Source organism: Cellulosilyticum sp. ST5 (assembly GCF_046529625.1).
GTDB classification, from domain to species: domain Bacteria; phylum Bacillota; class Clostridia; order Lachnospirales; family Cellulosilyticaceae; genus Cellulosilyticum; species Cellulosilyticum lentocellum.
Genome location: NZ_CP132338.1, coordinates 4,477,231 through 4,592,573 on the forward strand (window position 1 = coordinate 4,477,231; position 115,343 = coordinate 4,592,573).

Consider the following 115,343-nt stretch of genomic DNA (forward strand, 5'->3'; position numbering starts at 1 on the left):
GCAAAACTTATCAGATGGACCCTGCCAATACTAATGAAGCCTTACGTGAAGGTCAGCTAGATTGCCAAGAGGGAGCGGATATTATTATGGTCAAGCCAGCACTCTCTTATTTAGATATTATTTATCGCTTTAAAGCCAATCTTAACAAACCTATTGCGGCATATAACGTAAGTGGGGAGTATTCTATGCTTAAATTAGCTGTTAAAAATGGCTTACTTAGTGAGGAAGCAATATATGAAAGTGTTCTTTCTATTAAGCGTGCAGGTGCTGATATCATTATTACTTATTTTGCAAAAGACATAGCGCGCCAACTAAGAGTTAAATAATACAGGAGGAATAAACCATGAATCACAGTAAATCCAGTATCCTTTATGAAGAGGCGGTCAAATATATTCCAGGAGGCGTCAATAGTCCTGTTAGAGCATTTAAAGCAGTAGGACTTGAACCTATTTTTGCAGATTATGCAGAGGGAAGCAGACTAACGGATGTAGATGAGAATACGTATATTGACTATATTTGTTCATGGGGACCATTATTACTTGGGCATAGCCCTAAAGCAATTGTTGAAGGTATTGAAGAAGTAGTGGCTAAAGGAACCAGTTATGGGGTGGCAACAGCTATTGAGGTAGAAATGGCAAAGCTTTTGGTAGAAGCTTATCCAGCTATAGATAAGGTGCGTATGGTTAACTCTGGAACAGAAGCAACGATGAGTGCCTTAAGAGTAGCAAGAGGTTATACAGGTCGTAACAAGATCCTTAAATTTGAAGGATGTTATCATGGACATAGTGATGCACTTTTAGTTCAATCAGGCTCAGGTACATTAACCTATGGCGTACCTACAAGTCCAGGGGTACCAGAGGATGTTGTAAAACATACGTTAGTTGCACGTTATAACGATTTAGCAAGTGTACATGCATTATTTGAGGCCAATAAGGGTGAGATTGCTGCAGTAATTGTAGAACCCATAGCAGGCAATATGGGCGTAATCGAAGGGAAAAAAGCATTCCTCCAAGGACTGAGAGAACTTTGCAGTAAGGAGGGAACGGTTCTAATCTTTGATGAAGTGATCACAGGCTTTAGAATCGCCTATGGTGGAGCATCAGAATACTTCGGCGTTGCACCAGATATGGTTTGCTTTGGTAAAATCATTGGAGCTGGTTTGCCGGTGGGGGCATATGGTGGTAAGTCAGAGATTATGGACATGGTTTCACCTATTGGGCCCGTTTATCAAGCAGGAACCTTATCAGGTAATCCGCTTGCTATGTATATGGGGAAAAAGAATCTTGAACTTCTAAAAGCTAATCAAGAGGTATATAAGGTATTAGCTACAAAAGCAACAAAGTTAACTGAAGGATTTAAAGCGAATATTGAGAAGTTAGGTTTGGAATTCACAGTAAATTGTGTAGGTTCACTGGTTTGTTTATTTTTTGCAAACGGGCCAATTGAAAATTATGATGATGTCAAGCACTGTGACACGGAGCTTTTCACTATTTATTATAAAGAAATGATGGAAAAAGGTATTTTATTACCTCCTGCACAGTTTGAAGGAATGTTCTTATCCGCAGCTCATTCTGATGAAGATATAGAAGCAACCATTAAAGCAAATTACGAAGCTCTAGAAATGGTTAAAATTTATTTGGAAAGAATATGAGAAGCTATTAATCAATCGGCAATGTTGATTAAGCTGTTAATTTCATTTTGATTAAAGTAATGATTTTTTATAATAATGCTAATGCTATTACTATAGAGTACATTAAAATAACTTAATCTAAAAGGGACTAGTGGAGAAGCACTAGTCCCTTTTAAATTGAGTTATTTTGCATAATATTTAAAATAAAAAAATAATAATTAAATGCATAATTATAAACAAAAATGATAATTATTATACTTTTTTAAAAATAAATGTATTATTATAGAAGTAATTAAGAGAAAATTGGAGGAAAATTTGTGGGATATAGAATTGCATCGAACATAGGAATTGCATTAGGAAATATAAAGTTAGGTAATGATTATTATCTTAATCAATTAGATGAGGCTAATAGAGAACAAAGCAGACATTTTTTAAGAGATATTATGGGGAGAGATATAAGATATATAGCTGATGAAACACAAACAAGTTTGTCATTAGCTATTGAGGCATCTAAAAAAGTTATAGAAGAAAACAAGGTAGATATTGAAGAGATTGATATGGTTATTTGTATATCTCATACACCAGAATATGTATCTCCTACGATGGCAAGAATGATTCTTGATGCTTTAGGTGGCGGAAAGGATACCGTTAATTGTTTAGATATGAATGTGAATTGTACGGGAATGTTAGTAGCTCTTGACATGGCAGATAGATATTTTAAAACAGATGAAAATTTAAGTAAGATTTTAGTTGTACAGGGAGATAGCAATTCAAATTTTAATATAGAAAAGGGGTCACCATTCTTTGGGTGTCTAGGGGATATTGGTTGTGCGGTTATTCTAGAAAGAGATGATGAAAGTGGCATACAATCAAGATATTTTCTCATGGATAAAACCATGGGAATGAATATTGTTTATCCAAAAGATGGATATTCAAAGCCAAATCCAGTTTTGTATACAGATCCTAATTTGGATGCGAGAGTTGATATGGGTGCAAATTTAATTGCGGAGAAATATGATAAAGAAAAGATAGATCATATGAAGCTTATTTGCATGTCTCAATTTGCATATGTTAATTGCCAAAAATATATAGAGATGAGTCAGATTGATGCTGAAAAGGTACCTTATATAGGGGATCAGTATGGTTACACAGGAGCAAGTAGTCCAATACTTGCATTAAAAGCAGGTATTGAGCAAGGAAAGCTTAATAGAGGAGATACTTTTCTTTTATGGACTTATGGAGCTGGTACCCAACATGTTGTATTAGAAATGAAGTATTAAGTGATGAACTAACAGGCAATGAACTAAAATAGAACTAGATTAGAAGGGTGAGATTGATGTTAATAAAAGAAACTTGGGGCCATTATTTACAAGAAAGGCTTATTAAAAATGAAGATAAGATAGCTGTTATAGATATAAGCGAGCATACTAGATATACCTATAGAGATTTACTGTATAAATCAAAGATGATAGAAAAAGCCTTAATAGGTAGTAATATCACAAGGGGAACTCATGTTGCTTTAGTGTTTCCAAATAGTGCTACTTGGATAGCTATATTTATGGCACTTATTAATATAGGAGCAGTTCCTGTTTGTTTAAATAACGAGAATATTGAGGAAGAAATTTTGTATGAAATAAAATATGCAGATGCAAGGGTTGTCATTACTGATGAAGCCACTTATACCAAGATAAGATGCAACGAAGTAGAAATGGGCTTAGATTTAGTGGTTTTAGTTGATAGACAAGGTCAGTGCTCACAAGGAATACATATGAGTTTCAAGACATTTATAAAAAATGGTAAGCTAATTAGTGAGAAAGAATTAGATGAGGCTAGGAAAAAAGTGAAATATGATGATATTCTAGCCATACAATATACTTCAGGGACAACAGGAAGGCCAAAAGCAGTCATGTCAGTACATTATAAGGTACTTAATAATATCAAAAAAGTAGGAGAACTATTTAATTATACAAGTGAGGACAAACTATTTTCATCTCTACCCATGTATCACGTAATGGGGTGCTTCTTTTCCTGCCTATTAACCTTCATGATAGGTGGGAGCCTAGTGATTATGAACAAATTTAGTACAGAGAACGCAATAACTGCATTAGAAGAGGAGAAATGTACATGTTTTCATGGGGTACCTACTATGTTTAAATTGATTTTAAATAAAATGGGGGATAGAAAATTTAAATATCTAGATAAGGGAATGATAGCAGGATCTTATTGTGATGAAGAAACAATGGAAGATATTATAACCAAGATGAATATGCGAAATATTATGCCTTTATATGGACAATCAGAAGCTTGTGGCTATACTCAAATAAGAATAGGAGACCCTATTGAAAAAGTTAAGACAACAGTAGGAAGATCAATAGAAGGAGTAGAAATAAAGATTGTTGATGATCAACTTCAAGAAGTACCGATACATACACAAGGAGAAATATTAATAAAGTCAAAATATTTTATGCATGGCTACTATAAAAATCAAGAAGCGACTAACCAAGTCATTATAGATGACTGGATGCATACAGGAGATTTAGGTTCATTAGACGAAGAAGGTTATTTAAAGATTACTGGAAGAAAGAAGGACATTATTATTAGGGGAGGAGAAAACATTTCTCCTGCTGATATAGAAAGGAGTCTTAGGCAATATTCAAGAATTAAAGATGCTGTAGTGGTGGGGATTCCTGATGATATTATGGGGCAAGAAATAGCTGCATTTATTGTTTTAGATGAAATAGGTCAAGCATTGAAGCAAGGAGAACTTATAGAAGAAATAGAGAAATTTATAGACGAACATATATCAAAAGGTAAAAGACCTAAATATATTAGGGTTGTAGAAGCATTTCCTGCTACAGGAAGTGGTAAGATACAAAAATTTAAGTTAGTACAAACAATTTAAAGTAATAGAAGAATGGGAGGAGAAGAATGAACAATCAATTTAATACTTTAGAATTTTATAAAAAGAAGGTAGCAAAAGAGATTTACTTTATATCAATTATAGCTATTTTTTCAGCTATGTTAGCATGTGCTATGTGTATGATGTTTGGACTATATCATTCAGTACCTAGATGGGCATTTGGAGCATTTATTATAGTTTGCATCTTTGAAATTATAGGGTTCATGTGGGTGTATAAAAAAGTATTTGTCACTGATGAAATTTTGATAAGGAAATATAATATTTTAAAATATTCTGTTTCTGCCATTTGTATTATTAATTATGCTTTTATTATTAATGTGATGCCTTGTCAGTTAATGTGGGTAATTTTTGTATTTTTCTTAATGGTTATTGGCGTATTTCAAGATTATAAACTTACTTTAAAGTGTACAATTTTATATGTAGTTATTATTCTAATATTCTTTTTTACTCATTCATTAGAAGCTCTACAAGCAGCATCAAGTGTGGATGAATGGATTGCCAGGATACTGGTATTAGCATTAGGCGCTTCAGGGGCTGTAATAAGTAATTATTTCTCAGGTCACATACTGGCTAATGTAGGACAAGAATTGATGAATCAGAATACAGAACGACTTACATTAATTATTAGTAAGGTGAATGTACTTATGACGAAGCTCCAAGATGCCTCTAATACTTTAATATGTATCGTACAGGAAGAAAATGCTTCTATGGAAGAAATGAGTAGTGTTAGTGAACATATTGTTGGTGATAATGATCAAATGCTAGAAAAATCTAAGGGTAGTAACCAGAATCTCTCAATCTTAAAAGATAAGGTTGAAAATATTTCGGATAGGATGAAAGAGACTAGAAGCATATCAAAAGAAATTGTAGAGATTTCAGATAAAAATGGGAAAGCACTTAATCATGTACTTAATATTAGTGTAACTATAGAGAAAGCGACAACCCATACATTAGAGGTTATACAAATTTTAGATGATAAGGTGAAGAAAATAGATGAGCTTCTAAGGCTTATAGAAAATATAGCAGAAGAAACAAATCTTTTAGCACTAAATGCTTCGATAGAAGCGGCAAGGGCAGGAGAAGAGGGACGTGGCTTTGCAGTTGTAGCAGAGCAAGTCAAGAAATTATCTGAGAATACGGCACAATCACTTCAAAATGTGAATGAAGTAGTTAAGGAGATTAAAAAGGACACTACATTAGTAGAAAGTCTAATGGCAAAAAATGTAGAACAAATACAAGAACAAAACAAGCTAACTTGTGAAACAGCAGAGATGCTTAGTTCTATGGTATTAAAATTACAAGATTCAGACGAGAGGGTAGATCACATAGATGAACTTACCAAAGAGCAAGTTACTCATACAAATCAAGTAGTTGAATATAATAATGATGTTATTAGTAGCATTGAAGAGCAGGTGGGTAGAGTACAAAATATTGCAGACTTAATAGAGGAAAATAGAAAAGCTATTGAACAAATTGGTATTCAGATAGATGATCTTGATGAAGTGGTTAGGGAGATTAATAGCGTTTTAGAAGAATAGTGTAAAAAATAAAGGGATGCTACATCATTAATTTAATTAATGATGTAGCATCCCTTTATTTTTAGGTGAAAGTCCTTACTATTCTATTTTAGGAAAGTTTAAAGGAGTGAATCTGCTTTGAAAGTTGATGTGTCATTTGCTCTAGCTCTTCTGCAGTTTGTTCTAATTCTTCAATGACCACATTAATTTCTTCTGTAGAAGAAGTAACTTCTTCACAAGCAGCAGAGATGTTTTGAGCAATACAAGAGGAATTGTTAATTTTACTACGGATAGTAGTATTTTGTTCATTAACGGTAGATGTATCTTCTTTCACTGCCTGAATCTGAGGAATGATATGATTAACAGCGGCTACAATATTTTGGAATACATCTATACTATGTTCAATATTTTGGGTTTGTTCATTAAGAGAAGCATTAATAGTTATAGTACCTTCCACTAATTTAGTCGTATCTTCTGATAAAGAGGCAATAATAGATGTAATGTTTTGCGCAGAAGTTTGGCTTTGCTCTGCTAGAGTGCGAATTTCTTCTGCAACTACAGAAAAACCTTTACCGGCTTCACCTGCACGAGCGGCTTCAATAGCAGCGTTTAGAGCTAAGAGATTAGTTTGTTTTGCAATGCTTTCAATAGCATCAGTAATTTGGTTGATTGTATTCACACGCTGCTTAAACCCTTGGATTTCTTGTGCATAAATTTTGAAATCCTCGTTAAAGTCGTGAATAGAAGCTGTTACTTCTTCCATTTCAGCTTTACTAGAATTAGAAATATGACCAATTTCTCTTGAACTATCATTAATATTAATCATAGAAGTAGTCATAGATTCTAAACTATTAGATAAAGTACCTACAGCTTGATCGATTTGGACTAAGTCTTCAGCTTGAGTGGTAGTGCTAACAGTAATTTCTTGAGAGGAAGCTACAACCTTTTCAGAGTGAGTAGCCATATGATGTGAGTTGCTAGAAAGTACTCTTGAAGATTCACTAACTGTATGAGCCAAATGACTAACTTCTGTTAAGATGGCAATAATATTTTCTTGCATGGCCTGCATACCTTGAGAAAGCATACCAACCTCATCACCACGAGCTAGAAGCTTAGGATCAATAGAAAAGGAAAAGTCTTTTTCACTTAGACGGTAAAGTTGCTTTACAGTTTTATCAATAGCCTTACTAATAGAATTGATAACAATAGCAATGGCTATTAAGGCAATTATACATACCACTATACTGATGATGATGCACTTAATGCTGAGACTTGCTATTTCTTCAGTATAAGGTGTCATGTCCTGTCCTATAAAAAGCATACCAATATTTTGGCCGTTACTATCTTTAATAGGTTCATAGTAAGCTGCAAAAGGGCGTCCATTAATTGTGACATCAGAGTAGGTTATTTCTCCTTTATTAAGCACAGCTTCAATAATTTTATCTTCGGCTTTTGTACCCACTAAAGGTGTATCGCTTTGAATAGTTGTAATTAAGCGAGTATCACCCAAAAATAATGTGTACTCAAAATCTGTACTAGCTTTAAGTTTGTTTAAAAGAGAGGTTTCTTGTAAATTATCATCACCTTTATATAAGGTTTGCCCATCAGTATGATAATCCCCATCGTGTTGTAGGTTCATCATATCTGTGTAGTAGCTAATATTAGTAGTCATACTATGCTCCATTTTATCATTGATATGATTAGTAGATACAATAATTACCATACCTGTTAAAATAAAAGCTAGCAAAATAAATGCAGGTAATACAACTCTATAAATTTTTCCACGTATCTTGAGTTTCATATGTAGATCCTTTCTAAATTCTAAATTTAAGTCACTAAAAATATACTACAATATAAATTAGGAAATATATAGATGAAAAAATCATAAAAATGTTAATTAAATATCAAAGTGAATAGTAAATTATATCCCGATTTTATAAAACTTAATAATAAAATAAGGATGATATTATAATTATTTATTTAAACTATCTATTTATAAGCTATGTTTAGGTAAATATATTACACTTATAATTATATGAGTACAGGCAAAAGAGATGAGACTATAGAAAAAGAGTGTTTCATTAATCGAATGAAACACTCTTTTTTATACTCAAAATAGTATTAATTATGCTTTCTTTACAGAGAAATTAACTTCTTCACCATTGATTTTCCAATCTTTAGTGTAGCCTTCTACTGAGCCTGCTATTACGCTGTTAGCAAGTACTTCAGAGGCAATGTAGTCAGCATTTTTAGCCATGATAGAAGCTACTTTGTCGTTACCTGTGTAAGCAACTTGGATGTGATCTTGAACTTCAAAGTCAGCTTCTTTTCTCATTGTTTGAATCTTAGAGATGATTTCACGTACGAAACCTTCTTCAAGGAGTTCTTCTGTGAGGTTTGTATCGATTACTACAGTATAACCTTTATCTGCAGCAGCTACATAACCTTCTTTTTGAGCTGTACTAATTAAGAGGTCTTCTTTAGTAAGTTCGATTTCAGAACCTTCAATTGTAAGTTTAAGAACGCCTGTTTCATTAAGCTCAGCCATAGCAGCTGTTCCATCAAGTTCTGCAAGAGCAGTTCTAATGCTATTTAGCATTTTACCGTATTTTGGCCCTAGCGTACGCATTTGTGGTTTGAAGCTATAAGAAATATATTCAGCAGCTTCTGTAGTGAATTCTACGTGTTTAACATTCAATTCTTCAGCTACGATATCGATGAACTCCTGAGGAAGTACTTCTGTAGCTCCTACATAAAGTGTACCAATTGGTTGACGGTTTTTGATACCACTTTCATTACGGCAGCTACGTCCAAGAACTACGATTTCAAGAACTTCATTCATATATTTTTCAAGTTCCTTGTTAATCATAGCTTCATTATATACTGGGAAGTCACATAAGTGAACACTAGCTGGAGCATTAGCATCTACTGATTTTACAAGGTTTTGATAAATTTGCTCTGCCATAAATGGTGTAAATGGTGCCGCAAGTTTTGCAAGTGTTACAAGTACAGTATGAAGTGTCTTGTAAGCGTTAATCTTGTCTTGTGGCATGTCACTTTGCCAGAATCTCTCACGAGAGCGACGTACATACCAGTTAGATACTTCATCAATGAAGTCTTGCATATCACGAGCAGCTTCAAAGATACGGTAGTTTTCAAGGTCTTCATCTACTGATTTTACAAGTGTATGAAGTTTAGAAAGTACCCATTTATCCATCATGTTTAATGTATCATATTTAAGTTCGTACTTAGTTGGATCAAACTCATCAATGTTTGCGTAAAGTACATAGAACGCATAAGTGTTCCAGAAAGTACCCATGAATTTACGTTGAGATTCACTTACGTTTTCACCAGCAAATCTGCTTGGAAGCCATGGAGCAGAAGCAGAGTAGAAGTACCAACGAACAGCATCAGCACCTTGCACATCAAGAACTGACCAAGGGTCTACTACATTACCTTTGTGCTTACTCATTTTAATCCCATCTTTATCACCTACGTGCCCAAGAACGATAACATTTTTGTATGGTGCTTTATCAAAGATAAGTGTAGAGATAGCCATTAGGGTATAGAACCATCCACGAGTTTGGTCAACAGCTTCTGAGATGAAGTCAGCTGGGAAGTTTTCTTCAAATACTTCTTTGTTTTCAAATGGATAGTGAAGTTGTGCAAATGGCATTGAACCACTATCATACCAGCAGTCGATAACATCAGATACTCTTGTCATAGTGCTGCCACACTCTGGACAGTTAAGGTGAACGTTGTCAATGTATGGTTTGTGAAGTTCGATATTGTCTGGGCAGTCAGAGCTCATTGATTTAAGTTCTTCGATGCTTCCGATTAAGTGTTTGTGACCACATTTACATTCCCAAATTGGAAGTGGAGTACCCCAGTATCTTGAACGAGAAAGACCCCAGTCAATAACACCTTCAAGGAAGTTGCCAAAACGACCTTCACCAATTGATTCAGGCATCCAGTTTACTGTTTTGTTGTTAGCTACTAAACGATCACGTACTTTAGTCATTTCAATGAACCATGTGTCACGTGCATAGTAAAGAAGTGGTGTATCACATCTCCAGCAGTGTGGGTAGCTATGTGTATGAGGCATGGCTTTAAATAAAGTGCCTTGTTCTTTTAAATATTTAAGAATTTCTGGATCTGCATTTTTAACGAATACATCTTTAAGCTGAGGGAACTGAGCTATGAATTCTTCTGTAAAGTAACCTTGTTCGTTAACAAGTTGTACAAATGGGAGGCCATTTGCACGTCCTACTCTAGCATCATCTTCACCGAATGCAGGTGCGATGTGTACGATACCTGTACCATCTGTAAGTGTTACGTAGTTATCAGCTACTACGAAGAATGCTTTTTTATCTATTTTAGCACATGTAAAGAGTGGTTCATATTCTGTGCCACATAATTCTTTACCTGCAAATTTTTCTGTGATTTCTACGCCTTCTGTGCCAAGAACTGCTTCCACTAAAGCTTCAGCTAAAATGTAAGTAGCACCTTCAAAGTTAGCTCTTACGTAAGTGTGTTCTGGGTTCACACAAAGAGCAACGTTTGATGGAAGTGTCCAAGGTGTTGTTGTCCAAGCTAAAAGGTAAGTGTTATCTTCACCTACCACTTTGAATTTACATGTAGCTGTTTGATCTTTAATATCTTTATAACCTTGTGCTACTTCGTGGGAAGAAAGAGATGTTCCACAACGTGGGCAGTAAGGTACGATTTTGTGACCTTTGTAAATAAGGTCTTTGTCCCAAATTTGACGAAGTGACCACCATACGGATTCGATGTAGTTGTTATCATAAGTCACATATGGATGCTCCATATCTACCCAATAGCCTACACGGTCAGACATCTTTTCCCATTCACTTTGATATTTCCAAACACTTTCTTTGCATTTAGAGATGAAAGGTTCAATACCATATTCTTCAATTTGTGGTTTACCACTAATACCAAGGAGTTTTTCTACTTCAAGCTCTACTGGAAGACCATGAGTATCCCAACCAGCTTTACGAAGTACTTTATAGCCTTTCATGGTTTTATAACGTGGCATAATATCTTTCATTGTACGAGTTAAGATATGTCCAATGTGAGGTTTACCATTAGCTGTAGGTGGTCCATCATAAAATGTGAATACAGGACCGCCTTCTCTGGATTTAATTGATTCTTCAAATACGTTATTTTTCTTCCAAAACTCTAAGACTTCAAGCTCTCTGTCTACAAAGTTAAGGGCAGTGTCGACTTTCTTATACATAGTCATCCTCCTAAATAAATTGTATAAAATAAAGGTTTTGGATTTTAGAGCATCAAAAAAGCTCCTTCATCCATCAACAGGACGAAAGAGCACTATAAGTCATCTTCCGCGGTACCACCTGATTTGCCTTCTATAAAGGCCGCTCGTTATACCTTTCCTTACGGTAACGGTAGGAAACCGTCAGAGCCTACTTCAATCAAAGATTTAGGTTCGGTCTGCCACTCCAAGGTGATTTTTCGTATTTTCTATCGTATGGGCTTTCACCAACCCCACTCGCTTTGACGCATCAAAAATAGTACTAGTCCTTTTCATTGTGTTTGGTAACATATAAAAATTAATAGTAATATTATAAATTTAAAAATAGAGTTTGTAAAGGCAAAACACAAAATTTGTAGTTAAGAAATAAGTTGAAAAAGAGCGTTAAATAAGTATATAGAAGCTTATAAAGTAAACATATTAGAAAAGTTAACATATAATATAAGGAGTAAATCTGAAAAGGAGAAGCTAACATGAGTTGTGAGAGTAGTGATTGCTCATCTGGTAGAAGGAGAAGCAGAAGTACAGATTGCAGAGAAAGTAGCCGATCTGTAAGGAGAGTAGAAGTTGTAAGAGGTTTTGGCACCGTGGATAGTATTGGTGTACCTAGTGTTGGATGTAATGTAACTGATACTGAACAAGTAGATTTTAAAATTCGTATATTTAGAAGAGAAGATAGATTTGAGGGAGAAGTTAACATAGTTAATTTTGATAGAAGGAGAAAATTTAATTCCAATGACCTGATGTTTTTTACAGGAGATGAAAATGGTTTTTTATGTGTCTTTTGCGTGACTTCAGATGATGGCTGCTGCCGTTTTGAAATGGTTGTAGAGGCAAGTCCTATCGTATGTGCAAGAGGCACAGCAGCAATGTTCTTTGCTTATTCAGCCCCTATTAATACAGCAGGCATTAATATAGGAGGAGAAGTAGTTAGAGGCGAAATTTTATTCTGTGAAAATGCATGTTGTTGCCGTTAATAAAATAGAAAAGCTACACTCAATCTAAACAGGGGTATAGCTTTTCTATTAAAAGCTACCATTTAAGTAATATTTTAACCGTTTAAGCAAGAATTATTGTAAAAGAAGTAGGGGAGTTTTACAATCTACGTTATATACAATAGAGATTATAAGGAATAAGGAGGAACTCATGATAAGAATTTTGTTATATGACGAAGAGATTGAGGAACGCAGACAACTTTGCAAGCAAATACTAAAATATTATGAAGCATATAAGTTAGTTGTTCAGATAAGTGAGTTTGAAGATTATGTATCAGTTTTAGATGCTTTGAAAAAAGAAAACTTTGAGCTTGTGGTGATAGCACAAGACGGAACCTTTAGCCTAGAAGTAGTAGATAGAGTACGTCGTATGAAGCCAGATATAAAGCTACTTTGGTGTAGTGATTTAGATTTTGCTATTCGTTCCTATGATGTACAAGCTAAATATTTTTTGAAAAAGCCTATTAGTGAAGAAACTCTGGCACAAGCACTGAAAAAGTGTGAGCTTACTTCATAAATGAAGTAATACTGATGCATGGAAAACACCTTCCTTGACATCAAAGGTGGCAATACCTTTATAACGCTGAGCAATATTTTTTACAGACAAAGAACCAGTTCCTATACCAGGATGCTTAGTAGAATAAATACCAATATCTTCTGCTATTGATAATTCTGTTTCACAGGAATTATCAATAGTAAGGACAAAGGTATTAACGTTTTGTAAACCGCCTTTAATGACAATAAAATTATGATTTCTTTCTTGTGTTTTACAAGCATCATAAGCATTTTCTAGAAGATTACCAAATACTACAATTAAATCAGGGTCAGCAATATTTATTTCGGAAGGAATGTTAAGTTGTGCTGAGAATTTAATTTGTTTTTCTTCTGCTAGCTGAGCATAGTAGGAAATAACTGAGTTTACAGCATAGTGAGAACAAAAAGATACAGGAGTATCAGATGGGAGTATACGCATATAGTCGCTTAAGTAATCTCGTAATTTATTCCAATTTTGTTCTTCGATGCATATACCTATAAAAGCAAGATGCTGACGTAAATCGTGTTTTGCTCTACGCGTTTCCTCCATACGGTCTTTAAGACTTTCATATTGTAAGCTTTGCATAGTAAGATGATGATTTTCTATTTTTAATCGTAAATTATCTTCAGTTTCATTAATAAGTAGGACTACCATATAGTAAACAAGTAAGGCACCTAAATTAATAAAAAGTAGAAATAGTACATTGTCTAAGCGCATTGCAAGTTGTACATTAGGAGTTGCTTGATCTGCCATATAAATACCATAATATCCTGTCATATAAAAGGTGGCAGGAATAAGCCATAAATACCACCAGATATTTCTAATGCTATGATGGTTAACTACTGGGCGAATTTTAGAATTAAAAAACCAACTTAGCCATGGTAAGGTAATCATCTGAACAAGAAGCATAGTTAAGGAAAACGACCAACGATAAGTTTGCATAGCTAAATTGGGGAAAAATAATCTTTCAAAATACTTAGAGCTAATAACTACAAAATGAGCGTAATTACAAATGATAAAAAGAACAAATGCCATTTTACCAAAAGAAGTTTTTACAGCAACTAAGAAAAAGGTAGCATAAATGATTACGCAGCTCATGGAAATGATTCCTATATTTGAAGGCCTAAACAGAGTAGCCCAAATTCCCATGCCTATTTGAATAAAAGATAGCAAGATAGCAAGTATAACCGTAATTATTGTAGAATAACGAAAACTATCTTTAAAGGGGAATAAAACTAGAAATAAATAAGGTAAAAAATTAATAAGAGAATAAACAATGATCTCCCAAGTACTGAAGTTAGTTATTATCATCTCATCACATCCTGTTCTCGAACCTTATAAAATAAGTAATTGAAGTAATAAGTTCTTAATTCAGCAAAATGACGACGACTAATAGGAATACGTGCACCCGTTTGCATAACAAAATCACAGTCCTCTAGCCTTGCAACTTCATCTAAATTCACAACAGAACCACGATTGCAGCATCTAAAGTTAGGATAGTTCAGGAGTTTAGGAAAGAATTCCTCTAAAGTGATGCGAAAGGTTAATACTTGTTGGTTTTTTAAATAAATATATAAATGTCGGTTGTGAAAGTCAGTATAAACAATATCTCTTAGTAAAATCGGTGTATCATTTAATTTGATATAGCGGTTAGCTAAGATTTGAGCTATCTTGCAGGTTGAAAGGGCTTTGGCTAACATTTCATAAGTATAGGGTTTTACAAGGTAATAGGAAGCACTAACCGTGTAACTATCAATAGCAAAATCACGACTTGTGGTGGTGAAAATAATATGACATTCCTCATCCGTCTCGCGAATTTTTTTAGCTACTTCAAGTCCAGTTATACCGTTCATATACATATCAATAAAGATAATATCAAAGGAGACTTGAGCAAAGTCAGCTAAAAAACTTTCGCCATTTTCATATTCTACAATAGGATTGTCTAGTAATATAGCTTGTTCTGTTAGATAACGGTTCAAAGCATTAGAAAGCTTTAAACGGTCAGCTTCTAAATCATCTATAATAGCAAAATGCAAAATAAATTCCCCCTATGATTGAATATTATTTTGAAATTATTATAGCACCTTATTTTTTGACTTTTCTACCGTTTGAGTAATATTTTGACCGTTTGTGCAAAAAAACTTGTGAAAAACAAAGAATAATTTTACAATTTAACTACGGATAAGGAGACATTACCTATCTGTTAAGTAAAGGGATTGTCGAACTATATCTACAGAGCAAGTGTTTTAGAACCCCCAAACCTAAAGCACAAAAAATAGCCTCATCTAAGATGGATTACTTAGATGAGGCTGTTTTTGTGACTTCTTATTGACAATAATAATGCCTAGGGCAACAAGTAGGAGGGCTATAATGTGGACAGGTAGAAGCTTTTCTGTTGGAATAAATAAGGCAGTGAGAACAGTTCCCGACACAGGTACTACAAATTTATAAAGTGAAATTTCACCGATTTTTCTAAATTGCAAAATATAGTACCAAAGGCAGAAGGCAACACTTGAGAGCAATGCTAGGTAGAAGAGGAGTATAATGCCTGTTGAAGTAAAATGAAGACTACGTACATTACCACCCATGAAATGACCTACTATAAAGAGTAAACTGGCACCTATAAGCATTTGCCACGAAGTATAGACAATGGATGGAAGTTCTTTGCCAATTCGCTTAGCTAAGAACATGGCTAGAGTACTTACAAGGCCAGAAAAAATCATAAAACCTTCACCTAATAATCTAAACTGTAAAAAGCCTTCGCTACTTTTATTTAAGTTAATGAGAATTAATCCTAGAAAACCTAAAGTAAGACCTAGTATTTTTCTTAAATTGAGCTTATCATCTTTATAAATGAAATGAGCTAATATTACAGAAAAGAATATTCCTACTTGTCCCAAAATAGAAGCTTTTATCCCTGGGGTATTATTTACTCCTATATTAAAGAAAAAATATTGCAAAGTGGTGTTAAATACCCCTAAAATAGTAATAAGTAAGAGCTGCTTTTTGTTTATTTTAAAAAGTGGAGCATGGGTTAGAAGGCCGAATACAAATAGGATAAGGCCAGCTAAGAAGAAACGTAGGCTAATAAAAGTAATCGTACCACCTAAGTCACTACTCGCAATGCCCATCTGAGCATATACAATTTTAAGAGCAGGGAAAGCGCTTCCCCATAATAGATTACAAAATACAGCTATTAATGAAGTTATTAAAATAAGCTGTGATTTAGTTTTATTTTTTAGCATATAGAACTCCTTTGGATAAATGTTAAAATTTATTTATAATAAATTATATGATTCAGAAATTATGTTATAATAGATGTATAAGATAACATTATAGTTAAACAGTATGAGAAAGTCAAAGATAGGAGATTGCAAAATGGAAAAGAGAAATTTAACCTTATTAACGGATTTATATCAGCTCACAATGATGCAAGGTTATTATAAAAATGATACGAATAATCATGAGGTAGTATTTGACCTCTTTTATAGAAGTAATCCATCTAAGAATGGCTATGCTATTTGTGCAGGACTAGAACAAGCTATTGATTATATCCAAAATCTAAACTTTAATGATGCAGATATTAAATACTTAGATAGCCTTAATTTATTTCAAAAGGATTTTTTAGAGTATTTAAGAGGCTTTAGATTTACAGGTGATATATATGCTATTCCAGAAGGAACAGTTGTTTTCCCTATGGAACCACTTCTTAGAGTAAAAGCACCTATCTTTGAAGCTCAATTTGTGGAAACAGCACTTTTAAATATTATTAACCATCAAAGTCTGATTGCAACTAAAGCAGCCAGAGTAGTAAGGGCAGCAGAAGGAGACCCTATTTTAGAATTTGGTCTTCGTCGTGCACAAGGACCTGATGCTGGTATTTATGGTGCAAGGGCGGCTATTATTGGAGGATGTGCTGGTACTTCTAATGTTCTTACAGGACAAATGTTTGATGTACCTGTTTCAGGGACACATGCTCATAGTTGGGTAATGAGTTTTGATGAAGAGATAGAAGCTTTTAGAGCTTATGCAAAGCTTTTTCCTGAAAAGTGTATTTTACTAGTAGACACGTATGATACATTAGAATCAGGAGTACCTAATGCTATTAAGGTATTTGATGAAATGAAAAAAGAAGGACTTCCAATGACTTCATATGGTATTAGATTAGATAGTGGTGACCTTGCGTACCTTTCTAAAAAAGCTAGAGCTATGTTAGATGCAGCAGGTTATAAAGATGCCATTATTAGCGCATCCTGTGACCTTGATGAGATGCTTATTGCAGACCTTAAGAGACAAGGCGCTAAAATTACCCTATGGGGTGTAGGTACTAATATGATTACTTCTTCAGACTGCCCATCTTTTGGGGGGATTTATAAATTAGCAGCTGAGCTTCATAAGGATGGTGAGGAGATTCCTAAAATTAAAATCTCAGATAACCCAGAAAAAGTAACCAATCCAGGTGTGAAAAAGGTCGTTAGAGTTTATGACAAAGCAACTAAGAAGGTTACAGCTGATATTATAGCTTTAGAACATGAACAATTTAATGAAGAAGAAGAACTGATTTTGTATGCTGCAAATGCAAGATGGAAAAAGATTAAGTTAAGAGCTAATAGCTATACTTTAAGAGAACTTTTAGTACCTGTTTTTAAAGCTGGTCAAAAAGTATATGAAAGTCCAAATACCATGAGTATTAAAGCTTATGCTAAAGAGGAACTGGATACCTTATGGGAGGAATATAAGCGTCTTGTTAATCCTCAAATTATGCAAGTAGTATTATCAGATAAACTTTATGCCTTAAGAGAAAAAATGCTAGAAAATTACAAAAGGGATTAAGGGGGGAGTGAGATGCTAGAAAGTACAAGAGTTGTAGGCGCTATGGTAAAGATGGATATTATCGGTAGAAAAGCGCGTAAAGAGTATGGCTATGGTAATAAAAAGCATGACGTTAAAACGAGCAGAGAGAAAATTTATCATTTGATGAGGCAACTTACTAGAGATATGATTAAAGGAGCTAGTATGGAGATAAGCATTAAAGGTGAAGAGAACTTACCTAAGCAAGGTCCAGCCTTGTACGTTGCCAATCATAGTAGTATTTTTGATACGGTGCTGCTTGTTAATACGATAAAAGAACCTTGTATTTTTATAGGTAAGAAAGAAGTAGCTAAAATGCCCCTTATTAATAAATGGTTTGATGCCCTAGGTTGTATTTATATTGATAGGGAAGATAAAAGACAGTCCTTAGAATGTATATTAAAAGGAATCAGTGAATTAAAGTCTGGTCAGTCTATTATTCTTTTCCCAGAAGGGACAAGAACCATGGGAGATGAGATGAAACCTTTTAAAGAAGGCAGTTTTAGGTTAGCAACAAAGACAGGAGTACCTATAGTACCAATTGCATTTCGTCATACGGACAAGGTGTTTGAAGAATATAAGAGAGTAAAGAAAACGAAAGTACAGATGAACATTGGACCTATTATAGAGACTAAACATTTAGACAAAGAAGGACAGCAAAAACTACCGAAGCAAGTTGAGGAATGCGTTAAAGGCCTGTTACAAGAATTAATAGAGCAAGAAAAGTGATTTTTTTGATAAAGGCATAGCGGGTGAGGGGGAAGGTTTATGATGACAGAGAATAATGGAATGAACCAAGCAGTACGTGAAGTAGTTAATGTAGAAATGTCTAAGGATAAGATGTTAGGTGTTATGTGGTTTGAAGAACCTAAAAATGGTGGGAATAGACTGAGTGAAAATGATATAAGAGCGGCTATTTCTACAAAGGGAATAGCGGCAGGACTTGATGAAGAACTGATTAATACTATTTGTAAAGAAAGGCAGTATAATTACAAGTACATTATTGCAAAGGGAAAAGCGGCTGTGGATGGTAGTGATGGTAGCATTGAGTTTAAATTTGACACAGCAAGCTTAAAGGAGTTTAAACCTCGTTTAAATGATGATGGAACAGTAGACTTTAGAAATTTAGATGTAGTAAGGAATGTCAAAAAAGGTGATGTACTAGCTACTAAAATTCCTGCTACTCAAGGAGAAGATGGTTTTAATATTATAGGGCAGAATATTAAAGCTAAGAAAGGTAAGGAAGCTAGAATACCAAAAGGAAGAAATACAGCCATATTAGAAGATGGACTTACTTTGGTGGCTGATGTAGATGGAAAGTTAGAGTATGATGATCATAATGTTTATATAAACACGGTATACACTTTAAATGGTGATTTAGATAGTGGTATTGGTAATATTGACTTTGTAGGTAGTGTTGTTATTAATGGAAATGTACATAGCGGCTTTAGAATTAAAGCAGGAGGCTCTGTAGAAATAAGAGGCTCTGTAGATGATGCAACTATTATAGCAGGTGGTAATGTATTCTTAAGCTATGGCATGCAAGGAACAGAACGTAGTAAGATTATAGCAGGAGGCAACGTCGTAGCTAAGTTCTTACAAAATGTACAAGTAGAAGCTGATGGAAATGTTATTACAGAGGCTATACTACACTCTAAAGTCAATGCAGGAGATAGTATTAAAGTAGAAACAGGAAAAGGCACTATCGTTGGAGGCAGTGTTTCTGCAACAAATATGATTATTGCAAGGAGTATTGGTTCACCTATGGGTACAGTTACTGCTATACAAATAGGCGTTTCACCCACTATTTACAAGGAACATAAAGAAATTGGTGAAGAATTAAAACGTAAAACAGAGAACCTTAATAAGGTAGATCAAAGCATTAAATTCTTATTAGAGAAAAATAAGGTAACAAAACTTGACGTACAAAAACAAGCCATGCTTCAAAAGCTTACAAGTTCTAGGCAACCTTTAGTAGAAGAATATGAAGAACTAAAAGCCAAGTATACCAAACTAGGCATTAGATTAAGTGAAGTTAAAGAAGGGCTTATCAAAGCAACTGATTCCGTTTACCCAGGAGTAAAGGTTGAGATAGGAAGCCTCATTAAGTATATTGATGATCGTTATGTAAGATGTGTTATAAGACGAGTGGAAGGCGAAATATACATAGGGATATAAATAGCGTTTAAAAGAGTAGCTATGACATAAGGAGGCTGTCATAGCTACTCTTTTATTTGATTTATTATAAACAAACAAGTGTAATTAGTTTATAAAATTGGAGAAATGAGTCTAGAGATAGACTCTTTAAACTTAATGACTAAGGAACGATTTTTGTACTTTTCAAGTGTGAGTTCCTCACAAAGTTTTAAGTCCTGCTTGAAAATTTCTGCGAGTTTTTGTGAGATTCCTTTATTATAAATAAAACCATTAATTTCAAAATTAAGTTTAAAGCTACGGATATCAAAATTAGCTGTACCAACAGAACAAATTTCTTCATCGATTACTATGGTTTTAGCATGAAGAAAACCATTTTCATAGGTGAAACAACGTACACCGCTTTCTAAAAGTTCTCCTATATGTGAATAAGTAGCCCAATAAACGCACATATGGTCTGGTTTATTAGGAATCATGATACGAACATCCTTACCAGATAAAGCAGCTAATTTCAAGGCAGTCATAATACCATCATCAGGAATAAAGTAGGGCGTTTGAATGTAAACAGATTGTTTAGCAGAATGAATCATTTTGATGTAGCCATTATGAATACTAGCGTATTTTGAGTCAGGACCACTAGACACAATTTGCATACCTACATGGCCTGAAGAAGTGACAACTTCAGAAGGAATATAAGCTTCTAAGGATAGATTTTCACCTGTTGCAAATCTACGGTCTAATAGAAATTGTAAATTAATAAGATGTACACTGCTACCCGTTAATTTCATATGAGTATCTCGCCAATAACCAAATTTCTTATTAAGTCCGATATATTCGTTCCCAATATTAAAGCCACCTAAGTAAGCAACCTCACCATCAATAATACAAAGTTTTCTGTGGTTACGGTAATTAGCACGCTTTTTTATAAAAGGAATATAAGAACGAAAGAAGCAACTTACCTTTATGCCAACTTTTCGCATTTCACCAAAGAATTTGCGCGAATTACCGAAGCATCCCATTTCATCGTATAAAACAAAGACTTTAATACCTTCATTAGCCTTTTTTATTAGTAAGTCTTTAAAAAGATTACCTAGTCCATCATCTCTAATAATGTAGGATTCAATATGTACATAGCTCTTGGCATTATTAATAGCTGTAAAAAGGTTTTTAAATAAGCTGCAGCCATCAGTAAATAGTTCTATTTCATTATCTTCTGTATAAAGAGCTTCATGACCACTTAAATGTAAATGAATCAAATCCTTGTAAGAAGTAATAAGGGGGTTAGAGTAAGCCCCTAAATTAAAGTCAAAAACAGCTTGTTGACGATGAATGAGAGCTAGGAAATTATCTTCTTCCTCCTTTTTACTAAAGGTTTTTCGCTTTCGTAAATCTTGCCCTATAAGTAGATAAAGAATGAATCCGACAATAGGTACAAAAAGCATAATCATAATCCAAGCCCAAGTTGCGCTGGCATTTTTGTGCTCAAGAAATACAACAGATAAAACAAGTAAAATATTAATAAAAAGGAAAATATCAAACCAGCCGAAACCGGAAAGTAAAAATGACATTTTTGCACCGCCTTAATCAATATATTTTCTATTATACGCAGTTAAAATAAAAATAAGATGAAAAAATAGAAAAATTAGAAAATAAATCACGAACGGTTTTTACTTTGCTACATTGTGTTCTAACAGTTGATATGATATACTTATCTAAGCTTGGCTAAATCTATAAAAGCCTGAAGGAAATGCACAACGAGGAGGTATTTGTAATGAACTGGACAATCTTTTGGATTGTAATGGCGGTACTTGCTGCTATACTAGTTGGTCTCTATTTCTGGGGAAGAAAGATGCAAAAGAAATATGACGAACAACAACAACTCATAACAGAAAACAAACAATCTTTATCTATATTTGTTATTGATAAAAAGAAGGATCATTTAAGTAATCTTAAACTACCAAAGCAAATGAAAGAACAACTTCCATGGATTTATAAAAAACGTAAAATGCCTGTTGTTATTGCTAAGATCGGACCACAAATTCAAACCCTTTTATGTGATCAAAAGGTATTTGATAGTATTCCTACTAAGAAACAAATTAAAGTTGAATTAGCTGGAATCCTTATTGTAAATGTAGTATCTGGTAAATTACCAGACACTAAGAAAAAAGGTTTCTTCTCTAAGAAAAAAGATAAAAAGAAGGAAGAAATCAAGGCAGCTAAAAAATAGATGCAATGAAGTAGCTCTCACCAAGGATATTAGACTTTGGGAGGGCTATTATTATTTTACTGGATATAAATTCAAGATCATGAGATATTAATACATAAAGGTGGCATATATATAAGAATGAAGAATTAAGAGTTAAGAATGAAAAATTAAAATGGAAAATGAAGAGTGAAGAATAAAGAACAAATAATTAATAATGAAAGAATAAAGAATAAGAAATAATGATTAAAAATGAAAGATAGAGAATAAGTAGCTAAGAATTAAGAATGAAGATGAGAAACGAAGAAGAGCTAATTAATAAGCTGAGTAGGAGGAAAAAAATGTGGAATAGAGCTAAAGAGAATAGAATAGTACAGTTTTTGAGAAAAATGATTAGGCGATATAGTGCTCATAATGTATCAGCCACAAGTGCTTATATGGCCTATTATTGGGTACTAGCGTTCTTTCCTTTTATTATTTTTTTGATTAGTTTATTAAGCTATACTAAGATTCCTGTAAGTGTTCTATTGCAGTATTTATCTGAGATGGTACCTGACAGTCTTGTGCCTGTTATTGAAAATACCATAAAGCAATTTATTTTATATAGAAGTACAGCATTACTATCGGTAGGAGGATTAGTGACACTTTGGTCTGCAGGAACAGCTGTTAATGCACTTACGAGAGGGATTCATATAGCGTATAATTCAAAATATATTAAGCCATTTTGGCAAGCTAGGTTAATTGCTTTAGTATATACTGTTCTATTAGCATTACTTCTTATCTTACTGATGGTAGGACTTGTTTTTGGTAATCGCCTTGGGGATTATTTGTTTGGTGTATTAGATATGCAAAAGGGGATTTTTATGCCTATTTGGAATATGGCCAGACTCACGATGCCTTTCATCGCATTAATTGTGGTACTGTACATTATTTATAAGTTCATTCCTAGGAAATACTTGAAAAGTACCAATGTATGGCCTGGCGTTATGTTTACTTCTGTAGGCTGGTATTTATTTTCTCTGATATTTTCTATTTACGTAGATAATTATAGTAAATATAATCAACTATATGGTAGTATAGGAAGTGTATTCATTTTACTGATATGGTTGTATGGGAGCTGTACTTTATTGTTGTTAGGAGCAGAGATTAATGCTCAGCTTCAAGAAATACGTATCGAAAAAATCATAAGAAGAATAGGACCGAATCTTTAATAGCAATCATTATGAGGTGATTCAAATGAAGACATTAAATCAAAGCTTTTATTTACAAGATGCTATTCATGCAGCTAAAGCTCTCTTAGGAAAGTTTTTAGTAAGAAGTGAAGGCGATAAAAACTATTATTTTAAAATAGTAGAAACAGAAGCGTATATGGGAGAAGAGGACAAGGGAGCCCATGCTTTTGGTGGCAAAAGAACTAATCGCACAGCGCCTATGTTTGAAATAGGTGGAATTACCTATATTTACTTAATTTATGGTATGTATCATTGCTTAAACATTGTGGTGAACAAAGAAGAAGTACCGCAGTGCGTTCTTATTAGAGCGGTGGAGCCTTTAGATGAAGCTGCTATTTCATTTGCAAAAGTGCATAGAAATATTAAATCAAGTAAGGTGGCTGATTTAACTAATGGACCAGGAAAGCTTTGTAAGGCATTAGCTATCGATAAAAGCTTAAATGCTAAGTCTGTTAAGGAGCAAGGAGCTCTTTGGCTAGCAGAAGGTGAAGAAGAAAACTTTGAAATAATCAGTGCAAAACGCATTAATATTCCTTATGCAGAGGAGTACCAGGATGTATTATGGCGTTTTTATATAAAGGATAATCCTTTTGTATCAGTTAAATAAAAAAATAATAATGCTTAATGAATAATGAGAGATAATTAATAATTCCTCATTTTTCATTATTCATTAAGCATTAAAGAAGTAAGCAGGAATTAAAGGAGAGATGACATGATAGAAAAAGCAATTAAACATGCAAAGAAACCGAGTTTTTCATTTGAAATTTTTCCGCCTAAGGGGACTGCGGATTTAAGTGGTGTATATGCAACTATTGATGGACTTGCTAGCCTAGCACCAGATCTTATTAGTGTTACTTATGGGGCCGGTGGCAGTAGTAGGGAAAATACAGTAGATATTGCTTCTGCTATTCAAAATAAATATGACATCCCAGCGCTTGCACATTTGACTTGCGTAGGAAGTACAAAAGCGGAGATGGATGATATTCTTACTCATTTAAAAGACAAGGGTGTTAAAAATATATTAGCTATGAGGGGGGATTTAGGAGAAAATGCTGTATTAGGTGATTTCAAGCATGCTTCAGAGCTTATAGCATACATAAAAGAAAACTATGATTTTAAAGTATTTGGCGCCTGTTATCCAGAAAAGCATATAGAGGCCTATAGCATGGGAGAGGATTTAAAGCATCTTAAGCATAAGGTAGAATGTGGTACAGATGAACTGATTTCTCAATTGTTCTTTGATAATAATGCTTTTTATAGTTTTATAGATAAAGTAAGAGGGATAGGGATTGAGGTGCCTGTAGTAGCAGGTATTATGCCTGTGACTTCTGCAAAGCAAATTGACCGTATGGTATCTATGTGCGGCGCAACTCTTCCAGAAGAAGTACAACATTTTGTGAAGGCTTATGGTCATAATAGTATGGCTATTAAAGAAGCAGGAATAGCATATGCTACTAGTCAAATTATTGATTTATTAGCAAATGGTGTAGATGGCATTCATCTTTATACAATGAATCAGCCAGAAGTAGCTAAGAGGATTGTAGAGAATATACGTGGCATTTTATATGCTCTTAAAGTAAAGAGAGCTTAGGACTAGAGAGGATGTGACTTATGATAACTCATACGATGCTAAGTGATGCGCTTAGATATATAGGGGTGCCTAAGGATAGGGCAGATGAAACAATTAAACAAAAGGTAATGGACACTTTTAGCTTTTTAGAAGAGGTAGCTTTGCCTAGAGTTACTTATAGAAAGCTAATGCTTAGCAAAAGGGAGTTATCAGAGGAAGACGTATTTTTTAAAAATACGTCTCTTATTGTAAAAAGCAAAGATTTAGTAAAGTTATTTAAGAACTGTGAAAGTTGCTATATATTAGCAGCTACATTGGGACAAGATGTAGATAAGCAGATTCACTTAAAACAGAGATTAGATATGCTTGATGCAGTTGTATTAGATGCCTGTAGTTCTGTACTTATTGATAAGGTTTGTGATGATATAGAGGTAGAACTTATGGAGCAGCTAGAAGAAAATACTTATTTGACGATGCGCTTTAGTCCAGGCTATGGAGATGTACCACTAGAGTTTTCAGGAGATATTCTAAAGCTTTTAGAGGCATCTAAAAGGATAGGGCTTACTCTAACTAAATCTTATATGTTACTGCCTAGCAAATCAGTAACAGCTATTATAGGTGTTTCAAATGAAAAGGAAAATAGGCAAAAATCTTGCATGAATTGTAATTTGGTAAAACAGTGCTTATACAGGAAGAGAGGAGAACGCTGTGGTTTGTAATGTTTTAGGTAAAAGACGTTTATATTTTGATGGTGCTATGGGAACAGCCGTTCAAAGCAGAGGATTAAAGCTAGGCGAGGTACCGGAATTATTTAATATCACTCATCCAGAAATTATAGAAGAAATTCATAGAGCGTATTTAGAAGCAGGAAGCAACTTCGTAACAACAAATACTTTTGGTGCTAATAAATACAAGATAGAGGAAAAGGGTTATACAGTAGAACAGATTATCTCAAAAGCTGTGGAGATAGCTAAAGCTGCTAAGGAAGATTTCCCAGATTCATATATTGCACTAGATATAGGTCCCAGTGGAAAAGTATTGAAGCCTATAGGAGATGTAGAGTTTGAAGAAGTCTACGAAATCTTTAAAGAGCAAGTTATTGCAGGTGAAAAAGCAGGCTGTGATGTCATTCTCTGTGAAACTTTTACTGACCTTTATGAGCTTAAGGCAGCAGTTTTAGCAGCTAAAGAAAATACATCTTTACCTGTATTTTGTACGATGAGCTTTGAAGAGAATGGTAGAACTTTCTTTGGAACAAGCATCGAGAGTATGATTTTAACTTTGGAAGGTCTTGGTGTTTCAGCACTTGGTGTGAATTGCTCTTTAGGACCTAAGCAATTAAAGGAAATTGTAAAACGTATTACTAAGCTTAGCCATATCCCGGTTATGGTGCAGCCTAATGCTGGACTTCCTGTTATGCAGGGAGAAAATGTACACTATGATATTACGGCAGAAGAATTTGCAGAGATTATGAAAGAGTTTGCTGAGGATGGTGTGAGTATTTTAGGTGGATGTTGTGGAACAACACCAGAGTATATTGAGAAAACTGTGGATAAAACTAAAGACATACCTTATGAATTCCCTGAAAGAGAAAAGGTGACAGGTATATGTAGTAGTTCAGAGGTTGTTTATTTTGATGATGTCGTAGTTATTGGAGAACGACTTAATCCTACAGGCAAGAAAATGCTTCAACAAGCGCTTAGAAATCATGATATGGATTATGTTTTAAGAGAAGCCATTAAACAACAAGAACAAGGGGCTCATATCCTAGATGTTAATATGGGATTACCTGATATCGATGAAGTAGAAATGCTAAAACAAGCGGTAGTAGAAGTACAAAGTATTGTAAGTTTACCACTACAAATTGACTCTTCTAATGTAGATGCCCTAGAGGCAGCAGTTAGGATTTATAATGGAAAGCCACTTATTAACTCTGTTAATGGTAAGAAGGAAAGCTTGGAGGCTGTTTTACCTATTGCTAAAAGATATGGGGCATGTATTTTAGGATTGACACTAGATGAAAAGGGAATTCCAGAAACAGCAGAGGAAAGGTTAATCGTAGCAAGGCGTATTGTAGATGCCGCAGTGAGAGAGGGTATACCTAAAGAAGATATTTTTATTGATTGTTTAGTTGTAACTGCTTCGGCCCAGCAGAGCCTTGTGAAAGAAACATTAAAGGCTGTGAGATTAGTTAAAGAGGAATTAGGTGTTAAGACGATTTTAGGAGTAAGTAATGTATCCTTTGGATTGCCACAGCGTCCTATTATTAATAAGACGATGTTAGCTATGGCACTTATAGAGGGACTAGATGCACCGATTATGAACCCTGGAGATGCAGGAATGATGGAAGCCATTTCAGCTTATAGAGTACTTATGGGAAAGGATCAAGACTCTAAGGCATATATAGATAAGTATTCTGGTGAAAATAGTAGCATTGGAGCTGCAATGAGTAATGCCGTTCATAATGAAATTATTATGAGCATGAATTTAGCTATTAAAAAGGGCTTGAAAGAAGAAGCTAAAACGGTTACTTTAGAATTAATGAAAGAAAAAAGTCCGCTAGAAATGATTGAGTCGGATATTGTTCCAGCTCTTAATGAAGTAGGAAAACTCTATGAAACGGGTGTGATTTTCTTACCACAGCTTATCAAATCAGCTGAAGTTGCTAAGGCAGCATTTGAGATTTTGCAAGTTGAAATGAGTAAGCAAAATGTAGAAGCTAGAACCACTAAGACAAAGGTGATTTTAGCCACCGTATATGGTGATATCCATGATATTGGCAAGAATATTGTAAAGGTCATTATGGAAAACTATAACTTTGAAGTAATTGATTTAGGTAAGGATGTACCTAGTGAGAGAGTAATCGAGGCAGTTAAAAAGCATGAGGTTAGAATTGTTGGATTAAGTGCACTTATGACGACCACTGTAAATAGTATGAAAGATACGATTACTTTACTTAGGAAAGAATGTGAAGAAGTAAAGGTTATAGTAGGTGGAGCAGTACTTACTCCAGAGTTAGCACAGTATGTAGGAGCTGACTATTTTGCTAAGGACGCAATGGAAACTGTACGTATTGCAAGTAGCCTTTAAAGATAACCAACAAAATCCTGTAGACTATTTGATTTTCCTTGAAATTTGTTATAAATTAGTATATAGGTAAAGGAGAAGATTATGAGAAAAATAGCTATTGTTACAGACACAGCATCAGACATTAGTATAGATGATGCTAAAAAGTATGATATTAAAATATTACATTATCAAATTGTTTATAAAGATAAGACTTATAAAGACCAATTAGAGATTACAGCAAAAGAAGTTATTGATACCTTAGAGGAAGAAGTACCGACAACTTCATTACCTTCTTTAGATGAAATACATGAAGTCTTTGATGAATTAGTAAAGGAAGGGTATAAAGAAGTTTTAGTTATTCCATTATCCTCAGGTTTATCAGGGTGTTTCAATGCCATCAACATGGTCAAGGAAGATTATCAGGACTTAAATGCAGTTGTATATGATTCACGTACTATTTCAGCAGCTCAAGCTGTTTTGGCTATTAAAGCAGCTGAAATGGCAGATGCAGGCTGTGAAATGAAAGAAATTATTAGTGAACTAGATAAGATGAGAGAAAATCAAAATACTCTATTTATAGTAGATACACTTAAATATCTTTTATTAGGGGGGAGAATAGGACATGTATCTGCAGCAGTAGGTAAACTGCTTAATCTTAAACCAATTATTACAATTGGGGATGATGGTAAGTATGAAACTGTAGCTAAAGTAAGAGGCAGAGCTAAAGCAATTAGTTACTTTGTAAACAAAGTCCAAGAAATATTAAAGGATGGAAAAGAATACAAACTATACTTTTCACATGCGGCAGGAGAAGAAATTAAAGATAAAATTATTGCTTTAATTAAGGAAGTAAAACCAGATGTCAAGATTGAAGGAGTATGTTGGATTAGTCCAGTAGCTTGTGTTCATTGTGGGCCTGGTTATGTGGGAATGCTTATTCAGCGTATTTAATTTAAAGTAGGGGGGAAGAGCATGAACACTGATTTAATAGAAAATCAAGAAGAAAGTGTTGAATACTTGCAAATAGAATTACAGCAACAACGCGGAATGCTCTGGCTACTGGGAGAAATTATGAAAGCAGCCATGAACATTACTTCCTTTAAGCAGCTTATGTCTGTTTTAACAGATATGCTTATGGGAGTAATGGGAGTTACAACTTGCTATCTTTGGTTAAAAAGAGAAACAAGCGCAGTAGAAGATTATAAGGTTTATTTTAGAAGTATAGAGCTTAAAAATGAATTTAGAGAAATTAAGCATATTGCCATACCAGCTTCTATAAAAGGCGTAGCAGAATCTCACTCCTACTCAAAAGAAGAGATCAATGGATCATTAATTGACTGTATTAACATACCTTGTTCAAGGCTTGCAGTACCTCTTAAAAATTTTAACGATGATAGTATTTTTGGAGCTCTAGTTTTAGAACATGAGGAAGAAAATTTCTTTACAGCTAATACGATTGCTTTTTTCGAAACGCTAACTGTGTTTATTGCAACTAATGCTCAAAATTCCAAGTTATTACAAAGTGTATCGACGGAATCAATAACAGATCCCTTAACAGGAACTTACAATAGGCGTCATTTAGATCATATGCTAAAAGAAATATGTGTAGATAATAAGGATATGACAGTAGCCGTAGTGGATACAGATAACTTTAAATCTATTAATGATGTGTTAGGACATTTAGAGGGAGATGCTGTTTTAAAAGCGATTTCCCAGCTAGCTAAAGGCAGTGTAAAAGAATATGGAGGAGAAGTAATCCGCTATGGAGGTGATGAGTTTGTACTGCTCATTCCTAGACCTTTAGATGAAGCTATACATATATTAGAAGAATTTAGGCAAGCTGTATACTATATTCGTATAACATATGAATTAGCAACACCTATAACAGTAACACTTGGAGCATGCTCTTATCCTGCTATGGCAGCAACACCAGAGGAAGCTATTGAGGCGGCAGATAATGCCTTGATTAGAGGAAAAGTAAAGGGAAAAGATAGGGTTGTTTTAGCAACTGATGAGGATATTGAAGCTTGCCGAGTCAATAAGTTATAAAATAATCTCGAAGAATTAAGGAGTAAATACAATGGATAAAATTCGTGTAATGAGTGTATTTGGTACAAGGCCAGAAGCTGTGAAAATGGCACCGCTTGTAAAGGAGTTAGAGAAACATCAAGATATTGAAAGTCTTGTATGTGTTACAGCACAACATAGGGAAATGTTAGACCAAGTACTAGAACTTTTTGATATTAAACCTGATTATGATCTAGATATTATGAAGCAAAGGCAAACCTTAACAGGTATAACTAATCGTGTATTAGAAGGGCTCGACAAGGTTTTTGAAGAAGCAAAGCCTGATATTGTTTTAGTTCACGGGGATACAACGACTTCTTTCGCAGCAGCATTAGCAGCATTTTATAAACAAATAAAAGTAGGTCACGTAGAAGCAGGACTAAGAACTTATAACAAATATGAGCCATTTCCAGAAGAAATGAATCGTAAATTAACAGGTTCACTTGCGGATCTTCATTTTTCTCCTACCCCTCTGGCAAAAGAGAATCTGTTACGTGAGGCAGTAAGTGATGAGCATATTTATGTAACTGGTAATACAGTTATTGATGCTTTAAAAACAACTGTTGAAGCAGAATATAATTTTGCCGTAGAAGAACTTAATACTATTGATTATACTAATAAACGTGTTATTACTATGACAGCTCATAGAAGAGAAAATCTCGGGCAGCCACTTCATAATATATGTGAGGCTATTAAAGAGGTTTTATTAGAAAATGAAGATACTGAACTTGTTTATGCAGTGCACAAAAATCCAGCAGTAAGAGAGGTGGCATTTGGGGTATTAGGAGATTTACCTAGAGTACATTTGGTAGAACCATTAGACCTTAAAGATATGCACAATCTTATGAAACGTTCTTATTTAGTTCTAACAGATTCAGGTGGGTTACAAGAAGAAGTACCATCTCTTGGAAAACCTGTTTTAGTACTTAGAAATGTAACTGAAAGACCAGAAGGTATTGAAGCAGGTACTTTAAAGCTTGCAGGAATTGAACAAGAAACAATTCATGCTCTTACTACAGAATTATTGACAGATAGAGCATTATATGACCAAATGGCACAAGCTAAGAATCCATTTGGTGATGGAGAAGCTTCAAGACGTATTGTAGAGGCTATTCTTTATGAATTTAATAAAGTGGAGACTAAACCAGCAGATTACTGCTATAAAGCCTAGAATAAAAAAGTAATACATCCTTTAAGTGTGGATGTATTACTTTTATTATTTATTGAGATAATAGGTGAAGAAACAAAAGTTGTGATTATTAAATGGCTTATTTGCAGAAGCATAGAAAGGGTAATAATTAACAAAAAAAATATTATATTTTACCAATAAATCAGAAAAAAATTCTTGTATTTTAGGGAAAAAACGACATTTAGAAACAGTATATGACAAATATACATTTTGAAAGGAATGTATATTGTACAAGTATCCAGAAGCTGTTTCTCTTGAAATTTTATGGATTTTACTATAAAGTATAATTAATATGGGTTATTATGTAGAAAGTAGGGTGTAAATCGTGAAAATTAGTTCGTGGGCTAAGAGTTTAAGTTTAATTTCCCAATTAGGGATAACAATGATTACACCTATTTTAATTTGTACTTTTATCGGGATATTCATTGATGAAAAAGTAAAGACAGCTCCAATTTTTACTATCATTTTTATTATTTTAGGAGTAGGGGCAGCTTTTAGAAATTTATTTTATTATACTAGTAAGCAGGCTAAGAAAGAGGATAAACATGAATAATGAAATGTTTAAGAAAAATTTCATGTTAATTTGCATGATATTGTTTTCATTAATTGTATATATTATAGGCATACTATTGGTAGCCGATAAGATAGGCTGGACCTTAGGGATTACTTTTGGTTTAGTTTTTTCCTTACTTAAGTTAAAGCTTATGCAAAATACTATTGCAAAAGCTATTGCTATGCCAGAAGGAAAAGCACAAAAGTATGCAAACGTTCAGTATATGATCAGATATATTCTTACAGGTGTTGTACTGGTTATAGCAGCGCTAGAGCCAAGTATTAATTTGTTAGGTGTGTTTTTTGGACTTATTTCCATGAAGGTAGGTGCTTATGCACAGTTAGCCCTCAATAAAAAAGCACAGTAGAATTGGCAAATGGAACCTTTTAGGTTCTTTGCATATATATTTTAGATGGAAGGAGCGTGAGTAAGTGGGTGACAATCTAGATTTTGGTGCACAATTGTATTTTAAGCTCTTTGAAGTAAATGGTCAGCCTGTTTATCTAACTCAAACTATTGTTAGTACATGGCTTATTATGCTTGGACTTATCCTTGTGGCAGTTATTTTAAGAGTCAAAATGAGAAAATTCAAAGAAGTACCAGAAACAAAATTACAAACCACCGTTGAAATGATAGTAGATATGATCAATAACTTTACTATCTCCAGTATGGGACCAGCAGGGAAAAAGTTTGCGGGCTATTACGGTCCACTTCTTATTTATATTGCGGTTTGTAACTTATCTGGCCTTATTGGCATCAGACCACCGACAGCAGATTTTGCAACGACACTTGCCTTTGCACTCATTACATTCTTTATGATTCATGGCTTTGGTATTAAATCAAAAGGAGTTGGGTACTTTAAAGGTTTCTTGGAACCTTTCCCACTTTTACTGCCAATCAACATTATTGGTGAACTTGCAACGCCAGTTTCATTAAGCTTCCGTTTGTTTGGTAATATCCTAGGTGGATCAATTATTATGGGGCTTGTTTATGCGATGTTCCCTAAAATTGTAGTTTTCCTTGGTATACCAGCAGTGCTTCACGGATACTTTGACGTTTTTGCAGGTGCACTTCAAGCATTTATTTTCGTAATGCTTAGTATGACATTCGTGTCAAGTGCCATGGAATAGGAATGAGGTGAAAAAATGTCAGGATTTATGGACTTTTTGTTTGGTTGGATGCAAAATGTAGACCCTAAAGCGCTCATTTTAGCCTTTTCAGCAATCGGAGCAGGTTTTGCAATGATTGGCGGTATTGGGCCGGGAATCGGACAGGGTTATGCAGCAGGGAAAGCAGCGGAAGCTGTGGGGAAAAACCCAGGAGAAGGTAGTAAACCAGCTACACTTGTTATGCTTCTAGGAGCAGCTGTAGCAGAGACGTCAGGAATTTTCTCTCTGGTTATTGCTATTATTATGTTATTTGCTAATCCATTAGTAAATAAAACAGGTGTTGGTTTAGTGCTTGCATGTTCAGCAATTGGAGCAGGATTATCAATGATTGCAGGTATTGGACCTGGAGTTGGACAAGGTTATGCAGCAGGGAAAGCTGCAGAAGCAGTAGGTAATAGACCTAAGCTTCAAGCTACAATACTTAGAACTATGTTACTAGGTCAAGCAGTAGCGCAAACAACTGGTATTTATGCCCTAATTATTGCCTTATTATTACTCTTTGTAAACATCTTTTAAGACTACTTCTAGCAAAGTTCTAGATTATTATAGGATTTTAAGAGACAGCATGGGATAGGCATAAATAAAAAGATTTAAGTTAATTTAAATAATTTTAAAAGCAACTATTTAAGGAGGATTTTAATTATGGATAATCAACAAATCGATGGAAACGCTTTAATCTTAGCATGTTCAGCAATTGGTGCAGGTCTTGCTATGATCGCAGGTATTGGACCTGGTATTGGACAAGGTTATGCAGCTGGTAAAGGTGCAGAAGCAGTAGGTCGTCAACCAGAAGCTCAATCTACAATCGTAAGTACAATGCTTTTAGGAGCAGCTGTAGCAGAGACAACAGGTATTTACGGTCTTATCGTAGCTATTATTCTTTTATTCGCAAACCCACTTATTACAAAATACCAATCTTTATAAGAAGCGAATTAAAATAATAGCAACATAGACGAGAAAGGAGGGAGCTTCCCTTTGAATACATCATTAATTACTGTATTAGCTGCAACTGAGTTGCCAGGAAGAATCATAGGATTTGATGCTCAGTTACTAACTGATTTAGGGTTACAATTATTCTCTACTTTAGTTATTGTTGTAGCACTTTACTTCATTCTTCACAAACCAGTGACTGCGATGCTTGATAAGAGAAAACAAGCTATTGCGAATGAGATTAACGAAGCTAAAGCTACAAATGCAAATGCAGCTAAGCTTAAAGCAGATTATGAAGATAAAATCGCGGGTATTGAAGAAGAAGCAGCACAAATCCTTAAAGAGACTAGAGCGAAAGCTTTAGCTAGAGAAGAGCAAATGGTTGCAGAAGCTAAGAAAGAAATCGAAGCTATGAAAGCCAAAGCTGCAAATGACATTCTTCTTGAACAAGAACGTGTTAAAGATGAGATGAAAACTCAGCTTATTGATGTTTCTACTCTTATGGCAAGTAAATTTGTTGCCCTCTCAATAGATGAAAACAAACATCAAGAAATCATTGACGATATTATTAAAGAGATGGGGGATGTACAGTGGCTAAGTTAGTTGTTAAAAGATATGCTACTGCCCTATTTGATATCGCTAGTTCTGAAGGAAAAATGGCAACCTATGAAGAAGAGGTAAAAGTCATTATTAAAGCACTTCAGGATGAACCAGACTTTATGGCAGTTTTAGAAAATCATAAAGTTACAACAGAGGAAAAAATCAGTCTCCTTGAAACTATTTTTACAGGTAAAGTAGAAAACTCTATTTTAGGACTTTTAGTTTTACTTGTGAAAAAAGGTAGACAATCTGAAATGATAAATGTACTTGAAGGTTTCCTTGAACGTATTAAAAAGGAATCCGGTATTGTTAAAGCAACTGTTACATCGGCTGTAGCACTTAAAGAAGGCCAAGTAGAAGCTATTAAAGCAAAGCTTGAAGCAAGTACAAAAAGCAAAATAGAACTTGAAACAATCGTAGATGAAGGCATTATAGCAGGACTAGTGATTAGAGTTGGCGATAAAGTTGTAGACGCTAGTATTAAAGGCGAGATGCAAGCTTTAAAGAAACAATTATCAAAGCTTAGACCTGCATAGAAAGGGGTGTATTCAGTTAATGAATCTGAGACCAGAAGAAATCAGTAGTATTATTAAAGACCAGATTAAAAACTATAAAGCACACCTTCAGGCAGAAGAAGTTGGAACTGTTATCACTGTTGGTGACGGTATCGCACGTGTACATGGACTTGAAAAGGCTATGTCAGGTGAGCTTCTTGAGTTCCCAGGTGAAGTTTATGGTATGGTACAAAACTTAGAAGAAGACAACATCGGGGTTGTTCTCTTAGGTTCTGACCAAAACATCAAAGAGGGTGACACAGTTAAATCAACAGGACGTGTTGTAGAGGTACCAGTAGGTGATGCTCTTAGCGGGCGTGTTGTTAATGCACTTGGTCAACCTATCGATGGAAAAGGTCCAATTAACACAGATAAATTTAGACCAGTAGAACGTGTTGCATCAGGTGTTATCGACAGAAAATCAGTTGATACACCACTTCAAACAGGTCTTAAAGCAATCGATGCCATGGTACCAATCGGTCGTGGACAACGTGAGCTTATTATCGGAGATAGACAAACAGGTAAAACTGCTATTGCTATCGATACAATCATTAACCAAAAAGGTAAAGATTGTTTATGTATCTATGTTGCAATCGGGCAAAAAGCTTCAACTGTTGCACAATTAGTTAACGCTTTAGAAAAAGCAGATGCTATGAGCTATACAACAATCGTAGTAGCTACAGCTTCAGAAGCTGCACCTCTTCAATATCTTGCACCGTATGCAGGTGTTACAATGGGTGAAGAATGGATGGAACAAGGTAAGGACGTTCTTATCGTATATGATGATTTATCAAAACATGCGGTAGCTTATCGTACAATGTCATTACTTCTTCATAGACCACCAGGTCGTGAAGCTTATCCAGGGGATGTATTCTACTTACACTCTCGTCTTCTTGAAAGAGCTGCTAGACTTTCTGATGAACTTGGTGGCGGTTCAATCACTGCGCTTCCAATTATTGAAACACAAGCAGGGGATATCTCAGCTTATATTCCAACAAACGTCATTTCTATTACAGATGGACAAATCTTCCTTGAAACAGAACTTTTCAACGCTGGTGTACGTCCTGCGGTTAACCCAGGTCTTTCAGTATCTCGTGTTGGTGGTGCTGCTCAAATCAAGGCAATGAAACAAGTAGCAGGTCCTATCCGTACAGAACTTGCACAGTACAGATCACTTGCTGCATTCGCACAGTTCGGTTCTGACCTTGATACTGCTACTAAAAATGCACTTGCACAAGGTGAACGTATTACAGAGATTCTTAAACAACCTCAGTACTCACCACTTGAAGTAAGTAAACAAGTTATTATTCTTTTTGCTGCAACTAGAAAGTTCCTTATGAATATTCCACTTTCAGAAGTAGCAAGATTCCAAAGCGAACTCTTTGATTTTGTAGATACTAAGTATCCAGAAATGTTAGTAGAAGTAGCTGGTAAAGAGGGTCTTACAAAAGAATTAGAAGCTAAATTAAATGACATCGTAACAGAATTTAAAAAAAGCTTTAGTATAAAGTAGAAAAGGGGTGAACGAGGATGGCGTCTTTGCAAGATATTAAAGGGCGAATCAGAAGTATCGATAGCACTAAGAAAATTACAAGTGCTATGAATCTTGTTGCTACCTCTAAGCTTAATAAAAGTAAAGAGGCAGCTCTTAAAACAAGACCCTTTTTCAATAAAATTCTTTCAACTATGCAATCAATTGCTGCTAATGCTAATGGACAAGGTTCACCTTTTCTTAAAGCAAATGGCTCAGATGTGAAAGCATATATTACTTTATCAGGAGATAAAGGACTTTGTGGTGGTTACAATTCAAATATTTGTAAGCTTACTATGGGTGCTATCGAAGATAAAGAAAAAACCCACTTAGTAGTTGTAGGGAGAAGAGGTATTGATCAATTTAGGTCAAAAGGTTTTACAGTAGCAAAAGGTGTAACTGATATTTCAGAGTCACCTACTTATTTCTCTGCAAAAGAGATTGCAGATTATGTAACTAACCTATTTTTAAAAGGGGAAATTGGAGAAGTTTATTTATCTTATACAAGCTTCAAATCAACCATCCAACAAGAACCAACGATGGTAAGAATTTTACCATTAGATATAAATCATGTTGAAAAACCAAAAAGTGAAGCAAACGAACCAAGCGATCTTTTAAGTTATGAACCATCACCAGAAGCTGTACTTGGATATATTATTCCAAGATATGTAGCGGATGTTATTTATGGTGCACTTTGTGAAGCAAGTGCTAGTGAAAATGGTGCGAGAATGACAGCTATGGATTCTGCTACAGAAAATGCGCAGGAGATCCAAGATAAGCTAAGCATTCAGTACAATAGAGCTAGACAAGCAGCTATTACACAAGAATTAACGGAAATCGTTGCGGGAGTAGGCGCACTCAAATAAGTAATAAAGGAGTGAACAAATAATGGCACAAAATGTAGGACATATTGTTCAAATCATCGGTCCTGTACTTGACGTTAAATTCAGTGCGGAACACATGCCAGCAATCTACAACGCTATTGAAGTTAAAAAACAAGATGGCACAAACCTTGTGGTAGAAGTTGCACAACATCTTGGAGATGATATCGTACGTTGTATTGCTATGTCTGCCACAGAAGGATTAGTTCGTGGTATGGAAGCAGTTGATACTGGCGCACCAATTTCAGTTCCAGTAGGTGAACAAACACTTGGCCGTATCTTTAATGTTACAGGTCATGCTGTAGATGGAAAGCCAGATCCACAAGTAGAAAAATGGCCAATTCATAGAGAGGCTCCATCTTTCGAAGAACAATCAACATCAGCAGAAATCTTAGAAACAGGTATTAAAGTTGTTGACCTTATCTGTCCTTACCTTAAAGGTGGTAAAATCGGTTTATTCGGTGGTGCCGGTGTAGGTAAAACAGTACTTATTCAAGAACTTATTCGTAACATTGCTACAGAGCATGGTGGTTTCTCAGTATTTGCCGGCGTAGGTGAACGTACTCGTGAAGGTAATGACCTTTACCACGAAATGACTGACTCAGGCGTTATCGCTAAAACAACAATGGTGTTCGGTCAAATGAATGAGCCACCTGGTGCACGTATGCGTGTTGCTTTAACAGGTCTTACAATGGCTGAATATTTCCGTGATCAGTCAGGACAAGACGTACTTTTATTCGTAGATAATATTTTCCGTTTCACACAAGCAGGTTCGGAGGTTTCTGCGCTTCTTGGACGTACACCTAGTGCGGTAGGTTACCAACCAACTCTTGCAACAGAAATGGGTACACTTCAAGAACGTATTACATCGACTAAAAAAGGTTCTATTACATCTGTTCAAGCTGTATATGTTCCTGCCGATGACTTAACTGACCCAGCTCCAGCTACTACTTTCGCTCACTTAGATGCGAAAACAGTACTTTCTCGTGCTATTGTAGAACAAGGTATCTATCCAGCGGTAGACCCACTTGAATCTTCATCACGTGTACTTGATCCACAAATCGTTGGAGAAGAACACTATAGTGTAGCACGTGGGGTTCAATCTATTCTTCAACGTTACAAAGAACTTCAAGATATCATTGCTATCTTAGGTATGGATGAACTTAGTGAAGAAGATAAATTAACAGTTGGTCGTGCACGTAAGATTCAAAAATTCCTTTCTCAACCATTCTTCGTTGGGGAAATCTTTACAGGAACACCAGGACAATATGTACCAGTTAAAGAAACTGTTCGTAGCTTTAAAGAAATCCTTGAGGGTAAACATGATGAGCTTCCAGAAAACGCATTCTACATGGTTGGTACAATTGAAGATGCAGTTGCAAAAGCCAAAACTCTATAATTAGGGGGTTAATGATGGCAAAAAATAAAATGAGACTTCAAATCATCACACCGATGAAAACAATTTTAGATGAAGAGGTAGACTCAGTGATTCTTTCAACAACAGAAGGAGAAATGGGTATATTATACGACCATGAACCAGTTGTTGTGCTTCTTGGATATAAGACGCTGTCTTATACACAAGATGAGGTTAAAAAATATGCAACAACTTTAGGTGGTTTTGCCGAAATCACTAAAGATAAGATTGTAGTTTTAACAGATGCATCTGAGTTTGCGAATGAAATTGATTTGGAAAGAGCTAAAAGGGCAAAAGAACGTGCTGAAAAACGTTTATCAGATAGCAATATGGATCATCTCCGTGCTGAGATTGCGCTCAAGAAGGCTATTGCTAGAATCAATTTAAAAGAAAGTAAATAGTAGTATAAAAAGGCACCAATAAAGGTTTTCATAAACCTTTATTGGTGCCTTTTGAAGTAACAGGATTGAGGGGACTCTACAAGTAGATAATATATGCAAATCAAAAATGCTAAAGAACACTACAATTTTTATATAAACTACAATTTAAATAATAAAGCATAAAGCAAATTACCGCTATGTAGTCCGGCTAGTGGACTTGCTTACAGCTGCTGTCTCACTCCGCTAAGAAACTCTAAATTCGTAATCCTTATGAACGGGCGAAAACTCGCAAGCTCAAACACTCGCCCTAAAACCCATAAGGATTACTTCGTTAAGAGTTTCTAAGCTCTGCTCCAAGGCATCTTCCAGCAAGTCCACTAGCCTCCCTACATAGCTACTATTTTGTAAAAATCAACTATTAATAAACTTAAGAGTTCCCCACCCCTCCCATTTCTATCAAACGTTTTTGAGCTCACAAACATCTTTACGTACTTCTACTAGTGTACATGTACTGGTATCAAAGACTCTGGTAAGAAACTCTAAATTCGTAATGAGCAAAAACGCCATATAGACGTAGGAGAGAAGTAGTGGTAGACTTTTAATAATATTTTAAGGGACAAGGGGAGATTGAAGATGAAGATATTAGTGCTTTTGGCGAAGGGATTTGAAATGATGGAGTTTGCTCCTTTTGTGGATGTTATGGGTTGGGGAAGAAATGATTATGGTTATGATATTGAGGTAGTTACCTGTGGTTTTCAAAACCAGGTGATGAGTACTTTTAATATTCCAGTTATTGTGGATAAGACAATAGAGGAGATTGATATAGCAGAGTATGCGGCGTTGGCTATTCCAGGTGGGTTTGAAGAGTTTGGGTTTTATGAAGAAGCTTATGATGAGAGATTTTTAGAGTTAATACGTGAATTTGATAGTAATAATAAAGTAATAGCTACAATATGTGTTGGGGCACTTCCTGTTGGAAAGAGTGGGGTACTTGAGAATAGAAGGGCAACAACGTATCATTTAGGAGATGGTTATCGTCAAAAGCAGCTTAGAGAGTTTGGAGTTCAGGTGGTAAATGAGCCAGTTGTCATTGATGATAACGTTATTACTTCATACTGCCCAGAAACGGCATCTAGTGTAGCATTTAAGCTTTTAGAGAAATTAACCTCTACTGAGCAAATGGAAGTTGTAAAGAGTGCCATGGATTTTAAATAATAACCCAATAATATGCCTGTCATATGTAATTAAAATTTCTCTAATGATAAAGGCTTTTAGGTACACATAAAGCTATAGCCTACTATGTGCGATGGAGAAGAATGTTGTTTCCTGGGAAATAAAGTCGAGTGAGATTTCGAGGTATAAAATATAGTGGGTTTTCTAAAAATAATGTAGAATATAAGCAAGTTGATAGTGAGAGAGGATTTTAAGATGACTTATGCAGATTTAATAATAGAATGGTTTGATAAAAATAAAAGAGATATGCCTTGGAGGAGAACTTCTGATCCTTATTGTATTTGGGTATCAGAAGTAATGCTTCAACAAACTCAAGTTGTGACAGTTATTCCGTATTACTTACGTTTTATAGAACGTTTTCCAAATGTGAGTGCTTTGGCTGAGGCTAGCCTTGAGGAAGTACATAACTACTGGCAAGGTCTTGGGTACTATAGACGTGGTGAAAATCTTTGGAAAGGTGCTAAGCTTATCGTAGATAAGTGGCAGGGAGAATTTCCGAGAGATCCTAAGCTTATTAAGGAGATTCCAGGAATAGGACCATATACTTTAGGCGCGATTTGTAGTATTGCTTTGCATTTGCCACTACCAGCAGTAGATGGAAATGTTATGAGAATATTAGCGCGCCAATTTTGTATAGGTGAGGATATTGCCAATCCTAAAAATAGGAAGCTTTTTGAAGATAAAGTAATGGAGCTTATGCCAAATGACCCTAATCGTTTCAATCAAGCCTTGATGGAACTAGGTGCTTTAATATGTACACCTAAAAATCCAAACTGCAAAGAATGTCCAATGAAACCTATTTGCGAGGCATATCAAAAGAATGTACAGGAAGAATATCCAGTAAAACTTAAGAAGGTTAAGGCAGTAGAATTAAATTATAAAGTATTACTCATTGAAAAAGGAAGCAAGATAGGAATGATCAAAAGGCCGGAAGAAGGTCTACTTGCAAATTTATGGGGATTTCCTATGATTGAAGAAAAAGATTGGGAAAGTATAGACCTAGAAGCAATAAAGCCTGTCTACTTAGAGCAAGTAACTCATGTGTTTACACATCGTAAGTGGCATATGAAACCAGTTATTTTGAATTGGTCGCAGCCACTAGAAAAAACATTGGGGCCGTTACTCCAAGAACAAGGTGAAATTCAATATATTGAAAAAAATAATCTTAAGAATTTGCCGATAGCCACTGCTTTTAAAAAAGTCATGAAGAAAAAGCAAGTAACTGTTTAGCTAAATAAATGGGAATTTGTCTGATCGTTTATGAGAAATGCTGCTGGGCGGAAATGAGAGAATAAGGGCTACCTTTCGGAATTCCACTCCGTATTTTTTGAAGCACTAAGGCTCACTTTTTTGATGAACGTGCGAAAACTCATTTCATTCAAACACTCGCACTAAAACCCATCAAAAAAGTTCGCCAAGTGCTTCTAAAAAATACTACGAAGTCATTCCTACAGGCATCCCTTATCCTCTCATTTCTTACAAGCATTATTAACCTCATAAACGTTCAAGCCCCTAAACGAGGAGTGCAGAAAAGACATAACAAAAAAATATTTCTCTTGAGAATATTTTATAAGAGTGACTTATACCGTTATTTTTTTAATTTTTATTGAATATAAAAGTATTTATTTCATTTTTTATTAGGGATTCGGCTCCTTGACTACATATACATAAGTGTAAAAACAAATAAATAACTTCCCACGGCATAATTACCACAGCTTCAACCTGAGGAACTGACCGGGTCAGCCAAGTCTCAATCTATTGTTATAGGTACCTCTGGACTTAAGGAAAATGTTCACTTGTGCGCTGCAAGGAAGGCGCCACTTATAAGTTGTTTTAAATGTTTTTATACCTCGCATTACCCAAATAGAGTTTTAAACCAGAGTCTTAAAGCCTTAGTTTCCTATCATAAGGGTGCACCGGCTAAGACGATAAGAGCTCCTCACTCATTGGTTTAACTTTCATAACTAGTCTTAGTAGGCACTAAGCTATAATGCATACGTGCTGAGGAGCCATTTTGTGCCTTGCCTAAGGTCTACTGAGCTAGTTGTGAAAGTTCATTTCAAGAGTCTGGAACCAACCATAGCTCTTCAAGTATTAATACTACTTGAAGAGCTATTTTTGTTGTCTCTAATTGCTATCAATAAAATGAATTGGCTTTTCTTTTTTCTTGAAAACACTTCAGGAAAGTGACTTTACACATTATTGTTGGTAGAACTGAGAGAGGGTGGCTGCCTGACGGGGTGACTTCGAAGTATTTTCAGTAGGCACTTAGCGAACGTTTTGGATGGTACTTAGCCCACGTGTTTGAGGGAACCGAGTTTGTGGGCGTTCATCCAAAAAAGTGAGCTTAGTTCCTACTGAAAATGCGGAGCGGAACAACGGCAGGTAGCCACCCTCTCTCAGTTCCGCCCCAAATGGCTTATTAAAGCTACCGACAAATTTCTAGTTGTAAACTAATTGTAATATGATTATACATAAATATATCCTAAGAAATACTTATGTATGGCCCTTGAATGGTCGATAAAATATATGGAGTATTATAATTTTATTTAAAATTTCACATAGATGAACAAGACAGAGAGAGGGGAAACGGATGATATGAAAAAAGTTGTTTCTAAAATACTTGTATTTGTAATGGTGATTGCAAGCCTTCAGGGGATTAATTTAAATGAATTAATGGCAGCCGATACTAATTTATATGGATTTGAAATGCAGAAGAAGATACTTGCAGAAGATAGTAAAGGTTTGGAGCTAAGCAACAGAATAGGTACTGATTATACTGAGACAGCTGTAGCAAAATGGGATATCTCTAGTGCTGCAGATTATGTATTAACCTATTACATTGAAGCTATGGATAATACTACGAAAAAAGTAGAGTTAACACTTGAAAATGCCGGAGATGATAATGTAACGCTTTCTGGGAAAGTTTATAATCAAGATGGAAGTACCAAAAGTATTGATTATGTAGAAAGAGTGCTTAATAGTGGGTCCAATAGCTGGGAAAATAAAAGCAAAGAAATAGGAAAAACAGAATTTACTGCGGGTTTAAAGCTAGGAACTTATGCAAGTACCTATCAACAATATAATGTTAACCTTACCAACGTAAATGTAGCAGGAAAGAATTTAAATATTCGTTTGAAATTAGATGGGAAATTAGTATATGTATATACTACTGGAATTAGTAAGGGAAATATCAATGAATTTGAGCTAAAAGTAGATGGTACTACTCAAGCAAAACAATCATTTTTTAATGGACCTAAAAACTTTGAGATTAAACCAGTTCATTTAAAGGATAATACTTTAGAATCTATTGAAGTTATTGAGGACTTAACTAAAGAAACACCAGGTTCAAAGCCAGGAGTAAAATTAAGCTTCGACCAAATTAAGGTTCTAGAAGGGGGAAAATACACGATACCTTCTAGTAGCACTAAGCTTGATGAAGTTGTAATCAAATTACAACCACAATATTCAATTGGTAGCTCAGTTCAAGATGGTGATGATAGTATTCGTCTGGATTTTAAACCTATGACTGGTGAAAAAATTAAGATTGATACTAAGGATAGTAGTTATACAGTTGGAGCAGTAGATACTAATGGTCAAATTAATATTTATTTGGCTAGTGGAACTAATCTAGAATCAAGCGTCATCAAATGGGATGTACTTGAACCTAGTATGGTAGTTGATTCGCTTTTTACTTATGGTAAAGATGCAGATATTTATAAGCCGGAAAATAAAGGACATACTTATCTAGATTATAGTTTAAATAAAACAACAAATAATCAAGTACAATTTACTATTAAACCATACAATATTAATTCAGCAGCTACTTATACTATCTTAAGCTCCAATACAAAGGATGGTCAGTTTACTGCAAGAACTACTTATGAATATGATCCTAATAAAACCAACAATAAAGAAATTACAACCTCTATTTCATCTACTAATGTTACTTATTTCAAGGTGAAAATAAAGATAGATAATAATGAATATGAATCACAGGTGGTTAGGTATAATCCAGGGGACTTTAGCCCTGTTCCTACAACTCCTTCCATTAAAAATATAGATAACGTATACGTTGTTCCAACTAATGAGAACAGCAATACCTCTAGTGCTAAAGCTATTGGATTTGATGTAGAATGGTTTGCACCTTCTAACTTAAGGACTCTTTTAAATGGAGGTACTTTATATTATGAGATGCTTATACGTAAAGACAAGGATGACCTTGATCCGTTAAAGTCACCTCATTTGGCAGGAACTTCTGGTTATGCAGCATACTCCAAGGTATTTAAGGTAAGTCTAGATCCTGTAACAAATCAGATTATAGTAGAAACTGATTTAGGAACAGCAGGACAAAAGGATGTTACAGAAGAAAATGCTAATAAGATTATTAGATATAATGAGAGTAAAGGAACCTTCAAAATGGAGAATGTTTCTTTAATGAACTTTAGTGAAACCACTAAAGACTGGGAGCAAATAGAAATTCCTGAGGGGTATGACTATAATACAGCAACCAAGTCTTTAAAAGAATCAGGAGCTGAAGCTAAGGATAGCTTAAAAGATATGGTTATACCAGGAAACTACTATGTATCTTTAAGAACAGTATATGTTGCAACAGATGATACTAAAAGAATCACTTATAGTAATGAATCTAATCTGGTATCCGTTGCTTTAGATATCACAAAGGAAGTAGTACCTGTACCTACAACAGTGGTAGCTGAGGATGCAAGTATTGATAAAACACAAGTTATAGAAGAAATTACATATTCTTATGTAGACATACAAGCATATGTTAAGAAGATGTTAGAACCGGCAGAACTTAAATTATATACTGGAACTAATAAAGATGAACGCTTTAGTGGGGAATATGAGTTCTACTTATATCAGAATAAAGATGCCCTTAAAAACAATGATCCTGATAAGATGGATGCAATGAGTTTAGGAAGTGACGCTATCTTAAATTTATCTGATACTACTATTAATAGCCAATCAGCTATAGAGGTGTTAAAGGCAGGGGGCGTTATACCTTTTAAAGTCCATATTAGTTCTTTAATAGGAATAGGGCAAGGTAAACTCAAAATTAAAGGCTTAGATTCTAATACGGTATATTATTTGCAACTTAGAACGAAATTGTCACCAATAAGTGAAGCAGGACCGGTATCACCTAGAGTATCAGAGTTATCTAAGGTATTTACCTTTACGACAACCACAGAACCTATGCCACCAACACCAGAAGATAAAGTGCCACCAACACCAGAAAAAATCTGGATAGAGGAGCAAGCTAACAATAGTTCTGTCACTTTAGGTTGGGCACCAGCTAAGTTTGAAGAAGATGAAGATATAGACTTAACCTACTATGAATTCATAAGGACAGAAAAGCAGCTTACTAAGGATGAAGAGAAGCTAAGTGTTGAAAAGCTAGTACAAGGCAATGAATTAAATGTTGGTTTCCGTTCAGATAAAGATACAGCAAGAGCAGAAAATGAACCAGCTTACATGAGTACGTATACATATAAGAATCAAATATGGACTAACTTAGAGCCACTACAGCTTTCAAGTAAGTTCCAGCTTTATGATGATTCTTTAAATCCTAACAACATTTATTATTACTATGTAAGAACCGTGTGTATGGTTGATGGTAAACCTATTAAGTCAAAGTGGATTATGGTACCTGTAACAACAGCACCAGTACAACCACCTATTAATTTAAAAGTAGAGGCGCCAAAGACCTATTCACATGATACTAAGAGAGAAATTGTTATTAGTTTTGATGCGCCCGTGCCAGTAGATGCCAAAGTGCCAGATGAGTTTGCATTTGATATTGCAGTAAAAAGTGAATTAGATGATACCTATAAGCTAGATTACAGTGCAGTGAAATTAACTTCTGTTCAAGATGATAAGCTAACACCAGAAGGCTACACGCACTTTGTGTATAAGATTACAGGTTTAAAACCTAATAAACGTTATGATATTAAAGTAAGAATAGTGGATAAAACAAAAACACTTTTGGAGGGTGGTAATTATCCAACTTCTTTATACTGTGATAAGGTAAGTACGAGAACAGACTATGATGAAGATGAAGCAGAAAAAGATAATAAATTTGAAGAGTATCTCAAAAAGTTTGACTCAGAAGCTGAGAAGTTAAGAAGAAGACCGTATTGGGTAGTGGAACAAGGTGAAATCTATAAGTATAGAGAAAGTTACCTAAAAACAGAAATAGGCTTACAAAAAGAATATGCTTTAGTAGCAGAAGAGAATGCTAATTCACTATATTATTACATGCCAGCTTCTGTAATGATAGACGAAAGTAATACGAATACAGTACTCAATGTAACTATTGGTAATCAGACATTAAACATTAGACCATATACCTTAACTAGCGAAAATACTGCCATTAAAACAGCCATAGAAAAAATGGCTTCTGATGAAATAGAAGATTATTATGTGGGCATCAAGTTCTATACCCAAAAAACGTCAGAAAGTATTAATGGGCAGGGAGCTTTGTCACCAAAGCTTAATGTTAATATGGAGCTAGTTTATATGAAGCAGCGTGATTATCTAACAGAAGATGATATTATGATTGCTTTAAATGATATTATTGCAGAGGAACGCAATAGTTTTATTAATAAGCTTGAGAAGGAAGTTTATAATGGTGTGATTGAAGAAGACGTATTAAATGAACTTATTACAGATTCTATGGCAGATATTGAAAAAGATCATGCAAGACAAGTTGATAAGTTAATGGATCGTTATATAAAAAGGACAGTGAAGATTACTGAATTAGATAAGCCACTGTTTATTATAAGCGAAATAGATGCATTTGCAGCAGATGCTTATTACTACAGTAATGGATGGGTTAATGTAGAAAGCTATCAAGTAGGAAAAGGTTTTGGTATTGAAGCAGATAAACTAGGAACCTATATCTTTGTAGGTCAAGCTGATCTTGCAAATACGGTACCAAGCTTAGGTCCTTATCAAAGCTTCATAGGGAAATATGGCCTAACAGAGTTCTTTAAATTAGATACCTATATGATTAAAACAGCTGCGACAAAAGAACAAGTATATGGTGCTACAGCACGCGTACTAGGAGCTAAAAAAGGAACTGATTATATTGTATTTCTTAAAAATGCAGGGATAAAAGGTGTAACGAGTATAGGATTAAGTAAAAATATTAGGCAAGATGAAGCCATCTATATTGTGATGCAGGCCTATGAAAGATTACATAATAGAAAAGTGAGTTCAATAGTCATTAAAAATAAACAAGGTGTACAAAACATCGGTGCTTTCCAAAGCATTTATCGTACATATGTTTATGCAGCAGTAGAACTTAAAATTGTAGATAATCCTAATTCAAGAGTTCTTCCAAGCAAAGAAATGACTGCAGAAGAAATTATCAAGATTCTTTATAAAGTGCAGGCACAATAGGAGGAAGATAACATGAAGAGACGACAAAGAGTAGCCGCATTATTAGCTGTCATAATGATGTTTAGCTATGTTAATGTATTTGCAGATATGCAAGAAAGACTGCCAGTTGGTGGACTAGATTATGTGCAGGTAAGCCATACTTCCAATGATAATGGTGAAAATATTTTACCAAGTGCACAGGTGAGTTTTACTAAAGTAGAAAATAATCATACAGCAGTGGCAAAAGAACATGATACAGAGTTTTATGACCTTTTATTAACGGATTCTTTAGGTGAAAAAGCTGAAGGTTCTATTAGCGTAGCAGAAGCCAATAAGACTCCAGGTGATAAGGCAACTATTAACCTTGAAGATTATCTTGAGGATAGAAATGAATTTAAAAATGGTCGATTATATGAGTTAAAAGTACAACCAGGACATAACCATGTATCAGATGATGGGGAGAGATGGACAAAAGCACCACTTAACTCAGCTACTAAAGATCCAGTTAAGTACTTTGTTACAGACTTAAATACAATTGCTAGGGAAACAGAAGATAATATAGAGGTGGTTTGGGAATATATTCCTGGAGCTACTTACAAATTAGTTTACATTGCAAAAGAAGCTAACAATAAAAATGAAGTAGATGGTGTAGAAAATAACGTAGCAGGAGTAGGATCTAATTCAGTAACGCTTAAAGCCAATGATATGAATGTATTTACAGAAGGTGGCATTAGAAAAGTTAAATTTACTATTGATGATACAATTCCGGGTCAAAAGTACTCAGCTTATGTTATTGTAACAGGCATTTCAGGTACTTTTATAAAGGACAGTTGGAGCAATGTAGGTGTTAATACAACTACACCTAAAATTGCACATGCTACAAGAAGTATCAAATTAAACATTACTAACATAGGAAAAAATAGAATAGAGTTAAGCTGGAATGTACGTTCTTGGATGACTAGTGAAATAGAAATGGTTAAAATCTGGAGAAAAGTTGAAGGTGAACGTAACTACACACTTATTGGAACAATGAATAATGCTGACCTTACTGCTACAGATACAGGTAGGTTTGAGCATGACGAACCGAAAAAGACTAGCTTGTATTACGTTGAATTCTTCATCAAAGGTGAAAGTAACACTATTAAGACCAATGAAGAACCTTATGTACCGTACGAATTAAGAGAACAGCCTCTAAAGCCACAAGTACCAGAGCCTTTTAATTCTTCTATTTCTTTAGAGGAGTTGAGTACCACTAAAAATAATTATTTAGTTAAAAATGATGATGTTACAGTGGATAAAATGAAAGATAATACTTTCCATACTAAAAGCTTAACTCCGCTGCAAGTACAACTTGTTTGGGATGCTCCAATGAAGAAAAATGAAAATGGTAAAACCGTTCCTGAACATGAAATGCTATATGATATTTGGGTTACAGAAAGCAATGAACAGCTTGATGATACTGCTACAAAGCCTATTTTAGAAAACTTTTCTATACCAGAAGGTCAAGATGATAGTTTAATTAAAACACAAGCTAGTAAGGAAGTCGTTGGTTTTAAGACTCTTTTAACGCAGTACACTAATAAAACTGGTAGTGTTAAAAATCTACTTTCTAATAAAACCTACTATATTAAAATTGTAGCTAAAAGAGACTATAGTGGAACCTATGTGGAATCTCAGCCAACAGTAGTAGCGATTACAATTGATAAAAAAGGTGATATTTCAAGACCACCAGTATTAGCAAAGCCTCCACTTCGTGTACAAGAAGGAGGAATAGAACAAAATGCTATTACAATTGAGTGGCTAGAAAAATGGTATGAAATTAAAGCAAAAGACCCTTCTCAGTATAGCGCTGATGCCGATGAATATTTCCTTGCAAAAATGTGGAATAGCGTGGTTTATACAGGAGGAATACCAGAGATTAAATTTAAAGCAGGGCAAAATCTTACTGAACATCGTCTTATCAATGAGAATGAACTGAAGGCAGTTAAGGCAGCTGTGCCTAACTATAGTGCTAATTATGAAGATAGGGAAGTAAGCCTAGGAGAAGATGTTAAATATGAAGTAAAACCTATTTTATATGATGATGTGGTACTTGCTTTAAAATCTGACACCACTTCCCCAAGCGCCATTAAAATTGAAAAATGGATTGTAGAAAATGAAAGTGATTCAGTAGAGGGATGGACTACTATCACACCAAGTGATGTTAACCATAATGATGGTTTATCTTGGAAGGATTACAAAGTATCAAATCTCAAAGCAAATACAAGATATGTCATTCTCATTAGAGCTTACCGTACTTTAGAAGATGGAACAAAGCTCATGCAAACTTTCCCAAGCTTTGTTATTGCTACCACAGACTCGGATTTTGAGGAACCAGAAGCAATACCTATGGTACCAGTGCTTAATCCAAATGGTGTAACAGACAGTAGTGTATCTGTCTGGTGGCAGTATAATGAAGACTTTAACTATGAGATTGTATATAGTCGTTTAGACAACCCGGAATCTGCTATTAGCTGGCCAGTAGAGATTTCTACAGTGCCAGGAGAAGATAATTATGTGTCTAATGGGGCAAAAGCACAGGTAACTATAACAGGACTTATGCCAGATACCACCTATAATGTATGGATTAGAGCAAAACAGAAAAAAGGTGATAAGGTATCTGCTTGGAGTAATCCAGTTACTCAAACAACCTTATCAATAGAAAAGCCAGATGTACCAAGAGGATTAGGACCAGCTGCGTATCAAAGCATATTAGAAATCGGTCAAGATTTCATGCCAGTAACAGGAGACTACATTACAGTAGAATGGCTTAAAGATGTGGAGGATGTAGAAGCCACAGATGAGAGCTTAAAAGCCTATTCATACGTATTAGAATTCGCTAATAATCCAGAGTTTTTAGATGCTGTTGTAGTGAATACCAGTGATGCTGGAAAAGGTAGTTATGAAGTATTAGCTAAGAATATGGTAAAATTCACAGGGTTAGATGCTAATAAACCTTATTATGTAAGAGTTAAAACAGTACTTACTTTTACAGATCCAGAAAGTAAAAGAGAAATTGTTAAAGAATCAGATTTCTGTGCTATCGTTAGAATTATGACTAAGACTTCAGATGGGGAATATGATGGCGGGGATAATGACAATATTGTTATTTATCCAGAAGCAATAGTAGATAGTTATACTAATGGGGTTTGGACAAAAGAAATTGTAGACACAGCTAAAATCATTTCTCAAATCCAAAACGCTAATAAATACTTCCTTACAATAACAATGGAAAATTATAAAAATAAATATGATGCTGATGTAAGACGATTAAAGATGCCTAAAAATATAGTGGATGCTCTTATTAATCAAGGCATGGCACTAAAGGTTATCACTAATGTCGGCATTTATGAAATTCCAGGCAAGGCGCTTAAAATTTATTCTAATCAATATAGTGCAAGAGATATGGTGCAATTTGATTTGACTAAAGCTACAACCACGAATCTTTTAGCTATAGGAAGAAGCTATCCAGAAGCTTTTGTTAAAGGAGAACGCTTTGCGGTAATGTTTAGAGGTAACAATAAAAACACAGTTGTACAGAAGCTAGATGATTATATGAAGGTAAAACTTAAACTAGAATTAGTAGGTGAGTACAACTTTGCCAATATCAACACTTATATGTATAGTTACAATACCAATACATGGAGTAAACAAAACCCAGTTATTGAAACACAAACAGATAGCTATTTTGTGTATAGCACACCTTATACAGGTTTACATGCCCTATATGAAAGAGTGACAACAACAAGTAGTTCAAGCTCTACATATGTAATGGATGAATTAAAAGCAGCTTATGACATTAGAGGGCTTGGAGATATTTATTTTATGCAAGATTATGTTTATGGCAATCAGTATATTCAGTTAGTAATGGGAATTGCGCAAAATAAATCTTCTATCGATTTAACAGCTAGCGTTACTAATGATTTAAGAAATAAAGCTAGAACATCAGGTATTTATATGAGTCAAGGTTCAGGAGTAGTTACTAAGGAGCAAGCTATAGCTGGCGTAGTGAAACTCTACGAATTAAAGCAAGGTTATCAGGTAAAGCCATCTAAAGTAACCCTTACAGGAGTAAGTAGTACTTATAAAGATGCGGTTGGTAAAGCTTATGCATTAGGACTTATTGATGAAACCATTAATCCATCAGGAAAAGTAACCTATAGTGAACTTTGTGATTGGATTATACAAGTAATTGAATAATAACTGAATAAAAATTAAAAAAGCATCCCATACTCTAAAAAACATAAGAGGAAGGGTGCTTTTTTATGAATAGAAGAAATATGCTACTTGTAGCGGTTATTATGATTTTATGTACAACCTACATATTTGGATTTGAATATTACGATAGAATGCCTGATAGGCTACAACAGCTAAGTAAGCAAATAAATGTGCCAGAGATAAAAGTTACAGAAGTAGGAGTGGAACTTAGTGGTATCCATTATGGAGAAAAGCTAGATCTTCAAACGCTAGTAGTTAAGGAAAATGAAGTGATAGAAGCTCTCGCCCATGAAGTGAGCTGTTCTAAACTTTGTCAGGCTTTTCACTATAATCCATCAGAAACTAGTATAGAAGAGACAATTAACCAAATCAAAGTATCAGCAGTTAATAAAGAAGATGAGACACCTTATAAGTTAACCATTAAAAATCAAAAAGATAAAAATGATAATACCTACTATGATTTAAGACTTACAAGCATGGATAATTTGGAACAGTTAGATATGAAAAGAGGCAGAGCAAAAGATCTCTTTAGAAAATGGGGGGCTAAGCCTAAGGAAAGTATTTACTTTAAAGCTGAATTAATAGAAGAAGTATCAAATGAGAAGCGTTTGACGCTAGTGGAAACTATTTTTAATAATCTTAAAGGGAAAATGATTAATGTGTATCAAGATGATAGAGATAGCCACACTGTAGCGTACTATGGCTATACGAAAGAAGTGCCAGAATATATAGAAGGAGCAGATGGTAACAAAACTAATATCCAAATTAGCTTTATCTATAATGAAATAACAGATAAAACAGAATGCATTATAGCGTTTCCTTTTTATAATGCACCATTTTAATTCATAAACTTGTCTCACTTTCATATACTTGTATAAGCAGATTTTTATTTCAGATAGTGAGGGAGGGACTACTGTGAAAGAATATCTTAAGTCAGCTGCTATTATAGGATTATGTTTGTTTTTAATCCCTATGATTATTGTATATGCCAGTGGGTATGATACAGGGAAACTATTAAAGACTATTGAAGATGCTAATGGGGAGGAAACTCATGGAGCATCTCTAGATATTATAAATGAAGAAACACTAATAGGTATATTAGCCAAAGAGATTCCTTATACTTATGAAGAAGAAGCTATCAAGGTACAAGCTGTAGTGACTAGGACTTATATGGCAAGACGTATTCTAGGTATTCAAAGTAAAGGAGCTCTTAAAGGTTATTCGGTAGAAGAAATGAAGGCTATCTGGCAAGATGATTATGATAAAAATTATGCTATTTATAAGGCAGCTGTGGAAAGTACGTATTATGAGATGATTTTTTATGATAATCAACCTATAGAGGCTTTATATCATAGTGCCAGTGCAGGGAAAACAAGGAATGCAGCAAGTATTTATAATAAAGACATTCCATATCTGCAAAGTGTGGATAGCAAAGTAGATCATATTAGTAAACAAGTCAGATTGACGAAAGGAAAAACAACAGAACTTATCAAAACGAAATATCCAGAATTGATAGTAGATATAGGTACCTTAGAAAATCAAATACAAATCATTGAGAAAGATGAAGCAGACTATGTAAAAAGTATTCAAGTTGGAAATGTAACTCTTAAAGGGGAAGAAATTAAGGAGTTATTAGATTTACCATCTAGCTGCTTTAAGGTGTATGCTTCTGAAGATGAATTGATTTTTGATGTGAGGGGCATAGGTCAAGGAATAGGGCTTAGTCAAAATGGTGCCAATGAACTAGCTAAACAAGGTATGAATTATAAGGATATTATCAAATATTACTATACAGATGTGATGATAGAAAAATACGAGATTCAAAATTAAAATATGAATTAAAATATTTAGAAAGATTGAATAATAATGGGAATCTCTGGCGATAATTAGGATGTCGGAGGTGTTAATTATGAAAATTAAAAAATTAGGACAATTTCTAAAGAAGTATGGTTTTTATGTAGCCGTTAGTGTGATTTCTGTAGGTGCACTTGTAGCCATCTTCGTATTACCAAGTCAAGAAGGCAATGTTAAAAATGAAGCGAATCCTTATGCAAAAAATGAGAAAACAGACGGAATGCTTCAAGGAGATCTTCCCAATAATGTTATTATTGATGAAGAAGATGAACTTGACCAAACAGATAAGGTTACACAAAATGAAGCCACAGTTCAAGAAGATGAAACAAAAGCTTCAGAAGAGGTTACTAATAATACAACAGCAAAGGATGAAGTAAAACCAGAGGTTAAGACAGAAACCTTTGAATCTACTACAGCATCAGTAACAGAGGAACCTTTCTTTGCTGATGGGGATAACTTTAGTTGGCCAGTAGAAGGTAAGATTGTTGTACCTTATACAGATGAGGCTACAAAATATTGGTTTAGTGAATCACTTAATCAAACCATGCGTACCTTTGGTATTTGTATTGCAGCTAATGAAAATACAGAAGTAAAGGCTATAGCGAAAGGTACAATTGTTAAGATTGTAGATGATTCATCTAGTATTTTAGAGCCAGGTATGCCTTATGTAGGAAAGACAATGGTTATCGATCATGGTAATGGTTATGTAAGTGTATATGGTTTCCAAGGTGGAACAGTAAATGAAGATCTTTTAGGCCAAGTTGTTAATGAAGGGGATGTACTAGGTACAATTGGTACACCTAAAGGTGCATTCATTAATGTAGGTGATAATCTCTACTTACAAGTAAAGCATAATGACAAAGTTGTTAGTCCTATGGATTTCTTAAAAGACAGTGAAGAAACAGCTAGCGTGAAAACAGACAGCGTGGATGTTGGCTTTGCTACAAAATAACAATGATATAAAATAAAACAGGAGATGCTATGCCATCTCCTGTTTTATTTTATATTAAATAGTATTGCGGAATGTATTTGATTGCTACAAATCGGATAAAAGTATAAGAGTTTTAAAAATATAGTATATTTTGTTTAAAGATGATAAAATAGGATTGATTTCAAGATTATACATTATAAAAAATAATATTAGAGGGTAAAATATGTTATTTAATTCTATTAGTTTTTTAATCTTTTTCCCCCTTGTTACATTAGGGTATTTTATAATTCCTTACAAATGGAGATGGATTTGGCTACTGATTGCTAGTTACTATTTCTATATGAGCTGGAATCCAGTATATGCATTACTTATTGCCACATCTACTTTTATTACATACTTGTGTGGGGTTTTATTGCAAAGTACGGAACGTATAGAAGATGAAGAAAAGCGTATACGGCTTAGAAAGACTTGGTTAATACTAAGTCTAGTTATTAACTTTTCCATTTTATTTTTCTATAAGTACTACAATTTTTTAGGAGACAATATTAATAGAGTCATGGAACATTTCGCTATTAATATGCAAGTACCTTATTTTGATGTTATGTTACCAGTAGGTATCTCTTTTTATACTTTCCAAGCTATTGGGTATACCATGGATGTTTATAGAAGAGACATTAAAGCAGAAATGCATTTAGGAAAGTATGCTTTATTTATTTCCTTCTTTCCACAGCTTGTAGCTGGACCTATTGAGCGTTCAGGTAATTTGTTAAGACAGTTTTATGAAAAGCATACCTTTGATTTAGAAAGGGCTAAACGAGGCTTTGTGCTGATGCTATGGGGGTTCTTCCAAAAGGTAGTTATTGCTGATCGTGTAGCAATTCTAGTGAATCAGGTTTATGGCAATTATGAAGCTTATGCAGGCTTTGAGATTGCGTTAGCAACAGTATTATTTAGTATTCAAATATATTGTGATTTTGCAGGTTATACTTATATTGCTATTGGCGCTGCTAAAATCATGGGCTTTGAATTGATGCAGAACTTTGATACACCGTATTTTGCTAAATCAATTAAAGAATTTTGGCGTAGATGGCATATTTCTCTTAGTGGTTGGTTTAAAGATTATTTGTACATACCTCTAGGTGGTAGTCGCTGCAATAGACTTAAACGATATAGAAATATTATGATTACTTTTTTAGTAAGTGGTATATGGCATGGAAGTGGCTGGAACTACATTATTTGGGGAGGCCTACATGGTATGTATCAAGTTGTAGGAGATATCATAACACCAGTTAGACAAAGAGTGGCTAGGTTTTTCGGGTTAAGTAAAGAAAAGTTTTCTTATAAATCCTTACAAGTATTAACTACTTTTATTTTAGTAGATTTTGCTTGGATCTTCTTTAGAACAGCTGATTTAACAAGTGCACTTGGAATCATTAAGCAAATGTTTAGTAGTTTTAATCCGTGGATATTCTTTGATCAAAGCTTATATCAACTAGGTTTAGATCAAAAGGATTTTGGAGTTATGATGATTTCTATTATCCTTATGATTGGAGTAGAACTAGTAGGCAAGCACTTCGATTTTGAAGAAGCTATTGCTAAAGAACACTGTGTATTTACTTGGGCAGTGTTTATGGTAATCATTCTTGGTATATTGATTTTTGGTGTATATGGCCCAGGTTATGCAGCGAGTCAGTTTATTTATTTTCAATTTTAGTAGAGGATAGGAGTGAAGCAGATGCAAAAAGGGGCGATAGAATTACTAGCTTGTATCCTGATATTTGGAATGGTTTTTAGTGGTACTACAAGGGTCTTTCAAATGAAACAGTTAGAGGAACCATGGGATATGACTAGAAAAGTAGAGGGGATTAAAAATGAAGAAAAAGATAGTGTTGATGTCATGTACTTTGGCTCAAGTCATATGTATACTAGTATTAACCCAGTTGTTGTTTGGGAAGAACAAGGCATCCCATCCTACATATTAGCAACACAAAAACAGCCTTTTTGGATTTCTTATTATTATATGAGAGAAGCGCTCAAATATCAAAAACCTAAAGTAGTAGTACTTGATATCTATAGAAGTGATTTTTTAGAAGAATATGAAGAAGAAAGTGTTAATAGAGCAGCTATTGACTTACTAGATTTTTCTTATAACAAAGCACAAATGATAGAGGCAAGTGTGCCAAAAGAAGAGCGGGCTTCTTATTATGTGAATTTGATTAAATATCATGGGCGCTGGAAAGAGTTAACCAAGGAAGATTTTGACTGGAGCTATCGTACGAAGCAAGATCCATTAAAAGGATATGTTTGTTTATACCCTACTACACCTATAGATAGAAGACAAAGTCTAGAAGAGGTGACAGAGGTTCAGGATATGAGTGATAAGACCAAAGAATATCTTATGAAAATCATAGAATTATCTAAAAAGAAAGGCTTTGAACTCGTACTTTATAAAGCACCTTCTAATGCTACAAAAGAGCAAAAGGCCTACTATAATGCTGTAGAAGCTATTGCAAAGGAGAACAATATTCATTTTATTGACTATAATATGCTTTATAAAGAAGTAGGACTGGATTTAAGTAAAGATTTCTATGATGAGAATCATGTTAATTTACTAGGTGCCAAGAAAGTAAGTAAGCATTTTAGTGCTTACTTAGCAGATGAGTTTCAGTTAGAAGATAAGAGAAACAAAGTAAGCTATAAAGAAACATGGGATCAAGCTGTGCAAATAAATGAAAGATGGGAAAAAGCCTATGAGCTCAGAAATATAGTGAACTTAAAGGATTATGTAGAAGCTGTAAAAGCAGAAGATTATGTGGTATTATTCACTACCGTTTCAAATGTTTCGCTAGATACTGTCTCAGAGGAAAGCTTAAAGGTGTGTCAAGACTTTGGCTTACTACAAAAAGAAAAGTTAAAAGGACATTACATAGCTATAATGAAAGATGGAGAAATACCTTATGAAGTAGACAGAGAAGCTCTAAATGATGCAATAAGAGACTTAGGATTACCTATTGAAGTGGCTTATAATGATCAAGAAAGATATACACTTAGTAATATAGATTATAAGGACCATAATTATTTTACTAGTAGAGGTAATATGAATATTATTGTATATGATAAAAAGCTCAATAAGATAGTAAGTAATGTACTAGTAGATTTAAAGACACAAGGTAAAATTGTACAATAAATAAAGAACTCTTCCTTAACTGTTGCCCCTAAGAGTCATCAGTTAAGGAAGAGTTTATTCATTTATAGCAGAAGATGGTTAATTAACGAAGGTAAGTACCATCTGTACCTAATTTACCTTTTACAGTATTGCTAGTAGTATCTAATACATAAACTCGCATATTTGCTTTTGAAATAGAATCAGATACTAATTTTCCGTTGGTTACATTAATCGTTTTACCAGTGATAACTTCAATATATTTTCCATTTGGAATGTTGTTAAAGGTAGCTTGACTAGACAAAGCAATAAGTGCAAATGAATAGGTATCAGCATCTTGATAAGCTCGTTTAAAAGCCATATTACCACTAATATCTTGAACACTATATTGGCCCTTTTGAAGAGCAGGAATAGATCTTCTAATAATATTTAAACGTTGAATATGTTTTGATAATGGGTGGTTTAAGGTTTCAGCCATTTTTCCACTAGCAGAACTATAAACACCAAAGTCAGTTACATTTACATCACCCTCAATATAATCTCCAAAATAAGCTCTTCCAGTAGTACTAAGAGGCGCATTAGGACCTACATCAATAGGAGCACCCTTCATAAATTCAATTTCACTACCATAGTAAATGGTTGGGATGCCTCTAAAAGTAAACATTAAATTTAAATTTTCAGCCCAAGTATCCTGGCTGCCAGAGAAACGTTTATTTTCAGGTGCATTATCAGGAGCATAATCGTGAGAGTCAACGTAAGTTACATTAAAGGTTGCATCATTATAATATTGATCTCCACTTACAGCGACATTAAAAGCATCGGAAGCGTTACCAAAATTCCAGTGCATAGGGAAATCGATAACATCTAAGCCACTACGCTCATTCCAATTAGGTGTATGGTAAGAATTTCCTTGCAACAGGTGGTTAGTACTAGTTGGCTGGCTACTAGGATTCATATTATCATTCCAAAAAGCAGAAGTAGAGTTTACTCTCTCTGCTAAGGTATCCCAGGCATAATCCTTGGAATCCTGCCAAGTGTAAAATGGAGCAGAGACGTTAGGAATATTACTGTTCCATACTTGGCGATATCTAGTACATACTTCACCAAACATAAAGAAATCATTGTTACCACTTTGTTTAGCAGTAGATAATAGCTGTGGAATAAAATTATTGTTTAATGTTAATCTAGAAATATGTTTAACGGTATCTAATCTGAAACCATCTACACCCATTTCAATATATTTAGAATAGGAATCTACTAAATAATTACTAACAGTAAGATTCTCGGTATTTAGGTCTACACAGTCACCAGCAATTTGTCCTGTTTGAACGGTATAACCTTCCCAAGATAAAGATTTTTCGTGATGATAAATCTTGTTAGTATCTTCTTCATCAGTTTTCATGGCATTCAGTCTTGCTTGATACTGAGCCTCAGGTGTTAAGTCATCATAGTTAGCAGGTAATTTACCATCTGAGATATCAACTAGACAATCAGAAGAGCTTAAATCTCCTTGTTTAGTAAAGAGAGGATAGATATTTTCCTCACCAAAATTACCAGTATGATTCCAAACAACATCTTGAATGATTTTAAGACCTTTTTCGTGACAAGCATTAATCAAATCTTGATAAGTAGCCCCAGTAGACTCATATCGACTATCTACCTCACTATGATCTATAGCATGATAGCCGTGATAATCATAACCACTAGCATTTTCAACAACAGGTGTAATCCAAATGGCACTAAAACCTAAGGCTTTAATATAATCTAGTTTTTCGATAAGACCTTTAAAGTCTCCACGCCATGCAGGGTCAGAATCAGGATTTCCCGCTTTTTTATCATCCCAGCAATGGATATTATTGCTTGAGTCACCATCGTAAAATCTACTAGTCATGACAAAATAGATTGTTTCATCTCTAAAGTCACTATTGCCATAGTTAAATTCAACTGGATCAGGTGACTCATAAGGAGGTTCTGGATCAGGAGGATTTTCTGGGTCATTATCAGGATTATGGTCGTACCATTTGCCTGCCGTATACCACCATTCACCTTTGGTTTGTGATAAGTCAGCAGTTTGGCTACTGCCGTTATTGCTAAAGATTAAATTAGTGCTAGAGGTATTGAGTTCATAGCCATACCAGTCATTACCTTCACTAGTCATACTTACTCCAGGCCATTTTACCGTGGCTAAAGTAGGAGTTGCTTTCCAGTAATACAGTGTAGCTGGAGAATTACTCTTATAATGAACTTTGATAGTATCTAGGGTAGGAGTAGGAGTAGGAGTAGGAGTAGGAGTAGGAGTAGGAGTAGGAGTAGGAGTAGGAGTAGGAGTAGGAGTAGGAGTAGGAGTAGGAGTAGGTGTTGGAGTAGGAATTGGTTCAGGATTAGTGTCGTACCAAGTACCATTCATATACCACCAGTTACCTTTAGTCAAATTAAGATCTTTAGTTTGATTACTACCCTTGTTGCTAAAGATTAAATTTGTAGAATTGGCATTTAATGTATACGTATACCAATTATTATCTTCCTTAGCCATAGATACACCAGGCCAACTTACACCGGGTAAACTAGGGCTAGCTCCCCAATAATAAATATATGGAGAAGACCAAACACTCTTTAAATGAACAACTATTTGGGAATCACAAGGAGCTTCAGGATTATAATCTGTCCAAACACCATTCATATACCACCATTCACCAGATGTTCTTGAAAGGTCTGCTGTTTGTGAACCTTTAGCATTATTAAAAATTAAATTAGCACTAGATACATCTAAGACATAAGAATACCAGTTATTACCATCATTTTGCATAGGTACGCCGGGCCAATTAACTGTAGTGGTAGATGGATTAGTTTGCCAGTAATAGATGTAGCTACTTCCCCAAGTGCTTTTGAAATGTACAGTTAGTGAATTGTTAGCTCCTAATGTGGAAACGTTACCAAACAATAGTGAAAACAACATACACATTGCAGCTAATAAACTAGTACATTTTCTGATACTTCTTTTACGTTTCATATTTTACCCCCTTAGAATTTTTGTATATATTACAATAAACATAGAATGTTTACTAAAATATATATAGTGATTATACAATTTTAATCAATAAAAATTCAATATATTTTATATAATTTACAAAATTAAAATTTAAAACAGAAGATTGTTAGTTATTTAAGATATAGCTAGTATTCTTATAAAGAAAGCAAAAAAGCTAGAAAGGGTGATAATCTTGTCCTACTGAGACGTATTTTAAATGAAAATAATAAGTTGTATAATTTCCTAGCAAAAAGCTTAATTTATTTGTAATAAGTAGGAAGGGCCTCGCATAAGATTAAATCAAGAGCCAGAGTTAAGGGGGGCCTTTTCTTGAAAGCCTATATAGAAGAAAGAGCCATAGAGTCAGCAAAGTTTATTATTAATTCTAATGCTACTGTAAGGGAAACTGCAAAGAAGTTTGGGATTAGTAAAAGTACGGTTCATAAAGATGTAACAGAAAGACTAGAGAAGATTAATCCTAAACTTGCCAATGAGGCAAGGAAGGTTTTAGAACTAAATAAGGCAGAAAGACACCTAAGAGGTGGCTTGGCTACAAAAGAAAAATATTCTAGCTTAATTAAATAATTTTAATACATAGCACCTCATTTTGAGGTGCTATAATTATTTTTTAATTTTTTGCAAAAAATAGAGTTTTAATGTTATAATATGCTAAAAGAAGTGAACCCTAAAATACAATTTTACTATAACAAAGGAGAATTCAAATGTTTGGAATGGGAGCGGATATCGGAATTGATTTAGGGACTGCCTATGTACTTGTTTATGTGAAAGGGAAGGGCATTGTCCTTAGAGAACCATCGGTGGTAGCAATAAAGGAGAAGACTAAGGAAGTCATAGCTGTAGGAGAAGAAGCAAGACGTATGTTAGGCAGAACACCGGGGAGCATTACTACTGTTAGGCCTCTTAGACAAGGTGTTATATCAGACTATGATGCTACAGAACAAATGCTAAAGTATTTTATTCACAAAGCTATTGGTCACAGACTTGTAAAACCACGCATTGGAGTATGTGTTCCTAGTGGTGTTACTGAGGTGGAAAAAAAGGCGGTAGAAGATGCTACAAAACAAGCAGGAGCCAGATATGTTGATACGATAGAGGAACCTATTGCAGCAGCTATTGGTGCAGGCATAGATATTTCGCGTCCATGTGGAAGTATGATTGTAGACATAGGTGGGGGAACAACGGATATAGCAGTTATTTCATTAGGAGGAGCAGTTGTAAAAAAATCCTTAAAAATAGCCGGAGATGAGTTTGACGATACTATTATTAAGTATATGAGAAAGAAATATAGCCTTCTTATTGGAGAAAGAACAGCAGAAGAGATAAAAATTAATGTTGGAAGTGTATTTAAAAGAGAAGTTCCAGCCGAAATAGAAATTAGAGGTCGTAACTTAGTATCAGGATTACCAAGAAATATGGTAGTAACTTCAGAAGAAATTAGACAGGCCTTAGAAGAACCAATAGCAAGTATTGTTGATGGTATCCGATCTGTGCTAGAAATAACACCACCAGAATTAGCTTCTGATATTTCAGATAGGGGAATTGTGCTTACAGGTGGTGGAAGTCTTATTCAAGGTCTTGATCAGCTTATTTTGCAGGAGACAGGAATAAATGCAGTGATTGCAGATGATGCTATGTCATGTGTAGCTATCGGAACAGGTATGTGGGTTGAATATAGATATGCTAAAGGAGTAAGAGAAAGAGATTAAAAAAAGGAGGCCTTTAGATGGTAAGAGGACTTTATACAGCTGCCACAGGTATGAATGTACAGGCAAAAAGGTTAGAGATTATTTCTAATGATCTAGCTAATACAACGACTACTGGATATAAAAAAGATGTTGCAGTAGTTTCTTCTTTTCAAGAAGTATTAATGACGAGATTAAATGACACTCAAAACCAAGTGCCTAATAATGGACCAATAGGTAATATTACTTATGGGGCAAAGATTGACGAGGTCTATACAGATTTTACTCAAGGTTCAGTTATTTCAACAGGGGAAATGGTTGATGTGGCTATTCAAGGAGATGGCTTTTTTGTAGTGCAAACTCCAAATGGAGAAGCTTACACAAGAGATGGTAATTTTTCTATTAATCAATATGGAGATTTAGTGACTAAAGAAGGCTATCCTGTTATGGGATTAGATGGTCCCATTACTTTAGGCGAAGAATTTCTAGCCACTGGTGGAGATGTAGTGATTAGCAGTCAAGGAGAAGTAACATTAGATGGTCAGTATATTGATACCTTAGAATTAGCTAGATTTGAAGACAGTAGGGCATTAACAAAAATGGACAATAACTTATATAGTAGTACGGCGGCTAGGCTGCCTTTTGAAGGGCAGCTCATTCAGGGCTATTTAGAATCAGCCAATGTTAATCCTGTAACTGCTATGGTAGATATGATTACCGTTTCAAGAGCATATGAAACAAATCAAAAAATGATTCAAGTACAAGATAGTTTACTTGGTAAAGCTGTTAATGAATTAGGTAGAGTATAGGAGGAAGAATATGATTAGAGCATTATATACAGCGGCTTCAGGTATGACCGCCCAGCAACTTAATGTAGATACCATTTCTAATAACATGGCTAATGTTAATACAGCAGCTTATAAAAAAGAAACAACTAACTTTAAAAGCTTGCTCTATACAACGATGGGAGAAGCTAATGATCCTAATGCACAGGCGGCACCTACAGTTAAACAAGTAGGGCATGGTGTACGTGCGCTAGCTAATTCTAGAGATTATACAAATGGCATTCTTCAAGAAACAGGTAATGAATCAGACCTTGCTTTAGTTGGAAATGGTTTTTTTGCTATTGGTCAGACAGATGGTTCTGAGGTTTATACTAGGGATGGTAGCTTTAGATTTGCTATGATTCCTGATGAAGGAAGTTATGCGTTAGTTACAGCCGATGGGCATCCAGTACTATCTACAGAAGGTGAGTCTATTGTAGTAGGGACAGAAATTCCTATGGATAAGCTTGAAATAGGGCAAGATGGAAATATTTATTATTTAGATGAGACAGGACTCGAAATGGATGTAGCTCAAATAAGAATTGTTCAATTTGCTAATAGAGCAGGACTTGAGGCTGTAGGAGATAACCTTTATAAAGAAACACCAGCTTCCGGAGAGCCTTTAGCAGAGGTTGATGATGATGGATTGACTAAAACAACGATTCGTACAGGTTACCTAGAAGGTTCTAATGTGCAAATAGCACAGGAAATGGTTAACTTAATTATTGCTCAAAGAGCTTATGAAATTAACTCAACAGCTATTAAAGCAGCCGATGATATGTTAGGACAAGCTAATCAGCTTAAGAGCTAAGGAGGATAGCTAGATGGAAATTTCAGGGGTTTCAAGTCTATTAGATTTGCAAAAGCAAGTAGCTACGGAGTCTGCTGATACAGCAGGAACAAAAGATTTTGAGGCTATTTTATCAGAAGCTATGGCAAAGAAAGATGACACAGAACTAAAAGAAGCTTGTGATGAACTTGAAGGTTATATGCTCAGCATGATGTTTAAGCAAATGAAATCATCTATGCTTTCAGGGGATAGTTTGATAGCTAAAGGTGATTATGAATCTATGTTTGAGGATACTTACATCAATAATTTATGTGATGAAATGGTTAAAGCAGGGGGCATCGGTCTTTCTGATGCTATGTATAAACAAATGACCAATACATATGCTGCTCAAATGCAGATTAGTGATGAAAATAAAGCAGCAATGGCTAATGAAGCTATCAAAACCGAAGAGGAAGTTTAAGAAATGTTCCTCTTGTTGACAATAAAAAATAATAATGTTAAAATAAATCGAAAATAGAATAAAAATTCTTATCCAGAGAGGTGGAGGGACAGGGCCCTATGAAACCCGGCAACCTAGTTTAAAGCTAAGGTGCCAATTCCCACGTATTTATTACGTAAGATGAGGATGACTGTGCGAACGCTAACCCCTCATTTTTAATGAGGGGTTTTTTATATGGTTTTCTGTCTTACACAAAATTAAAGGAGGCTATGATATGGCAAAAAGATTATTTACTTCAGAATCAGTAACAGAAGGGCATCCAGATAAAATTGCTGACCAAATCTCTGATGCAGTTTTAGATGCTATTTTTGCGCAAGATCCAAATGCAAGAGTTGCTTGTGAAACAGCACTTACAACAGGTCTTGTATTAGTAATGGGAGAAATTACAACAAATTGTTATGTAGATATCAATAAAACAGTTCGTGACACTATTAATGAAATTGGTTACAACGCACCAGAGTATGGTTTTGACGGACACTCATGTGGTGTAATTGTAGCACTTGATGAACAATCAGCAGATATTGCTATGGGTGTCGACAAAGCTTTAGAAGCTAAAAAAGGTGAGATGACAGATGATGCAATTGAAGCTATTGGCGCAGGGGATCAAGGAATGATGTTTGGCTTTGCTTGTGATGAAACACCAGAACTTATGCCAATGCCAATTTCACTTGCTCATAGATTATCAAAACGTTTATCAGAAGTACGTAAAGATGGTACTTTAAATTATCTTAGACCAGATGGTAAAACACAAGTTACTGTGGAGTATGATGGAGATACACCAATAAGAGTTGATGCAATCGTTGTTTCAACGCAACACGCAGCAGAAGTAACCCAAGAACAAATTCATGCAGACATTATGGAATATGTTATTAAACCAATTGTTCCAGAGAACTTATTGGATGCAGATACAAAATATTTTATTAATCCGACCGGACGTTTCGTAATTGGTGGACCAGTAGGAGACTCAGGTCTTACAGGACGTAAAATCATTGTAGACACTTACGGGGGTTATGCAAGTCATGGTGGCGGTGCTTTCTCTGGAAAAGATCCAACTAAAGTAGACCGTTCAGCAGCTTATGCAGCTAGATACGTAGCTAAAAACATTGTAGCAGCAGGTCTTGCTAAAAAATGTGAAATTGAGCTTGCATATGCTATTGGTGTAGCACAGCCAGTATCAGTACTCGTAAATACACATGGTACAGGTGTTGTTAGTGATGAAGTATTAGTAGAACTTGTTCGTAATAACTTTGACCTTAGACCAGCAGGTATTATTAAGATGTTAGATCTTAGAAGACCTATCTACAAACAAACAGCAGCTTATGGACACTTTGGTCGTATTGATGTGGATTTACCATGGGAAAGAACTGATAAAGCTGAAATATTAAAAGCTGCAGCAGAGAAGTAGGCGACTAGAATATAATCCGTATAGGAAAGCTTTGGTTGAATCCTGCTGTCTAGAGTGCCTTTTAGAAGAGTATATGAATTGTGAGATGAGAGAGTAAGAGAGTGATTAAAATAAAAAAGCGTTGTTACGAGGAAAAATCGTAGCAACGCTTTTTGCATGAACAAGAATTAATATTACAACTACATTACAATTATTAATTAATCATAAATTCTAGTGGTATCGAAATCTAAATGTGCTATAGTATTCTGTATAAATAAAAAATATTTTATTAATTTGGTTTATGGAGGGGATTTGTAATGAAGAAAAAAGTATTAGCCTTATTGGTAACATTTGTAATGATGTTTACTATGGTAGGTTGTAATGCTCAAGGTGTAGAACTAATTAATGAGTTAAAGACAGTTTCTACATGGGAAGCGATGGAGACAAAAAGTAATTTAGACGTAAGCTTTACTTATCAAGGAGAATCATTTAAGGCAAATGCAGAAGTTGTAAGTTATTCAAATAGTAAAGACTTACAGATGGAAGCTACTATGACTATTAAGAATGTTGAATTTTCTGGTCAAAAGATTGACGTTACAAAAGCACCATTTAAAATTTCACCTATTAAATTCTATATGGATGGTATGAAGTTCTATGTAAGTACAAGCTTTATTAAAGATGTAGCGGCTATGGCAGGTGTTGATCCATCAACATTAGTAGATGTAAGTAAAGACTATTTAGCTCTTGATTTAACAAGTGCTATGGAAATGTCAGGAATGAGCAAAGAGCAAATAACGAAACTATCAAGTCAAGGTTTTGATATTTATGCTAATTCTAAAGTAGAGGTTCCAGTTACCAAAAAAGATAACACTTATACTGTTGAACTTAAAGATTCACAATTAGTAGATGCATTCTTTGATCTTTGTGCAGAAGCTATTGATGCACAAGCAGCTACATTAACAGAAACTTATAAAGCAATGGGTCTTACAGATGACCAAATCAAAGAAGCTCTTGCACAAGCAAAAGCTATTTATGGACCAGAAACAAAAGCTATAATTAAACCTATGGTTACTGGTAGTACTGCAAAAGCAAGCTATACATTCAATAAAGATAGCTATGTAGCTGATATGTCAGCCGCTATTAAAGTAGCAGTAGATAAAGAAAAATTTGATATTAGCGTAGCTGAAAAATCAGAAGTGAAAAAAGTAGATAAAAAAGCAATTACTTTCCCAACAAGTGTAAAAGTATACACTATGGAAGACCTTATGGCTATGACTACACCTAGTCAAGTTATTGAAGTAGCACAAAAAGATTGTATTGTAGAAAAAGGTGTAACATATGTACCTCTTAAAGCTACTTTAGCTAAGGTTGGACTTACAGTAGGTTATGATAGTAAAGCAAAAACAACTTATATTAAAGAGTTAAATAATATGCCTATCAAATCTATTGTTAAAAAAGGTGTATCATATGTTTCAGTAGACCAACTTGCTGAACTTGGCTTGGTATGTGAAATTACAAAATAACAAATGTAAGAAAACGAATAAGCTACAAAGTAAAAATAGGAACCGTTAAGTATATGGTTCCTATTTTTTATGCTACATTTAATTTAAATGCGTATGAGTTAAAAGAAGAAAGGCAATAATTTTCATAAAATAGTAAGCCATTGTGACCTAAATGTGGATATGTTATACTTTTTAAATAAAGTTGTGGACAAGATAAATGGATAAGAAAGCAAAGTGGTGAATAAATTGAGCGAACAAGTGGTTTTAGAAGCGACAATAGAAGATATAATTTATCAAAATGCAGAAAATGGTTATACTGTTTGTACCATAGAGTACGAAGGAGAAGAGCTTTCTTGCGTGGGAGAAATGGCAGGTATTTATGCCGGAGAAGAAGTTAAAATTGTAGGAAGCTGGAGCACACATCCCATATATGGAAGGCAAATAAGAGTAGAAATGCTAGAGAGAAGTATGCCTAAGACGGTACAAGGAATGGAAAAATATCTAGCTTCTGGTGTCATTAAAGGCATAGGGGCCAAGACAGCAAAGAAAATTGTCAAGCATTTTGGGTTAGATACTTTTAGAATAATTGAGGAAGAACCACTCGTACTTGCTCAAGTAAGTGGCATTAGTGAAAAAAAAGCACAAGAAATCGGAGAAATTTTTCATACTCAGTATGAATTGAGACGTGCTATGCTATTTTTACAAGAATATGGGATTACACCTACTTATGCGATTAAAATATATAAGCAGTATAAAGATAAGACTACAGAGGTCGTTAAGAATACGCCGTATCGTTTAGTGGATGATATATTTGGTATTGGCTTTAAGAAAGCAGATGAGATTGCTTTTAAGGTAGGGATAGCAAGAGATGATCCTCATCGTATAAAAACAGGTATTTTATATGTACTTAATAGCTTTTCGGCTAATGGACATACTTATGTTCCTAGAAATAAATTGTTAGAAGAAGCCATGAAACTATTACTACCAAATGAATATAATGATTATGTACAAGCAGATGAATATGAGCATCCATTACTTGAAAATGCACTTTTGGAGCTTACCTTATCTAAACAAATTATTATTAAGAATTACGATGTGGTACCTTGCATATTCCTTTCATATCTTTATTACAGTGAACAGGCTGTAGCTAGAAAACTTATTGATTTAGCCGCTCTGTATCAAGCAGATAGTCAGTTAGATGTAGAAAAAGAGCTGATTAATACACAAAAGGAACTAAAAATTGAATTAGTAGAAGAACAAAAAGAAGCTGTTAGACAAGTACTTACTCAAGGGGTGACTGTGATTACAGGAGGGCCAGGAACAGGAAAGACTACTACGATTAATGCTATTTTACACATGCTAGAAAAAGCTGGTGAAGATGTGCTCTTAGCTGCACCTACTGGAAGAGCAGCTAAACGCATGAGTGAAGCCACTGGTATGGAAGCACAGACAATTCATAGACTTTTAGAAATTAATTACATGAGAGAAGATACCAATAAGCAAATGTTTAGTCGTAATGAAGAAAATCCATTAGAGGCGGATGTTATTGTAGTAGATGAGATGTCGATGATAGATATTACTTTGATGCATGCTTTGATGAAAGCTGTAGTGGAAGGACAACGCTTAGTACTTATTGGAGATGCAGACCAGTTACCGTCTGTAGGAGCAGGAAATGTCTTGAAAGATATTATTAAAAGTGGCAGGATTTCAACAGTAAGATTAGTACAGATTTTTAGACAAGCTTCTAAGAGTGCTATTGTTATGAATGCTCACCGTATTAATAAAGGTGAATATCCTATATGTAATGAAAAAGGAACAGATTTCTTCTATATGAAACGTAGTATGCAAGAAGAAGTTAAAGAGACTATTATAGAGCTGATTACAACCAGATTGCCTAAATACCAGGGCTTTGATAGCCTGAAAGATATTCAGATTTTGGCACCTATGCGTAAGGGAGTAGTTGGCGTTAACGAACTTAATAAAGCTGTTCAAGAAGCCTTGAATCCACATCATCAATTGAAACCTGAGAAAGAATACAGAGGCACCTTATTTAGAGAAGGTGATAAAGTGATGCAAATCAAAAATAATTACAACACACCTTGGAAAATATTAGGCAAAAGTGGTATGCCTATAGACGAGGGAACAGGTGTATTTAATGGAGATTGTGGGATTATTACCAGTATTAAAGAAGAAGCAGAATTATTAGTAGTTACTTTTGATGATTTAAAAGTAGTAGAATATGAGTTTAACCAATTAGATGAACTAGAGTTAGCTTATGCTATTACCATCCATAAATCCCAAGGAAGCGAGTATCCAGTGGTCATTTTACCTATTCATAGTGGGCCACCTATGCTTCTTAATAGGAATTTATTATATACAGCAGTAACTCGTGCTAAAAAAATGGTAGTAGGTGTAGGACTTACTGAAACTATGGAACGTATGGTGGATAACAATAAAGAAATAGAACGTTATTCAAGTCTTGCTAAGCACCTTGCAGTCATGTTGTAACACCTTATATGATGCTAATGGGGGAGATGGAGGTCTTTAATGGATGAATTCCTAGGACGATTAAAAAAGCTTATTTACCCTGATAAATGCACGATTTGCAGAAAGTTACTTTCTGCAGAAACAAAAGAAGTATTATGCGACAGGTGTTATAGTCACTTATTAAAAGAAAACCTATGCAATAGGTGCGGTAGGCCATACAAGATAGAAAACGAAGGTTGCTTGTGCTGTAAAGAGGAAGAAGATTCCATAGTAAAGCGTACTATAGGATTATTTCCGTACTGCGATCATTATAGAAAAGCTGTCCTGAGATGGAAATATCGTGGAATTAGAAGATATGCAAAAAGCTATGCTGATTTATTCGTAAATGATTTGCTGGTTACAGCTATATTAGAGTTAGATGCTTTTATTCCGGTGCCTCTAGCACCTTCAAGGGCTAAAAAAAGAGGGTTTAATCAAGCAAAGGACTTGGCTAGAGAAATGACTTTGCTTACTGACATTCCCACATATGATTGTTTACTAAGAACCAGAGATACTAAGCCGCAGGCAGAATGCACTAAAGAACAAAGAAATAAAAATGTTAAAGGAAGTATTGCTATTAATCAGAAATTCACATTACCACAGCTAAGGCGAGTAGCTATTGTTGACGATATATATACAACAGGCAGTACAGCTAAAGAATGTATAAAAATCCTAAAACAAGAGTACGCCATGAAAGATGCAGAATTTTATTTGTTGGTGGTATGTATTGGTGGGTAAAAATAGGAGGGATTCAAATGGATGTTAAAGTATGTAAAAACTGCAAAAAGATATTTCAATATATTGCTGGACCAGAGATATGTCCAAGATGTAAGCAATTAGAAGAAGACATGTTTCAAAAGGTAAAGACGTATTTAAGAGAAAACCCTGGTGAAAGTATGCATGTAGTAAGTGAGGAAACAGAAGTATCTGTTGCACTTATTGAAAAGTTTTTAAGGCAAGGACGTTTGGAAGTATCACCAGATTCACCCATTACCCTAACCTGCGAGATGTGTGGAAGAAAAATTACTTCAGGTCGCTTTTGTAGTAATTGTAAAGGCGAGCTAACTAATCATTTAAATGAAGCTAAGAAAGCTTTATCTGCCCAAAAATCAGAAAAAACATCTGCTGCTGATGCTAGAGAAAAAATGAGATTTCTAAAATCAGATTCTATTAGACGCTAGATAGAAGCTTTGTATTGTAATGCTGTCATATGCCTCCTAGGCCATCAATCTATGATTGAATAGCCGTGAGAAATGGACAGCATTTTTTATAAAAAAGAATAGAATAATATATTTTTGATGAGCAGGATGAAAAATAATATTAATGAAGCGAAAATAAGGACCGATATAATATACAGAAGAAAATAATGTGAGAAGGAGAGAGGGATGACCATGAGAATAGATCCAATTAGCAGGGCGTATGAAGCTTATAAAAGTCAAAAAGTGACTCCAGCTAAAAAAATAAATTCAGTATCAACTAAAGACCAAGTAGAATTTTCTAGTATTGCTAAAGAGTTTGGTAGTGTTTATAAAATGGCTTTAGAAGCGCCGGAAGTTAGAAAAGACAAGGTAGAAAGCCTTAAAGAACAAATCAAGTCAGGTACTTATAATGTTAAGTCTGAAGAAGTGGCTGAAAAGATAATGTCACAATTTGATATTAAAGGATAAGGTAAAAGCTATGGCAGGGATAATATATGAGCTAATTGACGTTTTGGAAGAACAGAAAGAATGTTATGAAGGCTTAAACACATTAGCTACCTATACAGAAACTGCTGTTGTAAATAAGAATCTAGAATTCTTAGATGAAGTCGTTAAGACAGAAGAACAGTTTGTTGGTAGACTAGGGGTATTAGATAAAAAGAGAGAAAGCTTAATGAAGGATATCGCTATTGTAACGGGAATGGACTATAAAGATGTTACAGTAACGCGTATTATTGATAAATTAGGAAATGAAAGTGAAGTTGGGAAAAAACTAGCTGTATTAAGGGGAGAGATTAGAGAATTATTAAGTAATTTAAAAAATCAAAGTGAACTTAATAAGGTCTTACTTAATCAATCATTAGAATTAGTAGACTTCACAATTAATGCGATCGGTAGCACCAAAGGATTTAGTCATGTCGGAAACTATAATAGACCGGGCGAAGACATGAGCATGGAAAGACAACAAAGTATTTTTGATAAAAAGCAGTAGAGGTGAGTGCATATGTCATCAATTTCAAGTATAACAAAAGCTGTATCAGGTCTAGCAGCCGCTCAAAAGGGGCTTCAAGTTACAGGACATAACTTGTCTAATGTGAACACTGAAGGCTATACAAGACAACAGCTTCTTCAATCAGAATCAGATTATTTAGTGATAGGGAATCGTGGAAGTCGATATTTACAAGTAGGGTTAGGCGTAACCCAAGATGAGATTAGACAAATTAGGAATGAATTAGCGGATAAAAGGTTAAGAACAGAGAACTCAGTTTTAACTTATTATCAGACTCAAAATTCTACTATTGCCGAAATAGAAGCTATTTTAGATGAGCCTTATGGTGAAGGGGTCACAAAACTGCTCAATAACTTTTGGTCACAAACACAAAAGCTCAATACAACGCCAAATGGTGTAGAAGAGAGACAAAGTTTTATTTCTGCAGCTAATGTACTTATTAAAAAGATTAATGATATTTCAGATTCGCTAGATAAGTTCCAGGCCAATACAAATAAAGAAGTTATTAGTTCTGTTAATAGAATCAATCAGATTATCGAGGGGATCAAAGAATATAATGATATTATTAGTAGAGCAGAAGTAAATGGTGATAATGCTAATGATTACAGAGACCAAAGAAATAATCTTTTAGATGAGCTTTCTGAATATGGTAAAGTTACTTATCATGAAGAGGTGGGAAGCAAGGTAGTTGTGAAGTTTGAGAATCACCTTGTTGTGGATGGGCCTTTCACAGCTACTATGAACCTGGAAGAAGCAGAAGCAAAGAGCGTTTTTGTTAAGCCGGTATGGTCTGATACCAATAGTGATGTCTACCGCTTTGATGAGACAGTTACATCAGTAAAAGGCAATGATACAGGGAAATTAAAAGCATTACTTATTTCTAGAGGGAATAACTACGTAACAGAGGATACCAAGTGGGAAGATATTGCTTTTAATGATAATTTTAGTGTAGATGAACCAGGTAACAGCTTTATTATTCCTAAGATTCAAAAGATGTTAAGTGATTTTACAGGAGTATTAGTTGAAACAGTAAATAGCTGCTTTGACGGGACTGGAATCGGTAGTCATGAAGGAAAAGCAGGAGTTCCTGTTTTTGTACCTATTTTATCTACTCAGGAATATGAAGCTGCCAAGAAGAATCTAGAGACAGTTCTAAATGATCCGGCATCTACAGAAGATCAGAAGGAAACAGCACAACAGGCATATGAAAAAGCAGCTAATAAAGCTATGACAACTGGAAATATTCAAGTAAATCCAGAACTTCTAGCTAATGGTGGTTATAATAAATTAGGAACAGTAAGTACTGAAGGTGCTTCTAATAATGTAGGTGATAGTAGTAAAGTAACAGAGTTTCTGAGCGAGTGGGGAAAAACAAGAGAATGGTATAGTGATAGAAGTGAGAAAGGTGCACCTAATTATAAGAAGGTAAGCATCACAAGTTTTTATTCAGAATTTGTTACGGATATAGGAACAGATGGTAGCAATTATAGTGCAGTAGCTAAGTCTAGGCAAACGAGCATTCTTAACATCCAGAATGAAAGACAAGCCATGGGTGGTGTTTCTCAGGATGAAGAATTCGCTAATATGCTTAAATACCAATATGCATACAATGCATCAGCTCGTATGATTACTATGCTAGATGGTATGCTAGACACGATTATTAATAAAATGTAGAGGAGGATGGCAATGGCTTTTTTTGAATTTAATGTAGCATTAAGTGGATTGTTTGCAGCGCAAAGAGGGCTCCATGTAACCTCTAATAATATTACCAATGCCTCTACAGATGGTTATTCAAGGCAGATACTTGGACAAAGAGCAGATACGCCTTTAAGTGGTTTTGGAGTAGGTATGACTGGTACAGGGGTTATGACAACTAATGTTACTAGGGTGAGAGATTCTTACTTAGACCTTAAATTGTGGACGCAAAATCCAAAATTAGGAGAATACAATATTAAAGTAACACAAAATTCTCTTATTGAAGGTGCTTTTGGAGAACCAAGTGATGCCGGTTTTACAAAGGTATTTAATGATTTGTTTAACTCCTTTGATGAAGTAAGTAAAGATCCTACTTCAGGTGCAGCTAAGGTATCTGTTAGAGAGAATCTTATTAGCTTTGGGAAGTATTATTCTAATATATCTACAGCACTTACAGGTTATCAACAAAATCTTAACTATGAAATTAAGGCAACTGTGGATGAAATTAATATTTTAGGCACTCGTATTCAGAACCTTAACAGTCAGATTTTCCAAGCTGAGATTTATGGTGATGATGCCAATAGTTTTAGAGATGAGAGAGATGCTTGTATTGATAGATTATCAGAACTTATTAACGTAGAAGCCAAAGAAGAAGAGAAAGTAGTAGAGGGTAAAGTACTTAAAACCTTTTCTGTAAAAATAGCAGGACAAACCTTTGTGGACCACTTGAATCTGAATACGCTAGGTGTAGAAGTAAGAGGCGAAAAGGAACAGAAAATAGATGATATTGTTAATACATTATCCGGCTTGTATGAGAAGTTAAAAAATGGTGGTTTAACAGCCGACGAAATAACTAATATAAATGAACAAATTAAGTTAGAGCAAAAAAAGTTAACAGACTTAACACCGGAATGTACTATAGATGCGAATGGAAATATTACATATAATAGCCCGCTTGAAGGCAAGATTGAGGTTTTAAAAGTAAATCCGGACTTTTCTACTGAGATTAAGACTGCTGGAGATGGCAAGTTTAATGTAGAAGATGTAGATGGTCTCTACAATGTTATTTGGCAAAACGGGCTATCCTTTGATATGGGAAATGCTAATTTATCAGGAGAATTAAAAGGGCTTATTGACCTTAGGGATGGCTGTGGAACAGCAGAATCCTCAGAGGTTACTTATAATGGGATACCTTATTATATAAGCCGCTTAAATGGCTATGTTAGACAGTTTGCCCAAACTATGAATGATGAATATAGCAAAGATAAAGATGGTACGATTATGATTGCTGGAGGATTAACTTATGATGGCAAGGAAGTTGCTTACATAGAAAGAGATGAATCAGGAAAGATAGTTAAATGCTATGATGAAGATAAGAACGAAATAGCAGGTTTATCAGCAGGCGAACTAGAAGAAATAGGAAATAAATATACTACCAAATATAAATTGTTTTCTTATTCCACAGGTAGTAGTACAGGGATACCTGCTACTGGAGAGGATCTAGTAGGAAATGACTACAGTAAAATGACAGCGACTAATATTACGATATCTAAAGAAATATATGAAAATGCAAGTAATATGAGATCGACGTATGATACTGATAAAGAGTCAGGAGGAGACTTGTTTAGAAATTTATCTAATCAAAAAGATAACTCTAAAATGTTTAAAGAGGGTGATCCAAAAGACTATATGGCATCTATCTTTAGTGAACTGGGTATTAATGCCCAAGAAGCTATTATGTATCAAAGCACACAAGAGTCTGTGACTGGTATTATTAAAAACCAACGATTGTCTGTATCTCAAGTAGATTTAACAGAAGAGTTTACAAATCTTATTAAATACCAACAAGCCTATCAAGCTTCGGCCAAAATTATGAATACAATAGATGGTATTTATGAAACGACTATTTTTAAATTAGGGAACTTCTAGGAGGGATACATATGCGCGTTACTAATGGAATGATTCGGAGTAATACTTTAAACAACTTATATAAAAATATTTCAGCAGTTAATCAAAGCTTTGCACAAATGAGTACAGGAAAGAAAATACAGACAGTTTCTGATGACCCTATTATTGCAGGTAGAGCCATTAAGTTGAAAGTAAATGTATTAGAAACTCAGCAATACCAAAAAAATGCTAAAGAAGCAAGATCATGGATGGAAATCACAGAAACTTCTATGGACAATATGACAGAAATTCTAAAGTCAATTAGAACTAAATGCGTTCAAGCTTCTACAGGAACACTTGAAAACAAAGATAAAGAAGTACTTAAAGCGGATATAGCTCAGCTATGGCAGCAATTACAAGAGGAAGCTAACGTTACTTATGGTGGACGATATATTTATAGTGGCTATAAAACAGATGAGCCACTTATGCTTAACAAAGATACAACATTAAATGAAGAGTGTACTTTGAAAGCAAATATGACGGTAGCAAATAACATTGCATTGAATCCAAATTCTGTATTAAAAACTGGAACTACATTGGCAGAAGGAACTAAGTTATCAGCAACAGATGCCACAGCTATGGGCTTTACAGTAGCACCGGGAGAAACAGAATATACATTAAGTGAGGACTACACATTGGGTGCGGACCATACTTTAGCAGATAAAGCTACGTTAACATCAAACTCTAGTATTGCTAAGGAAAGTATATTAGCAGCTGGTACAGTAGTTGATTCAGGAAATTTGAATCCTAAGGTATATGGACAAATAACAGGACAAGAAATGAGATATGAAGTAGGGACATCTAATACGATTAATGTAAACACCTTGGGAATGGATGATACCTTTAATACTTTAATAGGTATGATGCAGGACATTATTACGACCGTAGATAAATCTTTAGAAGAAGACAGTGGAGTTACCAGTGATGACCTGCATGACTTATTCAATAACAAACTAGGTGAAATTGATGAAATAATGTCAGATATCTCTACTAAAACCTCTGATTTGGGAAGTAGAATGGCTAGATTAGATTATGTAGATAGCAGACTTACAGATAATAATGCAGATTACAAAGAACTGCTTTCTAACACAGAAGACATAGATGTGGAAGAAACTTATGTAGAATTTAATTCACGTTATGCTGCTTATACAGCGGCACTTCAAGCAACCTCAAAAGTAATTATGAATACTTTAGCAGATTATTTATGATTATTTATAATAAAAAAGACTATAACCTTGAACAAAATGAATGTACGTGGTTATAGTCTTCTTTTATAATGGTATTAAGTAGCATCTATTAAATTGAAAATAGAGTAGTAATAAGGAGGAAGCAAATGAAATTACAAACTAAAAATTTCGGAACAATAGAATTTGATAGCAATAAAGCCATTATATTCGAAGAAGGAATACCTGGGTTTAATGAATTAAAGAAATATATCATTATCGAAGATGAGGAGGAAGACAGTCCGTTTGCATATTTACAAAGCATAGAGGATGGTGGTGTTAGTTTTATTATTATTAGCCCATTTGTACTAAAACAAGATTATACTATAGAAATTAAAGATCAGTATGTAGCAGCGCTAGGAGGCGGAAGTAGTCAGGACTTTTCGGTGTTTGTAATCGTTACAATGATTGACAAATTTGAAGTAGCTACTGTTAATTTAGTAGCTCCTCTTATTATTCAGAGTGAAACTAGAAAAGGCATGCAAGTTATTTTAGAGAATACTAACTATACAACGAGACATAATATTGTTGAACTTCTTGGACAAGGGGGATGTTAATATGTTAGCACTTACGCGAAGAAAAGATGAGGCTATTATTATTAATGGCAATATAGAAGTAAAGATTTTAGAGGTGATAGGAGATAAGGTGAAAATAGGGATTTCCGCACCTAAAGAGATAGGTATATATAGAGAAGAAGTATACGCACAAGTGTTAGAAAGTAATCGTAGTGCTATAAACACATCTAGAGAAGGAATAGAAGCCATTAAAAAACTAATGAAGTAGAAGCTAATATCAATTGATATTAGTAATAATATATAGGTAAAGAAAAAGATATTGGATATAATGCTAAACTGTAAAAAAAATAAAATAAATTAAAGAAAAGCTAAAGTAAGTTGAAAAGTGTACGATATATATAGTGAAACAAAAGTTAAATGGCCAAATAACTTTTAAACAAAACAAATTAAGGCATGGATGCCTATATAATTCAAGGAGGGATTTACTATGATTATTAATCACAATATGAATGCAATGAATGCACACAGAAACTCAGTTGTAAACACAACAGCTTCAGGAAAATCTATGGAGAAACTTTCTTCAGGTCTTCGTATCAACAGAGCTGGTGATGATGCAGCAGGTCTTGCTATTTCAGAAAAAATGAGAGGCCAGATTAAAGGTTTAAATCAAGCACAAAGAAATGCACAAGATGGTATTTCTTACATCCAAACAATGGAAGGTGCTTTAAACGAAGTAAGTGATATGCTTACACGTGCTAAAGAACTTTGTGTACAAAAGGCAAACGGTACATATAGTGCTAATGATATAGCTAACGTTAATGCTGAGTTAACTAAATTACAAGAAGAAATTACTCATATATCATCTAATACTAAATTCAATGGTATTGGAATGAACACAGCTGTTAATATTGCTATTGATGATAATGCTACAACAGTATCTATTGCTGCAACAGATATTTCAAGTGTTGCTCTTACTTCTGCAACAACAGCATCTGAAGTTACTACAATGATTGAAACTGTAAGTACTGCTAGAGGTAATTTAGGAGCAATGCAAAATAGATTAGAGCATACTTCTAATAACTTAGGAACAACAGCTGAGAACATAACAGCTTCTGAATCACGTATCCGTGATACAGATATGGCTAAAACAATGTCAGAGTTCTCTTCTAAGAACATTATTACACAAGCATCTCTTGCAATGCTTGCACAAGCTAATCAATTACCACAAAACGTACTTAGTGTTTTAAGATAATAGATTAAAAATAAAAGAACTGCACAGATGTCTTATTTTAGGCCTCTATGCAGTTCTTTTATTTTGGCTATGGAAGGTTAGGGATAAAATAAGGAAATTCTTATTATATATAGTGATAAAATTAAAAAAAATCAAATAAAAGCTAAAGTAAGTTGAAAAGTGTACGATATATATAGTGAAGAAAAAGTTAAATGGCCAAATAACTTTTAAACAAAACAAATTAGGGCATGGATGCCTATATAATTCAAGGAGGGATTTACTATGATTATTAATCACAATATGAATGCAATGAATGCACACAGAAACTCAGTTGTAAACACAACAGCTTCAGGAAAATCTATGGAGAAACTTTCTTCAGGTCTTCGTATCAACAGAGCTGGTGATGATGCAGCAGGTCTTGCTATCTCAGAAAAAATGAGAGGGCAAATCAAAGGCTTAAATCAAGCACAAAGAAATGCACAAGATGGTATTTCTTACATCCAAACAATGGAAGGTGCTTTAAACGAAGTAAGTGATATGCTTACACGTGCTAAAGAACTCTGTGTACAAAAAGCAAATGGTACATATAGTGCTAGTGATGTAGCTAACGTTAATGCTGAATTAGATAAATTACAAGCAGAAATTACTCATATTACAACTAATACTAAATTTAATGGTATTGGCATGGACGCAGATGTTGATATTGCGATCGATGACAATGCTACAAGCGTAACTATTGCTGGAACAACTCTTACAGGTGTTTCTCTTTCTTCTGCAACAGTAGCATCAGATGTTACTGCAATGATTGAAACTGTAAGTACTGCTAGAGGTAATTTAGGAGCAATGCAAAATAGATTAGAGCATACTTCTAATAACTTAGGAACAACAGCTGAGAACATAACAGCTTCTGAATCACGTATCCGTGATACAGATATGGCTAAAACAATGTCAGAGTTCTCTTCTAAGAACATTATTACACAAGCATCTCTTGCAATGCTTGCACAAGCTAATCAATTACCACAAAACGTACTTAGTGTTTTAAGATAATAGATTAAAAAACAAAAGGACTGTGTAGGCAGCTTATTTTAAGCTTCTATGCAGTTCCTTTATTTTGCCCCAATCTTTATTGTTAATATAAAAACGTCGATATTATAGATAAATATAAAGAATAAAACATCTGGAGGAGATCATGAAGCTTTCTTTGTGTATGATTTGTAAAAATGAGGAGAAAAAAATAGCACGCTGCATTAATAGTGTGAAAGAAAAAGTAGATGAGATAGTAGTTGTAGACACAGGGTCTACAGATCAAACCATAGATATTGCAAAAAAACTTGGAGCGAAAGTGTTTGAAATACCCTGGGAGAACGATTTTTCTAAAGCAAAGAATTATGCCATTAGTAAAAGTCAGGGAGATTGGATTATCTTTTTAGATGCGGATGAATATTTAATGGCATCTCATATAGGGTACTTGAGAAGTTATATATTAGAGGCTGAGAATAGAAAGAAGGATTCGATTTTTATTGAAATAGTTAATCTAGAGGAAGAAAAGGTTCAAGGTATTTTCAAGACGATTAGGATATTTAAACATCATACTGATATTAGTTTCAAAGGGAGAATACATGAGAGTTTAAGTAAGAAAGGAGGAAAATTAGAAGCAATTACTTTTACTGAACCACTAAGAGTACTACATGATGGATATAGCAAGGAAGCAATGGAGGAAAAGAATAAAGTAGATAGAAATTTAGAGATGCTCTTAAGGGAGTATGAGGTGGACCCAATGAGTAGTGATTTGTGTTATTATTTAATGGATACTTATTATGCAAAAAAGGACTTAGAACAGACATGGTTATTTGGTCAGAGAGTATTAGAGTATGATAACGGTAGTTTGTTTGGAATTAAGCAAACCACATATAGAAGGCTGTTAGAAATATGTCATAAGATGCAAAGAAAATGTGGAGAAATGAGGAAGCTCTATGAAGATGCTGTTGCATATGATGCAGATTACCCAGATTTTGATTATGAATACGCTTTTTATTTTTGTGAACACAAAGAATATGAGAAAACAATAAAATATTTAAATAGTTGTCTTAGTAAGATGGACAAATATAAGGGGATAGCCGAGTCAAATGTTATGGGGAATGTTATTGTAGTATTGAAATTATTAGTACGCTGTTACATAGAAGAAGGTAGATTGCAAGAAACAGTTCCACTATTAGTGAAGATTTTACGTGTAAACCCTTATGAATATACTAGCTTATATAATTTACTTTCAATTGTAGGGGGATTAGAAACAGGTGAAGCTCTTGGTGAATTCTTAAAAAAACTATATGATTTTAATAATGTTAAAGATCAAATGGTACTTATACAAATGAGTCAAAAGCTAGGTAATCAAGAACTATATGATTATATAGTAAGAGGGTTAAGTAAAATGGACAAAGAAAGATTAGGTATAAAGTAAGGAAATCTCTTTAATGAATATAAAGAAAAATCCTATATAGACGATATATAAAGAAATAGATAACGATTATTGGGAGGTGGGTTAGTATGGCAATTAGTAATACAATAAATACAATGAGCGGCATTAATATACCAACTAGTAGTAATATCACAAGTGGAGTTTCTACCCAATATTATGAGACGAAAACTTCTACTCCAAGTGGGGTGGGTAAGGTAGAAGGTACAAATGGTATAGAAAAACAATTAATTAATGCCATAGAGAAAGCGAATCAGTTAAAAAGGGGAACAACAGAATGTCAATTCTCAATACATCAAGAGACCAAACAAGTGATGATAAAACTTGTAGATAGTACAACCAAAGAAGTAATCAAGGAAATACCATCTGAGAAAATATTAGACATGTTTGCAACGATGTGTGAAGCAGCGGGATTATTTGTAGATACCAAAAGGTAAAGGAGTGAAAAAACATGGGAAATACAATTAGATTTACAGGGCTTTCTTCTGGATTAGATACAGAAAGTGTAGTTAAGGCAATTATGACACCTTATCAAAATAAGGTAGATACACTTAAGAAAAATAAAGTATTAGCAGAATGGCGAAAAGATGTTTACAAGGAAATGAGTACAAAGATACAAAACTTTAGAAATAATGCTGTATCTAAGCTTAAATATGTTGGTGATCTCAACAAGTCTAAGGTAACTTTATCTCAAGAGGGCGCTATTAAGGTAGATACCAGTAGCTATAAAGAAGATGGTACTCACAGAATTGAAGTGAAACAATTGGCGGAAACGGCAACTGTTACCGTAGGAACCATTAAAGATAAAAATGGCAATAAGCTGACTAAAGATAGCCTCGTGACCGATATTGCAGGCATAGAGGCAGCAGGTTCTACCATTCTTAAGATTAATGGTGAGAGCTTTGATTTCGCAGGCAAGACTATTTCAGAATTAGAAGCAGCAGTAAAAGAAAAACTTGGTGATGAAATTAGCTTTAAGTTTGATAATAGTGTAGGCGCATTTTTAATTAGTAGCAACAAAACAGGAGAAAATCAATCTATTGATTTAACTGGTACAGATACTAATGTTTTAAGTGCTATGGGAGTTAAAGCTAGTTCAACTAATTCTTACGAATATGATGGGAAAAATGCAGAAATTCTTTATAATAATGGTGTAACAATCAGTTCTGAAACCAACGACATAGAGGTTAACGGATTAAAATTTACAGCTGTAGCCACAACAACTACACCAATTACAGTCACAGTAAGCAAGGATGTAGATAGTATGGTAGAGGCTGTTAAAAACTTTGTTAATGAATATAACACATTATTGGAAGAAATTAATGGGAAATTATCCGCTGATTCAGCTAAGGGCTATGATCCACTTACAGATGAAGAAAAAGAAGCTATGAGTGAGAAGGAAATTGAATTATGGGAAAATAAGATCAAAAGTTCTCTTCTTAGAAACGATAGTACTTTAAAAGACCTTAGTAGCATGCTGAGAAGCGCTATGACTACAGATTATTCTAAAACAGACGCTGGTTTAGATGAAAAATGCAGTATGCTTTCGCAATTAGGCATCTCTTCTACTGGATGGAGAGATAAAGGAAAGCTTACAATTGATGAAGATGCACTTAAAAAGGCCATTTCAGAAAATGGAGATGGAGTTGTTAGTCTAGTAACTACTATTGCTAATAAAATTGACCAGGAATTAGATGCGCGTTCAAAGAGTACAGAGTTTAGAACTTATGGGCAGTACTTTAGTGATAAAACTCAAACGACCAATATAAGTAGATATGAAAGGGAAATAGAAAGTGCCCAAGAACGCTATGATAGGCTAGAGGCTGTGTATTATAAAAAATTTACAGCTATGGAGCAAGCAATGCAAGAGATGAGTTCACAAAGTAGTCTGTTTTCAAGTATGTAAAATGAAATTTATCTAGAAAGACAGCAGAGCTAGCATAAGGAATGTATTGAGGAGGACAGTATGGGAACCAATCCATATATGAAATATCAAGAAAATAGTATTACTACAGCCTCAGGGCCAGAATTAACTTTAATGTTATATAATGGGGCTATTAAATTTTGCAATATAGCCATAGAAGCAATCAAAGAAAAAAATATACAAAAAGCACATGACAATATTGTAAAGGTAGAGAATATTATTGATGAATTAAGAGCTACATTAAATAAAAAATATGCGATTGCTTTAGAAATGGATGAATTGTATGCATATATTTATCAGCTTTTAGTAGAAGGAAATTTTAAAAAGGACATACAAAAAATAGAAGATGCCTGTATGCTTATTAGGAATTATCGCGATGCATGGCAGATTGCCATGAAAGCCGCAAAATAGGTCTCAAATAAGAGACCTATTTTTGTTCTACTTAAGAAGTTAAGAGAGTGGGAAATAGGATTTCTTTAAGAAGGGAAGGGAACATAATGACTAAAAGAGAGTATATTATAGAACTTATTAGATTGACTAAATTGCAAGCAGAGGCATTAGAGAAAGAGGAAGTAGAAGAGTTTATAGGCTTGTTAGATAAGAGGAAAGAAGTACTTGAACTGATACAGACATTACATGAGCAGTATCCGGAGACTAGGGAGCAACATGAAGAAGAACTTATAAATGAGTTAAAGGCTTTAGATGCAAAGAATAGAATAGAGTTTGAAAGACAGCTTGAAGCAGTAAAGGAAAAATTGCGAGAAGTAAGACAGATGAAGGCAAGAGAAGCTTGTTATGGTAATCCTTATGATATAGCAAGAGAAGAAGGGATGTTCTTTGATAAAAGGGGCCCACAATAAACTAAGAAAACCATATGAAAGTAAAGGAAGAGGAAATGTCAGATACAATGAAACTATCCTTGGTAATGATTGTAAGAAATGAAGAGAGATGTTTAAAGAGATGCCTTATAAGTGCTAAAAGTTATGTAGATGAAATAGTTATTGTAGATACAGGTTCGACAGATAAAACCAAAGAGATTGCAAAGGAATTTGGAACTAAGATATTTGATTTTGAGTGGTGCAATGACTTTTCTAAAGCCCGCAATTATGGGTTAGAGCAATCCACAGGTGATTGGAATCTTATTCTAGATGCAGATGAATATATCACAAAGTTAGATAAAAGCACACTTGTGACTTTTATGAAAAATCCCAATAAATTAGGAGCGATTAAGGTCGTAAATGTTCTAAATAAGGAAGGAGAAACAAATTATTCAAAGGTATTTCTTGCAAGGCTATTACCTAAAGGAATAAGATACATAAGAAGTATTCACGAGCAGCCGGATACTATCTTGCCTAGTGTAAAACTGCCTATAGAAGTAGAACACGATGGTTATTTAAATGAAGTAGCTAAAGTAAAAAGGAACTTATTATTACTACAAGAGCAAGAAAAAAAATATCCAAATGATAGTTATATTTTGTATCAGCTTGCTTATACTCTTTATTTAGATAAGGAATATAAAAAAGCAGATGAATACTTTAAACGTTTTTATAAGTTAGCTCCCCCTGAGAGTGAATATAGAAAAGCAGGAATTATCTCATATATAGAAAACAATACTTTGTTAAAAAGGTTCGAAGAAGGGCATAAGCTAATCGAAAGAGAAGAAATCCATTTGCAAGATTCAAGTGAGTTTTACTTTGTATGTGCGGCTTTTTATAGGGAATATGTATTAGATGATGTAAAGAAAAATATACAATTTTTGCCTTATGTAGAGCAATGTTATCTAGAATGTCTCAATATTGGTGAGACAGATAAGTATGATGGGGCCATTGGAACAGGGAGTTATTTAGCAGCATATAACTTAGGGGTTTGGTATGAAGTAACTAAGAAATACGAAAAGGCATTAGAATGTTATAATAAAGCAATAGAATGGCAATATGAGAAAGCAAAAGTGAGAAGAAAAGAAGTAGTGGCAATGTTAAATCACAAAGAACAGTGATTTTCTAAGAGGAGGAAGAGATATGGAGGAGCTGGTTAAGCAGTTAGAAGAAATTTATACTTTATTGGAACAAATAAATAGCATTACTACCAATCAAACGACTATACTGCTACAAACCAGGGAAAGTAGGCAGGAAGTAAATGAAGTTTTAGATATGTTAGAAAGTATGCTAAACTATAAAGATGAGTTAATTACACTAGTAGAAGCTAAAGAACAAAGTTTTGAAGGAGAGTATGCTAAATATAAGGGTAGAATTAAAAATCCGAGGTATATTAATCTATTTAAGGAATGGGTAGAACGTATTCTATCAACTAAGCAAACTATTGTAGAAGCAGAACAAAATAATGTAATTATAATGAAAAGCCTATCGAAGGCACATGCATCAAAGGTATCTATTCCTAAAAAGCCTAATGAAGTTGTAGCTGCTTACCAAAAACAAAAAACAAAAACCTAAATTTTACAAAAAAATCTAAAACAATAAACTTGACGACCTATTTAATATTATGGTATATTTAGTTTGTACCTAAATAGGTCTTTTTTTTATGGCAATTTTTAAAAGAGATTTACTCAAGTGGAGGTGTCAACGTGAGAGTACAAATTACTTTAGCTTGCGAAGATTGCAAGCGCAGAAACTACAACATGACTAAGGATAAAAAAACACATCCTGACCGCATGGAAACAAAGAAATACTGCAGATTCTGTAAAACACACACATTACACAAAGAAACTAAAAAATAGTTATGTGTAAAAGTACGCCAGGGAGGAAGTGGATTTATGATAGGGTTTTTTAAAGACTTTATTGCTGAAAGCAAACGAGTTGTATGGCCTAACAAAGAGGAACTTACTAAATTGACCTTAAATGTTTTAGGATTATCTATTATTGTAGCAATTATAATCTATATCATGGACTTTGCTATTAATGGCGGAATTGGAGTTCTTGAGAACTTAATTAAAGGATTATTATAATGGAGGAACGATCTATGGAAAAGGCGAGATGGTATGTAGTTCATACTTTTTCAGGATATGAAAACAAAGTAAAAGCAAATATTGAAAAAGCGATTAAAAATCGTAATATGGAAGAGCTCATCCATGCCGTTGAAGTTCCTTTGCAACAAGAAGTAGAAGAAAAGAATGGTGTTAAAAAGACTGTTCAACGTAAAACATTCCCTGGTTATGTATTAGTTAAGATGGTAATGACTGATGATACTTGGTATGTAGTGAGAAACACTAGAGGAGTTACAGGATTTGTTGGGCCAGACTCTAAACCAGTTAGTCTTTCATTAGAAGAAGTAAAGAACATGGGGATCGAACTTTACGGACCAGCTCCTAAGGTTAAGATAGGAGATGCAGTAACCCTACTTACAGGAGCCTTTGAAAATTCTGAAGGAATTGTTAAAGAAATTCACCAATCTAAAGGTACCATTGTTGTATCAGTAAGCGGATTTGGTAGAGAGTTCCCTGTTGAGATTAGTATGAATCAAGTAGAAATATTTGAGTAGTGCTTCTCAAAAGGAAGCTACACTTAATTAAATGTAGACTTCAATATATGAGTAATCATTAAATTACAAAGCGCGCGAGTGGGAGGGAATTCCCCGCGAATACCACATTTTTTAGGAGGTAACGGTAATGGCAAAAAAAGTTACAGGTATGATTAAATTACAAATTGCAGCTGGTAAGGCAACACCAGCTCCACCAGTTGGTCCAGCACTTGGTCAACACGGTGTAAATATCGTTCAATTTACAAAAGAGTTTAATGAAAGAACAGCTAAAGATGCAGGTCTTATCATTCCAGTAGTAATTACTGTATATGCAGACAGATCTTTCTCTTTCATTACAAAAACTCCACCAGCAGCAGTTCTTTTAAAGAAAGCATGCAAACTTGAGTCTGGTTCTCCAAACTCTATCAAACAAAAAGTTGCAACAATTTCTAAAGAAGAAATTACAAAAATTGCAGAACTTAAAATGCCTGACTTAAACGCAGGTAGCCTTGAAGCAGCTATCAGCATGATCGCTGGTACAGCTCGTTCAATGGGTATCACAGTTCAAGAATAATTATTAATCGGTTTTTAATCAATTTATAAATTAGGCGCGTAAACTTATTTACGTGGGAGGGCACTGCCCCGCTAATACCACAAGGAGGTAAAGTGATGAAAAGAGGAAAAAAATATATTGAAGCTGCTAAATTAGTAGACCGTGCAGCGGTTTATGATCCAGCAGAAGTATTTGAATTAGTAGGAAAAACATCAACTGCTAAATTTGATGAAACAGTTGAAGCTCACATTAAATTAGGTGTAGACAGCCGTCATGCTGATCAACAAGTTCGTGGTGCTATCGTATTACCACATGGTACAGGTAAAACTCAAAGAGTTTTAGTATTCGCTAAAGGTGCAAAAGCTGATGAAGCTTTAGCAGCAGGCGCTGACTTCGTTGGTGGAGAGGATTTAATTCCAAAAATCCAAGGCGAAGGTTGGTTTGAATTTGACGTTGTAGTAGCAACTCCAGATATGATGGGTGTTGTTGGGCGTTTAGGCCGCGTACTTGGACCAAAAGGTTTAATGCCAAACCCTAAAGCTGGTACAGTTACTATGGACGTAACAAAAGCAATCAATGATATCAAAGCAGGTAAAATCGAATACCGTCTTGACAAAACAAACATTATCCACGTTCCAATTGGTAAAGTATCATTTGGTGCTGAAAAATTACAAGACAACTTCCACACATTAATGAGTGCAGTTATAAAAGCAAAACCAGCTGCTGCAAAAGGTCAATACCTTCGTAGCATCTCAGTATCAACTACAATGGGTCCTGGAATCAAAGTAAACCCAATGAAAGCTGATCAATAAGAAATTAAAAATAACAAATAGAAAACTGTCATATGTCTTTAAGTAGATATATGGCAGTTTTTTACAATATATAAATAATAGTGTATAATAAAGTTAATTAGCGAGGATTTTTAATCTTTTTAGCTAACATTAAAATTAAAGATAGAAATAGGTCATAGCAGATAGCAGATAGCAGAAGTAAAAGTAGAGTACTATATGATTAGAATATAATAATATGAGCGGGAATTGACGATATATAATATAAAACATAAAAATTTAGAATGACCAAAAGGAATGATAAACATGAAGGTAGTTATTTTGGCAGGTGGTTTGGGAACTAGAATTAGTGAAGAAAGTCATTTAAAACCAAAGCCAATGATTGAAATAGGAGGAAAACCTATTCTCTGGCATATAATGAAGATGTATAGTGGCTATGGGTTTAATGAATTTATTATTTGTTTGGGATACAAGGGGTATGTGGTTAAAGAGTATTTTGCTAATTATTATTTACATATGTCAGATATAACATATGATTTTAAAAATGGAAATGAGATGACAATACATCAAAATGTAGCAGAACCATGGAGAGTCACTTTAGTAGATACAGGGTTAAATGCACAAACTGGCGCACGATTAAAAAAAGTGCAAAAATACATAGGTGAAGAAGCTTTCATGATGACATATGGGGACGGAGTTTCAGATGTTGATTTAGAGGCTCTTATAGAACACCATAAGAAGTGTAAGAAGCTACTAACTTTAACAGCTGTACAGCCAGAGGGAAGATTTGGTGTATTAGATATTAATGATAACTATGAAGTAGAAAGTTTTAGGGAGAAGGCAAAAGAGGATGGTGGCTGGATTAATGCAGGATTTATGGTATTAGAGCCAGAAGTTTTCGAGTATTTATCAGATGAGGATGAATGTATCTTTGAGCAAATACCATTAAGAAATATTTCTCAAAATAAGCAGTTAAATGCATATAAGCATAGTGGTTTTTGGAAATGCATGGATACCTTAAGAGATAAAAATAATTTGGAGGCTATATGGGAAAGTGGTAATGTACCATGGATAAAATAAATTGATATGGTTGAGAAAGGGATATATAAGATGTTTGATGGAAAGACAGAAAATCAAGCTAAAGAAATGATTCTAGAAATGGTTGGGGAGTATTATAAACATTTTCATGATAAAAATAGCAATTATCAAGTTGGAGACAGAATAGCTTATGCAAAACGTGTATATGATGAAAATGAAATGAAGAATCTAGTGGATGCATCTTTGGATTTTTGGCTCACATCAGGAGAATATACTGAGAAATTTGAGAAAAAATTTGCTGAGTTTTTACATATAAAGTATTGTAGTTTGGTTAATTCGGGCTCAAGTGCTAATTTACTTGCATTTATGACGTTAACCTCACCTTTGTTGGGAGAACGCATGATTAGACGAGGTGATGAAGTAATCACAGTGGCTTGTGGATTTCCAACTACAGTGACGCCCATACTTCAATATGGTGCAGTTCCTGTTTTTGTAGATGTAACAATACCTCAATACAATATCAATATTGCAAAATTGGAAGAAGCACTTTCAAGTAAAACAAAAGCAGTAATGATTGCACATACTATGGGAAATCCTTTTGACCTTGCAGCAGTGAAAAATTTTTGTGATCAGCACAATTTATGGTTGATAGAAGATAATTGTGATGCATTAGGAAGTAGGTATGCATTAAATGGGAAGGAGTATTATACAGGAACTATTGGAGATATAGGTACTTCTAGTTTCTATCCACCTCATCATATGACAATGGGAGAAGGTGGTGCTGTTTATACAAACAACCCATTGTTAAATAAAATAATTCGTTCCTTAAGAGACTGGGGAAGAGATTGCATTTGTGCTTCGGGTCAAGATAATCTATGTAAGCATAGATTTGATAAGCAGTATGGACAATTACCTATGGGTTATGATCATAAATACGTTTATAGCCATTTTGGATATAATCTCAAGGCTACAGATATGCAAGCAGCTATTGGGTGTGCACAGTTAGACAAGATACAAGTTTTCATTGAGAAAAGGCAACATAATTTTGAATATCTTAGAAAAGGTTTAGAGCATCTTGAAACGCGATTAATATTACCTGTAGCGTGTGAAAATAGTCAACCGAGCTGGTTTGGATTTCTGCTTACTTGTAAGTCAGGGGTAGATAGAAATAGGGTTGTGCAGTATTTAGAGGATAAGGGGATACAGACTAGAACACTGTTTGCAGGGAATTTAATCAAACATCCATGTTTTGATCATGTTCGTGAAGCAGAAGGCGGATATCGTATTGTAGGAAGTTTAAGTAATACTAACTATATTATGGAAAATAGCTTTTGGATAGGCGTATATCCAGGTATGACTATTGAAATGATGGATTATATGCAAGAAGCAATATGTAAAGTGGTAGAGTAAGTAGTAGGTAGTATATTATTCGAAAGTAGGAAGGAAGTAAGAAGTTATATGTTTAAAGGAAAGAGAATTTTAGTTACAGGCGGGACAGGCTCTTTTGGTCAAAAATTTACAAGAAGATTATTGGATGAATATGAATTCGAAAGGCTTATTATTTTTTCTAGAGACGAGTTCAAACAATATACAATGAAAAATGAACTTATTAAAGAATATGGTGAAGAAAAAATAAAAAAATTAAGATTTTTTATCGGAGACGTAAAAGATAAAGATAGATTACAGCGAGCTTTTTATGCTGTGGATTACGTGATTCATGCAGCAGCTATGAAGCATGTGCCTATATGCGAATATAACCCATTTGAAGCTATTAAAACTAATATTCATGGAGCGCAAAATGTAATAGATGCTGCCCTTGATCAAAAAGTAAAAAAGGTTGTTGCATTATCTACAGATAAAGCAGTAAATCCTATTAATTTATATGGGGGAACCAAACTAGTATCGGATAAGTTATTTGTGGCAGCTAATGCATATACAGCGTCTAAGGAAACGGTGTTTTCAATAGTGAGATATGGAAATGTGGCAGGAAGTAGAGGTTCGGTAATTCCTTTATTCAAAAAAATAATAAATGAAGGAGTTAAATCTCTTCCAATTACGGATATGAGAATGACTAGGTTTTGGATTACATTGGATGAAGGGGTGGATTTAGTCATTAAAGCTTTAAAGGATTCTAAAGGTGGAGAAACTTACATTTCTAAAATTCCTTCTTTTAATATTACGGATTTAGCTAGGGCTATAGGAGGGGAAGAGATTGAGTTAGAAGAAATAGGTATACGTGAAGGAGAGAAGCTTCATGAAATAATGGTTACAACAGATGATTCTAGTCATACATATGAATATGAAAAGCACTATATTATATATCCGCAATATGATTGGTGGAATGTAGAAGATTATTATGAAGTAGGTGGTAAAATTGTTCAGCCAGGGTTTGAATATAATTCAGGAACCAATAAAGAATGGTTATCAGTAGAAGAATTAAAACAATTACTTGAGCAATTATAGTTTTAAAGGGGAAGTAGAGTTTAATCCAAGGATAAATAAAAAATATAAAAAGTAAGGAAGTAGTTAAATGAAAGTTTCTGATTATGTAGCAGAGTTTATTGTTAAACTTGGAGTTAAAGATATATTTTTAATTTCGGGTGGAGGAATGATGCATTTATTAGATTCAGTAGGAAAGAATAATAATCTAAACTTGGTTTGCAATTTAAATGAACAAGCTAGTTCTATATGTGCAGATAGCTATGCTCAGTATACTAATAATATAGGAGTTTGTATGTTGACTACAGGACCTGGAGGGACGAATGCAGTTACTGGAATAGCTGCTTCTTATTTAGATTCAGTACCTGTATTAGCAATATCAGGACAATGCAAGACAGCAGACTTTGCCTCCTTAAGAAATGTAAGACAATTTGGAGCACAAGAAGTAGATATTGTATCTATTGTAAAACCTATTACTAAATATGCTGTAAAAATTACCAATAAAGAAGAAGTACGTTATCACTTAGAAAAGGCTGTATATTTAGCGAGAACTGGGCGTAAAGGGCCGGTTTGGTTGGATATTCCGTTGGATATTCAAGCAGCTCAAATTGAGCCAGAAAAATTGGAAGGGTTTAATCCTCTTGAAGAAGATTTATCAATGATAAAGGAAGATTTAGTTTCAGCCATAAGCAGAATATATGAGCTATTAATGAATTCTAAAAGACCAGTTATATTAATTGGCGGAGGAGTAGTGAGCGCTGGGGCACAAGAAGAAATTAAAAGATTAGTAAAAAAACTGCATATTCCTGTTTTAGCTACATGGAGAGCTAAAGATATGTTTGCAGAAGATAATTTGTTGTATTTTGGGGCACCAGGTATTCCTACCACTAGATATTCTAACTATGTATTACAAAATAGCGATTTATTGATTATTATCGGAACGAGATTAAACCCAGTATTAACTGCATATGACGAACCTCATTTTGGTTTTCAAGCTAAAAAAGTAATTATAGACATTGATGAAAACGAAATTAATAAATTAAATATGGAGTTTATAGAAAAAGTTTGTACTGATGCAAGGCTGTTTATAAGTAAAATGTTAGAAAGATGTGACGAATATTCTTTGCCAGAATATACAACTTGGATCAATTTCTGTCAGCAAATGAAACAAAAATATCCATTACTAGAAGAAAAACAACCGGTGGACAATGAGGGGTTAACTGATGGATATTATTTTATGAATAAATTATCAGAGTATTGTAATGAAAAGGACGTAATTATTGGAGCTTCTTCTGGAAGAGCTTGTGGTATTTCTCATATGGCATTTGAACTAAAAGAAGGACAAAGGTTTATGGCATCACTTGGATTGGGATCTATGGGCTTTGTTGTACCAGCTGCTATTGGGGGGTGTTTAGCTAGTGGTAAAAGACGAACTATCGCATTAGAGGGTGATGGAAGTTTACAACATAATATTCAAGAATTACAACTTATTAAAAATTATGATTTGCCAATAAAATTATTCATACTTTCAAATAGCGGTTATGCCTCTATCTATATGATGCAAAAGAATAATTTTAAAAGTCAATTTGCTGCTTGTGATGCTCAAACCTATGTAAGTTTTCCGAAAGTAGAAGATATAGCTAAAACATATGAGCTGAATTATTATTGCATAGAAAACAATGAAGATGTTGAACGTGTGCTATCGAAAGTAATGAGTGATTCAAAACCTATATTATGTGAGATAAAGGCATCTATTTATTTTGATGAAATTCCTAAGTCTATGACTGTAGCTCATCCAAATGGAACATTTTCTTCTTCTAAATTAGAAAATTTATATCCTTTTTTATCGGAAGAGGAGCTGAGAGAAAATATGCCGCAATGGGAGAATGATAAATGAAACGCATTTTACTAACTGGAGGAAATGGGTTTATTGGAAGAAATATTAAAGAACAATTAGGTAAGGAGTATGACCTAGTAGCTCCTTCTAGTGAGGAATTAGACTTATTAGATATTGATTCAGTAGGGCAATATATAAGGCAATATAAAATCACAGATATTATTCACACTGCTGTATATAATCAGAGAAGAAGAGATGTTAATCCAAGAATGGATTTAAGTTGTAATCTTAAGATGTTTTATAATTTGATTGAGTATGCAGGTGAAATAGATAAGGTCATTTATTTTGGCTCAGGAGCCGAATATGATAAAAGATATCCTATACAGAATTTTAAAGAAGAAGATTTTGGAAGAAGGGTTCCGAACTTAAATGACTATTCACTAAGTAAGTACATAATGAATTTAGAGACTAGAAAATCTAGCAATATTTATAATCTAAGATTATTTGGCGTATATGGCAAATATGAAAATCATAAAGCGTGTTTTCCTTCTCATTTGTGTTTATCTGCATTAAAGGGAAAAACACTCACTATAAGACAGAATTGTATATTTGACTTCTTATATGTGGATGATTTGATAACACCAGTTAAATGGGTTTTAGAAAATAAACCACAATATCAAGATTATAACGTGTGCACAGCCTCTCCGATAGAATTATCAAAAATGGCAGAAATTATTAAAGTTATTTCTGGGAAACAAATAGAAGTAGCCTGTTTAATGGAGGGGATGAATTTTGAGTATACAGGAGATAATAAACGTCTTAATAAAGAAATAGAATGGCGGCTTACACCTATAGAATGTGGACTGGAAAAGCTTTTTGAATATTATAAAGGAAGGCAAGTACTATGGAGAGAATAGAAAAAAGAAACTGTCCAATATGCGATCATTATAATAATGAAATTTTATTTAGTCAGGAATTTGTTGACATAAAAGAAGTGACATTTTTAAGGGGATATGAAGTAGTTGTATGTAACAATTGTGGCTTTTTATATGCAGATGATATTCCGGGGCAAAAAGAGTTTGATTTATATTATAAAAATTGTTCAAAATATGAAGTTAAAGCAGATGAGTTAACAGACAGTCAAATTTCAAGGTTTCAAGCTTCATTAAATTTTATTGAAGAGTGCATTAATAATGAAGAGATAAATTTTGAAAAATTTAGAATAGTTGATATTGGATGTGCCACAGGCGATTTTTTAAGATTTTTAAAGGGAAAAGGCTATCAAGATTTAAATGGAATAGATCCATCACCTCTTTGTGTCAAACTAATGAAAGATAATCATATTAATGCTAAGCAAGCAACCATTAATGAATTAGAGGAACATGAAAAGTATGATTTTATTAGACTTAATGCTGTTTTAGAACATGTAGTAGATTTAAATTATTCAATTACTCAATTAAAAAAAATATTAAATAAGGGAGGATACTTATATTTATCAGTTCCCAATGTACAAGGATTTAAAGAGTTAGTGAATTGCCCTTTTCAAGAATTTAGTGTAGAACATATTAATTATTTTTCAAAGAATTCATTAAGTAATTTGATGAGAAAACATGGATTCACTTTAATTGATTATCAAATCAATCATAATAAACTATATAGTGAGTTAGAAACAATATTTAGATATGATGATGATGTAACCAAGAAAAATGAGAAAATAGTAGATGATCAAGAAGCAATAGAGAGTATTAAGGAGTATATTGTTCGAAATTATAGATTAGAGCGAGAGGTAAATGAAAAAATAAAGAGTAGGATACAAGAACAAGAGCCTATTATTGTTTGGGGAGTAGGGACTCACACATTAAGACAGCTTGCAAAAGGACAGTTGAGAAAATGTAATATAAAACTATTTGTAGATAGTAATTTGCATTACCAAAATAAGCAATATAATGGAATACCTATTATCTCGCCGGAACAATTATATGAGTATAATTATAAAATTTTAATATCATCCTATTATGGTCAAGATTCAATAGTAGATTATATAAATAAGGTGCTGAAATTAAATAATGAAATAGTTACACTTTATAATGTAGAGAACTAAGGAGAAAATAATATTGAATACAGAAATTAGAAATTTAATTCAATGGCAAGAAAAATTTCCAATGGGATTTAAAGAAATTGCAGTAGATATTACCGGCTTTTGTAATGCAAAGTGTAAATATTGTCCATCAGGTAATGATTTATCTCATAGAGGAGAATTTATTGATATACAAAAATATAAATCTATATTAAAGAAGCTGATAGAATATAAAATGCTAACGCTGAATACTAATTTTCATATATATGCATTAGGAGAGCCATTATTGCATCCTAATTTAAATAGCATATTAAGTGTTAATAGAGAGATGGATATAAAAACAGATATTAGTACAAATGCAAGTGTTATTCCTAATATTAATCAAGAAAATATTGCATATATAAAAAGAGTATTAATTTCTATGCCTGGTTTTTCACAGGATTCATATAATAGAATCCATGGATTTAATTTTGAAAAGATCAAGTCAAATATTTTGGCATTGAGAGAAAAGCTAAAGACTGTTCCATTCGATATGACATATCATATTTATCAATTTAATCAAAACGAAATTGAGGATGCCAGGAAATTCTGCGATAAATATGATATTAGATTTGCACCAAATTATGCAGTTTTATTTGATAAGAACAAATGCAGAGAATATGTAAATAGTCAAATTCCATATGAGGAATTTAAACAGATGTCAAAAGAATTACTATTAAATGTATTAGATGAACAGATCAAGGCATCACCAAGAGATTATTGTGATTTTAGAGAAAAATTCTTATCAATTAATGTAGATGGAAACGTTAGAGTATGTAATTGTTTTAGTAAAGAATATGAAAAAAATATTATTTGTGGAAATATATTAGAGGACAATGTAGACGATATCTTAAATAAAAAATATCATTTTACGTATTGTAATGAGTGTATAAAGTTAGGGTTAACTTTAGGAGAAGGTTATGATTGCAAAGTATTTCCAGATTATTATTTTGACTTATTAAAGGAAAATGAGTATTATAAAAACTACTTGAAAGATGAAGAGCTTACAGAAGCCATGGATAAGATTGCTTTTATGCATCAAGTTCGTAAATGGGAAAGCTATCACTATTCTAATGAACAACTGGATGAGTTAATAGAATTAATGAATCAACTTAATTTAAATGAGTATGAAGTCAAAAATATAATTACGCAATACGGTAGATTTAGGCATGCTACATATGAAAAATTAAGTAATATATTGAATAAGTAGATTTGTAAAGTAGATGAAAGTAGTTGGATTAAAAGATAATATCTAGCTACTTTCATGTTTTATACAAGGAAATTAATATTTATGGTACATATTCAGGTAAGATATAGTACTAGGAACGAAAGAGGTATTGAGATGCAAAAATTAGCTATTTTAGGCGGAAGTCCTATAAGAGAAAAGCCTATTTATTATGGAAAACAGTATATTGATGAAGACGATATAATGGCGGTAGTAGAGACTTTAAAACAACCATTAATAACCTCAGGTCCTAAAATTGATGAAGTTGAAGAAAAAATATGTGAAATAACAGGTGCTAAATATGCAGTGGTAGTAGCAAATGGAACTGCGGCACTTCATATCGCTTGTATGTCATTGGGAATAGGTGAGGGCGATGAAGTTATTACGACACCATTAACGTTTGTAGCTTCTGCTAATTCTATATTATACTGTGGAGCGAAAGTAGTTTTTGCTGATGTAAATCCTTATACATATAATATTTGTGTAGAAGATATTAAAAGAAAAATAACTTCAAGGACAAAGGCAATAATTGCAGTAGACTTTACTGGACAAGCAGCAGAATTAGATAAGATAAGAGAAATTTGCAAACAAAATAATCTGTATTTTATAGAAGATGCAGCCCACGCAATAGGTACAAGATATGATGGAGCGGCTGTTGGAAGTATAGCTGATGTAACTTGTTTTAGTTTTCATCCTGTAAAAACTGTAACATCAGGAGAAGGGGGAGCTGTTACTACTAATGACATTGATATATATAGGAAATTAAAATTGCTCACAGGACATGGGATTACTCGTGATCAAGAAATGATGATAGAGGAACCACATGGTAGTTGGTATTATGAGCAAATAGCATTAGGGTTTAATTATAGAATGACGGACTTTCAAGCTGCATTACTTATAAGTCAATTAAATAAATTAAGCGAATTTTCTTCTAAAAGAAAGCAAATAATTCAATGTTATAACAATGCCTTTAAGGACATAGATGAGATTATATTACAAAAAAATCATCCTAAATCTGATACGACTCCACATTTATATATCATTCAGCTAGATTTAGATAAGTTAAATTGTACACGAAAAGAATTTTTTGATGCAATGAAGGCTGAGGGAATTAATTGTCAAATTCATTATATTCCTGTATATTATCATCCTTATTATAGTAAGCTGGGATATAAAAAAGGAATTTGTAGTAATGCAGAAAAAGTATATGAAAGAATCATGAGTATTCCACTGTATTACGAGATGAAAGATGAAGATATAAATGACGTAGTAGATGCGGTGAAAAAGATAGTAGAATGGTATAGAAAGTAAGTTAGAATGGTATTAGGAGGAATGATATGAGACTATGGGATAAAATTTCAAGGGGAGAAGTATATTTTATTGCAGAAATGAGTGCAAATCATGGTGGTAAGTTAGAAAATGCTTTAGAAATTGTACAGGCTGCTAAGGAAGCTGGTGCAGATTGTCTCAAAATACAAACCTATACAGCGGATACCATGACAATCAATAGCACCACAAAGTGGTTTAAGATAAAAGGTGGCTTATGGGATGGATATAATTTATATCAATTATATGAAGATGCATATACGCCATGGGAGTGGCAGCGTGCTATAAAAGAAAAATGTGATGAATTAGAAATAGATTTTATTTCTACACCCTTTGATGTAACTGCTGTAGATTTTTTAGAAGGACTAGAGTGTGAAGCTTATAAAATTGCAAGTTTTGAACTTGTAGACATTCCTCTTATTGAATATGTAGCTAGCAAAGGCAAACCTATAATTATTTCCTGTGGTATGGGAAGTGTTGAGGAAATACAGGATGCAGTAGAGGCATGCAAGCGTATGGGAAATGAAATGGTTATTTTGTTAAAGTGTTGTAGTTCATATCCTGCTGATTGGAAAGATATGAATTTATCTACTATCCAAGATATGAAAAACAGGTTTGGAGTATCAATAGGACTTTCAGATCATAGTATGGGAAGTTTAGCTGCCGTTGTAGGAGCGAGTCAAGGAGCGTGTGTGGTAGAAAAGCATTTTTGTTTATCTAGAGAAATTAAAACATGTGACAGTGAATTTTCAATGGAACCTGAGGAATTTGCGACTATGATTAAAGAAGTAAATGCTGCAAAAGCAATTATAGGGGAAGTGTCATACGACTTGAATTCAAATGAAAAGCAGTCTATGGTGTTTCGTAGATCCTTATTTGTGGTAAAGGATATAAAAAAAGGAGAGCCGTTTACTACTGAAAATATTAAAGTAATAAGGCCGGGATATGGTATTCTGCCTAAGTATAGAGAGTCAGTACTCAATATGAAGGCTAAAAAGAATATTATGGCAGGCACCCCTTTAACCTTTGAATTATGTGAAGAAGAAAGTATAGTTTTTCTTACTAATAATGAAAATACCACAATGTTGTATGAATGGTTGTGTAACAGAGAAGAATACGTTATTCACTTTAAAGAAAAAATCTCATTGGAAATTATTAAGGCTATTAAACCTAAATTTATTATTAGTTTTAACTATAAACATATTATAGATGAAGATATTATAGAGTATATGGGGAATAGAATTATTAATTTACATATTTCGTATTTACCATATAATCGTGGTTGGGCGCCAAATTATTTTAGTTTTATTGAGGATACACCTAAAGGTGTTACTATACATAGAGTAGACAAAGGATTAGATACCGGAGAAATTTTGTGTCAGAAAGAAATGTTTTTTGATGAAGGTAAAGAGACATTTAGCACAAGTTATAATAAATTAATAGATGAAATATGTGAATTATTTAAGGAAAATTGGAATGATATAAAATGTAATAAAATAGAAGGGATTCCACAACCCAAGAAGGGAACTTATCATACAAAAAAGCAGTTACAGGAGATATATGACAAATCCCCCTTTTCTTGGCATGAAATTGTAGCTGATTATAAGAAGAGAGGTATACAGGCAGAAAAAGAATGTTAGAAGGTGAAAGATTGATTGCTTTTAGAGTTGATGGTAACGATAAGATATGTTCAGGGCACGTTATGCGTTGTCTAGCTATAGCAAAGGCATTAAATAATAAAAAGCAACAGTGCATATTTATAATTGCAGACGGTATAATGAAAGAAATAATTGAGAAAAATGGATTTGATGTTATTTGTTTAGATACACAGTGGGATAATATGGAAGATGAGATTTCTGTCTTAATTCCTAAGTTAGAGAAAATAAAGCCGAAGCTCATTATAGTTGATAGTTATTATGTTACTCAAAAATATATGAATGATATTAAAGAGACTGTAAAACTTGCATACATTGATGATATAAATGCCTTTGAATATAGGTGTGACCTATTAATTAATTATAGTATTTATGGGAATGAAATGAAATATACAGGAGTAGAGAAAGAAAAACAATTAATTGGATGCAAGTATGTTCCATTAAGAAGTGAATTTCAGGATGTTGGAAAAAGGAAAATAAAAGATGAAGTAAAAGATATTTTGATATCTACGGGGGGGGCAGATATATATGGTATAGGACCTCGATTAGTAGATTCATTAATAGAAATAGCAAATAGAAATAATATAGTTATACATATAGTTTCTGGAAGTTTAAATAGTCAAAGAGAAATGTTAAGAAGGCAGTCAAGAAAATATAATAATTTAATAGTACATGAGAATGTTACAGAAATGTGTAAACTCATGTGCAAGTGTGATATGGCCATTTCTGCCAGTGGAAGTACATTGTATGAGTTATGTGCTACGGGTATGCCTACTATTTCATATTTTTTTGCAGATAATCAGATTTATAATAGTATGGCTTTTGAAAAGAATAATATTATTCCTACAGCAGGAGATTGGAGAGAAAATGCAGAACAAGTCATATATAATATAATAAATTTTACAGAAGATATGATTAATAACAGACACAAAAGAATAGCGTTATCTGAAAAAATGCAAACAATAGTAGATGGAAAAGGTGCACAAAGATTAGCAGATTATATAGTACGGTATATAGAATAAAATATTGGGATACTTCTAATGGAATTAAGAGGGTGTGATAATTAATGCAAGGATTTAATAATGTTTATAGGGGAAAGAAGGTTTTGGTAACAGGACATACGGGATTTAAAGGGGCATGGCTTAGTATGTGGCTTAATGAATTAGGTGCTCAAGTAATCGGATACAGTATTGATGAAGGATCACCTGAGGGAAATTTTAAAATGGCTAGTTTGGCTGATAAGGTAGTAGATATTCGTGGTGATATTAGGGATAAGAAAAAATTAGAGGAAGTTTTTAAAAAGTATGAACCAGAATATGTATTTCACCTAGCTGCACAACCTCTTGTTAGAGAATCATACGAAAAACCTATTGATACATATGAAGTTAATTTAATGGGGACGATTAATATACTTGAGTGTATAAGAGCCTCTAGTAACACGAAAGTAGGCATATTTGTTACAACTGATAAATGTTATGAAAATAAAGAACAGCTTTGGGGATATAAAGAAATAGACACATTAGGAGGGTATGATCCTTATAGCTCTTCCAAAGCTGCTTGTGAAATTGCAATTAATTCATGGCGTCAATCTTTTATGAATCCGAATGAATATAGAGAACATCAAAAGGCAATTGCGTCTGTAAGAGCTGGAAACGTGATTGGGGGAGGAGACTGGGCAAAAGATAGGATTGTGCCAGATTGTATAAGAGCAATTGAGCATAATAAGGTAATTAATATCAGGAATCCAAAAGCTTTAAGACCGTGGCAATATGTGTTGGAACCCTTGAGTGGGTATTTATTATTAGGACAAAAACTAACTGAGGATCCTATTAATTATAGTGAAGCATGGAATTTTGGGCCGAATATTGATTCGATGAAGAATGTGTGGGAAATTGCAAGTAAAATAATAGTGAAATATGGTCAGGGAAAATTAAATAATATTTCAAATGCTAGACACTTACACGAAGCAAATATATTAAATTTAGATATTAGTAAGGCTAGGTTTAAATTAAATTGGGCCCCTAAATTAGATATTGATAAAACAATAGAGTTAACAGTGACATGGTATAAAAAATATAAGGTTGCTGAGGTTTATGAAATGTGTATAGAGCAAATCTATCAGTATATAAATATGTAATACTTTTGTTAATTATAATAGGAGGAAAAGTTGTTACTACAACTTAAAATGTCAAAGGAATATGAAGATAATTATTGCTACTATAAAGTCATGGAATATTAGTAACTGTAAATATTTGAAGGATGAATATAAAGATAAACATGAAATAATACTTATTACTCAAAAAAACAATTTAACTTATGCAAAAGTTAAAGAGATAGAGCCAGATTATATTTTTTTCCCACATTGGTCGTGGATGATTCCAGAAGAGATTTATGAAAATTATAATTGTGTAGTATTTCATATAACAGATTTACCCTTTGGGAGGGGAGGAAGTCCGTTACAAAATTTGATAGTTCGAGGAATAGAAAATACAAAAGTATCTGCAATTAGAGTATCCGCAGAGATAGATGCTGGAGAAATTTATTTTAAAGAAGATTTAAACTTAAATGGTACAGCAGAAGAGATTTTTATTAGAGCATCCAAGGTTATATTTAAAAAAATGATACCTTGTTTTTTGAATGAGGAATATATAGAGTGTAAACAACAAACTGGAGAGGTAGTTACTTTTAAAAGAAGAAAAGAAAGTGAAAGTGAAATAAAACAAGAATTTGAATTAGACAAGATTTATGATTACATTAGAATGCTAGATGCAGAGGGTTATCCTAATGCATACATTAAATTTGGAAGATATAAAATCAATTTTTCAAGAGCTACACTTAGACAGGGAAAACTTATAGCGGATGCAGAATTTTTATTGGAGGATGAGTAGACATGAGTAAAATCTTAGTGATTGTAGCACATCCGGATGATGAAATACTAGGGTTAGGAGCTACAATAAAGAAATTTTCACAAGAAGGACATGAGATAAATTGTATTATCTTAGGAGAGGGTATAACTTCTAGAGAAGAAAGAGAGTATGAAAATAAAATTAAAAATTTACACGCAAACACATTTAAAGCAGCAAGGGAAATAGGTTATCAACAAGTTATCTTCTCCAACTTACCAGATAATCGTTTTGATAGAATTGATTTATTGGATATTATTAAAGAAATAGAAAAATACATAGAAATTCTAAAACCAGATATTATTTATACACACCATGAAGGTGATTTAAATATCGATCATAGAAAAACTTATGAGGCAGTATTAACAGCATGTAGGCCTATAGGTGAATACTCTGTTAAAGAAATCTATACTTTTGAAACCCCATCTTCAACGGAATGGAATTTTAGCACACTAGGAACGGAGTTTGTACCAAATGTATTTGTTGATATTAAGCATACATTTCAAGATAAATTAAAAGCGATGTCATATTATACTTCGGAAATAAGAGATTATCCACATCCCAGGTCTTTAGAAGCTTTAGAGATAATAGCAAAAAGATGGGGAACTGTAGTTGGAAAGCATTATGTAGAAGCATTTAAACTTATTCGAAAGATAGATTAGATATTTGTAATATAACAAAATGCAAGTATAAGAGGAAGTGGGAAAGTGATAGAAGTAGAATATTTGTCAAAAGTTGAAGTGATAAGAAAAAAAATAGTACAGGGGCAAGCTCAGCAGGCATTAGATGAACTAGAAGAACTATACAAGATAAAGCCTGTAAGATTAAGGTGGATAGTAGCAAAAGCTGAGGCTATGATTGCATTAGACTATCCTATACAAGAAGTATATGATTTTCTTAATGATAAAAGTTTGGATTTATACGAATATGATGGTCAGCAAGAGTTATTAGATGTATATGAAAAATTAGCAGAAATAAATGGAGATATAGTTGAACAGGAAAAAATAAAGGTTAAGAAAGCAATTATGCAATATATACATTCTGGAGAAGAAAGTCGTATTATTAAAGATTATAATGATATGCTAGATAATACTGCCGAAGCGTTTTTAGAGGATATGGATAATTGCGAGCTACTGAAAAAAATGGCTGATATATATTATATATCTCATGACAGTGTGATGTATTATATATGTATGCTTTTATATCATATGAAAATGGATAAGAATGATATAAGATCTACAGTAGATAAGATGCTAAATTTTGGGTATTTAGATCTAGTACTTATGCAAGGAAAGTGCAGAAAATCTATTGTGGTTATGACATCTAATGAGAGAACTAAGTTGGAAGTGCTCATCAATCTACTTAGTGTTTTCGGTCAAGAAATAGTAATAATAGAAGAACCTATTACATGTGAAATAGAAAGAGATGTAACAATAGAGGAACTAACGCAAGTTAGTATGGATAATATAGAGAAGATAGGAGAGTCCATAAAAATTATTAGGCCTATCGCTACATATATGATGAATAATGCCATGAGTGTCAATACAGATTGTATTTTGAAGGAAATATTCAATACTAGTGGAGATGTATTCAATATTTTTTGTACGCAAGAGATGATGACATGTCTAGAAGAAACAACATTGCTTAAGAAAAATTTACAAATATTAGGGGGAAGTAGCAGTATAAATATCCAGGGGCAAATAGTATTTGGATGGTATGGTAATTATTTAAAATACATTAGTATGCTTTATGATATTGATGCTGAGGAGAAAATAAATAGTGATGCTGAATGTGATTTTTCAATAGTAGTACCTGCTAGAAATTCAGCTAAGGCATTGAAGTATACCCTTATGACATGTTTAAAACAAGACTATGATGGTCATTATGAGATTGTCTTGAGTGATAATTCGACTGCTAACAATAATGAAGTATATGAGCTTTTTTTAGAGTTAAATGATGAGAGAATTAAATATTATAGGACACCATATGATTTACCATTAACTAAAAGTTTTGAGTATGCATTTTTAATGGCTAAAGGAAAATTTATTTTTTCCATTGGTTCAGATGATGCCATTTTGCCATGGGGATTAAGTGTTTTGGAATATGTGTTAAAAGATTTACCCCAACATCAAGTGTTGCAATGGGAAAGAGGTTTTTATGCATGGCCAGGATTCCAGAAAAGCCAAGAGCATCAATTTATTATTCCTAAAAATTATATTAAAAATGATATAAGCATAATGAATATCGGATTAAAAGATTATATAGCAATGCTAGCTAATGATCCAAATAGTATGTATGGACTGCCTATGCTATATATAAATTCAGGGTATCGAAGAGAATATTTAAAAGAATTAATAGCTAGAACAGGGAGATTGTGGGATGGTGCTAGTCAAGACGTCTATATGGGGTTAGTAAATGTTTTAGTAGCTAAGGAAATACCTCTGATAAAATATCCTATTACTATAGCTGGAATGACTAACTTATCCATTGGTGCTAATGAAAGAACAATTAGGGAAGGTAGTGAGGAAAGAGAATATAAGAATGAAGTGAAACAAATGAATAATATAGCAGGATTTTCTAGAGCTAGTATAGAAAAATATATGCCTATGTTAGAAATAGATACAAATTTACTTTATACGAGCCTTTATAGATGCATAGCAAGAGGATTAGTGACAAAAGAAGAGATTGAAAAAATATTTAAAGTAGATAGTATGTTTACTCGTTCTTTTGAAAAGTTAAGAAGAGATGATATTAAATTTGACTATAGACTTCATTTAGCAAAGCAGGCAGCATCTTTATATGGAAGAGAATTTGAGACCTGGTTTAATGAAAATCTATATTCTATGGAAACCGTTCCACAGACTTATAAAGAAGTTATAAGTGATGTGCCACTCTATGCTACAGGTTTTAATAAAGATGGAGGATTAGTTCTGAATGCATCACATTTCAATGTAACTAATATATATGAAGCAAGTGTTTTATTTGCGACTATAATGGGATATTAAATACTATGAATTACTTAAAGTAGCTTAGTCTATGAAGTATTTTGCAATTATATAAATGTGATATGTAGTTTAAAATACTTGTCGTAGCGTGGACTATTGGACAATATCTCTTATGAAAAAGCTAAGCTTTTTAAATTTTGTGCTAGGTTGCTTAATGTTTGATTAGAGTTATTAGGTATTAAGCAACTTATAACGTCATCTAATGCTTGTTTTAGCACATGAGTTTTAAATTCTTTAACATATCGTTTTTTAGTAGCTGTTCAATATAATTATTTTATTATAATTAACATCATTATTCTATGTACTAATAATTTGTCTTACTAACAAATTTATTTATGTGCTAGTAAAAATTTTACGACGATACATACTTCAATAAAATGGAGAATTAAAAATGTTGACAAGCAAGACAAGTAAGTGATAGAATAGGTTTTGTTGATAAATGAATACTGTGCCGCAGACAGTAGGTGTCCCACTGGGACATAACGTATAACAACCTACCGAGGTCTTTATAATAAGGACGGAAGTGTATCGTTTTGCCTGCGGAGATGTGCAAGACGATTTTTTTATGCATTAAAACAAGGAGGTGTAACAATGGCAAAAGTAGAACAAAAACAAGTAGTTGTTAACCAAATTAAAGAAAAACTTAACGGAGCTTCTTCAGTTTTATTAGTAGACTACCGTGGTCTTACAGTAGAACAAGATACTAAACTTCGTAAAGATCTTCGTGAAGCTGGTGTAGAATACAGAGTATTCAAAAACACTATGGTTAACTTTGCTATTGAAGGTACAGAGTTCGCAGAGATTTCTAAAGATCTTGAAGGACCAACAGCTATTGCTATTTCATACGCAGATGCAACAGCAGGTCCAAGAATTCTTGCTAAAGTAGCTAAAGACAATGAAAAATTAGAATTTAAATCAGGTGTTGTAGAAGGCACTTACTATGATGCTAAAGGTATGATGGCTATCGGTAATATCGCTCCTAGAGAAGAATTACTTGGTCGTTTACTTGGAAGCTTCAAATCACCTATGGCAAGCTTTGCACGTGTTATCAAACAAGTTGCAGAAAAAGAAGCATAGGATTAGTACGAAACTTAAAAATATTATATTAATTAAAATTTACGGAGGTGCTTACAATGGCAAAATTATCAATCCAAGAAATTATCGATGCAGTTAAAGAATTAACTATCTTAGAATTAAACGAATTAGTAACAGCTTGTGAAGAAGAATTTGGTGTATCAGCAGCAGCAGGTGTTATGGTTGCAGCAGGTCCAGCAGGTGCAGCAGCAGAAGAAAAAACAGACTTCGATGTTGAATTAACAGAAGCTGGCGCAGAAAAAATCAAAGTTATCAAAGTTGTTCGTGAAATCACAGGTCTTGGCTTAAAAGAAGCTAAAGAAGCTGTAGATGGCGCTCCAAAAGTGCTTAAAGAAGGCGTAGCTAAAGATGAAGCTGAATCAATCAAAGCTAAATTAGAAGAAGTTGGCGCTAAAGTTACATTAAAATAATTAATGTATGAATATAGAAAAGGTAGCTCGAACGAGCTACCTTTTTTGTTACTAAATTGTAAAGGGAATACCCCTTGAAACAAGTATTGGGGGATGATATGCTTAAAATGAGTTGCATCCACCACTATACATGGAAAAATATAAAAAAAACAAAGGGTTGACTAACCCTTTGTTTTGTGATAGCATTATAAAATGCGCTAATATGCTATGTAATATGTAGTTTTTTCCTTATTATAGCATAGTAACTCGCTATTTACAATACATATTCACATTAAAAACTTCTGCTTATCAAGCATTAGGCGTGAATATGTCACATTTTAAACCTATTTCGGAACAATGCATTAACGTGCATTATTTATAAATTTTGCAAGGGGTGAGGAACACATGCAAAAATCTAAAATGCGTCCAGTTAACATGGGCAAACAAATTCGCATGAGCTACGCTAGAACAGAGGATGGAGTATTAGAAATTCCTAATCTTGTGGAGCTTCAACGTTCATCTTATGAATGGTTTTTAAATGAAGGTCTTAAAGAAGTATTTGAAGACATTTCTCCTATTACTGATTTTAATGGTAATCTCATTTTAGAATTTGTTGATTTTTATTTAGACAGCAAACCAAAGTATACAATTGAAGAATGTAGAGAAAGAGATGCTACTTATTGTGCACCTCTTAAAGTAAAAGCTCGTCTTCATAATAAAGAAACAGGCACAAGTGTTGATAGTGAAGTGTTTATGGGTGATTTTCCACTTATGACAGAAAACGCTACCTTCATTATAAATGGTGCAGAACGTGTTATTGTTAGTCAGTTAGTACGTTCACCAGGTATTTATTATGATATTGCTTTTGACAAAACAGGTAAGAAATTATTCTCAGCATCAGTTATTCCAAACCGTGGTGCTTGGCTAGAATATGAAACAGACTCAAATGATATTTTTTATGTACGTGTAGACCGTACACGTAAAGTTCCTATTACAGTGCTTTTACGTTCATTAGGTCTTGGCAGCGATGCAGAAATTATCGAGAAATTTGGTGAAGAGCCTAAGATCCTTGAAACAATTCAAAAGGATACAAGTAAGACATATGAAGAAGGTCTTCTTGAAATGTATAAGCGTATACGTCCAGGTGAACCACCTACAGTAGATAGCGCTGAAACACTCCTTAGAAACATGTTCTTTGATCCAAAACGTTACGACCTTGCAAAAGTAGGACGTTATAAATTTAATAAAAAGCTAGCACTTCGTAATCGTGTAATGGGACTTACACTTGCAGACAATGTTATTGATCCTTTCACAGGTGAGATTGTAGCAAGCGAAGGTGATAAAATCACAGTAGCACTTGCAAATGCTATCCAAAATACAGGTATCGAAGCTATTCATGTTAATGTAGCAAACTCAGACAAGCCTATCAAAATTATCACTAACAGAACAGTAGAACTTAACCATTTTGTTGATGTTAATCCAGAAGAGCTTGGTATTAAAGATACAGTATATTATCCAGTTCTTGAAGAAATTTTAGAACAATATCATGATATAGAAGAAATCAAAGCAGAAATTAAAGCTAGAAAAGCTGATCTTATTCCAAAATGTATCACTTTAGATGATATTTTTGCATCTATTAACTATAATATGCATTTAGAATATGAAATTGGTAATACAGATGATATCGACCACTTAGGTAACAGACGTATCCGTGGTGTAGGCGAATTATTCCAAAACCAATTCCGTATCGGTCTTTCTCGTATGGAAAGAGTAGTTCGTGAAAGAATGACTATTCAAGATCAAGAAGCTGTTAGTCCACAAGCGTTTATAAATATCCGCCCAGTGTCATCAGCTATCAAAGAATTCTTTGGTAGTTCACAATTGTCACAATTCATGGACCATAACAACCCACTTGCCGAACTTACTCATAAAAGAAGATTATCAGCTCTTGGACCAGGTGGTCTTTCTAGAGAGCGTGCAGGCTTCGAAGTTCGTGACGTTCACTACTCTCACTATGGGCGTATGTGTCCTATTGAGACTCCTGAAGGTCCAAACATCGGTCTTATCAACTCACTTGCGACATTCGCTCGTATTAATGAATATGGTTTTATTGAAGCACCATATCGTGTTATTGATAAGTCAGGACCAGAACCAAGACTTACAGATGAAGTTATTTATATTACTGCTGATGAAGAAGAAAAATACACAGTTTGTCAAGCTACAGAACAGTTTGATGAAGAGGGTTACTTCATTAATAAACGTGTAACTGCACGTCATGCAGAAGATATTCTTGATTATGATTATAAGAAAATAGATTTAATGGATGTATCTACAAAACAAATCGTTTCTGTAGCGACTGCATTAATTCCTTTCCTTGAAAACGATGATGCTAACCGTGCCTTAATGGGAGCGAACATGCAACGTCAGGCAGTACCATTAATTGCTACAAACAGTCCAATCGTAGCAACAGGTATGGAATACAAAATTGGTATCGACTCAGGTGCATTAGCTGTAGCTAGAGAAGATGGTATTGTAGACAAATGTACTGCAAAAGAAATTATTGTTAAAGATAATGAGGGTAAAAAGCACTCATATAAATTAGAAAAGTTTGAACGTAGTAATGCTGGTACATGTATTAACCAAAGACCAGTAGTTAACAAAGGAGATATTGTTAAGAAAGGTGATGTCTTAGCTGATGGACCTTCTACTCAAAATGGTGAACTTGCTCTTGGTCAAAATCCACTTATTGGATTCATGACATGGGAAGGTTACAACTATGAGGATGCTATTCTTCTTAGTGAAAGACTTGTTCAAGATGATATTTATACTTCAATTCATATTGAAGAATATGAAGTTGAAGCACGTGATACAAAAGTAGGACCAGAGGAAATCACAAGGGATATTCCAAACGTTGGTGAAGATACGCTTAAAGACCTTGATGAAAGAGGTATTATCCGTATTGGTGCTGAAGTTCGTTCTGGAGATATTTTAGTAGGTCGTGTAACACCTAAAGGTGAAACAGAGCTTACAGCTGAAGAAAGATTACTTCGTGCAATCTTTGGTGAAAAGGTAAGAGAAGTAAGAGATACTTCACTTCGTGTACCTCATGGTGAAGCTGGTATTATCGTAGATGTTAAGATTTTCACTCGTGAAAATGGAGATGAACTTGATCCAGGTGTTAACAAAATGGTTCGTTGTTATATCGCTCAAAAGAGAAAAATCTCTGTAGGGGATAAAATGGCGGGACGTCACGGTAACAAGGGTGTTATCTCGAGAGTACTTCCAGTAGAAGATATGCCATTCCTTCCAAATGGTCGTCCTCTTGATATCGTTCTTAATCCATTAGGGGTACCATCACGTATGAATATCGGTCAGGTACTTGAAGTCCACTTAGGACTTGCAGCTAAAGCCCTTGGCTTTAAAATTGAAACACCAGTATTTAATGGTGCAACAGAGCAAGATATTATGAGTACTCTTGAAATGGCTAACGACTATGTTAACTGGTCATGGGAAGAGTTTGAAGCAAAATGGTCACAAAGAGTTGATGAAAGTGTTATTAAGTATCTTTCTGATAACAGAGATCATAGAGCAGAATGGAAAGGGGTACCACTTGATAGGACTGGTAAAATCCGTTTAAGAGATGGACGTACTGGTGAAGAGTTTGATAACCCTGTAACTGTTGGATACATGCACTACCTTAAACTTCACCATTTAGTTGATGATAAAATGCATGCTCGTTCAACTGGTCCTTATGCAACAATCACACAACAACCACTTGGTGGTAAAGCACAATTCGGTGGACAACGTTTTGGTGAGATGGAGGTTTGGGCACTTGAAGCATATGGTGCTGCATACACACTTCAAGAAATCTTAACAATTAAGTCCGATGACGTGGTAGGCCGTGTTAAAACTTATGAATCTATCGTTAAAGGTGAAAATATACCTGAACCAGGTATCCCAGAATCATTTAAAGTATTACTCAAAGAGCTTCAATCACTTTCACTTGATATTAGAGTATTAACAAGTAATATGACAGAAATTGATATTAAAGAAAGTGTTGATGAAGGTGAAGGCATTGCACCTAACGTTGAAGTATTAGAAGAAATACCAGAAGATGGTTACATTGAAGAAAATATTGATACCGATGGAGAACTTGATGTAGAACCAGATTTATTTGATGATAATATTGAATTAGATTTTGAGCCTGAAGACGACATAATCTTCGAAGAGGATGGATTAGGTGATTTAGATTTATAAAAGTATGAAGGGAGTGCGTAGCATGTCAAACTTGGATCAATCTATCTATTTTGAACAAATTAAGATAGGACTGGCTTCCCCTGAAAAAATCCGCGAGTGGTCACGAGGAGAAGTAAAAAAACCAGAAACAATTAATTACCGTACACAAAGACCGGAAAGAGATGGTCTCTTCTGCGAAAGAATTTTCGGGCCTAGCAAAGACTGGGAATGTCACTGTGGAAAGTATAAGAGAATTAGATACAAAGGCGTTATTTGTGACCGTTGTGGAGTAGAGGTTACAAAAGCTAAAGTTAGACGTGAGAGAATGGGGCATATTGAACTGGCTGCCCCAGTATCTCATATTTGGTACTTTAAAGGTATTCCAAGTAGAATGGGTCTTATCTTAGATATCACTCCAGGTAAACTTGAGAAGATTTTATATTTCGCAGCTTACATTGTACTAGACCCAAAAGATACTGGGCTTGAGTATAAAGAAATCTTAGGCGAAAAAGAATACAGAGAAGCGGAAGAAAAATATGGCCCAGGCTCATTCGTAGCAGAAATGGGTGCTGAAGCTATTAAGAAATTACTTTCTGACATTGATTTAGAAGCAGAAAGTATTGATCTTAAGGCTCAACTTAAAACAACAACAGGTCAAAAGAGAATTCGTGTTATTAAACGTCTTGAAGTTATTGAAGCATTCCGTTTATCAGATAATAAACCTGAATGGATGATTATGGACGTTGTTCCAGTTCTTCCACCTGACCTTAGACCTATGATTCAACTTGATGGTGGACGTTTTGCTACATCTGACCTTAATGACCTCTATAGAAGAGTTATTAACCGTAACAATCGTCTTAAAAGATTACTTGATTTAGGTGCACCTAATATTATTGTAAGAAATGAAAAACGTATGTTACAAGAAGCTGTTGATGCCCTTATTGATAATGGTCGTCGTGGTAAACCAGTAACAGGACCTGGTAACAGACCACTTAAATCACTTTCAGATATGCTTAAAGGTAAATCAGGACGTTTCCGTCAAAATTTACTTGGTAAACGTGTTGACTACTCAGGACGTTCGGTTATCGTAGTTGGACCAAGCCTTAAAATTTATCAATGTGGTCTTCCAAAAGAAATGGCTATTGAGCTTTTCAAACCATTTGTTATGAAGAAATTAGTATCTGATGGTATTGCACACAATATCAAAAATGCTAAGCACATGATTGAAAGATTACAACCACAAGTTTGGGATGTTTTAGAAGAAGTAATCAGAGAACATCCAGTAATGCTTAACCGTGCACCAACACTTCATAGACTTGGTATTCAAGCATTTGAACCAATCTTAGTTGAAGGTCGTGCGATTAAACTTCACCCACTTGTATGTACAGCTTACAACGCTGACTTCGATGGTGACCAAATGGCTGTTCACGTTCCTTTATCAGTTGAAGCACAAGCTGAATGTAGATTCTTACTTTTAGCACCAAACAACCTTCTTAAACCTTCTGATGGAGCACCAGTTGCAGTACCATCACAAGATATGGTTCTTGGGACATACTATTTAACACTTAAAAAAGATGACGAAGAGTATGCTACTGAAGAAGAAGTAGGGGCTCTTACTGACAAAGATGAAGTTGAGAAAGTAACCAAAGAAGATGGCACAGTAGTTTGGGTTAAACGTCAAATTGGTGCGCACAAAATCTTCCATGATGAAAAAGAAGCATTACTTGCTTATGATAATAAAGTTATTACACTTCATGCACCGATTAAAGTAAGACGTACTTTAATGATTAATGGCGAAGAACAAATGGGTCTTACAGATACAACTGCAGGACGTATCATTTTCAACGAAATCGTACCACAAGACCTTGGTTTTGTAGATAGAAGTAAAGAAGAAAACACATTTAAATATGAAGTAGATTTCTTAGTTGGTAAAAAAGAACTTGGTAAATTAATCAAGAAATGTATCAATACACATGGTGCTACTGAGACAGCTATCTTCCTTGATAATGTTAAGGATCTTGGTTACAAGTTCTCTACAAGAGGATCACTTACTGTATCTGTATCAGATATGGTTGTTCCAGAGGAGAAACAAGGCTTCTTAGATGAAGCTCAAGCAGAAGTAGATCATGTAACAAAACTCTTCAGACGTGGTCTTATGACAGATGAAGAACGTTACAATAAAGTTATCCAAGCATGGAATAAGGCTAATGATAAGATTACAAAAGCCCTTCTTGATAATCTTGGTAAATACAATAATATCTACATGATGGCACACTCTGGTGCCCGTGGTTCTACTAACCAGATTAAACAGTTAGCTGGTATGCGTGGTCTGATGGCATCTACATCAGGTCGTACAATCGAGCTTCCTATTAAAGCTAACTTCCGTGAAGGTCTTTCTGTTCTTGAATACTTCATCTCAGCTCATGGTGCGCGTAAAGGTCTTGCCGATACAGCACTTAGAACAGCTGACTCTGGATACCTTACACGTCGTCTTGTTGACGTATCTCAAGACGTTATCATTCGTGAGGAAGATTGTCATGAGCATGCACCAAATGAACCAATCCCAGGTATGTGGGTGTCTGCATACAAAGATGGTGCAGAAGTTATCGAACCACTAAATGAACGTTTAGCTGGTCGTGTAGCAGCTGATGATATTGTTCACCCAGAAACAGGTGAAGTAATTGTACCAGCAAATCAAATGATTAAACCAAACCAAGCTGATTATATCGAAGAAATCGGTATTCAAAAAGTTCGTATCCGTAATGTCCTTAGATGTAAATCTAAGATTGGTGTTTGCGCTAAATGTTACGGTGCCAACATGTCATCTGGTAACCAAGTAAGAATTGGTGAGTCTGTTGGTATTATTGCAGCTCAATCTATCGGTGAACCAGGTACACAGCTTACAATGCGTACTTTCCATACAGGAGGTATTGCTGGAGATGATATCACACAAGGTCTTCCTCGTGTTGAAGAGTTATTTGAAGCACGTAAACCAAAAGGACTTGCAATCATCTCTGAAATTAACGGTGTTGTTACAATTACTGATAACAAGAAAAAGCGTGAAGTTACAGTAACTGATAATGAAACAGGCAATGTAAAATCATATGTAATCCCTTATGGTTCAAGAATTAAAGTACAAGATGATATGTATGTTGAAGCAGGGGATGAACTTACAGAAGGTAGTGTAAATCCACATGATATCCTTAAAGTTAAAGGTATCCTAGGGGTACAACATTACATGATTCAAGAGGTTCAACGTGTATACCGTCTTCAAGGTGTAGATATTAACGATAAGCACATAGAGGTTATCGTTCGCCAAATGCTTAAGAAAATTAAGATTGAGGAAAGTGGAGATACTGGATTACTTCCAGGAAGCTCTATCGATATCTTAGAATTCGAAGAGGTAAATAAAAAAGCAGAAGCAGAAGGTTTAGAGCCAGCAGAAGGTAAAAATGTATTACTTGGTATTACAAAAGCTTCTCTTGCTACTGAAAGCTTCTTATCAGCAGCTTCCTTCCAAGAAACAACTAAAGTTCTTACAGAAGCAGCAATTAAAGGTAAAACTGATCCACTTATCGGTCTTAAAGAAAATGTTATCATTGGTAAACTTATTCCAGCCGGTACAGGTATGGATAGATATCGTAAACTAGATATTGAAATGGTAACAGAATAGATAATAAAATCCCCCTTAAGTTTATTTAAGCTTAAGGGGGATT

At 34.1% G+C, this 115,343-nt stretch carries 95 protein-coding genes, 1 pseudogene, 1 riboswitch and 2 other annotated features (1 of these 99 running past the window's edge); of the genes and pseudogenes, 89 read left to right on the top strand and 7 right to left on the bottom strand.

Annotated features, from left to right (window positions below; all coding sequences use genetic code 11):
• The 5 genes from hemB to QTL86_RS21435 form a co-directional block, all read left to right on the top strand.
• A protein-coding gene (gene hemB, locus QTL86_RS21415) for a porphobilinogen synthase (RefSeq protein WP_127064589.1) crosses the window boundary here: on the top strand, positions 1-326 show its final stretch. 643 nt of this gene lie to the left of the window's left edge; only the last 326 of its 969 coding nucleotides appear in the window; its start codon lies off the left edge, out of view; it ends in the stop codon at positions 324-326.
• A 17-nt stretch (positions 327-343) separates the two neighbouring features.
• Positions 344-1,651 carry a glutamate-1-semialdehyde 2,1-aminomutase gene (hemL, locus tag QTL86_RS21420; protein ID WP_127064588.1) on the top strand — a complete coding sequence of 436 codons (1,308 nt, stop codon included), beginning with the start codon at positions 344-346 and terminating at the stop codon, positions 1,649-1,651.
• Between the two features lie 296 nt (positions 1,652-1,947).
• The gene (locus QTL86_RS21425; RefSeq protein ID WP_127064587.1) at positions 1,948-2,910 is read left to right on the top strand and encodes a 3-oxoacyl-[acyl-carrier-protein] synthase III C-terminal domain-containing protein; all 963 of its coding nucleotides are present in this window, start codon (positions 1,948-1,950) and stop codon (positions 2,908-2,910) included.
• A 56-nt stretch (positions 2,911-2,966) separates the two neighbouring features.
• A complete protein-coding gene (locus QTL86_RS21430) occupies positions 2,967-4,532 on the top strand; it encodes a class I adenylate-forming enzyme family protein (RefSeq protein WP_410495998.1) in 1,566 nt (521 codons plus the stop codon).
• A 26-nt stretch (positions 4,533-4,558) separates the two neighbouring features.
• Positions 4,559-6,088 carry a methyl-accepting chemotaxis protein gene (locus QTL86_RS21435; protein ID WP_410495999.1) on the top strand — a complete coding sequence of 510 codons (1,530 nt, stop codon included), beginning with the start codon at positions 4,559-4,561 and terminating at the stop codon, positions 6,086-6,088.
• An 88-nt stretch (positions 6,089-6,176) separates the two neighbouring features.
• Here QTL86_RS21435 and QTL86_RS21440 read toward each other — a convergent pair whose 3' ends face one another.
• Both QTL86_RS21440 and ileS read right to left on the bottom strand, forming a co-directional pair.
• Positions 6,177-7,868 (bottom strand): methyl-accepting chemotaxis protein, encoded by a 1,692-nt coding sequence (locus QTL86_RS21440; RefSeq protein WP_410496000.1) that lies wholly within the window; start codon positions 7,866-7,868, stop codon positions 6,177-6,179.
• Between the two features lie 324 nt (positions 7,869-8,192).
• A complete protein-coding gene (gene ileS, locus QTL86_RS21445) occupies positions 8,193-11,324 on the bottom strand; it encodes an isoleucine--tRNA ligase (RefSeq protein WP_410496001.1) in 3,132 nt (1,043 codons plus the stop codon).
• A 74-nt stretch (positions 11,325-11,398) separates the two neighbouring features.
• Positions 11,399-11,645: a binding site (T-box leader), on the bottom strand.
• A 188-nt stretch (positions 11,646-11,833) separates the two neighbouring features.
• On the opposite strand from ileS, the gene QTL86_RS21450 reads away from it, so the two are divergent.
• Entirely contained in the window at positions 11,834-12,337 is a 504-nt protein-coding gene (locus QTL86_RS21450) for a hypothetical protein (RefSeq protein WP_127064582.1), read from the top strand.
• Positions 12,338-12,506: 169 nt separating this feature from the next.
• Positions 12,507-12,872 (top strand): response regulator, encoded by a 366-nt coding sequence (locus QTL86_RS21455; RefSeq protein WP_127064581.1) that lies wholly within the window; start codon positions 12,507-12,509, stop codon positions 12,870-12,872.
• Here QTL86_RS21455 and QTL86_RS21460 read toward each other — a convergent pair.
• From QTL86_RS21460 to QTL86_RS21470, 3 genes are all read right to left on the bottom strand, one after another.
• On the bottom strand, positions 12,867-14,201 hold the full coding sequence (locus tag QTL86_RS21460; RefSeq protein WP_410496002.1) for an ATP-binding protein: 1,335 nt from the start codon (positions 14,199-14,201) through the stop codon (positions 12,867-12,869). The genes QTL86_RS21455 and QTL86_RS21460 overlap by 6 nt on opposite strands.
• Entirely contained in the window at positions 14,198-14,926 is a 729-nt protein-coding gene (locus QTL86_RS21465; protein ID WP_127067930.1) for a LytR/AlgR family response regulator transcription factor, read from the bottom strand. The genes QTL86_RS21460 and QTL86_RS21465 overlap by 4 nt, the downstream gene beginning before the upstream one ends.
• Before the next feature lie 249 nt (positions 14,927-15,175).
• Entirely contained in the window at positions 15,176-16,135 is a 960-nt protein-coding gene (locus QTL86_RS21470) for a DMT family transporter (protein WP_410496003.1), read from the bottom strand.
• A 133-nt stretch (positions 16,136-16,268) separates the two neighbouring features.
• Here QTL86_RS21470 and QTL86_RS21475 point away from each other — a divergent pair, with 133 nt between their 5' ends.
• From QTL86_RS21475 to QTL86_RS21485, 3 genes are read left to right on the top strand one after another with little or no spacing between them, the layout of a single operon-like run.
• The gene (locus QTL86_RS21475) at positions 16,269-17,723 is read left to right on the top strand and encodes a nicotinate phosphoribosyltransferase (protein WP_127067926.1); all 1,455 of its coding nucleotides are present in this window, start codon (positions 16,269-16,271) and stop codon (positions 17,721-17,723) included.
• A 12-nt stretch (positions 17,724-17,735) separates the two neighbouring features.
• Positions 17,736-18,470: a lysophospholipid acyltransferase family protein gene (locus QTL86_RS21480; RefSeq protein ID WP_127067924.1), complete on the top strand. Its 735-nt coding sequence runs from the start codon at positions 17,736-17,738 to the stop codon at positions 18,468-18,470.
• Positions 18,471-18,509: 39 nt separating this feature from the next.
• Positions 18,510-19,919 (top strand): DUF342 domain-containing protein, encoded by a 1,410-nt coding sequence (locus QTL86_RS21485; protein ID WP_127067922.1) that lies wholly within the window; start codon positions 18,510-18,512, stop codon positions 19,917-19,919.
• 89 nt (positions 19,920-20,008) lie between these two features.
• On the opposite strand, the gene cls is transcribed toward QTL86_RS21485, so the two are convergent.
• A complete protein-coding gene (cls, locus tag QTL86_RS21490; RefSeq protein WP_410496004.1) occupies positions 20,009-21,463 on the bottom strand; it encodes a cardiolipin synthase in 1,455 nt (484 codons plus the stop codon).
• A 203-nt stretch (positions 21,464-21,666) separates the two neighbouring features.
• Here cls and QTL86_RS21495 point away from each other — a divergent pair, with 203 nt between their 5' ends.
• The 30 genes and pseudogenes from QTL86_RS21495 to QTL86_RS21640 all read left to right on the top strand — a co-directional run bounded on the left by QTL86_RS21495 (position 21,667) and on the right by QTL86_RS21640 (position 58,100).
• The gene (locus QTL86_RS21495; protein ID WP_013658596.1) at positions 21,667-22,122 is read left to right on the top strand and encodes a hypothetical protein; all 456 of its coding nucleotides are present in this window, start codon (positions 21,667-21,669) and stop codon (positions 22,120-22,122) included.
• A gap of 317 nt (positions 22,123-22,439) precedes the next feature.
• Positions 22,440-23,309: a YihY/virulence factor BrkB family protein gene (locus QTL86_RS21500; protein ID WP_013658595.1), complete on the top strand. Its 870-nt coding sequence runs from the start codon at positions 22,440-22,442 to the stop codon at positions 23,307-23,309.
• A gap of 25 nt (positions 23,310-23,334) precedes the next feature.
• Positions 23,335-23,937: a DNA-3-methyladenine glycosylase gene (locus QTL86_RS21505; protein ID WP_410496005.1), complete on the top strand. Its 603-nt coding sequence runs from the start codon at positions 23,335-23,337 to the stop codon at positions 23,935-23,937.
• 105 nt (positions 23,938-24,042) lie between these two features.
• Complete coding sequence (gene metF, locus QTL86_RS21510) at positions 24,043-24,921, top strand: methylenetetrahydrofolate reductase [NAD(P)H] (RefSeq protein WP_013658593.1); 879 nt, start codon at positions 24,043-24,045, stop codon at positions 24,919-24,921.
• A 20-nt stretch (positions 24,922-24,941) separates the two neighbouring features.
• Entirely contained in the window at positions 24,942-25,619 is a 678-nt protein-coding gene (locus QTL86_RS21515; RefSeq protein WP_013658592.1) for a vitamin B12 dependent-methionine synthase activation domain-containing protein, read from the top strand.
• Entirely contained in the window at positions 25,609-27,990 is a 2,382-nt protein-coding gene (locus tag QTL86_RS21520; protein WP_410496006.1) for a homocysteine S-methyltransferase family protein, read from the top strand. The genes QTL86_RS21515 and QTL86_RS21520 overlap by 11 nt, the downstream gene beginning before the upstream one ends.
• Before the next feature lie 81 nt (positions 27,991-28,071).
• Entirely contained in the window at positions 28,072-28,920 is an 849-nt protein-coding gene (locus tag QTL86_RS21525; RefSeq protein ID WP_410496007.1) for a DegV family protein, read from the top strand.
• Positions 28,921-28,941: 21 nt separating this feature from the next.
• Complete coding sequence (locus QTL86_RS21530) at positions 28,942-30,018, top strand: sensor domain-containing diguanylate cyclase (RefSeq protein ID WP_410496008.1); 1,077 nt, start codon at positions 28,942-28,944, stop codon at positions 30,016-30,018.
• 31 nt (positions 30,019-30,049) lie between these two features.
• Positions 30,050-31,207, top strand: coding sequence for a non-hydrolyzing UDP-N-acetylglucosamine 2-epimerase (gene wecB / locus QTL86_RS21535; protein WP_410496009.1), 1,158 nt, complete (start codon positions 30,050-30,052; stop codon positions 31,205-31,207).
• Between the two features lie 343 nt (positions 31,208-31,550).
• Positions 31,551-31,778 carry an AtpZ/AtpI family protein gene (locus QTL86_RS21540; protein WP_013658587.1) on the top strand — a complete coding sequence of 76 codons (228 nt, stop codon included), beginning with the start codon at positions 31,551-31,553 and terminating at the stop codon, positions 31,776-31,778.
• Positions 31,771-32,145 carry an ATP synthase subunit I gene (locus QTL86_RS21545; protein WP_410496010.1) on the top strand — a complete coding sequence of 125 codons (375 nt, stop codon included), beginning with the start codon at positions 31,771-31,773 and terminating at the stop codon, positions 32,143-32,145. The genes QTL86_RS21540 and QTL86_RS21545 overlap by 8 nt, the downstream gene beginning before the upstream one ends.
• A 64-nt stretch (positions 32,146-32,209) precedes the next feature.
• The gene (gene atpB, locus QTL86_RS21550) at positions 32,210-32,908 is read left to right on the top strand and encodes a F0F1 ATP synthase subunit A (RefSeq protein ID WP_013658585.1); all 699 of its coding nucleotides are present in this window, start codon (positions 32,210-32,212) and stop codon (positions 32,906-32,908) included.
• Between the two features lie 48 nt (positions 32,909-32,956).
• Positions 32,957-33,220: pseudogene (locus QTL86_RS21555) on the top strand (ATP synthase Fo subunit C); the annotation flags it as partial.
• 15 nt (positions 33,221-33,235) lie between these two features.
• Positions 33,236-33,463 carry an ATP synthase F0 subunit C gene (atpE, locus tag QTL86_RS21560; protein ID WP_334290689.1) on the top strand — a complete coding sequence of 76 codons (228 nt, stop codon included), beginning with the start codon at positions 33,236-33,238 and terminating at the stop codon, positions 33,461-33,463.
• A 126-nt stretch (positions 33,464-33,589) separates the two neighbouring features.
• The gene (gene atpE, locus QTL86_RS21565; RefSeq protein ID WP_013658583.1) at positions 33,590-33,871 is read left to right on the top strand and encodes an ATP synthase F0 subunit C; all 282 of its coding nucleotides are present in this window, start codon (positions 33,590-33,592) and stop codon (positions 33,869-33,871) included.
• A 51-nt stretch (positions 33,872-33,922) separates the two neighbouring features.
• Positions 33,923-34,480, top strand: coding sequence for a F0F1 ATP synthase subunit B (gene atpF / locus QTL86_RS21570; RefSeq protein WP_013658582.1), 558 nt, complete (start codon positions 33,923-33,925; stop codon positions 34,478-34,480).
• Positions 34,468-35,013: an ATP synthase F1 subunit delta gene (gene atpH, locus QTL86_RS21575; protein WP_127067906.1), complete on the top strand. Its 546-nt coding sequence runs from the start codon at positions 34,468-34,470 to the stop codon at positions 35,011-35,013. Before atpF ends, atpH begins: the two co-directional genes overlap by 13 nt.
• 19 nt (positions 35,014-35,032) lie before the next feature.
• Positions 35,033-36,544, top strand: coding sequence for a F0F1 ATP synthase subunit alpha (atpA, locus tag QTL86_RS21580; protein WP_410496011.1), 1,512 nt, complete (start codon positions 35,033-35,035; stop codon positions 36,542-36,544).
• 17 nt (positions 36,545-36,561) lie between these two features.
• On the top strand, positions 36,562-37,428 hold the full coding sequence (atpG, locus tag QTL86_RS21585; protein WP_243118625.1) for an ATP synthase F1 subunit gamma: 867 nt from the start codon (positions 36,562-36,564) through the stop codon (positions 37,426-37,428).
• Between the two features lie 22 nt (positions 37,429-37,450).
• Positions 37,451-38,842 carry a F0F1 ATP synthase subunit beta gene (atpD, locus tag QTL86_RS21590; protein ID WP_013658578.1) on the top strand — a complete coding sequence of 464 codons (1,392 nt, stop codon included), beginning with the start codon at positions 37,451-37,453 and terminating at the stop codon, positions 38,840-38,842.
• A gap of 14 nt (positions 38,843-38,856) precedes the next feature.
• Complete coding sequence (locus tag QTL86_RS21595; protein WP_410496012.1) at positions 38,857-39,258, top strand: F0F1 ATP synthase subunit epsilon; 402 nt, start codon at positions 38,857-38,859, stop codon at positions 39,256-39,258.
• A 612-nt stretch (positions 39,259-39,870) separates the two neighbouring features.
• Positions 39,871-40,452 carry a DJ-1/PfpI family protein gene (locus tag QTL86_RS21600; protein ID WP_410496013.1) on the top strand — a complete coding sequence of 194 codons (582 nt, stop codon included), beginning with the start codon at positions 39,871-39,873 and terminating at the stop codon, positions 40,450-40,452.
• A gap of 213 nt (positions 40,453-40,665) precedes the next feature.
• On the top strand, positions 40,666-41,700 hold the full coding sequence (gene mutY / locus QTL86_RS21605) for an A/G-specific adenine glycosylase (RefSeq protein ID WP_410496014.1): 1,035 nt from the start codon (positions 40,666-40,668) through the stop codon (positions 41,698-41,700).
• A gap of 1,368 nt (positions 41,701-43,068) precedes the next feature.
• Positions 43,069-47,892, top strand: a complete 4,824-nt coding sequence (locus QTL86_RS21610; RefSeq protein ID WP_410496016.1) for a hypothetical protein — start codon at positions 43,069-43,071, stop codon at positions 47,890-47,892.
• 12 nt (positions 47,893-47,904) lie between these two features.
• Entirely contained in the window at positions 47,905-52,110 is a 4,206-nt protein-coding gene (locus QTL86_RS21615; protein WP_410496017.1) for a fibronectin type III domain-containing protein, read from the top strand.
• A 65-nt stretch (positions 52,111-52,175) separates the two neighbouring features.
• The gene (locus QTL86_RS21620; protein WP_410496018.1) at positions 52,176-52,970 is read left to right on the top strand and encodes a YwmB family TATA-box binding protein; all 795 of its coding nucleotides are present in this window, start codon (positions 52,176-52,178) and stop codon (positions 52,968-52,970) included.
• A 73-nt stretch (positions 52,971-53,043) separates the two neighbouring features.
• Positions 53,044-53,958 (top strand): SpoIID/LytB domain-containing protein, encoded by a 915-nt coding sequence (locus tag QTL86_RS21625; protein WP_410496019.1) that lies wholly within the window; start codon positions 53,044-53,046, stop codon positions 53,956-53,958.
• A gap of 79 nt (positions 53,959-54,037) precedes the next feature.
• Positions 54,038-54,934: a M23 family metallopeptidase gene (locus QTL86_RS21630; RefSeq protein WP_190283426.1), complete on the top strand. Its 897-nt coding sequence runs from the start codon at positions 54,038-54,040 to the stop codon at positions 54,932-54,934.
• A gap of 202 nt (positions 54,935-55,136) precedes the next feature.
• Positions 55,137-56,627 (top strand): MBOAT family O-acyltransferase, encoded by a 1,491-nt coding sequence (locus tag QTL86_RS21635; protein ID WP_127067889.1) that lies wholly within the window; start codon positions 55,137-55,139, stop codon positions 56,625-56,627.
• Positions 56,628-56,648: 21 nt separating this feature from the next.
• Positions 56,649-58,100: a hypothetical protein gene (locus tag QTL86_RS21640; protein ID WP_410496020.1), complete on the top strand. Its 1,452-nt coding sequence runs from the start codon at positions 56,649-56,651 to the stop codon at positions 58,098-58,100.
• Positions 58,101-58,182: 82 nt separating this feature from the next.
• Here QTL86_RS21640 and QTL86_RS21645 read toward each other — a convergent pair whose 3' ends face one another.
• Positions 58,183-61,086 (bottom strand): starch-binding protein, encoded by a 2,904-nt coding sequence (locus tag QTL86_RS21645; protein ID WP_410496021.1) that lies wholly within the window; start codon positions 61,084-61,086, stop codon positions 58,183-58,185.
• Positions 61,087-61,434: 348 nt separating this feature from the next.
• On the opposite strand from QTL86_RS21645, the gene spoIIID reads away from it, so the two are divergent.
• From spoIIID to rpoC, 49 genes are all read left to right on the top strand, one after another.
• A complete protein-coding gene (gene spoIIID / locus QTL86_RS21650) occupies positions 61,435-61,689 on the top strand; it encodes a sporulation transcriptional regulator SpoIIID (protein WP_013658567.1) in 255 nt (84 codons plus the stop codon).
• 137 nt (positions 61,690-61,826) lie between these two features.
• Positions 61,827-62,831, top strand: coding sequence for a rod shape-determining protein (locus QTL86_RS21655; protein ID WP_410496022.1), 1,005 nt, complete (start codon positions 61,827-61,829; stop codon positions 62,829-62,831).
• Positions 62,832-62,848: 17 nt separating this feature from the next.
• Entirely contained in the window at positions 62,849-63,616 is a 768-nt protein-coding gene (gene flgF / locus QTL86_RS21660) for a flagellar basal-body rod protein FlgF (RefSeq protein WP_127067885.1), read from the top strand.
• A gap of 10 nt (positions 63,617-63,626) precedes the next feature.
• On the top strand, positions 63,627-64,442 hold the full coding sequence (locus QTL86_RS21665; RefSeq protein WP_410496023.1) for a flagellar hook-basal body protein: 816 nt from the start codon (positions 63,627-63,629) through the stop codon (positions 64,440-64,442).
• A 13-nt stretch (positions 64,443-64,455) separates the two neighbouring features.
• On the top strand, positions 64,456-64,881 hold the full coding sequence (locus tag QTL86_RS21670) for a rod-binding protein (protein WP_127067883.1): 426 nt from the start codon (positions 64,456-64,458) through the stop codon (positions 64,879-64,881).
• A gap of 65 nt (positions 64,882-64,946) precedes the next feature.
• A riboswitch (SAM riboswitch) is annotated at positions 64,947-65,047 on the top strand.
• Positions 65,048-65,134: 87 nt separating this feature from the next.
• Complete coding sequence (metK, locus tag QTL86_RS21675) at positions 65,135-66,325, top strand: methionine adenosyltransferase (protein WP_410496024.1); 1,191 nt, start codon at positions 65,135-65,137, stop codon at positions 66,323-66,325.
• A 296-nt stretch (positions 66,326-66,621) separates the two neighbouring features.
• Complete coding sequence (locus QTL86_RS21680; RefSeq protein WP_410496026.1) at positions 66,622-67,827, top strand: hypothetical protein; 1,206 nt, start codon at positions 66,622-66,624, stop codon at positions 67,825-67,827.
• Between the two features lie 216 nt (positions 67,828-68,043).
• Positions 68,044-70,314 (top strand): ATP-dependent RecD-like DNA helicase, encoded by a 2,271-nt coding sequence (locus QTL86_RS21685; protein WP_410496027.1) that lies wholly within the window; start codon positions 68,044-68,046, stop codon positions 70,312-70,314.
• Positions 70,315-70,353: 39 nt separating this feature from the next.
• The gene (locus QTL86_RS21690) at positions 70,354-71,070 is read left to right on the top strand and encodes a ComF family protein (protein ID WP_410496028.1); all 717 of its coding nucleotides are present in this window, start codon (positions 70,354-70,356) and stop codon (positions 71,068-71,070) included.
• A gap of 17 nt (positions 71,071-71,087) precedes the next feature.
• Positions 71,088-71,513, top strand: coding sequence for a hypothetical protein (locus QTL86_RS21695; protein ID WP_127067879.1), 426 nt, complete (start codon positions 71,088-71,090; stop codon positions 71,511-71,513).
• A 204-nt stretch (positions 71,514-71,717) separates the two neighbouring features.
• Positions 71,718-71,999: a flagellar biosynthesis anti-sigma factor FlgM gene (flgM, locus tag QTL86_RS21700; protein ID WP_127067878.1), complete on the top strand. Its 282-nt coding sequence runs from the start codon at positions 71,718-71,720 to the stop codon at positions 71,997-71,999.
• 10 nt (positions 72,000-72,009) lie between these two features.
• Entirely contained in the window at positions 72,010-72,522 is a 513-nt protein-coding gene (locus QTL86_RS21705; RefSeq protein ID WP_127067877.1) for a flagellar protein FlgN, read from the top strand.
• Positions 72,523-72,534: 12 nt separating this feature from the next.
• A complete protein-coding gene (flgK, locus tag QTL86_RS21710) occupies positions 72,535-74,214 on the top strand; it encodes a flagellar hook-associated protein FlgK (protein WP_410496029.1) in 1,680 nt (559 codons plus the stop codon).
• Positions 74,215-74,226: 12 nt separating this feature from the next.
• Positions 74,227-76,164: a flagellar hook-associated protein FlgK gene (gene flgK / locus QTL86_RS21715; RefSeq protein ID WP_410496030.1), complete on the top strand. Its 1,938-nt coding sequence runs from the start codon at positions 74,227-74,229 to the stop codon at positions 76,162-76,164.
• 11 nt (positions 76,165-76,175) lie between these two features.
• Entirely contained in the window at positions 76,176-77,390 is a 1,215-nt protein-coding gene (gene flgL / locus QTL86_RS21720) for a flagellar hook-associated protein FlgL (RefSeq protein WP_127067874.1), read from the top strand.
• A 125-nt stretch (positions 77,391-77,515) separates the two neighbouring features.
• Entirely contained in the window at positions 77,516-77,962 is a 447-nt protein-coding gene (gene fliW / locus QTL86_RS21725) for a flagellar assembly protein FliW (RefSeq protein WP_127067873.1), read from the top strand.
• A 1-nt stretch (position 77,963) separates the two neighbouring features.
• Complete coding sequence (gene csrA / locus QTL86_RS21730; protein WP_127067872.1) at positions 77,964-78,188, top strand: carbon storage regulator CsrA; 225 nt, start codon at positions 77,964-77,966, stop codon at positions 78,186-78,188.
• Between the two features lie 219 nt (positions 78,189-78,407).
• Positions 78,408-79,172 carry a flagellin gene (locus QTL86_RS21735; protein WP_127067871.1) on the top strand — a complete coding sequence of 255 codons (765 nt, stop codon included), beginning with the start codon at positions 78,408-78,410 and terminating at the stop codon, positions 79,170-79,172.
• Positions 79,173-79,433: 261 nt separating this feature from the next.
• A complete protein-coding gene (locus QTL86_RS21740; RefSeq protein WP_127067870.1) occupies positions 79,434-80,198 on the top strand; it encodes a flagellin in 765 nt (254 codons plus the stop codon).
• 142 nt (positions 80,199-80,340) lie between these two features.
• Positions 80,341-81,609 carry a glycosyltransferase gene (locus QTL86_RS21745; RefSeq protein ID WP_410496031.1) on the top strand — a complete coding sequence of 423 codons (1,269 nt, stop codon included), beginning with the start codon at positions 80,341-80,343 and terminating at the stop codon, positions 81,607-81,609.
• Between the two features lie 86 nt (positions 81,610-81,695).
• Positions 81,696-82,061 carry a flagellar protein FlaG gene (locus tag QTL86_RS21750; RefSeq protein ID WP_410496032.1) on the top strand — a complete coding sequence of 122 codons (366 nt, stop codon included), beginning with the start codon at positions 81,696-81,698 and terminating at the stop codon, positions 82,059-82,061.
• 14 nt (positions 82,062-82,075) lie between these two features.
• Complete coding sequence (gene fliD, locus QTL86_RS21755; RefSeq protein WP_410496033.1) at positions 82,076-83,530, top strand: flagellar filament capping protein FliD; 1,455 nt, start codon at positions 82,076-82,078, stop codon at positions 83,528-83,530.
• Between the two features lie 60 nt (positions 83,531-83,590).
• Positions 83,591-83,959, top strand: a complete 369-nt coding sequence (gene fliS, locus QTL86_RS21760; RefSeq protein WP_127067866.1) for a flagellar export chaperone FliS — start codon at positions 83,591-83,593, stop codon at positions 83,957-83,959.
• 86 nt (positions 83,960-84,045) lie between these two features.
• The gene (locus tag QTL86_RS21765; protein ID WP_410496034.1) at positions 84,046-84,408 is read left to right on the top strand and encodes a hypothetical protein; all 363 of its coding nucleotides are present in this window, start codon (positions 84,046-84,048) and stop codon (positions 84,406-84,408) included.
• A 35-nt stretch (positions 84,409-84,443) separates the two neighbouring features.
• Entirely contained in the window at positions 84,444-85,544 is a 1,101-nt protein-coding gene (locus QTL86_RS21770) for a glycosyltransferase (RefSeq protein WP_410496035.1), read from the top strand.
• Positions 85,545-85,566: 22 nt separating this feature from the next.
• Positions 85,567-85,998: a hypothetical protein gene (locus tag QTL86_RS21775; RefSeq protein ID WP_410496036.1), complete on the top strand. Its 432-nt coding sequence runs from the start codon at positions 85,567-85,569 to the stop codon at positions 85,996-85,998.
• A 131-nt stretch (positions 85,999-86,129) separates the two neighbouring features.
• Entirely contained in the window at positions 86,130-86,282 is a 153-nt protein-coding gene (gene rpmG / locus QTL86_RS21780) for a 50S ribosomal protein L33 (RefSeq protein WP_083801311.1), read from the top strand.
• A 36-nt stretch (positions 86,283-86,318) separates the two neighbouring features.
• Positions 86,319-86,510, top strand: coding sequence for a preprotein translocase subunit SecE (secE, locus tag QTL86_RS21785; protein WP_013658526.1), 192 nt, complete (start codon positions 86,319-86,321; stop codon positions 86,508-86,510).
• Positions 86,511-86,524: 14 nt separating this feature from the next.
• On the top strand, positions 86,525-87,043 hold the full coding sequence (gene nusG / locus QTL86_RS21790; protein ID WP_013658525.1) for a transcription termination/antitermination protein NusG: 519 nt from the start codon (positions 86,525-86,527) through the stop codon (positions 87,041-87,043).
• 127 nt (positions 87,044-87,170) lie between these two features.
• A complete protein-coding gene (gene rplK / locus QTL86_RS21795) occupies positions 87,171-87,596 on the top strand; it encodes a 50S ribosomal protein L11 (RefSeq protein WP_013658524.1) in 426 nt (141 codons plus the stop codon).
• Positions 87,597-87,691: 95 nt separating this feature from the next.
• Complete coding sequence (rplA, locus tag QTL86_RS21800; RefSeq protein WP_013658523.1) at positions 87,692-88,387, top strand: 50S ribosomal protein L1; 696 nt, start codon at positions 87,692-87,694, stop codon at positions 88,385-88,387.
• A gap of 282 nt (positions 88,388-88,669) precedes the next feature.
• Positions 88,670-89,443, top strand: coding sequence for a glucose-1-phosphate cytidylyltransferase (rfbF, locus tag QTL86_RS21805; protein ID WP_127067861.1), 774 nt, complete (start codon positions 88,670-88,672; stop codon positions 89,441-89,443).
• 30 nt (positions 89,444-89,473) lie between these two features.
• Positions 89,474-90,811 carry a lipopolysaccharide biosynthesis protein RfbH gene (rfbH, locus tag QTL86_RS21810; RefSeq protein ID WP_127067860.1) on the top strand — a complete coding sequence of 446 codons (1,338 nt, stop codon included), beginning with the start codon at positions 89,474-89,476 and terminating at the stop codon, positions 90,809-90,811.
• Positions 90,812-90,859: 48 nt separating this feature from the next.
• Positions 90,860-91,864 (top strand): UDP-N-acetylglucosamine 4,6-dehydratase (inverting), encoded by a 1,005-nt coding sequence (pseB, locus tag QTL86_RS21815; RefSeq protein ID WP_127067859.1) that lies wholly within the window; start codon positions 90,860-90,862, stop codon positions 91,862-91,864.
• Between the two features lie 67 nt (positions 91,865-91,931).
• Positions 91,932-93,737, top strand: coding sequence for a thiamine pyrophosphate-binding protein (locus QTL86_RS21820; protein ID WP_127067858.1), 1,806 nt, complete (start codon positions 91,932-91,934; stop codon positions 93,735-93,737).
• On the top strand, positions 93,734-94,594 hold the full coding sequence (locus QTL86_RS21825; protein ID WP_410496037.1) for an NAD-dependent epimerase/dehydratase family protein: 861 nt from the start codon (positions 93,734-93,736) through the stop codon (positions 94,592-94,594). Before QTL86_RS21820 ends, QTL86_RS21825 begins: the two co-directional genes overlap by 4 nt.
• Positions 94,582-95,778 carry a class I SAM-dependent methyltransferase gene (locus QTL86_RS21830; protein WP_410496038.1) on the top strand — a complete coding sequence of 399 codons (1,197 nt, stop codon included), beginning with the start codon at positions 94,582-94,584 and terminating at the stop codon, positions 95,776-95,778. Before QTL86_RS21825 ends, QTL86_RS21830 begins: the two co-directional genes overlap by 13 nt.
• A 13-nt stretch (positions 95,779-95,791) precedes the next feature.
• Complete coding sequence (locus QTL86_RS21835; RefSeq protein WP_410496039.1) at positions 95,792-97,003, top strand: radical SAM protein; 1,212 nt, start codon at positions 95,792-95,794, stop codon at positions 97,001-97,003.
• A 132-nt stretch (positions 97,004-97,135) separates the two neighbouring features.
• The gene (pseC, locus tag QTL86_RS21840; protein WP_127067854.1) at positions 97,136-98,329 is read left to right on the top strand and encodes a UDP-4-amino-4,6-dideoxy-N-acetyl-beta-L-altrosamine transaminase; all 1,194 of its coding nucleotides are present in this window, start codon (positions 97,136-97,138) and stop codon (positions 98,327-98,329) included.
• A 26-nt stretch (positions 98,330-98,355) separates the two neighbouring features.
• Positions 98,356-99,984 carry a pseudaminic acid synthase gene (pseI, locus tag QTL86_RS21845; RefSeq protein WP_410496040.1) on the top strand — a complete coding sequence of 543 codons (1,629 nt, stop codon included), beginning with the start codon at positions 98,356-98,358 and terminating at the stop codon, positions 99,982-99,984.
• Positions 99,978-101,021 (top strand): UDP-2,4-diacetamido-2,4,6-trideoxy-beta-L-altropyranose hydrolase, encoded by a 1,044-nt coding sequence (pseG, locus tag QTL86_RS21850; RefSeq protein WP_127067852.1) that lies wholly within the window; start codon positions 99,978-99,980, stop codon positions 101,019-101,021. The genes pseI and pseG overlap by 7 nt, the downstream gene beginning before the upstream one ends.
• A 44-nt stretch (positions 101,022-101,065) precedes the next feature.
• Positions 101,066-102,136 carry a CDP-glucose 4,6-dehydratase gene (rfbG, locus tag QTL86_RS21855; protein WP_127067851.1) on the top strand — a complete coding sequence of 357 codons (1,071 nt, stop codon included), beginning with the start codon at positions 101,066-101,068 and terminating at the stop codon, positions 102,134-102,136.
• Positions 102,137-102,197: 61 nt separating this feature from the next.
• Positions 102,198-102,887: a methionyl-tRNA formyltransferase gene (locus QTL86_RS21860; RefSeq protein WP_127067850.1), complete on the top strand. Its 690-nt coding sequence runs from the start codon at positions 102,198-102,200 to the stop codon at positions 102,885-102,887.
• A 2-nt stretch (positions 102,888-102,889) separates the two neighbouring features.
• Entirely contained in the window at positions 102,890-103,564 is a 675-nt protein-coding gene (locus tag QTL86_RS21865; protein WP_127067849.1) for a PIG-L deacetylase family protein, read from the top strand.
• Between the two features lie 45 nt (positions 103,565-103,609).
• The gene (locus QTL86_RS21870; RefSeq protein WP_127067848.1) at positions 103,610-105,907 is read left to right on the top strand and encodes a glycosyltransferase; all 2,298 of its coding nucleotides are present in this window, start codon (positions 103,610-103,612) and stop codon (positions 105,905-105,907) included.
• 433 nt (positions 105,908-106,340) lie between these two features.
• Positions 106,341-106,480: a sequence feature (ribosomal protein L10 leader region), on the top strand.
• Positions 106,481-106,498: 18 nt separating this feature from the next.
• Positions 106,499-106,984, top strand: coding sequence for a 50S ribosomal protein L10 (rplJ, locus tag QTL86_RS21875; RefSeq protein ID WP_013658518.1), 486 nt, complete (start codon positions 106,499-106,501; stop codon positions 106,982-106,984).
• 56 nt (positions 106,985-107,040) lie between these two features.
• Positions 107,041-107,412 (top strand): 50S ribosomal protein L7/L12, encoded by a 372-nt coding sequence (rplL, locus tag QTL86_RS21880; RefSeq protein ID WP_013658517.1) that lies wholly within the window; start codon positions 107,041-107,043, stop codon positions 107,410-107,412.
• A gap of 384 nt (positions 107,413-107,796) precedes the next feature.
• Complete coding sequence (locus QTL86_RS21885) at positions 107,797-111,648, top strand: DNA-directed RNA polymerase subunit beta (protein WP_127067847.1); 3,852 nt, start codon at positions 107,797-107,799, stop codon at positions 111,646-111,648.
• Positions 111,649-111,670: 22 nt separating this feature from the next.
• On the top strand, positions 111,671-115,300 hold the full coding sequence (gene rpoC, locus QTL86_RS21890; protein ID WP_127067846.1) for a DNA-directed RNA polymerase subunit beta': 3,630 nt from the start codon (positions 111,671-111,673) through the stop codon (positions 115,298-115,300).
• Positions 115,301-115,343 lie beyond the last annotated feature (43 nt).

Coding starts and splice junctions, on each gene's coding strand:
- hemL (WP_127064588.1), top strand. CDS start 344: ATGAATCACAGTAAATCCAGTATCCTTTATGAAGAGGCGGTCAAATAT.
- QTL86_RS21430 (WP_410495998.1), top strand. CDS start 2,967: ATGTTAATAAAAGAAACTTGGGGCCATTATTTACAAGAAAGGCTTATT.
- QTL86_RS21435 (WP_410495999.1), top strand. CDS start 4,559: ATGAACAATCAATTTAATACTTTAGAATTTTATAAAAAGAAGGTAGCA.
- QTL86_RS21440 (WP_410496000.1), bottom strand. CDS start 7,868: ATGAAACTCAAGATACGTGGAAAAATTTATAGAGTTGTATTACCTGCA.
- ileS (WP_410496001.1), bottom strand. CDS start 11,324: ATGTATAAGAAAGTCGACACTGCCCTTAACTTTGTAGACAGAGAGCTT.
- QTL86_RS21450 (WP_127064582.1), top strand. CDS start 11,834: ATGAGTTGTGAGAGTAGTGATTGCTCATCTGGTAGAAGGAGAAGCAGA.
- QTL86_RS21455 (WP_127064581.1), top strand. CDS start 12,507: ATGATAAGAATTTTGTTATATGACGAAGAGATTGAGGAACGCAGACAA.
- QTL86_RS21460 (WP_410496002.1), bottom strand. CDS start 14,201: ATGATAATAACTAACTTCAGTACTTGGGAGATCATTGTTTATTCTCTT.
- QTL86_RS21470 (WP_410496003.1), bottom strand. CDS start 16,135: ATGCTAAAAAATAAAACTAAATCACAGCTTATTTTAATAACTTCATTA.
- QTL86_RS21475 (WP_127067926.1), top strand. CDS start 16,269: ATGGAAAAGAGAAATTTAACCTTATTAACGGATTTATATCAGCTCACA.
- QTL86_RS21480 (WP_127067924.1), top strand. CDS start 17,736: ATGCTAGAAAGTACAAGAGTTGTAGGCGCTATGGTAAAGATGGATATT.
- QTL86_RS21485 (WP_127067922.1), top strand. CDS start 18,510: ATGATGACAGAGAATAATGGAATGAACCAAGCAGTACGTGAAGTAGTT.
- cls (WP_410496004.1), bottom strand. CDS start 21,463: ATGTCATTTTTACTTTCCGGTTTCGGCTGGTTTGATATTTTCCTTTTT.
- QTL86_RS21495 (WP_013658596.1), top strand. CDS start 21,667: ATGAACTGGACAATCTTTTGGATTGTAATGGCGGTACTTGCTGCTATA.
- QTL86_RS21500 (WP_013658595.1), top strand. CDS start 22,440: ATGTGGAATAGAGCTAAAGAGAATAGAATAGTACAGTTTTTGAGAAAA.
- QTL86_RS21505 (WP_410496005.1), top strand. CDS start 23,335: ATGAAGACATTAAATCAAAGCTTTTATTTACAAGATGCTATTCATGCA.
- metF (WP_013658593.1), top strand. CDS start 24,043: ATGATAGAAAAAGCAATTAAACATGCAAAGAAACCGAGTTTTTCATTT.
- QTL86_RS21515 (WP_013658592.1), top strand. CDS start 24,942: ATGATAACTCATACGATGCTAAGTGATGCGCTTAGATATATAGGGGTG.
- QTL86_RS21525 (WP_410496007.1), top strand. CDS start 28,072: ATGAGAAAAATAGCTATTGTTACAGACACAGCATCAGACATTAGTATA.
- QTL86_RS21530 (WP_410496008.1), top strand. CDS start 28,942: ATGAACACTGATTTAATAGAAAATCAAGAAGAAAGTGTTGAATACTTG.
- wecB (WP_410496009.1), top strand. CDS start 30,050: ATGGATAAAATTCGTGTAATGAGTGTATTTGGTACAAGGCCAGAAGCT.
- QTL86_RS21545 (WP_410496010.1), top strand. CDS start 31,771: ATGAATAATGAAATGTTTAAGAAAAATTTCATGTTAATTTGCATGATA.
- atpE (WP_013658583.1), top strand. CDS start 33,590: ATGGATAATCAACAAATCGATGGAAACGCTTTAATCTTAGCATGTTCA.
- atpA (WP_410496011.1), top strand. CDS start 35,033: ATGAATCTGAGACCAGAAGAAATCAGTAGTATTATTAAAGACCAGATT.
- atpG (WP_243118625.1), top strand. CDS start 36,562: ATGGCGTCTTTGCAAGATATTAAAGGGCGAATCAGAAGTATCGATAGC.
- atpD (WP_013658578.1), top strand. CDS start 37,451: ATGGCACAAAATGTAGGACATATTGTTCAAATCATCGGTCCTGTACTT.
- QTL86_RS21595 (WP_410496012.1), top strand. CDS start 38,857: ATGGCAAAAAATAAAATGAGACTTCAAATCATCACACCGATGAAAACA.
- QTL86_RS21600 (WP_410496013.1), top strand. CDS start 39,871: ATGAAGATATTAGTGCTTTTGGCGAAGGGATTTGAAATGATGGAGTTT.
- mutY (WP_410496014.1), top strand. CDS start 40,666: ATGACTTATGCAGATTTAATAATAGAATGGTTTGATAAAAATAAAAGA.
- QTL86_RS21610 (WP_410496016.1), top strand. CDS start 43,069: ATGAAAAAAGTTGTTTCTAAAATACTTGTATTTGTAATGGTGATTGCA.
- QTL86_RS21615 (WP_410496017.1), top strand. CDS start 47,905: ATGAAGAGACGACAAAGAGTAGCCGCATTATTAGCTGTCATAATGATG.
- QTL86_RS21620 (WP_410496018.1), top strand. CDS start 52,176: ATGAATAGAAGAAATATGCTACTTGTAGCGGTTATTATGATTTTATGT.
- QTL86_RS21630 (WP_190283426.1), top strand. CDS start 54,038: ATGAAAATTAAAAAATTAGGACAATTTCTAAAGAAGTATGGTTTTTAT.
- QTL86_RS21635 (WP_127067889.1), top strand. CDS start 55,137: ATGTTATTTAATTCTATTAGTTTTTTAATCTTTTTCCCCCTTGTTACA.
- QTL86_RS21640 (WP_410496020.1), top strand. CDS start 56,649: ATGCAAAAAGGGGCGATAGAATTACTAGCTTGTATCCTGATATTTGGA.
- QTL86_RS21645 (WP_410496021.1), bottom strand. CDS start 61,086: ATGAAACGTAAAAGAAGTATCAGAAAATGTACTAGTTTATTAGCTGCA.
- QTL86_RS21655 (WP_410496022.1), top strand. CDS start 61,827: ATGTTTGGAATGGGAGCGGATATCGGAATTGATTTAGGGACTGCCTAT.
- flgF (WP_127067885.1), top strand. CDS start 62,849: ATGGTAAGAGGACTTTATACAGCTGCCACAGGTATGAATGTACAGGCA.
- QTL86_RS21665 (WP_410496023.1), top strand. CDS start 63,627: ATGATTAGAGCATTATATACAGCGGCTTCAGGTATGACCGCCCAGCAA.
- QTL86_RS21670 (WP_127067883.1), top strand. CDS start 64,456: ATGGAAATTTCAGGGGTTTCAAGTCTATTAGATTTGCAAAAGCAAGTA.
- metK (WP_410496024.1), top strand. CDS start 65,135: ATGGCAAAAAGATTATTTACTTCAGAATCAGTAACAGAAGGGCATCCA.
- QTL86_RS21680 (WP_410496026.1), top strand. CDS start 66,622: ATGAAGAAAAAAGTATTAGCCTTATTGGTAACATTTGTAATGATGTTT.
- QTL86_RS21690 (WP_410496028.1), top strand. CDS start 70,354: ATGGATGAATTCCTAGGACGATTAAAAAAGCTTATTTACCCTGATAAA.
- QTL86_RS21695 (WP_127067879.1), top strand. CDS start 71,088: ATGGATGTTAAAGTATGTAAAAACTGCAAAAAGATATTTCAATATATT.
- flgM (WP_127067878.1), top strand. CDS start 71,718: ATGACCATGAGAATAGATCCAATTAGCAGGGCGTATGAAGCTTATAAA.
- QTL86_RS21705 (WP_127067877.1), top strand. CDS start 72,010: ATGGCAGGGATAATATATGAGCTAATTGACGTTTTGGAAGAACAGAAA.
- flgK (WP_410496029.1), top strand. CDS start 72,535: ATGTCATCAATTTCAAGTATAACAAAAGCTGTATCAGGTCTAGCAGCC.
- flgK (WP_410496030.1), top strand. CDS start 74,227: ATGGCTTTTTTTGAATTTAATGTAGCATTAAGTGGATTGTTTGCAGCG.
- flgL (WP_127067874.1), top strand. CDS start 76,176: ATGCGCGTTACTAATGGAATGATTCGGAGTAATACTTTAAACAACTTA.
- fliW (WP_127067873.1), top strand. CDS start 77,516: ATGAAATTACAAACTAAAAATTTCGGAACAATAGAATTTGATAGCAAT.
- csrA (WP_127067872.1), top strand. CDS start 77,964: ATGTTAGCACTTACGCGAAGAAAAGATGAGGCTATTATTATTAATGGC.
- QTL86_RS21735 (WP_127067871.1), top strand. CDS start 78,408: ATGATTATTAATCACAATATGAATGCAATGAATGCACACAGAAACTCA.
- QTL86_RS21740 (WP_127067870.1), top strand. CDS start 79,434: ATGATTATTAATCACAATATGAATGCAATGAATGCACACAGAAACTCA.
- QTL86_RS21745 (WP_410496031.1), top strand. CDS start 80,341: ATGAAGCTTTCTTTGTGTATGATTTGTAAAAATGAGGAGAAAAAAATA.
- QTL86_RS21750 (WP_410496032.1), top strand. CDS start 81,696: ATGGCAATTAGTAATACAATAAATACAATGAGCGGCATTAATATACCA.
- fliD (WP_410496033.1), top strand. CDS start 82,076: ATGGGAAATACAATTAGATTTACAGGGCTTTCTTCTGGATTAGATACA.
- fliS (WP_127067866.1), top strand. CDS start 83,591: ATGGGAACCAATCCATATATGAAATATCAAGAAAATAGTATTACTACA.
- QTL86_RS21765 (WP_410496034.1), top strand. CDS start 84,046: ATGACTAAAAGAGAGTATATTATAGAACTTATTAGATTGACTAAATTG.
- QTL86_RS21770 (WP_410496035.1), top strand. CDS start 84,444: ATGTCAGATACAATGAAACTATCCTTGGTAATGATTGTAAGAAATGAA.
- QTL86_RS21775 (WP_410496036.1), top strand. CDS start 85,567: ATGGAGGAGCTGGTTAAGCAGTTAGAAGAAATTTATACTTTATTGGAA.
- secE (WP_013658526.1), top strand. CDS start 86,319: ATGATAGGGTTTTTTAAAGACTTTATTGCTGAAAGCAAACGAGTTGTA.
- nusG (WP_013658525.1), top strand. CDS start 86,525: ATGGAAAAGGCGAGATGGTATGTAGTTCATACTTTTTCAGGATATGAA.
- rplK (WP_013658524.1), top strand. CDS start 87,171: ATGGCAAAAAAAGTTACAGGTATGATTAAATTACAAATTGCAGCTGGT.
- rplA (WP_013658523.1), top strand. CDS start 87,692: ATGAAAAGAGGAAAAAAATATATTGAAGCTGCTAAATTAGTAGACCGT.
- rfbF (WP_127067861.1), top strand. CDS start 88,670: ATGAAGGTAGTTATTTTGGCAGGTGGTTTGGGAACTAGAATTAGTGAA.
- rfbH (WP_127067860.1), top strand. CDS start 89,474: ATGTTTGATGGAAAGACAGAAAATCAAGCTAAAGAAATGATTCTAGAA.
- pseB (WP_127067859.1), top strand. CDS start 90,860: ATGTTTAAAGGAAAGAGAATTTTAGTTACAGGCGGGACAGGCTCTTTT.
- QTL86_RS21820 (WP_127067858.1), top strand. CDS start 91,932: ATGAAAGTTTCTGATTATGTAGCAGAGTTTATTGTTAAACTTGGAGTT.
- QTL86_RS21825 (WP_410496037.1), top strand. CDS start 93,734: ATGAAACGCATTTTACTAACTGGAGGAAATGGGTTTATTGGAAGAAAT.
- QTL86_RS21830 (WP_410496038.1), top strand. CDS start 94,582: ATGGAGAGAATAGAAAAAAGAAACTGTCCAATATGCGATCATTATAAT.
- pseC (WP_127067854.1), top strand. CDS start 97,136: ATGCAAAAATTAGCTATTTTAGGCGGAAGTCCTATAAGAGAAAAGCCT.
- pseI (WP_410496040.1), top strand. CDS start 98,356: ATGAGACTATGGGATAAAATTTCAAGGGGAGAAGTATATTTTATTGCA.
- pseG (WP_127067852.1), top strand. CDS start 99,978: ATGTTAGAAGGTGAAAGATTGATTGCTTTTAGAGTTGATGGTAACGAT.
- rfbG (WP_127067851.1), top strand. CDS start 101,066: ATGCAAGGATTTAATAATGTTTATAGGGGAAAGAAGGTTTTGGTAACA.
- QTL86_RS21860 (WP_127067850.1), top strand. CDS start 102,198: ATGAAGATAATTATTGCTACTATAAAGTCATGGAATATTAGTAACTGT.
- QTL86_RS21865 (WP_127067849.1), top strand. CDS start 102,890: ATGAGTAAAATCTTAGTGATTGTAGCACATCCGGATGATGAAATACTA.
- rplJ (WP_013658518.1), top strand. CDS start 106,499: ATGGCAAAAGTAGAACAAAAACAAGTAGTTGTTAACCAAATTAAAGAA.
- rplL (WP_013658517.1), top strand. CDS start 107,041: ATGGCAAAATTATCAATCCAAGAAATTATCGATGCAGTTAAAGAATTA.
- QTL86_RS21885 (WP_127067847.1), top strand. CDS start 107,797: ATGCAAAAATCTAAAATGCGTCCAGTTAACATGGGCAAACAAATTCGC.
- rpoC (WP_127067846.1), top strand. CDS start 111,671: ATGTCAAACTTGGATCAATCTATCTATTTTGAACAAATTAAGATAGGA.